This is a genomic window from Bradyrhizobium sp. SZCCHNR1098, from assembly GCF_032489375.1.
Lineage (GTDB): Bacteria > Pseudomonadota > Alphaproteobacteria > Rhizobiales > Xanthobacteraceae > Bradyrhizobium.
Genome location: NZ_JAUEXY010000020.1, coordinates 1 through 113,867 on the forward strand (window position 1 = coordinate 1; position 113,867 = coordinate 113,867).

Annotated in this window: 102 protein-coding genes, 1 tRNA gene and 1 other RNA gene; 52 read left to right on the forward strand and 52 right to left on the reverse strand. The window is 66.2% G+C overall.

What is annotated here, in order from left to right; genetic code table 11:
* Window positions 1-306 precede the first annotated feature (306 nt).
* Window positions 307-969, reverse strand: coding sequence for a histidine phosphotransferase ChpT (gene chpT / locus QX135_RS30625; protein WP_316182267.1), 663 nt, complete (start codon window positions 967-969; stop codon window positions 307-309).
* Between the two features lie 236 nt (window positions 970-1,205).
* Here chpT and cysQ point away from each other — a divergent pair, with 236 nt between their 5' ends.
* The gene (gene cysQ / locus QX135_RS30630) at window positions 1,206-2,039 is read left to right on the forward strand and encodes a 3'(2'),5'-bisphosphate nucleotidase CysQ (protein WP_316182265.1); all 834 of its coding nucleotides are present in this window, start codon (window positions 1,206-1,208) and stop codon (window positions 2,037-2,039) included.
* A gap of 15 nt (window positions 2,040-2,054) precedes the next feature.
* On the opposite strand, the gene QX135_RS30635 is transcribed toward cysQ, so the two are convergent.
* Window positions 2,055-2,564, reverse strand: coding sequence for a YHS domain-containing (seleno)protein (locus QX135_RS30635; protein ID WP_315757409.1), 510 nt, complete (start codon window positions 2,562-2,564; stop codon window positions 2,055-2,057).
* 119 nt (window positions 2,565-2,683) lie between these two features.
* On the opposite strand from QX135_RS30635, the gene QX135_RS30640 reads away from it, so the two are divergent.
* The 3 genes from QX135_RS30640 to QX135_RS30650 all read left to right on the forward strand — a co-directional run bounded on the left by QX135_RS30640 (window position 2,684) and on the right by QX135_RS30650 (window position 5,068).
* On the forward strand, window positions 2,684-3,328 hold the full coding sequence (locus QX135_RS30640; protein WP_315771790.1) for a DUF1134 domain-containing protein: 645 nt from the start codon (window positions 2,684-2,686) through the stop codon (window positions 3,326-3,328).
* Window positions 3,329-3,460: 132 nt separating this feature from the next.
* Complete coding sequence (locus tag QX135_RS30645) at window positions 3,461-4,750, forward strand: hypothetical protein (protein ID WP_315734117.1); 1,290 nt, start codon at window positions 3,461-3,463, stop codon at window positions 4,748-4,750.
* A 243-nt stretch (window positions 4,751-4,993) separates the two neighbouring features.
* Window positions 4,994-5,068: transfer RNA gene (locus tag QX135_RS30650), tRNA-Val, on the forward strand.
* A gap of 130 nt (window positions 5,069-5,198) precedes the next feature.
* Here QX135_RS30650 and QX135_RS30655 read toward each other — a convergent pair.
* A complete protein-coding gene (locus tag QX135_RS30655) occupies window positions 5,199-5,516 on the reverse strand; it encodes a hypothetical protein (protein WP_316182263.1) in 318 nt (105 codons plus the stop codon).
* A 318-nt stretch (window positions 5,517-5,834) separates the two neighbouring features.
* Here QX135_RS30655 and QX135_RS30660 point away from each other — a divergent pair, with 318 nt between their 5' ends.
* Entirely contained in the window at window positions 5,835-6,035 is a 201-nt protein-coding gene (locus QX135_RS30660) for a hypothetical protein (protein WP_315775354.1), read from the forward strand.
* 118 nt (window positions 6,036-6,153) lie between these two features.
* On the opposite strand, the gene QX135_RS30665 is transcribed toward QX135_RS30660, so the two are convergent.
* Together QX135_RS30665 and QX135_RS30670 are read right to left on the reverse strand one after the other, a co-directional pair.
* Window positions 6,154-6,669, reverse strand: coding sequence for a hypothetical protein (locus QX135_RS30665; RefSeq protein WP_315786030.1), 516 nt, complete (start codon window positions 6,667-6,669; stop codon window positions 6,154-6,156).
* Between the two features lie 130 nt (window positions 6,670-6,799).
* Entirely contained in the window at window positions 6,800-8,347 is a 1,548-nt protein-coding gene (locus QX135_RS30670) for an acetolactate synthase large subunit (RefSeq protein ID WP_315734237.1), read from the reverse strand.
* Between the two features lie 278 nt (window positions 8,348-8,625).
* On the opposite strand from QX135_RS30670, the gene QX135_RS30675 reads away from it, so the two are divergent.
* Both QX135_RS30675 and QX135_RS30680 read left to right on the forward strand, forming a co-directional pair.
* Window positions 8,626-9,198 (forward strand): L,D-transpeptidase, encoded by a 573-nt coding sequence (locus tag QX135_RS30675; RefSeq protein WP_316234450.1) that lies wholly within the window; start codon window positions 8,626-8,628, stop codon window positions 9,196-9,198.
* Between the two features lie 123 nt (window positions 9,199-9,321).
* On the forward strand, window positions 9,322-10,062 hold the full coding sequence (locus tag QX135_RS30680) for a DUF2927 domain-containing protein (RefSeq protein WP_316234455.1): 741 nt from the start codon (window positions 9,322-9,324) through the stop codon (window positions 10,060-10,062).
* A gap of 219 nt (window positions 10,063-10,281) precedes the next feature.
* Here QX135_RS30680 and QX135_RS30685 read toward each other — a convergent pair whose 3' ends face one another.
* The 3 genes from QX135_RS30685 to QX135_RS30695 all read right to left on the reverse strand — a co-directional run bounded on the left by QX135_RS30685 (window position 10,282) and on the right by QX135_RS30695 (window position 13,915).
* Window positions 10,282-11,427, reverse strand: coding sequence for a M48 family metallopeptidase (locus QX135_RS30685; RefSeq protein ID WP_315759499.1), 1,146 nt, complete (start codon window positions 11,425-11,427; stop codon window positions 10,282-10,284).
* Window positions 11,402-12,535 (reverse strand): DUF898 family protein, encoded by a 1,134-nt coding sequence (locus QX135_RS30690; RefSeq protein WP_315759502.1) that lies wholly within the window; start codon window positions 12,533-12,535, stop codon window positions 11,402-11,404. Before QX135_RS30690 ends, QX135_RS30685 begins: the two co-directional genes overlap by 26 nt.
* A gap of 207 nt (window positions 12,536-12,742) precedes the next feature.
* Window positions 12,743-13,915: an isovaleryl-CoA dehydrogenase gene (locus QX135_RS30695; RefSeq protein ID WP_315734243.1), complete on the reverse strand. Its 1,173-nt coding sequence runs from the start codon at window positions 13,913-13,915 to the stop codon at window positions 12,743-12,745.
* A 217-nt stretch (window positions 13,916-14,132) separates the two neighbouring features.
* Here QX135_RS30695 and QX135_RS30700 point away from each other — a divergent pair, with 217 nt between their 5' ends.
* The 10 genes from QX135_RS30700 to QX135_RS30745 all read left to right on the forward strand — a co-directional run bounded on the left by QX135_RS30700 (window position 14,133) and on the right by QX135_RS30745 (window position 25,524).
* A complete protein-coding gene (locus QX135_RS30700; RefSeq protein WP_315759498.1) occupies window positions 14,133-15,428 on the forward strand; it encodes a cytochrome P450 in 1,296 nt (431 codons plus the stop codon).
* A 222-nt stretch (window positions 15,429-15,650) separates the two neighbouring features.
* Window positions 15,651-16,922 carry a cytochrome P450 gene (locus tag QX135_RS30705; protein ID WP_316234451.1) on the forward strand — a complete coding sequence of 424 codons (1,272 nt, stop codon included), beginning with the start codon at window positions 15,651-15,653 and terminating at the stop codon, window positions 16,920-16,922.
* Window positions 16,923-17,253: 331 nt separating this feature from the next.
* On the forward strand, window positions 17,254-17,793 hold the full coding sequence (locus QX135_RS30710; protein ID WP_315759496.1) for a thiamine pyrophosphate-binding protein: 540 nt from the start codon (window positions 17,254-17,256) through the stop codon (window positions 17,791-17,793).
* Complete coding sequence (locus QX135_RS30715) at window positions 17,793-18,374, forward strand: thiamine pyrophosphate-dependent enzyme (RefSeq protein WP_315759495.1); 582 nt, start codon at window positions 17,793-17,795, stop codon at window positions 18,372-18,374. The genes QX135_RS30710 and QX135_RS30715 overlap by 1 nt, the downstream gene beginning before the upstream one ends.
* Before the next feature lie 162 nt (window positions 18,375-18,536).
* On the forward strand, window positions 18,537-19,703 hold the full coding sequence (locus QX135_RS30720; protein ID WP_315759494.1) for an acyl-CoA dehydrogenase family protein: 1,167 nt from the start codon (window positions 18,537-18,539) through the stop codon (window positions 19,701-19,703).
* A 9-nt stretch (window positions 19,704-19,712) separates the two neighbouring features.
* Window positions 19,713-20,825, forward strand: coding sequence for a CaiB/BaiF CoA-transferase family protein (locus QX135_RS30725; RefSeq protein ID WP_316234452.1), 1,113 nt, complete (start codon window positions 19,713-19,715; stop codon window positions 20,823-20,825).
* A gap of 2 nt (window positions 20,826-20,827) precedes the next feature.
* Entirely contained in the window at window positions 20,828-21,676 is an 849-nt protein-coding gene (locus QX135_RS30730; protein WP_316234456.1) for a MaoC family dehydratase N-terminal domain-containing protein, read from the forward strand.
* 85 nt (window positions 21,677-21,761) lie between these two features.
* Window positions 21,762-23,408, forward strand: a complete 1,647-nt coding sequence (gene mdlC, locus QX135_RS30735; protein ID WP_410053235.1) for a benzoylformate decarboxylase — start codon at window positions 21,762-21,764, stop codon at window positions 23,406-23,408.
* Between the two features lie 33 nt (window positions 23,409-23,441).
* Window positions 23,442-23,732, forward strand: a complete 291-nt coding sequence (locus QX135_RS30740) for a hypothetical protein (RefSeq protein WP_315775366.1) — start codon at window positions 23,442-23,444, stop codon at window positions 23,730-23,732.
* Between the two features lie 4 nt (window positions 23,733-23,736).
* Window positions 23,737-25,524 carry a hypothetical protein gene (locus QX135_RS30745; protein ID WP_316182239.1) on the forward strand — a complete coding sequence of 596 codons (1,788 nt, stop codon included), beginning with the start codon at window positions 23,737-23,739 and terminating at the stop codon, window positions 25,522-25,524.
* Window positions 25,525-25,952: 428 nt separating this feature from the next.
* Here QX135_RS30745 and QX135_RS30750 read toward each other — a convergent pair whose 3' ends face one another.
* Window positions 25,953-27,647: an outer membrane beta-barrel protein gene (locus QX135_RS30750; protein WP_316182237.1), complete on the reverse strand. Its 1,695-nt coding sequence runs from the start codon at window positions 27,645-27,647 to the stop codon at window positions 25,953-25,955.
* Between the two features lie 422 nt (window positions 27,648-28,069).
* The gene (locus QX135_RS30755; protein ID WP_316182236.1) at window positions 28,070-28,867 is read right to left on the reverse strand and encodes an SDR family NAD(P)-dependent oxidoreductase; all 798 of its coding nucleotides are present in this window, start codon (window positions 28,865-28,867) and stop codon (window positions 28,070-28,072) included.
* Between the two features lie 71 nt (window positions 28,868-28,938).
* Here QX135_RS30755 and QX135_RS30760 point away from each other — a divergent pair, with 71 nt between their 5' ends.
* The gene (locus QX135_RS30760) at window positions 28,939-29,427 is read left to right on the forward strand and encodes a MarR family winged helix-turn-helix transcriptional regulator (protein ID WP_316159241.1); all 489 of its coding nucleotides are present in this window, start codon (window positions 28,939-28,941) and stop codon (window positions 29,425-29,427) included.
* Window positions 29,428-30,144: 717 nt separating this feature from the next.
* Here QX135_RS30760 and QX135_RS30765 read toward each other — a convergent pair.
* Window positions 30,145-30,939, reverse strand: coding sequence for an SDR family oxidoreductase (locus QX135_RS30765; protein ID WP_316182233.1), 795 nt, complete (start codon window positions 30,937-30,939; stop codon window positions 30,145-30,147).
* Between the two features lie 24 nt (window positions 30,940-30,963).
* Window positions 30,964-31,659 carry a PAQR family membrane homeostasis protein TrhA gene (trhA, locus tag QX135_RS30770; RefSeq protein ID WP_315759485.1) on the reverse strand — a complete coding sequence of 232 codons (696 nt, stop codon included), beginning with the start codon at window positions 31,657-31,659 and terminating at the stop codon, window positions 30,964-30,966.
* A gap of 191 nt (window positions 31,660-31,850) precedes the next feature.
* Between trhA and QX135_RS30775 the strand changes: the two genes are divergently transcribed.
* The gene (locus QX135_RS30775; protein WP_316182232.1) at window positions 31,851-33,314 is read left to right on the forward strand and encodes a YcjX family protein; all 1,464 of its coding nucleotides are present in this window, start codon (window positions 31,851-31,853) and stop codon (window positions 33,312-33,314) included.
* Complete coding sequence (locus QX135_RS30780; RefSeq protein ID WP_316234454.1) at window positions 33,311-34,339, forward strand: TIGR01620 family protein; 1,029 nt, start codon at window positions 33,311-33,313, stop codon at window positions 34,337-34,339. Before QX135_RS30775 ends, QX135_RS30780 begins: the two co-directional genes overlap by 4 nt.
* Window positions 34,340-34,342: 3 nt before the next feature.
* Here QX135_RS30780 and QX135_RS30785 read toward each other — a convergent pair whose 3' ends face one another.
* A complete protein-coding gene (locus QX135_RS30785; RefSeq protein ID WP_316182228.1) occupies window positions 34,343-35,848 on the reverse strand; it encodes a glycosyltransferase family 39 protein in 1,506 nt (501 codons plus the stop codon).
* A 224-nt stretch (window positions 35,849-36,072) separates the two neighbouring features.
* Here QX135_RS30785 and QX135_RS30790 point away from each other — a divergent pair, with 224 nt between their 5' ends.
* The 3 genes from QX135_RS30790 (at window position 36,073) to QX135_RS30800 (ending at window position 39,715) form a co-directional block, all read left to right on the forward strand.
* The gene (locus tag QX135_RS30790) at window positions 36,073-37,800 is read left to right on the forward strand and encodes an adenylate/guanylate cyclase domain-containing protein (protein ID WP_316182226.1); all 1,728 of its coding nucleotides are present in this window, start codon (window positions 36,073-36,075) and stop codon (window positions 37,798-37,800) included.
* Window positions 37,801-38,053: 253 nt separating this feature from the next.
* On the forward strand, window positions 38,054-38,254 hold the full coding sequence (locus QX135_RS30795) for a cold-shock protein (RefSeq protein WP_315734280.1): 201 nt from the start codon (window positions 38,054-38,056) through the stop codon (window positions 38,252-38,254).
* 252 nt (window positions 38,255-38,506) lie between these two features.
* On the forward strand, window positions 38,507-39,715 hold the full coding sequence (locus QX135_RS30800; RefSeq protein ID WP_315734282.1) for a CoA transferase: 1,209 nt from the start codon (window positions 38,507-38,509) through the stop codon (window positions 39,713-39,715).
* Window position 39,716: 1 nt separating this feature from the next.
* Here the strand turns inward: QX135_RS30800 and QX135_RS30805 are convergent, their stop codons facing one another.
* The 3 genes from QX135_RS30805 to QX135_RS30815 form a co-directional block, all read right to left on the reverse strand.
* Entirely contained in the window at window positions 39,717-41,291 is a 1,575-nt protein-coding gene (locus QX135_RS30805) for a hypothetical protein (RefSeq protein ID WP_410052089.1), read from the reverse strand.
* 128 nt (window positions 41,292-41,419) lie between these two features.
* Window positions 41,420-43,357, reverse strand: coding sequence for a hypothetical protein (locus QX135_RS30810; protein ID WP_316182223.1), 1,938 nt, complete (start codon window positions 43,355-43,357; stop codon window positions 41,420-41,422).
* Between the two features lie 352 nt (window positions 43,358-43,709).
* A protein-coding gene (locus QX135_RS30815; protein ID WP_316182221.1) for an IS3 family transposase occupies window positions 43,710-44,893 on the reverse strand; the annotation gives its coding sequence in 2 pieces (ribosomal slippage) (window positions 43,710-44,644 and window positions 44,644-44,893; 1,185 coding nt in all).
* 131 nt (window positions 44,894-45,024) lie between these two features.
* Between QX135_RS30815 and QX135_RS30820 the strand changes: the two genes are divergently transcribed.
* The gene (locus QX135_RS30820) at window positions 45,025-45,447 is read left to right on the forward strand and encodes a hypothetical protein (RefSeq protein ID WP_316182219.1); all 423 of its coding nucleotides are present in this window, start codon (window positions 45,025-45,027) and stop codon (window positions 45,445-45,447) included.
* Window positions 45,448-45,547: 100 nt separating this feature from the next.
* Here QX135_RS30820 and QX135_RS30825 read toward each other — a convergent pair whose 3' ends face one another.
* Window positions 45,548-46,210: a hypothetical protein gene (locus QX135_RS30825; protein WP_316182217.1), complete on the reverse strand. Its 663-nt coding sequence runs from the start codon at window positions 46,208-46,210 to the stop codon at window positions 45,548-45,550.
* Window positions 46,211-46,595: 385 nt separating this feature from the next.
* Here QX135_RS30825 and QX135_RS30830 point away from each other — a divergent pair, with 385 nt between their 5' ends.
* A complete protein-coding gene (locus QX135_RS30830) occupies window positions 46,596-47,456 on the forward strand; it encodes a right-handed parallel beta-helix repeat-containing protein (protein ID WP_315734290.1) in 861 nt (286 codons plus the stop codon).
* Window positions 47,457-47,573: 117 nt separating this feature from the next.
* Here the strand turns inward: QX135_RS30830 and QX135_RS30835 are convergent, their stop codons facing one another.
* A complete protein-coding gene (locus QX135_RS30835) occupies window positions 47,574-48,218 on the reverse strand; it encodes a glutathione S-transferase family protein (protein WP_315734292.1) in 645 nt (214 codons plus the stop codon).
* 86 nt (window positions 48,219-48,304) lie between these two features.
* Here QX135_RS30835 and QX135_RS30840 point away from each other — a divergent pair, with 86 nt between their 5' ends.
* Window positions 48,305-49,288, forward strand: coding sequence for a YafY family protein (locus QX135_RS30840; RefSeq protein ID WP_316163601.1), 984 nt, complete (start codon window positions 48,305-48,307; stop codon window positions 49,286-49,288).
* A 175-nt stretch (window positions 49,289-49,463) separates the two neighbouring features.
* Here the strand turns inward: QX135_RS30840 and QX135_RS30845 are convergent, their stop codons facing one another.
* The 6 genes from QX135_RS30845 to QX135_RS30870 form a co-directional block, all read right to left on the reverse strand.
* Complete coding sequence (locus QX135_RS30845; RefSeq protein ID WP_315734296.1) at window positions 49,464-49,961, reverse strand: TPM domain-containing protein; 498 nt, start codon at window positions 49,959-49,961, stop codon at window positions 49,464-49,466.
* A gap of 17 nt (window positions 49,962-49,978) precedes the next feature.
* A complete protein-coding gene (locus QX135_RS30850; protein ID WP_316182215.1) occupies window positions 49,979-50,878 on the reverse strand; it encodes a YgcG family protein in 900 nt (299 codons plus the stop codon).
* Between the two features lie 15 nt (window positions 50,879-50,893).
* Window positions 50,894-51,505, reverse strand: a complete 612-nt coding sequence (locus QX135_RS30855; RefSeq protein ID WP_316182214.1) for a LemA family protein — start codon at window positions 51,503-51,505, stop codon at window positions 50,894-50,896.
* A 155-nt stretch (window positions 51,506-51,660) separates the two neighbouring features.
* Window positions 51,661-52,677, reverse strand: coding sequence for an ABC transporter substrate-binding protein (locus QX135_RS30860; protein WP_315734303.1), 1,017 nt, complete (start codon window positions 52,675-52,677; stop codon window positions 51,661-51,663).
* 41 nt (window positions 52,678-52,718) lie between these two features.
* On the reverse strand, window positions 52,719-53,585 hold the full coding sequence (locus tag QX135_RS30865; RefSeq protein ID WP_315734305.1) for an ABC transporter permease: 867 nt from the start codon (window positions 53,583-53,585) through the stop codon (window positions 52,719-52,721).
* Window positions 53,586-53,602: 17 nt separating this feature from the next.
* Window positions 53,603-54,382: an ABC transporter ATP-binding protein gene (locus QX135_RS30870; RefSeq protein ID WP_315775381.1), complete on the reverse strand. Its 780-nt coding sequence runs from the start codon at window positions 54,380-54,382 to the stop codon at window positions 53,603-53,605.
* Between the two features lie 120 nt (window positions 54,383-54,502).
* Here QX135_RS30870 and QX135_RS30875 point away from each other — a divergent pair, with 120 nt between their 5' ends.
* From QX135_RS30875 to QX135_RS30890, 4 genes are all read left to right on the forward strand, one after another.
* Window positions 54,503-55,168 carry a response regulator transcription factor gene (locus QX135_RS30875; protein ID WP_315734309.1) on the forward strand — a complete coding sequence of 222 codons (666 nt, stop codon included), beginning with the start codon at window positions 54,503-54,505 and terminating at the stop codon, window positions 55,166-55,168.
* Entirely contained in the window at window positions 55,143-56,567 is a 1,425-nt protein-coding gene (locus tag QX135_RS30880; RefSeq protein ID WP_316182210.1) for a sensor histidine kinase, read from the forward strand. Before QX135_RS30875 ends, QX135_RS30880 begins: the two co-directional genes overlap by 26 nt.
* An 854-nt stretch (window positions 56,568-57,421) precedes the next feature.
* On the forward strand, window positions 57,422-57,670 hold the full coding sequence (locus QX135_RS30885) for a hypothetical protein (protein WP_315734314.1): 249 nt from the start codon (window positions 57,422-57,424) through the stop codon (window positions 57,668-57,670).
* Between the two features lie 685 nt (window positions 57,671-58,355).
* Window positions 58,356-58,673, forward strand: a complete 318-nt coding sequence (locus QX135_RS30890; protein WP_315713960.1) for a multidrug efflux SMR transporter — start codon at window positions 58,356-58,358, stop codon at window positions 58,671-58,673.
* 12 nt (window positions 58,674-58,685) lie between these two features.
* On the opposite strand, the gene QX135_RS30895 is transcribed toward QX135_RS30890, so the two are convergent.
* The 4 genes from QX135_RS30895 to QX135_RS30910 form a co-directional block, all read right to left on the reverse strand.
* Window positions 58,686-59,804 (reverse strand): amidinotransferase, encoded by a 1,119-nt coding sequence (locus QX135_RS30895; RefSeq protein ID WP_316182207.1) that lies wholly within the window; start codon window positions 59,802-59,804, stop codon window positions 58,686-58,688.
* A 241-nt stretch (window positions 59,805-60,045) separates the two neighbouring features.
* Entirely contained in the window at window positions 60,046-61,086 is a 1,041-nt protein-coding gene (locus QX135_RS30900) for a linear amide C-N hydrolase (protein WP_316182204.1), read from the reverse strand.
* Window positions 61,087-61,499: 413 nt separating this feature from the next.
* Window positions 61,500-63,839 carry a xanthine dehydrogenase family protein molybdopterin-binding subunit gene (locus QX135_RS30905; RefSeq protein WP_316182203.1) on the reverse strand — a complete coding sequence of 780 codons (2,340 nt, stop codon included), beginning with the start codon at window positions 63,837-63,839 and terminating at the stop codon, window positions 61,500-61,502.
* A gap of 196 nt (window positions 63,840-64,035) precedes the next feature.
* Window positions 64,036-64,911, reverse strand: coding sequence for a dihydrodipicolinate synthase family protein (locus tag QX135_RS30910; RefSeq protein WP_316182201.1), 876 nt, complete (start codon window positions 64,909-64,911; stop codon window positions 64,036-64,038).
* Window positions 64,912-65,393: 482 nt separating this feature from the next.
* Here QX135_RS30910 and QX135_RS30915 point away from each other — a divergent pair, with 482 nt between their 5' ends.
* Together QX135_RS30915 and QX135_RS30920 are read left to right on the forward strand one after the other, a co-directional pair.
* Entirely contained in the window at window positions 65,394-66,470 is a 1,077-nt protein-coding gene (locus QX135_RS30915) for a J domain-containing protein (RefSeq protein ID WP_316182199.1), read from the forward strand.
* Window positions 66,471-66,571: 101 nt separating this feature from the next.
* Window positions 66,572-67,708, forward strand: coding sequence for a GGDEF domain-containing protein (locus QX135_RS30920; protein ID WP_315734324.1), 1,137 nt, complete (start codon window positions 66,572-66,574; stop codon window positions 67,706-67,708).
* 16 nt (window positions 67,709-67,724) lie between these two features.
* Here QX135_RS30920 and QX135_RS30925 read toward each other — a convergent pair whose 3' ends face one another.
* Entirely contained in the window at window positions 67,725-68,654 is a 930-nt protein-coding gene (locus QX135_RS30925; RefSeq protein ID WP_316182197.1) for a GTP-binding protein, read from the reverse strand.
* Window positions 68,651-70,144 (reverse strand): amidohydrolase family protein, encoded by a 1,494-nt coding sequence (locus QX135_RS30930; RefSeq protein WP_315775389.1) that lies wholly within the window; start codon window positions 70,142-70,144, stop codon window positions 68,651-68,653. The genes QX135_RS30925 and QX135_RS30930 overlap by 4 nt, the downstream gene beginning before the upstream one ends.
* Window positions 70,145-70,359: 215 nt before the next feature.
* On the opposite strand from QX135_RS30930, the gene ggt reads away from it, so the two are divergent.
* A complete protein-coding gene (ggt, locus tag QX135_RS30935; protein ID WP_315783534.1) occupies window positions 70,360-72,033 on the forward strand; it encodes a gamma-glutamyltransferase in 1,674 nt (557 codons plus the stop codon).
* 3 nt (window positions 72,034-72,036) lie between these two features.
* Here ggt and QX135_RS30940 read toward each other — a convergent pair whose 3' ends face one another.
* The 4 genes from QX135_RS30940 to QX135_RS30955 form a co-directional block, all read right to left on the reverse strand.
* Window positions 72,037-73,587 (reverse strand): GMC family oxidoreductase, encoded by a 1,551-nt coding sequence (locus tag QX135_RS30940; protein ID WP_315783536.1) that lies wholly within the window; start codon window positions 73,585-73,587, stop codon window positions 72,037-72,039.
* An 85-nt stretch (window positions 73,588-73,672) separates the two neighbouring features.
* Window positions 73,673-75,007, reverse strand: a complete 1,335-nt coding sequence (locus QX135_RS30945; protein WP_316182195.1) for an acyclic terpene utilization AtuA family protein — start codon at window positions 75,005-75,007, stop codon at window positions 73,673-73,675.
* A gap of 104 nt (window positions 75,008-75,111) precedes the next feature.
* Window positions 75,112-76,236 (reverse strand): GGDEF domain-containing protein, encoded by a 1,125-nt coding sequence (locus QX135_RS30950; RefSeq protein WP_316182193.1) that lies wholly within the window; start codon window positions 76,234-76,236, stop codon window positions 75,112-75,114.
* 172 nt (window positions 76,237-76,408) lie between these two features.
* Window positions 76,409-77,242, reverse strand: a complete 834-nt coding sequence (locus QX135_RS30955) for an SDR family oxidoreductase (protein WP_316182191.1) — start codon at window positions 77,240-77,242, stop codon at window positions 76,409-76,411.
* 128 nt (window positions 77,243-77,370) lie between these two features.
* On the opposite strand from QX135_RS30955, the gene xylB reads away from it, so the two are divergent.
* From xylB to QX135_RS30985, 6 genes are all read left to right on the forward strand, one after another.
* Complete coding sequence (xylB, locus tag QX135_RS30960) at window positions 77,371-78,816, forward strand: xylulokinase (protein WP_316182190.1); 1,446 nt, start codon at window positions 77,371-77,373, stop codon at window positions 78,814-78,816.
* Between the two features lie 148 nt (window positions 78,817-78,964).
* A complete protein-coding gene (locus tag QX135_RS30965; RefSeq protein ID WP_316182188.1) occupies window positions 78,965-80,488 on the forward strand; it encodes a sugar ABC transporter ATP-binding protein in 1,524 nt (507 codons plus the stop codon).
* The gene (locus tag QX135_RS30970; RefSeq protein WP_316182186.1) at window positions 80,481-81,539 is read left to right on the forward strand and encodes an ABC transporter permease subunit; all 1,059 of its coding nucleotides are present in this window, start codon (window positions 80,481-80,483) and stop codon (window positions 81,537-81,539) included. The genes QX135_RS30965 and QX135_RS30970 overlap by 8 nt, the downstream gene beginning before the upstream one ends.
* A 100-nt stretch (window positions 81,540-81,639) precedes the next feature.
* Window positions 81,640-82,587: an ABC transporter substrate-binding protein gene (locus QX135_RS30975; protein ID WP_315734349.1), complete on the forward strand. Its 948-nt coding sequence runs from the start codon at window positions 81,640-81,642 to the stop codon at window positions 82,585-82,587.
* A gap of 450 nt (window positions 82,588-83,037) precedes the next feature.
* Entirely contained in the window at window positions 83,038-83,376 is a 339-nt protein-coding gene (locus tag QX135_RS30980) for a Rieske 2Fe-2S domain-containing protein (protein WP_315734353.1), read from the forward strand.
* 79 nt (window positions 83,377-83,455) lie between these two features.
* Window positions 83,456-83,923, forward strand: coding sequence for a J domain-containing protein (locus QX135_RS30985; protein WP_316182184.1), 468 nt, complete (start codon window positions 83,456-83,458; stop codon window positions 83,921-83,923).
* A 101-nt stretch (window positions 83,924-84,024) separates the two neighbouring features.
* Here the strand turns inward: QX135_RS30985 and adh are convergent, their stop codons facing one another.
* From adh to QX135_RS31000, 3 genes are all read right to left on the reverse strand, one after another.
* Window positions 84,025-85,542 (reverse strand): aldehyde dehydrogenase, encoded by a 1,518-nt coding sequence (gene adh, locus QX135_RS30990; RefSeq protein ID WP_315775397.1) that lies wholly within the window; start codon window positions 85,540-85,542, stop codon window positions 84,025-84,027.
* A gap of 147 nt (window positions 85,543-85,689) precedes the next feature.
* Window positions 85,690-86,703 (reverse strand): helix-turn-helix domain-containing protein, encoded by a 1,014-nt coding sequence (locus QX135_RS30995; RefSeq protein ID WP_315775398.1) that lies wholly within the window; start codon window positions 86,701-86,703, stop codon window positions 85,690-85,692.
* A 270-nt stretch (window positions 86,704-86,973) separates the two neighbouring features.
* Complete coding sequence (locus QX135_RS31000) at window positions 86,974-88,512, reverse strand: outer membrane protein (RefSeq protein WP_316182182.1); 1,539 nt, start codon at window positions 88,510-88,512, stop codon at window positions 86,974-86,976.
* 293 nt (window positions 88,513-88,805) lie between these two features.
* On the opposite strand from QX135_RS31000, the gene QX135_RS31005 reads away from it, so the two are divergent.
* Window positions 88,806-89,033 (forward strand): hypothetical protein, encoded by a 228-nt coding sequence (locus QX135_RS31005; RefSeq protein WP_316182180.1) that lies wholly within the window; start codon window positions 88,806-88,808, stop codon window positions 89,031-89,033.
* Between the two features lie 569 nt (window positions 89,034-89,602).
* On the opposite strand, the gene QX135_RS31010 is transcribed toward QX135_RS31005, so the two are convergent.
* Window positions 89,603-90,583, reverse strand: a complete 981-nt coding sequence (locus tag QX135_RS31010) for a catalase family peroxidase (protein WP_316182178.1) — start codon at window positions 90,581-90,583, stop codon at window positions 89,603-89,605.
* A 288-nt stretch (window positions 90,584-90,871) separates the two neighbouring features.
* Between QX135_RS31010 and QX135_RS31015 the strand changes: the two genes are divergently transcribed.
* The gene (locus QX135_RS31015) at window positions 90,872-91,399 is read left to right on the forward strand and encodes a ParB N-terminal domain-containing protein (protein WP_315775402.1); all 528 of its coding nucleotides are present in this window, start codon (window positions 90,872-90,874) and stop codon (window positions 91,397-91,399) included.
* A gap of 193 nt (window positions 91,400-91,592) precedes the next feature.
* Here the strand turns inward: QX135_RS31015 and ybgC are convergent, their stop codons facing one another.
* The 7 genes from ybgC to QX135_RS31050 form a co-directional block, all read right to left on the reverse strand.
* A complete protein-coding gene (gene ybgC, locus QX135_RS31020; protein WP_315734369.1) occupies window positions 91,593-92,042 on the reverse strand; it encodes a tol-pal system-associated acyl-CoA thioesterase in 450 nt (149 codons plus the stop codon).
* An 80-nt stretch (window positions 92,043-92,122) separates the two neighbouring features.
* Entirely contained in the window at window positions 92,123-93,043 is a 921-nt protein-coding gene (locus QX135_RS31025; RefSeq protein WP_315734371.1) for a metallophosphoesterase, read from the reverse strand.
* A gap of 81 nt (window positions 93,044-93,124) precedes the next feature.
* A complete protein-coding gene (gene ruvB, locus QX135_RS31030) occupies window positions 93,125-94,171 on the reverse strand; it encodes a Holliday junction branch migration DNA helicase RuvB (RefSeq protein ID WP_315753251.1) in 1,047 nt (348 codons plus the stop codon).
* Window positions 94,168-94,587, reverse strand: coding sequence for a cytidine deaminase (locus QX135_RS31035; RefSeq protein ID WP_015664393.1), 420 nt, complete (start codon window positions 94,585-94,587; stop codon window positions 94,168-94,170). The genes ruvB and QX135_RS31035 overlap by 4 nt, the downstream gene beginning before the upstream one ends.
* 46 nt (window positions 94,588-94,633) lie before the next feature.
* Window positions 94,634-95,251 carry a Holliday junction branch migration protein RuvA gene (gene ruvA / locus QX135_RS31040; RefSeq protein WP_315775404.1) on the reverse strand — a complete coding sequence of 206 codons (618 nt, stop codon included), beginning with the start codon at window positions 95,249-95,251 and terminating at the stop codon, window positions 94,634-94,636.
* The gene (gene ruvC, locus QX135_RS31045) at window positions 95,248-95,775 is read right to left on the reverse strand and encodes a crossover junction endodeoxyribonuclease RuvC (RefSeq protein ID WP_315775405.1); all 528 of its coding nucleotides are present in this window, start codon (window positions 95,773-95,775) and stop codon (window positions 95,248-95,250) included. The genes ruvA and ruvC overlap by 4 nt, the downstream gene beginning before the upstream one ends.
* A gap of 73 nt (window positions 95,776-95,848) precedes the next feature.
* Complete coding sequence (locus tag QX135_RS31050; protein WP_315734381.1) at window positions 95,849-96,595, reverse strand: YebC/PmpR family DNA-binding transcriptional regulator; 747 nt, start codon at window positions 96,593-96,595, stop codon at window positions 95,849-95,851.
* A gap of 219 nt (window positions 96,596-96,814) precedes the next feature.
* Here QX135_RS31050 and QX135_RS31055 point away from each other — a divergent pair, with 219 nt between their 5' ends.
* The gene (locus QX135_RS31055) at window positions 96,815-98,563 is read left to right on the forward strand and encodes a methyl-accepting chemotaxis protein (protein WP_316182175.1); all 1,749 of its coding nucleotides are present in this window, start codon (window positions 96,815-96,817) and stop codon (window positions 98,561-98,563) included.
* A 45-nt stretch (window positions 98,564-98,608) separates the two neighbouring features.
* Window positions 98,609-100,039 carry a methyl-accepting chemotaxis protein gene (locus tag QX135_RS31060; protein WP_316182173.1) on the forward strand — a complete coding sequence of 477 codons (1,431 nt, stop codon included), beginning with the start codon at window positions 98,609-98,611 and terminating at the stop codon, window positions 100,037-100,039.
* Between the two features lie 9 nt (window positions 100,040-100,048).
* On the opposite strand, the gene QX135_RS31065 is transcribed toward QX135_RS31060, so the two are convergent.
* The 3 genes from QX135_RS31065 to ssrS all read right to left on the reverse strand — a co-directional run bounded on the left by QX135_RS31065 (window position 100,049) and on the right by ssrS (window position 101,725).
* Window positions 100,049-100,873, reverse strand: a complete 825-nt coding sequence (locus QX135_RS31065) for a TIGR00282 family metallophosphoesterase (protein WP_315734388.1) — start codon at window positions 100,871-100,873, stop codon at window positions 100,049-100,051.
* Between the two features lies 1 nt (window position 100,874).
* Window positions 100,875-101,456, reverse strand: a complete 582-nt coding sequence (locus QX135_RS31070) for a 5-formyltetrahydrofolate cyclo-ligase (protein ID WP_315735678.1) — start codon at window positions 101,454-101,456, stop codon at window positions 100,875-100,877.
* A gap of 107 nt (window positions 101,457-101,563) precedes the next feature.
* A non-coding RNA gene (gene ssrS, locus QX135_RS31075) (6S RNA) lies at window positions 101,564-101,725 on the reverse strand.
* A 1,020-nt stretch (window positions 101,726-102,745) separates the two neighbouring features.
* Here ssrS and QX135_RS31080 point away from each other — a divergent pair.
* Window positions 102,746-103,201 carry a DsrE family protein gene (locus tag QX135_RS31080; RefSeq protein WP_316182171.1) on the forward strand — a complete coding sequence of 152 codons (456 nt, stop codon included), beginning with the start codon at window positions 102,746-102,748 and terminating at the stop codon, window positions 103,199-103,201.
* Window positions 103,202-103,318: 117 nt separating this feature from the next.
* Window positions 103,319-104,569, forward strand: coding sequence for a TAXI family TRAP transporter solute-binding subunit (locus QX135_RS31085; protein ID WP_315775410.1), 1,251 nt, complete (start codon window positions 103,319-103,321; stop codon window positions 104,567-104,569).
* Window positions 104,570-104,642: 73 nt separating this feature from the next.
* On the opposite strand, the gene QX135_RS31090 is transcribed toward QX135_RS31085, so the two are convergent.
* Together QX135_RS31090 and QX135_RS31095 are read right to left on the reverse strand one after the other, a co-directional pair.
* Window positions 104,643-105,284: a glutathione S-transferase family protein gene (locus tag QX135_RS31090; protein WP_315797022.1), complete on the reverse strand. Its 642-nt coding sequence runs from the start codon at window positions 105,282-105,284 to the stop codon at window positions 104,643-104,645.
* Between the two features lie 3 nt (window positions 105,285-105,287).
* Window positions 105,288-106,556 (reverse strand): serine hydrolase domain-containing protein, encoded by a 1,269-nt coding sequence (locus QX135_RS31095; protein ID WP_410053236.1) that lies wholly within the window; start codon window positions 106,554-106,556, stop codon window positions 105,288-105,290.
* Between the two features lie 211 nt (window positions 106,557-106,767).
* Here QX135_RS31095 and QX135_RS31100 point away from each other — a divergent pair, with 211 nt between their 5' ends.
* Window positions 106,768-106,971 carry a hypothetical protein gene (locus QX135_RS31100; protein ID WP_316163375.1) on the forward strand — a complete coding sequence of 68 codons (204 nt, stop codon included), beginning with the start codon at window positions 106,768-106,770 and terminating at the stop codon, window positions 106,969-106,971.
* 65 nt (window positions 106,972-107,036) lie between these two features.
* Window positions 107,037-107,423 carry an ester cyclase gene (locus QX135_RS31105; RefSeq protein ID WP_316182169.1) on the forward strand — a complete coding sequence of 129 codons (387 nt, stop codon included), beginning with the start codon at window positions 107,037-107,039 and terminating at the stop codon, window positions 107,421-107,423.
* Between the two features lie 303 nt (window positions 107,424-107,726).
* Here the strand turns inward: QX135_RS31105 and QX135_RS31110 are convergent, their stop codons facing one another.
* Window positions 107,727-108,110, reverse strand: coding sequence for a cell division protein ZapA (locus QX135_RS31110; protein ID WP_315734404.1), 384 nt, complete (start codon window positions 108,108-108,110; stop codon window positions 107,727-107,729).
* Window positions 108,107-108,457, reverse strand: a complete 351-nt coding sequence (locus QX135_RS31115) for a DUF4164 domain-containing protein (protein WP_315771745.1) — start codon at window positions 108,455-108,457, stop codon at window positions 108,107-108,109. Before QX135_RS31115 ends, QX135_RS31110 begins: the two co-directional genes overlap by 4 nt.
* 268 nt (window positions 108,458-108,725) lie before the next feature.
* On the opposite strand from QX135_RS31115, the gene tkt reads away from it, so the two are divergent.
* From tkt to QX135_RS31140, 5 genes are all read left to right on the forward strand, one after another.
* Window positions 108,726-110,711 carry a transketolase gene (gene tkt / locus QX135_RS31120; protein ID WP_316182167.1) on the forward strand — a complete coding sequence of 662 codons (1,986 nt, stop codon included), beginning with the start codon at window positions 108,726-108,728 and terminating at the stop codon, window positions 110,709-110,711.
* Between the two features lie 213 nt (window positions 110,712-110,924).
* Entirely contained in the window at window positions 110,925-111,932 is a 1,008-nt protein-coding gene (gap, locus tag QX135_RS31125; protein WP_316163372.1) for a type I glyceraldehyde-3-phosphate dehydrogenase, read from the forward strand.
* A 105-nt stretch (window positions 111,933-112,037) separates the two neighbouring features.
* A complete protein-coding gene (locus tag QX135_RS31130; protein ID WP_316182165.1) occupies window positions 112,038-112,181 on the forward strand; it encodes a hypothetical protein in 144 nt (47 codons plus the stop codon).
* A 27-nt stretch (window positions 112,182-112,208) separates the two neighbouring features.
* The gene (locus QX135_RS31135) at window positions 112,209-113,399 is read left to right on the forward strand and encodes a phosphoglycerate kinase (RefSeq protein WP_316182163.1); all 1,191 of its coding nucleotides are present in this window, start codon (window positions 112,209-112,211) and stop codon (window positions 113,397-113,399) included.
* A 46-nt stretch (window positions 113,400-113,445) separates the two neighbouring features.
* Window positions 113,446-113,703, forward strand: coding sequence for a hypothetical protein (locus QX135_RS31140; RefSeq protein ID WP_316182160.1), 258 nt, complete (start codon window positions 113,446-113,448; stop codon window positions 113,701-113,703).
* Window positions 113,704-113,867: the final 164 nt, after the last annotated feature.

Below are 113,867 nucleotides of genomic sequence, written 5' to 3' on the forward strand. Positions count from 1 at the left end.
GATTATCGACGGTGTCCAGGCTCTCGCTGGTCTCCGTCAGAAACTCACGCAACAGGTCATCCATGAAACTGGCCTTCGCACGCAACGGAACGCGACATGACGCGCCCTTCAAACCGTGGCCAGTTTCGGTGCAAAGCGTTTAATATTAGTTGAGTAAGCGCAAATGAACGGACTCAACAAAGAGATAAGATGCATCCGGACAAATTCGGACCCATCGGCAAGGCTTGATTAACCATGGTGAATGGATTGTTGCGTCTGTCCCACGACACGAGGTCGCAGGACTGACGCGGCAGGACGTCTGCCAGATCAGGCCGCCTGCACGACCATCGCGTTGTCGTCGGCGGTGAGCGTCACCTTGAGGCCGCAGGCATCGGCGAGCAGACGGGTGTAGTAGGGCTGCACCGCGTGGGCATCGATGGTCGATTGCAATTCGCCGCCAAGCAGATTGACGATGTTCTGCGGCAGCCGGGCATTGAGCCCGGTGGCAGCGACGCGGAAGCTCATGGACTCGCCGTCGCCGATCGGGTCGACGGTCAGCATGCCGCCGCGCGGGATCGTCTGCTGCGCCACCACCATCATGTTGAGCAGCAGCTTGACCCGGTTCTTGGGCAACAGCAGCCGCGGCAGATTCCAGGTGATCGAGGTCTTGGCGTCCTCGATGTGGCCGCGCGCCATGGTCTGGGCGTCGCCGAGATCGATCTGCGCGCCCGCAGAGCCGGCCGCACCAAAGGCGAGGCGGCAGAACTGCAGCCGCGCCGACGCCGTCTTGGCGCTCTTGCGGATCAGCTCCAGCGCGAAGTCGCGATCCTCCGGCTTCGGATTGTCGTCGAGCACCTCGAGCCCATTGACGATCGCGCCGACCGGACTAATCAGGTCGTGGCAGACCTTCGAGCAGAGCAGAGCGGCAAGTTCGAGCGTATCGGGAGCGGGAATCGGATTGGCGATCTCGGGAGAGGACGTGCCGGACATTCGATGTTCCTGAAATCCGCGAACCTGGGCGAATCATGCTTGCGTTAACGCTTGATACACTGCGAAAGCATGGACCGCCACCGGACTGAGGGCGCGACACGGGAAAGTACGTAGCGGTTTTCCCGGCGGCCGCAGCTCAATGAACGTGCGAACGGCTGTACCCGGATGCGCCGGCGCCAGAACAAGGATACGATGATGCAAGCTGCGTACGGAACGGCCGGAAGGAGCACCGCGCAATGACGACGGCACCGACTGCAGGAACCGTCGAGGTCGAGGCCGCCGCCGCGCTGATGACGCCCCTGACGGAGCTCGTCGTCGAGGCGGCCCACGCGATCCTCGCCGTCAACCGCCGCGCCATGGCTGTCACCGACAAATCCGACGGCTCGCCGGTCACCGAGGCCGATCTTGCCGCCGACAGGGTCATTGCCGAAGGGCTGGCACGGCTGGCGCCCGCGATTCCCGCGCTGTCGGAGGAGCGGGTCGGGGCGAGCGCAGGACCGTTCAATGGCAGCTTCTTCCTGATCGATCCGCTCGACGGCACCAAGGAGTTCGTCGCCGGGCGCGGCGAGTTCACGGTCAATCTGGCGCTGGTCACCGGCGGCAGCCCGCTGCTCGGCATCGTCTGCGCGCCGGCCATCGGCCAGATCTGGCGCGGTCTGGTCGGCCGTGGCGCCGAGCGGCTGTCGTTCACGGAGGCGGGTTTGGCGGCCGCCGAGCCGATCCGCACCCGGCCGATGCCGCCGCAGGGCGCGGCATGGGTCGCCGCAGTCAGCCGGTCGCATGGCGATGCCCGCACCGAAGCCTTCATTGCGGCCCGTCCAGGCGCGGTGCGCCTGCCGCTCGGCTCGGCCGTGAAGTTCGGCCGGCTCGCCGAAGGTCTGGCCGACATCTATCCGCGGCTCGGCCCGACCTCGGAATGGGACGTGGCGGCAGGCCATGCCGTGGTCGCAGCCGCCGGCGGCACCGTCACCAGCGAGACCGGCGCGCCGTTACGCTATGGCGAGCGCCCCGACGGCTTCATCGTGCCGTCCTTCATCGCCTGGGGCGACCCGGCTGCGGTGAAGGTTTGAGACAGCCCTGCCGCCCTACTGCGGCAGATCCTCCTCCAGCGCCGGCCAGCGGGCTTCCGCCCGCGGCAGATAGCGGCTCGGGTCGGCCGCGAAGGCGTCGCGGCTTTCCTCGCGGTTGAACAGGAACAGCCGTTCCTCGACCACGACGAAGAAGCGCGGGTTGCCGGCCACCGTCACGCCGCGAGCCACATCGGTCGGGTCGTAGCCGCCGAATTGCGGGCCGTAGACCTCCGGATGGGCCAGGAAGGAGGCGCGATTGCCCTCGTTGCGAAACCGCCAGACCACCCCACCCTGGGACGCCTCGAAATCCGGCAGTCCCAGCAGGGCCTTGCCATCCACGAAATAGGAAACGGGGTCGAAGCCGTCGATCGCCAGCCCGCTGAAGCGGTCGGAGATGATGCGCTGCGTCGTGGCCGCCGGCGCGCCGACCGGCAGCAGCAGCGCAGCGAGCGCGATAGCGGCAATTACAAGGCGAAACAGCGACTTTGATCCGGTCTGGTTCGGTTGTTGCCGTTGTGCGGTCATAGTTGGTGCCGATAACATGGGAGTCGCAGGGGCATCGCCCCTCGCCCGACAATCGCCCGATGGGGTTGGCGTCAGGTTAAGGCGAGGCTCGGGCAGCCGATAGCAGGGGATTTCCATCGATGAGTTTCGCATCACGCCTTGCCGCCGCGACGTTAGCGGCCGTGCTGGCCATGACCGCGTCGGTCGCCGCGCAGCAGGCGCCCCCGCCTGCTGCGCCGCCCTACCAGGCTGCGCCGCCGTATCAGCAGCCCGCACCGCCGCCGCGGCCTGCGCCGAGCCCGGACAGCTTCAATCCGGACGAGCTCGTCAATGCCGGCCACCGCTTCTTCGGCAACGTCTCGCGCGGCCTCGCCTCGGTGATCGAGCGCGCCGTCAGCCAATGGGGCCTGCCGAACGGCTATATCCTGGGCGAGGAAGGCGCCGGTGCTTTCGTCGCCGGTCTCCGTTACGGCGAGGGCACGCTCTACACCAAGAACGCCGGCGACCTCCGCGTCTACTGGCAGGGCCCCTCGCTCGGCTTCGACTGGGGCGGCGACGGCGCCCGCACCATGACGCTGGTCTACAATCTGCCGGCCACCAGCGCGATCTATCAGCGCTTCGTCGGCATCGACGGCTCGGCCTATATCGTCGGCGGCTTCGGCATGACGGCGCTGACCGCCAACAACATCGTGCTGGTGCCGATCCGGTCCGGGATCGGCCTGCGGCTCGGCGCCAATGTCGGCTACCTCAAGTTCACCCCAAGTGCGACCTGGAACCCGTTCTGAGGTCGCCAGCTGGTACCGCTAGGACACGTTCTCCCGCGACGGATCAAGGTTAACACGGCATTGGGCTGGCGTTGAATCAGCCCGCCGTGCATTGTGATTCCGTTAATCATTTTGGACCGGGAGTTGTGCGTCATGGTCGAGCCGATCATGTATTTTGCGATCGGTTTTCTGATCGCCATGCTCTGTGCGCTGATGATCGTGCCGCTGGTGCACAATCGTGCGGTGCGGCTGACGACGCGCCGGCTCGAGGCGGCGACGCCGCTGTCGATGGCCGAGATCCAGGCCGACAAGGACCAGCTGCGCGCGGAGTTCGCGATGTCGGCGCGGCGGCTGGAGATGAGCGTCGACGCGCTCAAGAACAAGGCCACCGGCCAGCTCGCCGACCTCGGCAAGAAGACCGACGCCATCAACCGCATGAAGATCGAGCTCGGCGAGAAGAACGCTGCGATCTTCGCGCTGGAGGCGCGCGAGAAGGCGCTCAAGGACCAGCTCCGCGCCACGGAAGAGGAGTTCGCCGCCAAGACCGAGGCGCTGCGCGCCGCCGAGCAGGCGCTGAAGGAGAAGCAGGCCGAGCTGGTCCGGCTGAGCACCGAGCTCAACGACAAGGCGCTGCTGGCGGACAGCCGCCAGGTCGAGCTGGTGTCGGTCAGGACCCAGGTCGAGGAGCTGCGCAGCCGCGTGGCCGACGCCGAGAAGGAATTCTCCGCGACCCAGACGCGGCTCGCGCTGGAGCGCGACGAATCCGACACCGCGACCAAGGCGCTCAACGACGCCCGCGCGCGGGTCGAGAATCTCAGCCAGCGCGTCACCGAGCTCGACCGCCAGCTGATCGTCCAGGTCAAGGAAGCCGAGATGCTGGCGACCCGCGTCGCCGACCTCGAAGGCCGGCTGTCGACCCAGGGCAAGCTGCTTGCCGAACGTGATTTCGAGAACAACCAGTTGCGCGAGGCCAACGTGGCCGCCGACCGCGCCTTGAAGGAGCTGCGCGAGGAGCTGGCCGGCTTCGGCAGCGGCAAGTCGGCCGCATTCGAGCGGCTCAAATCCGAGAAGGCCGCCCTCGAAGAGCAATTGCAGGCCGCCCGCGACGAGCGCACCAAGCTGCAGCGCGAGATGAACGCGATCCAGCAGCAGGCCGAGAGCACCTGGGCCCAGGAGCGGATGGAGAACGCGCTCTTGCGTGAGCGCATCAACGACATCGCCGCCGAGGTTGCCAAGCTCGCGATGCAGATCGAGGGTCCGAACTCGACCATCGAAGCCATGCTGGCCGCCGAGCCGGCCCCCGCCAAGCCGGCCAACGCCAATGGCGTCGCCGCGGCTCCGGCCGCTGCAGCCGGCGCAGGCGGTCCGCAAGGCGGCACCCTGGCCGACCGCATCCGCGCGCTGCAGTCGCATGCCTCGCGAGCACGGCAGCTCGGGGCCTGAGGCCGCCGGATCGGCGCCGAGTGCGGCGGATATCCGCCCCTCGCTTCGGTATGGAGGCAGGCCCCGCGAGAGGGCCGGTTTCGGCCCCTATCGAGGACGGGCCACCGCACCCCGGCAGTTTTCCTCGCCAGCGGCGCCGCAAATCCTTGACACCCCCTGCCCGCGCTTCGTAAATCGCGGGCTCCGACGGACTGCTTCGGCAGCTGCCTCTTACGGCCCCACGGCCGGCAGCCACCAGGATCCGGGCGCATAGCTCAGCGGGAGAGCGTTCCCTTCACACGGGAGAGGTCCAAGGTTCGATCCCTTGTGCGCCCACCATTGACCTCTGAATTTGCGCGTCAGTTCCGTGTTTACTACCGTCCATCTGGGGCCCATACCGCCATCGCATGATGACGATCGGGGCACCGCCAGCGGACGCTCGGCGAGCTTGACCTTGCATTGGCCGAGTTCACATTCCGGCAGGCTGAAGCGGCCGATGTCGACCGGTAGTCCGAGCTGCTTCCCTGGCGAGAATGTCGGCGTCCTCGTCGTGAGATTGCGCGATCTCCATCAGAATCCCGGCCGCGACGTCCCGCGGCAGGCAGATATGATCGACCACCCACAGCAGCACCATGGCCGCTTCGCGCTGACAGGTCTGCGCCTTCCGCAACGGCGCGAGCTTCTGCAACGCCTGCTCGCGACGCTCCGCCCGAGCGTCGGCGACTGCATCGCGCGCGAGCGTCTCGATCTCCTCGGAAGAGCGGACCGCGCTCAGGTTGTTCGACATTCCGTTCTCCCCCCATGAAGCCCGAAGCTATTCCATTTGGACCAGAGGCCGACGTCGCAGCAACGGCCGCGGCTACGCATCGAATGTGCATCGAGGCAATTGGATCGCCGCACCCGGCCATTTTGACCTCGTTCGTCCGCGCATGGGCGCCCTGCATCCAGCACATCAGTCACAGAATGCACCTGCTACCTCCGCGGGGACGGCGCAAGGCGGCTTTTGCGGGGCGGAGCTCTCACGTTTTCCTGATTCCTGCGTCAGAACGCCGCGCTCGAATTCGCCTATGGTCCGGCGCGTTTCCAACCCTCGGAGGTTTTCCGCATGCGTAAACTGATCATCGCCACCGCCGCTCTCGCGTTCGTCTCGACGGCCGCTCTTGCCCAGTCCACGGAGAAGCCGATGACGACCACCGGCCAGTCGGCGAAGAGCGGCGACGCCATGGGCGGGGGCGACGACATGAAGATGAGCAAGACGAAGAAGAAGTCGGCGAAGAAGTCGTCCGGCGACGCCATGTCGAAGTAGGGCGTGGGCGCGCCTGTCCGCAGGCTCCACATGCGCGACGAGATCGGGCCGCTCCTCTCAGGGGCGGCCCTTGTTCATTCGTGTCGACCGCGATCGCACACCTCTTCTGCGAGATGTCTCAGCCGGCGGCGAGTCCCATCTGCTGCAATCGCCCCGCGAACCAGGCCGACAATGCCGGATCGATCCGGGCGCCGACATAGACCTCCGGCGTGATCACGCTGCGGCGGTCGAGAATCACCAGCACGCCGATCCAATAGGCGAACCACAGATGCGGATCGGTCAGCGCCATCAGCTTGTGGCGGTCATGCGCCAGCGGCTGGTGGTTGCCGGCCTTGCGGACCTCGATCGCCAGCAGATTGTCGGGCACGGCACGCTTGTGCACGACGATGTCCGGGTAGACCGATTTTCCCAGCTCATCGTCGGTCGAGACGATGGTGCCACGCGGCAGCAGCATGGCGCGGTCGCCGAGCCGATTGTAATCGCAATCGACGTCCCACCCCAGGAAGTTGCGTTCGAGATGCACCGCCAGCCGATGCGTCAAGGCGCGCTCGCCGAGATCACGGTCGAGGATGAAGCGCTCGCGCGCATAGAACTCCTGCAGCGCAGAGATCAGCCGGTTCAATTCACTGTGCATGCCGCTCAGATACAGGAGAGAAGGACACCTCACCATCAACACGCGATCGGCGTGAGTCGCCAACCCCATAAATGAGGCGATGCGCCTTCCCTCGGCCCGCGGCCCTTTTGCGGCCGCCAGCGTTGCGGATTTACATCTGCACTTCGATCAGGCGCGGACCATATTCGGCGTTCGCCTCGGCCAGCGCGGCATTGAACTCGTCGGCCGAGGTGACGGCGCGGCCGGGGACGCCCATGCCCTTCGCCATGGCGACGAAGTCGAGCGTCGGACGGTCGATCTTGAGCATGTCCTGGGCGCGCTGGCCCGGCTCGCCGGCGCCGACGCCGTCGAACTCGCCGCGCAGGATCTGGTAGATCCTGTTGGCGAACACCACCGTGACGACGTTGAGGTTCTCGCGCGCCTGGGTCCACAGCGACTGGATCGTGTACATCGCGCTGCCGTCGCCCACGAGGCACATGACCTTGCGGTCCGGGCAGGCCACCGCGGCGCCGGTCGCGACGGGGGTCGAGAAGCCGATCGAGCCGCCCATGTTCTGCAGCCAGTCATGCGGCTTGGCGGCCGCCGTCGGCGGGAAGAAGCCGCGGCCCGTGGTGATGGATTCGTCGACGATGATCGCGTTCTCCGGGATCGCATAGGCGATCGCCTGGGCGATGGTGGTGTGGTTCAACGCGCCGGTGGGCTTGATCAGCTCGGCGAGCGGCTGCGGCTTAACGTCGGCGGCCTTGGCGCCGAGATGGCCGGCGAGCGCCTCGAGGGCGGCGGCCGAGTTCTCGCCCCAGGCGGTCATGCGGTGCACCTCGGTGCCCTCGGCCTTGAGCATGCTCGGCTTGTTCGGATAGGCGAAGAAGGCGACGGGGTCGTTGGCCTCGACCAGCACGATATGCTTGTAGTTCTTCAGGATCGGCAGCGCCTGCTCGATCACGTAAGGGATGCGGTCGATCGAGAACCGTCCGGCGCCGCGCGCCATGCGCGGGTGATAGGTCTGGCCCATCACGCGGCAGCCGGTCTTGCCGGCGATCTGCTGGGCGAAGGTCAGAGCCTGCTCGGTCAATGCGCCCGCTGTCATCAGCACCAGCGTCTCGGGGCCGTGGGCGTGCAGGATCTTCGCGGCCTTCTCGACCGCGTCAGCCGAATAGCTCGGGCGCTGCGCCTCTCCCGGAACCTGGGCAATGCCGTCGACCTCGTTCCAGGCGGTGTCAGCGGGCAGGATCAGGGTGGCGATCTGCGGCGGCGCGCTCTTGGCGGCGGCGATCGCGGCGGCGCCGTCGGCAGCCACGGCCTTGGCGCTCGGCGAGGTCCGCACCCAATCGGACATCGGCCGCGCCAGGCCCTCGATGTCCGAGGTCAGCGGCGCATTGAAGCCGATGTGGTAGGTCGCGTGCTGGCCGACGATGTTGACGATGCCCGAGCGCGCCTTCTTGGCGTTGTGCAAATTGGCGAGGCCGTTGGCGAGGCCGGGGCCGAGATGGAGAAGCGTCGAGGCCGGCGTGCCCTTCATGCGGAAATAGCCGTCGGCGGCGCCGGTCACCACGCCCTCGAACAGGCCGAGCACGCAGCGCATGCCCTCGACCCGATCGAGCGCGGCGACGAAGTGCATTTCGGAGGTGCCCGGATTGGTAAAGCAGACGTCAACGCCCCCTGCGACCAGGGTCCGTACCAGGCTTTCCGCACCGTTCATCATCTTCTCCTGCTGATTCCGCGCGCTATTTGCAATGTTGGGCAGATCAATCATTGTTCGCCCGCGGCGTCAAAGGGGCTGGCCGCATTGCTGCCATCGCCACGGTGCTCATGCGCGGGCTTGGCTAACAGGATGTTGGTCCAGGACGCGCGCGATTGTCCGTGGGATTTGGGTCACGGACCGTCGCCACATACCGGCCTCACGCCGCCGTGGGTTGCGAAGTGCAACCGTTTATGGCCTGTCTGCGAACGGAATTTGATGTTTGCCAGGGGACGGAAATGAAGCGCTGTTTGGCTTTGGGAATTGCTGCGGTCGCATCGATGGCAAGCGCCGGGATGGCGCGGGCGGAAATGTTCGACACCAGGGACCTCTTCGGCGGCGGGCCGAACTTCTATCAGAGCGGTGTCAGCCCGATTCCGCGCCAGACCGTGATGTTCCAGAGCCAGTATGCGCCAGGCACCATCGTCGTGAGCACCAGCGAGCGCCGGCTCTATCTGGTCCTGCCGGGCGGCCAGGCGCTGCGCTACGGCATCGGCGTCGGCCGTGACGGGTTCCGCTGGAGCGGCGTGCACCGCATCTCCGCCAAGAAGGAATGGCCGGCCTGGACCCCGCCGTCGCAGATGCTGCGGCGCCGGCCCGACCTGCCGCGCCACATGGCCGGCGGCATCGAGAACCCGCTCGGCGCGCGCGCAATGTATCTCGGTTCAACGCTGTACCGAATCCACGGCTCGAACGAGCCCGAGACGATCGGCCAGGCGGTATCGTCGGGCTGCTTCCGCATGACCAATGACGACGTCGCCGACCTCTACGACCGCGTCTCGGTCGGCACGACCGTGATCGTCAAGAACTGAGAGCCGCACGCGACCACGACGATGAGGCAATGTCACAGCGCGCATCCTCGCCACGAGCATCCGTGCTCCTGGCGCTCCCTGCGGAGCGCGGTGGCGGCGGCGCTGGCTGCGCTTGTGACCGTGATGGTCCCGCTGCCGGCGTCGACCACCGAAATTCCGGCGATCGCCGCCCGCCAGCGCATCGAGAAGAAGAGCTTCACCGACGCCGAGATCACCGACGGCTTCTTCAAGACCGCCTTCGGCGCCGAGTATCACCTGGCGGGCCGGGTTGACCGCATCCGGAAATACAGCGCACCGGTGCGGGTGTTTGCCGACGGCCGCCGCGCCGACCGCAAGGCGCAGCTCGCCAAGGTCGTCAGCGACATCGCCGCGCGCATCCGCAACCTCGATATTGCGATGACCGACACCGACGGCGACGCCAATGTCCGCGTCAAGCTGGTGCGCGACCGCGATCTCTACCACACCATCAGCCAGGCCTATGGCAGCGAGCGCGCGCGCGAGATCAAGACCTCGCTGGATCCGCAATGCCTGTCCGGCTTCCGCAAGAACGAGGCGTTCGAGATCGAGCATTCCGACGTCATCCTCACCGTCGACAACGGCGATTTCGTCTTTCTCGACTGCGCCTATGAGGAGCTCCTGCAGTCGCTCGGGCCGATCAACGACACTTCGAGCGTGCCCTGGACCATGTTCAACGACAACGTCTCGATGGGCTATTTCGACGTCTACGACCAGTACATCCTCAATCTGCTCTACGACCCGCGCGTCAAGGCCGGCATGACGCTCGCCGAGGTCAAGGCCGTGCTGCCGGACGTGCTGACGGATGTCCGCGCCTGGGTGAAGAAGACGAACAATCTGGCGGAATAGGTGTCGGCGCTGCCATCTCACCAGCAGTGCCGTCGCTCAACCCGCGTCGAGGCAGACGCGCACCGCTCTCACCCCGTCATTGCGAGCGCAGCGAAGCAATCCAGAATCTTGCCGCCGAGGACATCTGGATTGCTTCGCTGCGCGCTGCGCTCGCAATGACGGATGAGAGAGGGTCGATCGTCCCGACCAGCCGTGCGTGAGGCGCCGGATCGCCGGCGGCTACTTGCAAATTCCCTTCAGCGCCCGCCACTCCTCCGGGCTCAGCAGCGGCGGGCCGCTCGGCGGCCGGTCCTCGGCGCGCATGCGGGCGAGACGGTCCTCGCTGAGCGGATGGCTGGCCCACAGCGACGGGCGCTTGCCGTCCTCCTTGCCGGTGATGCGAAACAGCAATTCGCCCATCGGGCGCGTCGGCCGTCCGAGCTTGTGCATCACGTCGATCGCGAAACCGTCCGCCGCCGCCTCCGCCTCGCGCGAATAGGACGCATTGATCATGGCCCGCGAGGCGAAGATCGCCGCGCCCGCGCCAGTGACGTCGCCGAACAGCAGGCCGATCAGGAACGAGCTGCCGCCATTGTGGATCAGCTGCCGCAGGTTGTCGCGGTGCTTGAGGTGGCCGAGCTCATGCGCCAGCACGCCGGCGACCTCGTCGGGGTCATTGGCCTTGTCGAGCAGCCCCCTGAACAGGAAGAATTGCCCGCCCGGCAGCGCGAAGGCGTTGGGGATCGGCGTGTCCAGCACCTGCGACGCGATGCTGTCGTCGAGGCCGGCGGGGCGGCGCAGCGCCGTGACCAGCTTGGCGAACGCGGCCTGCCCGGCCGCTTCGCTGCAGAGCTTGTCGCCGAACACGGTCTGGATCTGCACCACGGCGGCCTCGCCGAGATGCCGCTCCATGGTCGGCGGCACCAGGGGCGTCAGCCGATCGGATGCGAACGGAATCACCACCAGCACGACGGCGACGATCGAGGCGACGGCGGCCAGCGACCAGCCGACGATGCGCGCGATGGCGCCGCGGGTCATCCTGTTCTGGTCGATATGGCTGCAGCGCGCGATCAGCTCGGCCGACAACGCCGCGTCGCGGATCTCCAGCCGTGCCAGCGGCGACGCCGACAGGCAGCTCACGCGCAGCGTGCCGCTCGGGCCGTCGACGCGGCGGATGTCGGCATAGGGCCAGGAGACGAAATTGTCGGCGCTGCGCATCACGAGCTGATTGGCGAAGCCGATCGTGACCGTCTGCCGCCGGTTGGACAGGCCGTCGAAATAGACCGCAGGGCCGCCGAGCGGAGCGGCCGGCTCGACCGGCGTGGCGGCGGCCGGCGCAGCAGCGGCCACCTGCCCGGGATCAGAATCCGGCGACGTCGAGTCCATCGGCAAATCCTTCGCCGAGCGCGCTGGCCAGATCGCCCTTGGCGGCGACATTGGCCATGGCCTCGATGCCATGCACTTGAACCGACTGCAGCACGGTCGCCCACATGTCGCGCACCAGATAGAGCCGCATCACGACGTTGAGCGCCAGGATCCAGGCGATGTAGCCCAATCCGACCAGCACCAGCATCGGCACGTTGTCGGACAGCGCCTGCGCCTGAGGCAGGCCGTCACTCCCCGGCCCCAGCAATCTGAGCATCAGCGCGGCGACACCGCCGAAATAGGCGCTGGAGGCGATCGACAGCAGAAACCACCAGCCGATCACCTTCCAATACAGACCATAGAACGCATTGCCGGGCAGGTCCGATTCCAGACGCACGCCGCCGAAGCGAATGCCCGACAGCCACCAGCGCCACTCGATCGCTTTGAACTGCGCATAGACGAACGGAAACAACGGAAACAGCAGCAGCGCAAACGGCGCGATGACCCACAGATACCAGGCGCGCTTGAAGAACTCCCAGCCGCGTCCCTCGAAGTCGCCGCTGAGATCGCCATAGTGCGAATGTCGCATCTTGTAGCGCTCGAGCGCGGCGGCGCGCCACGGCCAGGCCAGCCCCAGCGTGACCACCGTCAACAAGGTCCACAGCATGGCGCGCCCGGCATAGGCCCAGCCCGAACCCGTCATCCAGAACCGGATGCCGCGCCAGACCGTGCGCGTCAGCCGGTAGCGGCGCGCGCGGAAGATGGCGAACTGGCCGAAGGCGTAGAAGGCGATCACCAGCGGCACGCTGGCGAAGCCCTGGTAGCGCTCGGCCTCGACGCCGATGAGGAAATAGGCGAGATAGATCGGGACCAGGATCGCCATCGCGAACAGGAAGCCGATCAGGAGCTCCTTGCCGCGCCCGGTATATTCTGCGGCATCACCGTCGACAGCCGTGTTGACCCAGAGATGCCGGCGGATGTCGGTCGCGAGCCAGAACCGGTAGAAGCCCAGTGTGATCAGTTCGATGGCCGCCCCGCGGCTGACCAGCCGGAAGAACTCGCCACGCGCACCTGAGAAGGTGGCGGTGAGAGGCGGAAGCGGCGGCGGCTGCTCCGGAACGTAGCTCATCTGGTTCACGGCTCAAGCCTCCGACACACGCAAAAGATCTACAATATACCTCGATTGTTCGTCGCCGGGACGACTCCGAGGTTCGACGTATTTTCTACGCAAGTCGGCCGGAAAAAAACACCGGCCTCGACGAGGATGACTAAAATATCTGCATCCGGCCGGTTGGCGAACGCATGTCCCGCATACGCCAACCGCTTGGTCGGCGCCTCAAGACGTCTTGTCGAACAATTCCCGCCCGATCAGCATGCGCCGAATCTCGCTGGTGCCGGCGCCGATCTCGTAGAGCTTGGCGTCGCGCAGCAGCCGGCCGGTCGCATAGTCGTTGATGTAGCCGTTGCCGCCGAGCAGCTGGATCGCATCGAGCGCACATTGCGTCGCCTTTTCGGCGGCGAACAGAATCGCGCCCGCCGCGTCCTCGCGCGTGGTCTCGCCGCGATCGCAGGCCTTGGCCACCGCATAGACATAGGCGCGCGCGGCGTTCATCGTCGTGTACATGTCCGCGACCTTGCCCTGCACGAGCTGGAAGGTGCCGATCGGCTGGCCGAACTGCTTGCGCTCATGCACGTAAGGCAGCACAGCGTCCATGCAGGCCTGCATGATGCCGAGCGGACCTGCGGCGAGCACCGCGCGCTCGTAGTCGAGGCCACTCATCAGCACGTTGACGCCGCGGCCGACCTGCCCCAGCACGTTCTCCTCCGGCACCTCACAATCCTCGAACACCAGCTCGCAGGTGTCCGAGCCGCGCATGCCGAGCTTGTCGAGCTTCTGCGCGGTCGAGAAACCCTTCATGCCCTTCTCGATGATGAAGGCGGTGATGCCGCGCGGGCCGCCCTGCGGATCGGTCTTGGCGTAGACCACCAGCGTTTCCGCGATCGGACCGTTGGTGATCCACATCTTGTTGCCGTTGAGGACGAAGCGGTCACCCTTTTTGTCGGCGCGCGTCTTCATCGACACCACGTCGGAGCCGGCCTGCGGCTCGGACATCGCGAGCGACCCGACATGCTCGCCCGAGATCAGCTTGGGCAGATATTTGCGCTTCTGCGCCTCGTTGCCGTTGCGGCGGATCTGGTTGACGCAGAGGTTGGAGTGGGCGCCGTAGGACAGGCCGACCGAGGCCGAGGCGCGCGAGATCTCCTCCATGGCGATGCAGTGCTCGAGATAGCCGAGACCCGCCCCGCCATATTCCTCCTCGACCGTGATGCCGTGCAGGCCGAGTTCGCCGATGCGGGGCCAGAGGTCGCGCGGAAACTGGTTGGAGCGGTCGATCTCGGCGGCGCGCGGCGCGATCTGCTCCTGCGAAAAGCTCGCCACCGTCTCGCGGATTGCGTCCGCAGTCTCGCCGAGATCGAAATTGAACATGCGCTGCGCGTTGGCGATCATGGGGCGGCCTCCTGCTAGTCTTCTGCTTTGCAACAATCGCTCAAAGCCATATTCCGTGACGTGGCGCTTGTCACGCCCGACGTCCGGACAAATACCAGCGTTGCGACGCAAGACCGGCCCGGCGGCCGCACTCCGCGCTTGCCCCGCGCTCCCGGGCAGGATGTAATCGCGCCCGACATCGCCGGACAGCCAGAATCCGACCATCAGGGAGACGTCCATGCACGGGACCACCACGACGGCCGAGGCACAGCGACACGCCGCAGCAGGCGAGCGCGTCAACGACGCGGCCGCCAGTCGCGCCGCATCGTTGCCGCTCGCCGAATTCGACCCCGGTCATCCGGAGTTGTTCCGCACCGACACGCACTGGCCCTATTTCGACCGGCTGCGTCGCGAGGATCCGGTGCACTACTGCAAGGAGTCGATGTTCGGCCCCTACTGGTCGATCACCCGATACGACGACATCATGGAGATCGAGACAAACCACGCGGTGTTCTCCTCGGCGTCCGCGCTCGGCGGCATCACCATTCGCGACGTCGATCCTGACCTGCGCCGCGAGAGCTTCATCGCGATGGATCCGCCGCGCCATGCCGCGCAGCGCAAGACCGTGGCACCGATGTTTACGCCGACACATCTCGACGAGCTCGCGATCAACATCCGCAAGCGCTCCGCCGAATGCCTGGACAATCTGCCTGTTGGCGAGGTGTTCGACTGGGTCGATCGCGTCTCGATCGAGCTGACGACGCAGATGCTGGCGGTGCTGTTCGACTTCCCCTGGGAGGACCGCCGCAAGCTGACGCGCTGGTCGGATATCGCGACCACCATCCCGGGTCCGGACGGGCTGGTCGCGACCGAGGACGAAAGGCAGGCCGAGCTGATGGACTGCGCCCGCTATTTCGCGCGGCTCTGGCAGGAGCGCGTCAACCAGCCGCCGAAGAGCGACCTGCTGTCGATGATGGCCCACAGCGAGGCGACGCGGAACATGGACCCGAAGAACTTCCTCGGCAATCTCGTGCTCCTGATCGTCGGCGGCAACGACACCACGCGCAACACCATGTCCGGCAGCATCTATGCGCTCAGCCAGAACCCGGATCAGTACCGCAAGCTCAAGGATAACCCCGCGCTGATCGACAGCTTCGTCCCCGAGGTCATCCGCTGGCAGACCCCGCTCGCCCACATGCGCCGCACCGCGCTCTCCGACACCGAGTTCCGCGGCAAGCAGATCAAGAAAGGCGACAAGGTCGTGATGTGGTATGTCTCGGGCAACCGCGACGAGGCCGCCATCGAACGCCCCTACGACTTCATCATCGACCGTGCCAGGCCGCGCCAGCATCTGTCGTTCGGCTTCGGCATCCACCGCTGCGTCGGCTTGCGATTGGCCGAATTGCAACTCAAGATCATCTGGGAGGAAATCCTGAAGCGATTCGATCATATCGACGTGATGGAGGAGCCAAAGCGGGTCTATTCGAGCTTCGTGAAGGGATATGAGACATTGCCGGTGCGGATTGCGGCTTAAGTTGTATTGAAGACGAATCGGGTCCGACACGAACGGTCCCGTAGGGTGGGCAAAGGCGGTCGCGCATCGCGCGAACGCTGTGCCCACCATCTTTCGATTGGCGCGAAACGCGGTGGGCACGCTTCGCTTTGCCCACCCTACGCGTCCTGCTCGCGACGACAGGCGAGCAGACTTATGACTTGTCTCGATTGTCGAGCGACTGTTTAGCAAAGGACGCCCCCCATGACCGCCCAGGCCGCGCTTCGCTCCGATAAGGCCGATCTGCTGCGCGACGCGCGCCTCGAGGCCTATTCCACCCCGATCGAGGACTTCCATCCTGGCGCACCACGGCTGTTCCAGAACGACACGATCTGGCCGTGGTTCGAGCGGCTGCGCAAGGAGGCGCCGGTGCACTACTGCACCAAGGCGCCAATCGAGCCCTATTGGTCGGTGACGCGCTATCACGACATCATGCATGTCGACACCAACCACGCGATCTTCTCCTCGGACGTCAGCAATGGCGGGATCATGATCCGAGACGTGCCGCCCGGATACGAATGGCCGAGCTTCATCGCGATGGATGAGCCTGTTCATGGCGAGCAGCGCAAGACGGTGTCGCCGATGTTCACGCCCAACCATCTCGACCAGATGGCGGTGCTGATCCGCGAGCGCTCGGCCAAGGTGTTGGATTCGCTGCCGCGCAACGAGACCTTCAACTGGGTCGAGAAGGTCTCGATCGAGCTGACCACGCAGATGCTGGCGACCCTGTTCGATTTCCCGTTCGAGGAACGCCGCAAGCTGACGCGCTGGTCCGACGTCTCGACCGCGCTGCCCAAAAGCGGCATCGTCTCGTCGGAGGAGGAGCGCCGCCGCGAGCTCGGCGAATGCGCCGAGACCTTCGGCCGGATGTGGAAGGCGCGCCAGGCCGAGCCTGGCCGCGACCTGATCTCGATGATGGCGCATAGCGAGGCGACGCGGCACATGACGCCGGACAATCTGATGGGCAACCTGATCCTGCTCATCGTCGGCGGCAACGACACCACGCGCAACACCATGACGGCATCGGTGCTGGCGCTGAACGAGAACCCGGCCGAGTATCAGAAGCTGCGCGACAATCCGGCGCTGATCGAGACCATGGTGCCTGAGGTGATCCGCTGGCAGACGCCGCTCGCCCACATGCGCCGCACCGCGCTGGTCGATACCGAGCTCGGCGGGAAGATGATCAAGAAGGGCGACCGCGTCGTGATGTGGTACGTCTCGGGCAACCGCGACGGGGAGGTGATCGAGAATCCGGACGCCTTCATCATCGACCGCAAGCGGCCGCGCATTCATCTCTCATTCGGCTTCGGCATCCACCGCTGCGTCGGCATGCGGCTCGCCGAGTTGCAGCTGCGCATCGTCTGGCAGGAGATCCTCAAGCGCTTCGACCGCATCGAGGTCGTGGGCGAGCCGAAGCGGGTCTACTCCAGCTTCGTCCGCGGCTATGAATCGCTGCCGGTGCGGATCCCGGGGTGAGTTGCTGTTACTCCCGCCACTCCACATGACCATCGCGTGGTCGGCCGCATGGGGCCTCATGGTTCGAGACGCGCCGCGAGCGGCGCTCCTCACCATGAGGGTGGGGAGCCCGCCCATACAGGCACGCGCCTACCCTCATGGTGAGGAGCCGCGCAGCGGCGGCTCGAACCATGAGGCCTCCCCAGCCGAACCACGAGGCCCTCGGCGGCCTATGAGAATCCGGCATGCGGGGTGAACGAGATTCAATGGGCTCCGACGGTCGTTTCTGGCTAAATCATCCGCTGCACCATCGGTGCTCATGAACCTCAGGACGCCATAACCTCAGGACGCCATGGCCGCTTCCGACACGCCCACCACCGACTGGCCGCTCGCCATCTACGAGGCGCTGAAGGCGGCTGACGTCCGGCAGCTCTGCTACGTCCCCGATGCCGGCCATTCCCGCCTGATCGGCCTCGCCCATGACGATCCCGCGATCGCCACCACGGTCCTCACCACCGAGGAGGAAGGTATCGCGCTCTCCGCCGGCGCCTGGCTCGGCGGCCAGCGCGCAGTGCTCCTGATGCAGTCGAGCGGCGTCGGCAATTGCGTCAACATGCTGTCGCTGCTGGCGAGCTGCCGCTTCCCGTTTCTCAGCTTCGTGACCATGCGCGGCGAATGGGCCGAGTTCAATCCGTGGCAGGTGCCGATGGGCAAAGCGACGCAGGCGGCCTTCGAGATCATGGGCGTCACGGTGTTCCGGCTCGAGCGTCCCGAGGACGCCGGCGAGATGGCGGCCGCTGCAGCGAGGCTCGCGTTCGACAGCGATCAGCCGATCGCGGTGCTGATCTCCCAGCGCATGATCGGCGCCAAGAAGTGGACGGAGGCGAAGTGATGGGAGCACCGCTCAACCGCCGCACCGCCGTCAAGGCGCTGCTCCATGATCGCGGCGATCTGCTGGTCATCAGCGGCCTCGGCTCGTCGTCCTACGACGTCTTCGCCGCGGGCGATCACGACGCGAACTTCTATCTCTGGGGCGCGATGGGCGGCGCGGCCATGATCGGCCTGGGTCTCGCACTGGCGCAGCCATCGCGCCCGGTCGTCGTCATCACCGGCGACGGCGAACAACTGATGGGGCTCGGGAGCCTCGCGACTGCAGCCGCGAAGAAGCCCAGGAATCTCTCGATCATCGTGCTCGACAACGCCCATTTCGGCGAGACCGGGATGCAGATGAGTCATTCCGGGCTCGGCGCGAAGCTGGAGCTGATTGCCGCGGGCGCCGGCTTTCCCTCGGTGAGCACGATCGAAACGCGTGCCGCACTCGACGCCTTCCGGCCGAAGCTGCGCGATCTGCAGGGTCCGCATTTCGCCCGCGTGACGATCTCGACCGATCATGTCGACCGCGCGTTGCCGCCGCGCGACGGCGTTTTCCTGAAGAACCGCTTTCGCGGCCATCTCGGATTTCCCGTCAGCTAGAACGCGATCGCGGCGCGGGCGCGCCATGCCGCTGTGGCGGGGCCGGACGCGCGCGGCGTGGTCATTCCCTGCTTGCCAAGGCTGGCATGCTTCGTCATAGGCTATGACGAACAAGCATAGGGAGACCGCGAGGCCGCGCGATCACGGTCGGCGGAGCAGCGAATGACAGAACAGCATCAGCCCGACGACTACGCCGACATCCGCGACGCGGTGGCAAAGCTCTGCGCCCAGTTCCCCGGTGAATATTGGCGCAAGCTCGATCGCGAGATGGCCTACCCGTCCGCCTTCGTGGATGCGCTGACACAGGCCGGCTATCTCTCCGTGCTGATCCCCGAGGAATATGGCGGCGCCGGCCTGAAGCTGTCGGCTGCGGCAGCGATCCTCGAAGAGATCCAGCGCGCCGGCTGCAATGGCGGCGGCTGTCATGCCCAGATGTACACGATGGGAACTGTGCTGCGTCATGGCAATGCCGAGCAGAAGGCGAAATGGCTGCCGAAGGTCGCGAGCGGCGAATTGCGGCTGCAGGCGTTCGGCGTCACCGAGCCGACGTCAGGCACCGACACCTCGTCGCTGAAGACGTTCGCGAAGCGCGACGGCGACAGCTACGTCGTCAACGGCCAGAAGATCTGGACCAGCCGCGCCGAATATTCCGACCTGATGATCCTCTTGGCGCGCACCACGCCGAAGGACCAGGCGCAGAAGCGCACCGAGGGCCTGTCGGTCTTCATCGTCGACATGCGCGAGGCCAAGAAGGCCGGGCTCACCATCCGCCCGATCCGGACGATGATGAACCACGCCACGACGGAAGTGTTCTTCACCGACATGCGGGTGCCGGCGGAGAACCTGATCGGCGAGGAAGGCAAGGGCTTCCGCTACATCCTCTCCGGCATGAACGCCGAGCGCATCCTGATCGCGGCCGAATGCGTCGGCGATGCCAAATGGTTCATCGCGAAAGCCACCGCCTATGCCAAGGAGCGCGTCGTGTTCGGCCGGCCGATCGGCCAGAATCAAGGCATCCAGTTCCCGATCGCCAAGGCCTATGCGTCGATGCGGGCCGCCGAGCTGATGGTCAAGGAAGCCACGCGCAAATACGAGGCCGGGCTCGACTGCGGCGCCGAGGCCAATATGGCCAAGATGCTCGCCGCCGACGCGTCGTTCGAGGCGGCCAATGCCTGCATCCAGACCCATGGCGGCTTCGGCTTCGCCGAGGAATACGACGTGGAGCGCAAATTCCGCGAGACGCGGCTGTATCAGGTGGCGCCGATCTCGACCAACCTCATCCTGTCCTACGTCGCCGAGCACGTGCTCGGCATGCCCAGGTCGTATTGAGGTCCTGCCATGCTGCCGCTTGAAGGGATCATTGTCGTCGCCGTCGAGCAGGCGGTCGCCGCACCGTTCTGCTCGTCGCGTCTCGCCGATGCCGGCGCTCACGTGATCAAGATCGAGCGGCCCGAGGGCGATTTCGCCCGAGGCTACGACGCCGCCGCCAAGGGCCAGAGCAGCTACTTCGTCTGGCTCAACCGCGGCAAGGACTCCGTCATCGTCGACCTTTCAAAACCGGAAGGTCGCGCCGAGCTGGAGAAGCTGATCGCCGGCGCCGACGTTCTCTTGCAGAACCTCAAGCCCGGCTCGATGGACCGAATGGGCTTTGCGCGCGAGCGGCTGCGCCAGGACTATCCGAAGCTGATCTGCTGCACCATCACCGGCTACGGCGACTCCGGTCCCTATGCCGACCGCAAGGCCTATGACCTGCTGATCCAGGCGGAGAGCGGGCTGGCCTCGATCACCGGCGGCCCCGATGGCCCGTCGCGCGTCGGCATGTCGATCGTCGATGTCGCCACCGGCGCGACGGCGCATGCCGCGATCCTCGAGGCGCTGATCAGGCGCGGCCGCACAGGCGAAGGCGCCGATATCAGGATCTCGATGTTCGACGTGATGGCCGACTGGCTCACCGTGCCGCTGCTCAACGCGGAAGCCGGCAACGCGCCGAAGCGCATCGGCCTCGCCCATCCCTCGATCGCGCCCTACGGCGTGTTCACCTCGAAAGACGGCAAGGACATCCTGATCTCGATCCAGAGCGAGCGCGAGTGGAAGACGCTGTGCGCCAGGGTGCTGGACGAGCCCGGCCTGCCCGACGATCCGCGCTTCGCCAACATGGTCGCGCGCGTGCGCAATCGTGCGCTGACCGACGGCATCGTCGCCGCGCGCTTCGCGGCGCTGTCGCGCGATGAGCTGCTGGGCAAGCTCGCCGCGGCCGACATCGCCTTCGCCGAGGTCAACAGCATGGCGGATCTCGCGGTCCATCCGCATCTGCGGCGCATCGAGGTGGACACGCCGAACGGCGTCGTCAGCTATCCCGCGCCGGCGGCGATCGTGGTCGGCGAGGACAGGCATTACGGCGCCGTGCCCGCGATCGGCGAGGCCGCCTCGCCCCATCAGCGCAAGGGATGACCATGACGGACACGCTCGATCTCGACCATCTCCGGCAATGGGTCGGCCACAGCGCCGAGGCGACCGACATCGTCACCGCGCAGCTCACCAAGGGCCTGCGCGCGACGCTGTTCCAGGACATCGGCGAGCCGACGACCGGCGACATCGCGCCCTACACGGTGCATTGGTGCCTGGGCCAGCCGGTGTTTCCGCACGATCAGCTCGGCCCCGACGGCCATCCCACCCGCGGCGGCTTCCTGCCGCCGGTACCCTTGCCGCGCCGCATGTGGGCGGGCGGCGAGGTGCAGTTCATCGATCCCTTGCGCGTCGGCGATGTCGCCACCCGCGTCTCGACGATCTCAGACGTCACCCTGAAGAGCGGCTCGACCGGCCAGCTCTGCTTCGTCGCCGTCGAGCACGTCGTGAACACGCCGCGCGGTGTCGCGATCCGCGAGCGCCAGGACATCGTCTATCGCGACATGGGCGGGGCGCAGGCTGCGCCGGCAAAAGCGCCGCCGGCTCCACCGGTCGCGCAGCACAGCGAGACGCGTGTCTCCGATGCCGTGCTGCTGTTTCGCTATTCCGCCCTGACCTTCAACGGCCATCGCATCCATTACGACCGCGACTACGTCACCAGGGTCGAAGGCTATCCCGGACTGATCTTCCACGGCCCGCTGCAGGCCGCGCTGCTGGTCGAGTTCGCCGCCCGGCTGAAGGGCAAGCCGCCGGCGAAGTTCGCCTATCGAGGCGTACAGCCGCTGTTCGAGGGCAGCGAGTTCTCGGTCAACGCCAACCCCGTCGATGCCGCCCTGGAGCTGTGGACCGCCAACGCCGAGCGCCAGCCGACGATGAAGGGCACCGCGAATTGGTGAAGTCGGTCTCGTCAATGCGAGCGAAGCGACGCAATCCAGAGTTCCACCCGCGACTCTGGATTGCTTCGTCGCTTCGCTCCTCGCAATGACGGTCATTCGAGGAAACGCCGTGCCAAAAACCACAAGAACAACAACCAAACCCGTCACCGTCAAGCAGGCCACGTTCGAACTGCTGCGCGCGTTCGGCATCAAAAAAGTCTTCGGCAATCCCGGCTCGACCGAGCTGCCCTTCCTCAGCGACTGGCCCGACGACATCGACTACGTACTCGGCCTGCAGGAGGCCTCGGTGGTCGGCATGGCCGACGGCTATGCCCAGGCGACGCGCAATGCCGGCTTCGTCAATCTGCATTCGGCGGCCGGCGTCGGCAACGCGCTCGGCAACATCTACACCGCGCATCGCAACCAGACGCCGCTGGTGATCACCGCCGGTCAGCAGGCGCGCGCGATCCTGCCGCTGCAGGCCTTTCTCTATGCCGAGCGTCCGTCCGAATTCCCGCGCCCCTACGTCAAATACAGCGTCGAGCCGGCGCGGCCGCAGGACGTGCCCGCTGCGATCGCCCGCGCCTACTACACCGCGGTGCAGCCGCCCTGCGGGCCCACCTTCGTCTCGATCCCGATCGACGACTGGATGCATCCGGCGCAGCCCGTTGCCGCGCGCAAGGTCAGCCGTGAGCTCGGCCCCGATCGCGCTGCGATGGACGAACTGGCGGGCGCGCTCGCCGCCGCGAAGAATCCCGCGCTCGTGGTCGGCCCCGGCATCGACCGCGCCGGCTGCGTCGATCTGATGGTCGAGGTCGCCGAGAAGGCCAAGGCCGCCGTCTGGGTCAGCCCGTTCTCGGCGCGCTGCGCGTTCCCAGAGCGCCATCCGCAATTCCAGGGCTTTCTGCACGCCTCGCCCGGACAATTGTCCGACGCCCTGAAACCGCACGACCTCGTCGTCGTGATCGGCGCGCCGGTGTTCACCTTCCATGTCGAGGGCCATGCCGCGATCTTCGACGGCGCCACCACGCTCTATCAGGTCACCGACGATGCCGAAGGCGCCGCCGTGCCGCCGATCGGCACCAGCATCATTGCCACCATGCGGCCGGCGCTGGAGCTGTTGCTGGAGTTGCTGCCGGAGACCAGGCGCGCGGCGCCGAAGGGCCGCGTGCTGCCGGCCGCGCCGAAGCTGGCCGATCCGATCCCGGTCGACTATCTCCTGCATACGCTGGCGCAGGCGCTTCCGGCGGGCAGCGCCGTGGTCGAGGAGATCCCCTCGCATCGGCCGCTGATGCACAAGTACATGCCGATGCCCGGCGCGGATTCGTTCTACACGATGGCGAGCGGCGGGCTCGGCTACAGCCTGCCGGCGGCGGTCGGTATGGCGCTGGGGCGCACCGCGGGCCGCACGGTGTGCCTGATCGGCGACGGCTCGGCGATGTATTCGCTGCAGGCGCTGTGGACCGCCACGCAGCGCAGGCTGCCGCTGACGGTCGTCGTCATCAACAATTCCGGCTATGGCGCGATGCGCTCGTTCAGCCAGGTCATGCAGGTGCGCAACGTACCCGGGCTCGAGCTGCCCGGCCTCGATTTCGTCAAGCTCGCGGAAGGCATGGGCTGCGATGCAGTGCGCGTGAGCAAAGCCGCCGAGCTCGCCAGTGCGCTGACGCGAGCCCTCGCACATGCCGGCACGAGCCTCGTCGAGGTGATGGTCGACGCCGCGGTCCCGCTGCTCTACGCGCAAAAAGGCTGATCCGCCGTTCGCACAGCGGACGACTTGTCAATCATGACATATGCGACAATGCGTCGCATCTTCAATGGCGGCAGCATGGCTCGCCGCGAAATGCTCATCGGCCCGCCGCAACCGTGCAACCGGCGTACCGACGGCAACCGCTTGTTTCAAAAGCTTTCTGTTCCCCTGCGCCATCTCGTCGCGGCCGGCTCGCCGCAAACATCGCGAAATCCTGCCGTCAGCTTGCAGGCGGACGCCTTGCTGCTTGCAAGGTCCGACCATGCTGCAAGCCAAAATCATTTTCAAAAGGTTCCATCATCCAATCCAGCGTACCAAGGGAGTTGAGCTGATGGCGGACAAGAAGAACCTTCAAACCGCGGCGTCGAGGACCGATCTCTATCGCCATGTCAGCGTGCTGGCCCTGATGACCGCCCTGACGATGACGGCGCTGCCGCATCGGGCCCATGCACAGGCCATGACCACCGCCCTTGCCACTTCGGCCACCACGAGCGCCGCCGCGAAGGCGGCGCAGGATGCGGCGGCGAAGGCCGCGGCCGCGGCCGCCGCCAAGGCGGCGCAGGACGCCGCTGCCAAGGCTGCGGCGAAGGCGGCGAGCGATGCCGCTGCAAAGGCGGCAGCTAACGCCGCTGCAAAGGCTGCAACCAACGCCGCCGCCAAGGCCGCAGCCGACGCCGCTTCAAAGGCCGCCGCCAACGCCGCCGCAAAGGCCGCGACCGGCGCCGCCGCCAAGGCGGCCACCACGGCCGCAGCAACGGCAGCCGCCACCGCGGCGAGCACGGCAGCCAAGACCGCCGCCGCAACCCCGACGGCCACGGTTGCAACGGCCAGCACCGCGGCCAAGCCCGTCGCGGCCACCACTACGGCGGCCAGCACAGCCAAGCCCGCCGCGGCCGCCACCGCGGCAACGACGACGACTGGCACGGCCAAGACTGCAACCGCGACCACCACGGGCACGAGCACGAGCGCTGCCAAGCCGGCCGCGGCTGCCGCAGCGACGGCAACCACCACTGTCGCCCTCGCAAAGGCCACCGCCACGCCTGCAGCCGCAGCAACCCCGGCCAAGGCGGCTGCCGCGGCGTCGAGCAGCACCGATGCCGTCGCCAAGGCCAACGCGGCGGCCGCGGCCGCCGCGCAGACCGCCGCCGCCGCCGAGGCGCAGGTCGCCGCCGACCGCAAGGCGATCGATGTCGCACGTCAGGCCGAGCAGAACGCACGAGGCGCCGCGATCGAGGCCCAGGAGCAGGCCGAGAAGAACCCGACCGCGGCCAACCAGGCGGCGGCGACGGCGAATGCCGCGAAGCTGACGGCCGCCTCGGCCGCGCTGCAGGCGGCCTTCCAGAAGCTCGACAAGGACATCGACGTCTCCAACGAGGCCAAGGAAGCCGCCAACGCCGCCAAGGACACGGCGCGCGAGACCGCCGAGGCCGCCGCGAAGGCGGCCCAGCAGGCCGGCCAAGCCGCCGGCAACGCCAACAATGGCGGCAATGCCAACAATGGCGGAGCGGCGGCCGGCAACGGCGGCAACAACAACAATAACAACAACCAGCAGAACCAGGCGGCCCAGGAAGCCGCCGAGCAGGCCGCGCTGCAGGCGGCGTTGAAGACCGGCGAGCAGGCCCGCGCGGTCGCCCAGCAGAAGACCCAGGCCGCGCAGGCGGCTGCGACCCAGAACCAGAAGACGGTCGAGGCCGCGCTGAACCAGAAGATCGGCACGATCGATGCGACGGTGGAAGCGGCCGAGCAGAAGGTGAACGCCGACCGGCAGGCCCTGGAACAGGCGCGTCAGGCGGCACAGCAGGCCAAGCAGGATGCGCAGGAGGCCGCCGAGGTCCTCGAGCGTGCCAACAATGCGGCCAACCAGGCCGCGCTGGCGGCGGCCCAGGCCAAGGCGCAGACCACCGCCAACGCCTTCAACCAGGCCAATGCGACGCTGAACGCCGACAACCAGGCCCTGACCCAGGCGCGCGAAACCGGCGAGCAGCAGGAGGGGGCGCTGCGCGCGGCGGCTCAGCAGCAGATCCAGGCCGGCTACACCGCCGCTCAGCAGGCGACCCAGGCCGCCTGGGCCGAGGCGCAGCAGATCGGCAACGCTGCGCTGGCCGCGCTCGAGCAGTAACGCGATTGCGGTCCGCGTCGCCGACCGGCAGCGCGGACCCGCTCATAACAACAAGACCATCACCAGCCACATGCCGAACCGATCGGGGACGGCGCACGCGTCGGCGACCTGACCTCACCCCGCCGCGTGAGACGCGCCCCGGTCCCCCCCACCGCCCGGCATGCCATGCCTTGAGCCCCGCCCCCCTGCGGGGCTTTTTTTGTGCGCGACCGAGCGATCATGTCGCGGCCATCCTTCGAACGCCGGTATCGGAGCCAGACCTCATGGTGAGGAGCGCCGCTCTTCGGCGCGTTCAGGCGATGCTCTGCATCGCCCTGAGAACCATGAGGCCCGGGAGGGCGCCGCCATGGGAAGGCCATCTGCAATAGCCCTGCGGGTCGGCGGTGATGTTGGCGACGACGGTCAGCCAAACGGCCCCCATCACACGCTCAGTATTGGACACGCACGCCGACGACGCCGACCACCGCCATGAAATTGTTGAGCGCGATGTTGGAGCGGGTCCATTCGGTGCGGACCTCGCTCTTCAGCTGAACGTTGCGGTTCATCTTGTAGGTGCCGCCGGCGGCGACGAACATGCGCTGATCGACGCGGCCGATGCCGACGAACTGATCCTGGCCGTAGCCGCCGCGCAGCGTTCCGATCAGCCACGGCTCGAACTGATGATCCATCTGCAGGATCACGTCGCGGGACAGGATGCCCGAGACGTTCATCGCCGGCGTCTCCGAGGCCTGCGAGCGCGCCACCAGCACGAAGGTCGTGGTGTCGGTCGCGGCCCATGCGAGCGTCGCATCCGCGATCACGCCGCTGACGTTAGGCATCAGCGGCGAGTCCATGCGGCGCGTGAGATAGCCGACCGAGGCTTCGCCGGTCAGCGATCCCATATTGACGACGGCGCCGCCACGCGCGGTGATGCCGCTGGAATCGCGGCGCTGGCCGTTGAAGTCGACCTGCAGATCGTGGTTGCGCCGATCGAAGCTCATGTCGACGAACGGCGAGATGTTCGGCGTCAGCACATAGGTGACGCGGACCTGCGCGCCCGGCTGGGTGTAGTTGCGGTCCTGCGTCCGCAGCGGCACGTTGGCCGTGATGACAGCATCGTTGAAGACGACCCGGTCGGCCGATCCCTTGAACGCGATCTCGGCGGGACCGATCTTCTGCAGCACGCCGGCGCTGCCGCCGAAGCTGGTGGCCCGCGGCAGCTTGAGCGCGCCCGGAAGCGTCAAGGCGTCGTTGACGAAACGCGCCTCGCCGGTGACGGCCGTGCCCTCGGTGACGTCGTAACGCCCTTGCGCGCGCGCCTCGAAGGTCGGATGGCTGATGGAGCGGACGTTGGTGTCCTCGGTATAGGCGCCGCGGAAATCGGCGTTGAGCTGATGCCGCTCCCATTGCGAGCGGACCGCGACCTCCGTCGCCACGATCGCGACCGGTGAGCCCTGCCCGCCGTTGCGCCGGGTGGGATTGGTGTCATAGCCGGCCAGGATCTCGACGGCCGGCTTCACCAGGAACGACCCGACCGTCATCCCCTTCGGATCGTAGGGCTTCGCATCGGCGGTCACCGGCTGCGGCTTCACCGTGTTCAGATTGCGATCCGGAAGAACGTCGCGGTTGCGCAGCACGGCCGCGGGCTGGGCGGCTGCCACGGTCTCGTCCGGCTTGGCCGGCGGCGCCTCGGCGACTGCCGCGGGCTTTGCCGCGATCTGCCGTGCGGCCGGTTGCGGCGCGGCGCGTTGAGCGTCTCGCGCCGGCTCGGCCGTGGCCACGCGCGCACCACGGGCGGGCTGAAACGCGGAGAATCCGAAGCTGGCGACCGCCGCGCCGGGCCTGCCCGGCGCGGCCAGCGACGGCGCGCCGGCCTCCCGCACCGGACGCAACAATGCGCTCAAGCCACGCGGGTCCTGGCGCATCATCAGCGTCCGGCTGTCGTTGGTGATCCGCGGAACGTTGTAGTAGATGCTGCGCGCCGTCACGTGACGGAAGAACAGCCGATCGGCGCGTCCCGGGACGACGTCCGTCGGCTTGGCCTTGATGGTCTGCTGTCCGGACGCGGCATCCACCACCATCACGGTCAAGAGCAGCACCTCGACGAGCGCGAGCGTGACCCCGCGGTGGGATCGCGTCACCATGAGCCGCTTGGTCCGCACCGCGAACGCGCCGGTCTTTTGTCGTGAATGAGCCTGCAAAGCAATGCCGGAGAGTATGCCAATATCACGCGACGACGTCAGGTCGGGGCGCCGCCGCAACGATTACGCAGCGCATGCTCGCGACGAGCTCCCCTTGCCTTGCAGATAGCCGGCAAACGTCGGCGGAAGTTTTGCCGAGCTGGGACGATTTCAGGCGAGATTGAGAGGTGTTCGCAATGAACCGCCGCGAAGCGGCGCCGCGGCATCTCCGCGTTCGCAGACAGCACTAATTAGTTGAAACGAGGACGATCGTTGCGCGGCTTCGCCAAAGTCGGCGAAATTCGGACTTCGGCATGATGTCGTTCCGACGATCATTCGCCCGAGACCGGCTTCGGCGATCGCGGGTCTTGCGCCGTTGCCGCCGTTCAGGAAGCCAAGAAGCCGCCATCGGCCGCCAGAACGTGGCCGACGACGTAGGACGACGCGTCCGACAACAACCACAGCACGGCCTCGGCGATGTCCTCAGGCTGCCCCATCCGGCGCAGCGGCAGGCCGGCGGCGACGGTCGCGACGTCGCCGACACCGGCGCGCAGCATCATGTCGGTGACGACGCGTCCGGGCGCAATCGCGTTGATCCGGACGCCGCGCGGTGCCGCCTCCATCGCGGCCGATCGCGTCAGCGAAATGACGGCGGCTTTCGAGGCCGAATAGAGCGCAAGTCCCGCATTCGGATTGCGCACGCCGCTGACGGAGGCGTTGATCACGATGCGTCCCCGGCCGCGCGCATACATGATCGGCAACTGCGCGCGCAGGCACAGAAACACCGAGCGCACATTGGCGTCGAACACGTCCGCATAGACGCCGTTGCCCTGCTGCTCGATCGGCGCCCGGCGCTCCTGGACACCGGCATTGTTGAAGGCCGCATCCAGCCGGCCGTAGCGCTCCAGCACTGTCTGTACCAGGCTCGCCACGTCGTCCTCGCGCGTGACGTCGGCTTTCACCGCGAGGGCCTCGGCCCCGAGCGCCCGGCATCGTGCCGCCGTATCGGCCAGCTCGGCCTCGCGCCGCCCGGCGACGACGACCGCCTCCGCGCCGTCGGCGGCGAGCTTCAAGGCGGCGGCGCGGCCGATGCCGGAGCCGCCCCCGGTGACGAGGCAGACCTGCCCCTGCATGCGCGATGCCGCGGTCAAGCGTGCCTCGGCCGTGAACTGCGTATCACCCATCTCCGACCCTCCGGCGATATGGCGTCGTCGATGCCACGTTGCATCGGCAATTTGTTGTATGATACAACTATATGGCAGGAGTCAAGATGCCGGATCCCGATCTCACGCTCGTCGACGACATCCGCGCCGCCTCGCGCCTGATGGTGCGCGAGCTCGGCTTCATGGAATCGACGCTGGCCGCCACCGACCTTCCGCCGTCGGCGGTCCACACCATCCTGGAGATCGGCCTGCGCGGCCCGCTGACAGCGATGCAGCTCGGCACGATCCTGCATCTCGAGAAATCCAGCATCAGCCGCATGGTCCGCAAGCTGATCGACAGCGGCGAGTTGCAGGAGACAATCGATTCCGGCGACGCCCGCATCAAGCCGCTCTGCCTCACCGCGAAGGGACGGAAGACGCTCGGCACGCTGCACGCCTTCGGCCGCCAGCAGGTTCGCGGCGCCCTGTCGTCGCTGTCGAAAGCCGAGCAGCGCACGGTGTGCGAGGGCCTGTTGCTGTACGCCCGCGCGCTCGAAGCTTGGCGCGCGGCAGAGCAGGACATGCAGCCGTCGGAGCCATGAGCGCGCCCGACGGGCAGATTGCGCATACGCACCATGACGAAACTGCCCGTCGTGTTGAAATGCCGCAGCATGCGGCCTTGCGTCGTCGGGCAAATCAGGACGATCTTTCCGCGCATCCCGCCTCACCACGGAGGGGCGTTGCGCGCGATCGTCACGACACGCGAGGCGGGATGCGATGGCCGCAGGAGGTCGCAGCGTGCTTGCGCGCGGACGAACGGCAGCTTGCGGACGTGAAGTCGCAGGGTCCTGATACCCCGACGCTGGTATCAAGCCACGACGGTGCTCGAGGCGCCGCGCGGTGATGGTGGCCAACAAGCCCGGCGCACCAGGGAGACTGCGTATAAGCGTTAAGACCGTCGCGCAGGGAATGCCGGAGTGTTCGGCTTTGCCTGTGGTACCTGCCGCCTGCATTTTTTTCGCAGGCGGGCCATGGGTGAGGCCTTCACCCGGCATTCCCTGCGCCCTTCGCTTGTTCGAAGGGAGCCAACCGACCGTACAACTCGGACGCCCAAGGTCGCGAGAACACGAGGCCATGCCATGAAGCCTCCGGATGTGGACGCAGGACCTGCCACACAGTCATTGCGAGCGAAGCGAAGCAATCCAGGGCTGCGCTCGCGACTCTGGATTGCTTCGCTTCGCTCGCAATGACGGAAACGACCAATTTCCGTTGGGTTGAAGGGTCCGCCGTCAGATCATCCGACGAGAATGACTGCAAGCCTACTTGCCGAACTCCTCGCGCATCTTCGCCTGGATCTTGGCCATGCCGCCGAGCCAGCGGTCGTAGTTCTCGGTCTTCTTGCGCATGTAGCCGAGCACCTGCGGATGCGGCAGGATCAGGAAGCTCTCCTCGGCAAGGCCCTTCAGCACGTCCTGCGCGACCTGCTCCGGCGTCAGATCGCCGTCGCCGGATTGCGGGCCCTTCGGGATCGCGCGCAGCATGTCGGTGTCGACGCCCTGCGGACACAGGATCGAGACCTTGATGTTGTCAGCCTTGTGCGAGATCGCGAGGTTCTCGGCAAATCCCACCGCGGCATGCTTGGTGGTGGAGTAAGGCGCGCTGCCGACCTGCGACAACAGGCCGGCCGCCGAGATCGTGTTGAGGAAATAGCCGCCGCCGCGCGCCTTGTAGCGCGGGATCAGATGCCGCGCGGCGTAGACATGCGCCATCACGTGAATGGCCCAACTGCGCGCCCACGGCTCGTCGGACGTGCCGCCGACATTGACCGACAGCGGGTCGAAGCCGCCGCCGATGCCGGCATTGGAGCAGAACAGCGCAATCGGCCCGAACTGCCGCTCGGTCTCCTCGATCACGTGCCGGATGTCGGCTTCCTGGGAGACGTCGCATCTGAAGGCGGCACCGCCGATGCCATCAGCGACGGCCTTGGCGCCGGCTTCGTCGAGATCGGCCACGATCACCTTGGCGGCACCGACCTTCGCAAAGGCCTCGCACAGCGCCTTGCCGATGCCGCGGGCTCCGCCGGTGACCACAACAATCTTGCCGGTCACCTGCATGCAAAGCCCTCCTCGTGGAATTTTCTAGGTCAAGACCAGATCGAGCACCGCGGTATAGTGAAAGCCGGCGCCCAGCAACACGAAACCATGCCAGATCGCGTTCTGGAAGCGCAAGCGCCGCCACGAGTGGAAGATGACGCCGAGGCTGTAGAGGATGCCGCCGGTGAGCACGCAGGCCAGGACCGAGGCCGGCATCACCGAGATCACCCGGTCGTACATCATCACGCCGCTCCAGCCGAGCGCGAGATACAGGCCGATCGAGAGCGCATCGAAGCGCCCGGGCCAACGCAGCTTCAGCACGATGCCGAAGATGGCGACGCCCCAGACACCGAGCAGCAGCGCGGCCGAGAATACCGTATCCTTCAGGGCGGCGATGAACGGCGTATAGGTGGCTGCGATCAGGACGTAGATGGCGGAGTGGTCGAAGCGGCGCAGCACCCATTTGGTCGGCGACACCGGCCACAGATTATAGGTTGCCGACAGCGTCAGCATCGAGAGCAGTCCGGCGACATAGATCGACACCACCACGATGTCGACGGCGCTGGCATAGATCGAGGTCAGCACGACGAGCACGGTTGCGGCGACCAGCCCGGCGGCGATGCCGACGACGTGGACGACGCCGTCCGCGATCATCTCGACCTTGTCGTAGTTCCAACGCATCGCGCCGGTGGCGGCATGGACGGAGGTCGAGGCGAACTGCTTCAGTTGAAATACGGTCATGTCAGAACCTGGTGCCGGTTTTCCGGGACAATTGTGCCGGAAGGATTATGGTTTCCAGTGGTCAACGTTCCGTTCAAAGTCTGGTTCTATCCGGAAACGGGCCGGAATTGTGAGCTTGAATCCGGCGTTTTGCATCGCCACCTGTCAAAAATCGCTCACGCCCTTTTCAACTGCGAATTCCCCCTCCTCCCATGGTGACCTTTTCCGAACTCGTCGAGGAAGCGCGGCTCTCGGCCCGTGCCCTGCTCGATTATGGCGAGAGCTTCCTCAACCCGACCATCCGCCTCGGCGTCACCGGGCTGTCACGGGCCGGCAAGACCGTGTTCATCACCGCGCTGATCCACGACCTCGTTCGCGGCGGGCGCATGCCGGTGTTCGAGGCCTTGGCATCGGGCCGCATCGCCCGCGCCTATCTGACGCCGCAACCCGACGACGGCGTGCCGCGCTTTGCCTATGAGAGTCATTTGCGGGCGCTGGTCGCCGAGCGGCGCTGGCCGAGCTCGACCGTCGACATCAGCGAGCTCAGGCTGGTGATCGAATTCCAGCGCGCCAACGGCGCCGAGCGGACGCTCACGCTCGACATCGTCGACTATCCCGGCGAATGGCTGCTCGACCTGCCGCTGCTGAACAAGAGCTACGAGCAGTGGGCGCAAGAAAGCCTCGCGCTGTCGCGCAGCGAGCCGCGCGCGCATGTCGCCAAGGACTGGCACGCGCATCTGGCGACGCTCGCCCCCGAAGGCCAGGAGGACGAGCCGGCGACGCTGGAGGCGGCGCGGCTGTTCACCGAATATCTGCGCACCTGCCGCGACGAGCGCTTCGCCATGAGCCTGCTGCCGCCCGGCCGCTTCCTGATGCCGGGCAATCTCGCGGGCTCGCCGGCGCTCACCTTCGCGCCCCTCGACGTGCCGGCCGAGGGCCAGGCGCCGAGCGGGTCGCTGTGGGCGATGATGGCGCGGCGCTACGAGTCCTACAAGGACATCGTTGTCAGGCCGTTCTTCCGCGACCACTTCGCCCGGCTCGACCGCCAGATCGTGCTGGTCGACGCGCTGGCGGCGTTCAATGCCGGCCCCGAGGCGCTGCATGATCTCGAGGCCGCGCTGACCGGCATTCTCGATTGCTTCCGCGTCGGGCGCGGAAACATGCTGACGGCGCTGTTCCGGCCGCGCATCGACCGCATCCTGTTCGCGGCGACCAAGGCCGACCATCTGCATCACACCAGCCACGACCGGCTCGAAGCGGTGCTGCGGCGTGCCGTCAACCGTGCCGTCGCGCGCGCCGAGAGCACAGGCGCTGCGATCGACGTCGTGGCGCTGGCCGCGGTCAGGGCGACGCGCGAGGCGCTGGTCGCCCGCGGCCGCGACAAGCTCCCCTCGCTGCTCGGCACCCCCGCCGCCGGCGAGAGCGCCAATGGCGAGATCTTCGACGGCAACACCGAGGTCGCCACTTTTCCGGGCGAGCTGCCGGCCGATCCGGAGGAGCTGTTCAAGGGGGGCGCCTATCGCGGCCTGTCGAGCGCCGCCGCCGACGGGACCGATTTCCGCTTCCTTCGGTTCCGCCCGCCTTTGCTGACCCCAGATGCTGGCGCCGAGCCCGCTTTGCCCCATATCCGCATGGACCGCGCCCTTCAGTTCCTGATCGGAGACCGGCTGCAATGAGCGAACGCGCCAAGCATCGTCGTCCCCAGACCTTCCGGCTCGATGATCCCGACGTCGTCGTGGTCGATGCCGAAGAGGCCACCCGGCCGGGCCGCGGCACCATCCAGATCACGCCGGAGGCTGATCCGGCGCAATTGCCGGTGCCGGTCGAGACCATCCTGCCGGCGCGGCGCGGCTTTGGCTGGGGCGCACTTTTTTGGGGCTCGGTCGCCGGCCTCGTCCTGCTCGGACTCGGCCTCGGCGTCGTCAGACTGATCGAGGATCTGTTCGCCCGCAGCGAAGCCCTCGGCTATGTCGGCGCGGGGTTCGCGGCCGCAGCCGCGATTGCATTGGCGGCCGTCGTTGCCCGTGAGACCTACGGGCTGGTGCGTCTCGCCACCATCGAGAAGCTGCATCAGCGCGCGGCCGCGGTGCTGCTGTCCGACGATCGCGCCGAGAGCCGCGAGGTGGTCGCCGAGCTGCTGCGGATCGCACATGCCAATCCCCGGCTGGCGCGTCCGCGTGCCGCGCTTGCCGGCCACGCCGACGACATCATCGACGGCGGTGACATGATCAAGCTCGCCGAGCGCGAGCTGATGGCGCCGCTCGACATTGAGGCACGGCGGCTGGTGTCGGTCGCGGCGCAACGGGTCTCTGTGGTCACGGCGGTCAGTCCGCGCGCGCTGATCGACGTGCTGTTCGTCTTCGTGGCAAGCTTGCGGATGATCCGTCAGCTCGCGCGGCTCTATGGCGGCCGTCCCGGCGCGCTCGGCATGATCAGCCTGTTGCGCCACGTCGTCGCGCATCTCGCCATCACCGGCGGCATGGCCGCGAGCGACAGCCTGATCCAGCAGGTGCTGGGGCATGGCATCGCGGCAAAACTGTCGCAGCGGCTCGGCGAAGGCGTGCTCAACGGACTGCTCACGGCGCGGCTCGGCCTCGCGGCCATCGACGTGACGCGGCCGATGCCGTTCGCCGCGCTGCCGCGGCCGGCGCTGGCGGATCTCGCCAAGGATCTCCTGCGCAAGCAGGAGGACCAGGAATGAAGCTCAGGCCCGCGGCGTGTGATCGGGGTCACCGGCGAGCCAGCGCCATGGGTACAATGGCGAATCCGGTGGCGGCGCCAGCTCCGGCGTCCAGCCCGTCAGCTTGCCGAACGCGTAAGTGTCCATGACACGGCCGCGCCAGCTCCGCTCGACATGTCCGAGCGGCTCGCGGTGCGCGGTCGTGTCCGCCAGCAGCGGGCCGGCATTGTCCGGCTCGCGCACGACATAGAGGCCGGCATGTCCTGCGATCAGGTCCATGCCGGGATCACGGAAGCCGATGAAGCGGGCACGCTCGTTGATCTGGACCACCGGCACGCGGCTGCGAAAGAACCACCGCATCATTGCGTAGGTGCGGTAGTCGGAGGTTGCGATCCAGGTGGCACCGGTCTTTGCCAGCTCCTGCTCGACGCGCGCCGCGACCTGCTGATAGCCCGCCTCGGCGCCGATCGGATCGGCTCGTCCGAGGAAATTCCAGGGCACGGCGACGTAGTAGAGGAAGATCAGGACCACCATGGCGATGCCGCTGACGACGGCGATGCGCGCCCAGCGCATCGTCGATCGGACGAACCAGGCCGACGCGCCGTCCTGCGGCAGCTTGACGATGTTGATCGCGACCGCCGCAAATCCGACCGGCCACATGAACATCGGCCAGGTGTCGCCGATCCGCAAGGTAAACGATTTCCAGAGGAAGTAGAGAAACGGCACCAGCACCGCCGTCGACAGCAGGATCGCGACCGGCTCACGCGTGCGATAGCCGCGCCAGGCCGTGAAACTCAGCGCCGACAATGTGACCGGCAGCAGGACGAAGCCGACCTGTCCGAACTGCAGTCCGATGTAATCGCCCAGCGTCCGCAACGAAAAATCATGCGGCGCCGTGGCGCGAACGAACTGGAAGCGGAACGAGGCCCAGTCGTGCTGAACGTTCCAGATAAGCACCGGCGAGAACACGGCGAGCGCGATCAGCGCCCCGCACCATGGATAGGGACTGAGAAGCCAACGGCTGCGCCAGGCCGGAACGAGCAGGAACGCCGCCACTCCCGGCAGCAGCATGACCACGGTGAATTTGGACAACAGCGCCAGTCCACCGAACAGGCCGGCCGCGAGCCACCAGCGGCCATCGTCGCTCTCGGCGAGGCGCACCAGCGCCCAGATCATCGCGAGCGCAAACGGGATCGCCGCGATATCCGGCGCCACCTTGGCCATCAGCAGGCCATAGTAAAGCGCCGCCTCGGGCAGCAGCACCGCGAGGATCACGGCCCGCATATCTTGAGTGGTACGGCGAACGATGTCGGCGAGCAGGGGCTGCGTCACCGCCATCGCGAGGATGCCGGCAAAGCGAACGCCGAGATTGGTATCGCCGAACAGGGCGGTGCCCAGCCGGATGAACCAGGCGATCATGGGCGGATGATCGAGGAAGCAGAGCTGCAGCTCTTTCGACCAGGTCCAGTAATAGGCCTCGTCGGTGCGCAGATCGAGCGTCCCGGCATAGACGATGCGGATGATCGTCATGCTTGCGATCACGGCCGCAGCCATCAGCCACGCAGCGCGCGTGGACCGAGACTCTGGGCTGTCGATGCCTGGGGAAATGGCCGTCACGCGGTGCTTTTCCCCGACTCCGCCGGGCGAGTCAACGTTCCCGCGCAGCTCGCGCCGCCGGATGACCGCCGCCACCAGCCCTCTAGGACAACAGGGAATAAATCTCTAGCATTGCGGCTCCAGATCATACGGACCACATGACCATTTCGATTTACCATCGTTTGCAGTCCGCCTGTCGCGGCATCGGTGTGCGGCAGGTGCGGTTGATCTGCGGCTTCATACTCTTCAGCTACCTGCTCAGTCATTTTCTCAACCATGCGCTCGGCAACATCTCGCTGCAGGCGCTCGCCGAGGGCGTGTCCTATCATGTGGCGTTCTGGCAGTTTCTTCCGATCGCCGTGCTGTTCTATGCGGCCGTTCTTACCCATGGCGGGCTCGGCGTGTGGGCGCTTTATCAGCGCCGGCAATTCAGCCGCAGCACGATGGAGCCGCTGCAACTGCTGCTCGGCCTGAGCATTCCGGCGCTGATCTTCAGCCACATCGCCGGCGTCCGCATCGGGCAGACCCTGTACGGACAGGAGAAGCTGTACCCGCAGGTCCTGTACTCGTATTGGACCGGCCCGTCCTGGCGGATCTGGTTGATGTCGGCAGCCCTGCTGACGTCATGGGCGCATGGCTGCATCGGGCTGCACTTCTGGCTGCGGCTCAAGCCGTTCTACAAGCGCGCGGCGCCGTGGCTGCTCGCCTGCGCCGTGCTGCTCCCGGCGCTGGCGCTGCTCGGCTTCTACCGTGGAGGCCGAGACGTCATCGCCGCCAACGCAACACCGCAGTGGCGTGCCGAAAATCTTTCATTGAAGCAGACCGGCACGCCATCTGAACAGGCGGTGCTGGAGACCATCATGAACGGCTTTCTGGTCGGCTATGGCGGCCTGATCGGCTTGGCGCTCGCCGCGCGCGGCGTGCGAGCAGTCCATGAGCGACGTGGCGGCATGGTCACGCTGTCCTACAACAATGGCCGCTCCATCCGGGTGCCAAAGGGTTTGTCCGTGCTCGAGGCCAGTCTGCGCAACAACGTACCGCATGCCAGCATGTGCGGCGGCCGCGCGCGCTGCTCGACCTGCCGCATCAGGGTGATCGGAGATCCCGGCGCGCTGCCGCCCCCCTCGCCTCGCGAGGCCTTCGTGCTCGCGCAGATCGGCGCGGCGGACCCGTCGGTCAGGCTGGCCTGTCAGTTGCGCCCCACTGACGATCTCTCATTCTTTCAACTGTTCATGCCGAACCCGACACCCGGCGAGCGCGGCAGCTCGCGTGCCGGAATCGGGCAGGAGCGCTACCTCGTCAGCCTGTTCGTCGACATGCGCGGATCGACCGGCCTCGCTGAGAAACGGCTGCCGTTCGACGTGGTGTTCATCGTCAACCGCTTCCTCAGCGCCGTCTCCCAGGCCGTGCTGGCGAATGGCGGGCAGCCCAATCAGTTCGTCGGCGACGGTATGCTCGCGCTGTTCGGACTAGCCGCCGATTCACATGTCGCCTGCGGCCAGGCAATCCAGGCAGCGCGTGACATCGCGGCCAACATCGCCGAGCTGAACGCGTTCCTCAGCCATGATCTGCATGAGCCGATCCGCTTCGGCATCGGCATTCACGGCGGCGAGGTGATCGTCGGCGAGATCGGCTATCGCGACCACATGGTGTTCACCGCGCTGGGCGACGCCGTCAACGTCGCATCACGACTGCAGGACATGACGAAGATCCTCGGCTGCCAGGTGATCATCTCGGACGAGGTCTACGCGCGGGCGCGACTCGCCTCCGACATGCTGCCGCAACGCGAGGTCGAGATTCGCGGCCGCGCCGAGCCGATGCGCGTCAGGACGGCCATGGATGCCGCCGAACTCGCTATGCTCTCGGACGAAGGGGCCGCGGCATGACGCGTTGCGTTGAACCTGTTTGCAGCCTGCGCTGTCATACCGAGAACGGTTGCAGCGGGTCCGCGGTGACTGGCGGAACGGTGGCGCTACGGTCAAAAGCCGCAAAGCCGCCACGATATCGATCATTTCGGGCCAAAACCGCCCGCGGTTTGCGCTATCACGCCTGTCGCAACCGCAGTAGTCTTGAATTCCGGGCCTGACGGTTTGCGGGGACCGCCGGCTCGTACTCGGATTGGTCCCGCGGAGGCGACGTATGGCTAAAGGTACGGTCAAGTGGTTCAACCCGACCAAGGGCTATGGCTTCATCCAGCCCGCGGCCGGGGGCAAGGACATTTTCGTTCACATCTCCGCAGTGCAGAAGGCCGGGCTGACGACCCTCAACGAGGGCCAGACGATCGAGTACGACGAGATCGCCAACCGCGGCAGGAGTTCGGCCGAGAACCTGAAAGTGTAGTGGACCAATTGGCGCGCCATTCCGCCTCGCGGCTTTTCGGCGCGATCGTTTCCCTCACCAAGCCAGCATGATTGTCGACACGTCGAAATAGACAGGAGCGGTGCCCGCTCCTGATCACATCTTTACGTTTGTTTGTAGTTTCGGCTCCCTCCCCGCCATTGCCTCGCTCGCCCGACCTGGGTCAAATGCGCCTCGAACCGCGCCGTCAGCAGAATTCCAGCGCGCGGAAACAAGCGACGGGAGCGACGCATCATGGACGACAAGGGCATTTTCCATGGCCTGAAGGTGCTGGACTGCGCGAGCTTCATCGCGGCCCCTGCAGCCGCCACCGTTCTTTCCGATTTCGGCGCTGACGTCATCAAGATCGAGCCGCCCGGTGCCGGCGATCCCTACCGCAACCTGCCGAACCTGCCGGGCTATCCGCGCAGCGAGCATAACTACGCGTGGTATCTCGAAGCCCGCAACAAGCGCAGCCTCGCGCTCGATCTTTCGAAATCCGAAGCTCAAGCCGTGCTGCAGCGGCTGGTGAGTGAAGCCGATGTCTTCATCACCAACTTCCCGCCGTCGGTCCGCGCCAAGCTCGGCCTCACCCACGAAAAGCTGGCGCCGCTCAATCCGCGGCTGATCTATGCGTCGTTCACCGGGTATGGCGAGAAGGGCGAGGAAGCCGACAAACCCGGCTTCGACAGCAATGCCTATTGGGCGCGCTCCGGACTGATGGACCTGGTCCGCGCCGACGAGAGCACGACACCCGCCCGCTCCGTCGCCGGGATGGGCGACCACCCCTGCGCGATGGCGTTCTATGGCGCGATCGTCACGGCGCTTTACCAGCGCGAGAAGACCGGCAAGGGCTGCCATGTCGCCTCCAACCTGATGGCGAACGGGGTCTGGGCTGCCTCCGTGCTTGCTCAGGCCAAGCTTTGCGGCGCGACCTTCGTCGAGCGGCGGCCGCGCGAACGCGCGCTGAACGCGGTCGCCAATCATTACAAGTGCCAGGACGGCCGCTGGATCATGCTGTCGCTCCTCAATGAAGAGAAGCAGTGGCCGATCCTCGCCCGTTGTCTCGGCCGAGAGGAGCTGATCGATGATCCGCGCTTCGTCACCAAGGCCGATCGCCACGCCCGCTCGGTCGAGCTGATCCACGAATTCGACGTGGTGTTCGCGACCAGACCGTTGGCCGAATGGCGCCGGGTCCTCGACGGCAGCGGGCTCGTGTTCGGGGTGGTCGGAATTCTCGACGACATTCCAAACGACAGGCAGATGATCGAGAACGAGGTGCTGGTGCCGTTCGAGAACGACACCATGCTGACCGTCAACAGCCCGATTTTCATCGACGGCCAGCGCAAGGTCACCCCGCGCAAGCCGCCCGGCATAGGCCAGCACAGCGACGAGATCCTGCGCAGCGCCGGCTTCGACGACGAGACCATCCGCGACCTGCGCGCGCGCGGCGCGGTGGCCTGAGCTAGCGGGTCGCGATGAAGCACATGCCGAACCGCGTCGCCGGGCCGGTCTGACAGGACAGGTTCGCGGCGCAGGTCCAGGTCGAGAAGCTCTTGTCATTGTCCGCGGCCGCGGCGTGGCTCGCGTAGCAATGCCCGCCCCAGCCGTCGTTGTAGACCGTGCCGACGAGCTCATCGCTGCCGCGCAGCTGCGGGCGGCTGGCGAAGCCGCGCGAGAAATCCGGAGTCCGCCCCTCGGCAAAGGCGTTGAGGATGTCGCGCCGGCGGACCTGGTCGCCGAAGAAGTGCGGCGAGCCCGGCACCACGACGGTGTTGGACGGCTTCTCCGCCATCCAGTCGACGCCGGGAAAGTGAAAGCCGCCGATGCCGCGGGTCTGATGGCAGCCGCCGCAGCTCGAATCGTTGAGGCGGCGCTCGAAGCCCGCGACCGACCGGATGTTCTGCAGCACGATGCCCTGCGCGGCCGCCTTCTCCAGCGCACCGACCACGTCGGCCTCGGTGAACACCGCGCCCTGCCCGGCCGCGCTCCCCTGCACCAGCCCGTAGGCCGGCAGCAGATCGGAATTGACGAATCCGACCGGGGTCGGCGCCACCGCAACCTTGGCCAGGAACTGCTCGGGGATCACCGCGGTGCCGCGGTCGAGCTCGCCGAGATGGACCGGGTCGAGCAGCCAGGCCTTGAACTCGCGCGCCAGAGCGGCATCCGCCAGCAGCCGGTCGCGATCGACCTGATCCTCCAGCACCGCCTCCTCGAACGTCCCGCTCGCGGCCTGATAGTCGAACACCTTCATCATGTAGTCGGTGCGGAAATCGCGGATCGCCAATTTCGGCGCATGTGCGATCTGCAGGTTGGTCTCGATGCGGTGGATGTTCTCGGGCCTGATCAGCGCCAGCGGGCCGTCCGGCGCCGTCAGCTTCGCGGCAAGCTCCGGGCCGGTCAGTTGCAGATCGGACATCGCCAGCCAGCGCTTGGCGATCTCGGCACAGCTCGGCGAATTGCTCTTGGCCTCCGCATCGCTGCGCGCCTTGAGCACGATGTTGAGCGTCATCGGCAGCCGCGGCGAGGCGACCTCGCCATCTTTGGCCTCGGGCGGCGTGGTCCGCGTCAGGCGGTACAGCAGCCGCACCTCGCCGCAATGGTCGGGATCGACGAAGGCGCGATCCATGCGATTGACGACGCCGGCCAGCACGAAGCGGGCATCGGACGAATCGAGCATGGTGCGGTCGAACAGCTGGAACGCGTAGGACGTGCCGACGCCAATGCTCTCGTTCGGCAGCGTGGTCTTGTGCTTGTCGACATAGCGGTCGAACTCCGCGTCGAGCGCCTTGCGCACGGGAATCATCGACGGCAGCGCAAACAATGCCGCGTCGGTCAGCGGCGCATCGCTCGCGCGCGCAAGCATCTTCCCAAGGCCGAACGCGCCGTTGTCGAGCTCACGCAGCGCGAACGGCTCGAGGATGGCGGCGCCGCGCTCGATCGGCGCGCTCTCGTCCGCATGAGCGAGCTGGCCGCAGCACAGCATGACAAGGCCGAATACCGACAGTCGCAAGACGCGCCTCCTCGCTTCCACGAACATGCAATTGAGGGCCTGCTAGTCCTCGAAGATAGCCGAAAGGCGGGCGGCTTCGGACAATTGTGCGACGAGGCGCCTCACGTCGCGGTGAGGCGCCTCGTCCAGATTCGTCTCCAAAAACAGATGGTCCGTCAGCGTGCGACGACAAGCCCCTTGGTGGTGACGACCACCCAGCGGCCGTCCTGCTTGCGGATCGCGTCGACCTTGCCGAGGCCCGGCACGGGATCGCCGGCATAGACTTCGTAGAGGCCACCGCGGCCCTCGATCAGCGCGCCGCCACGACCGACGTCGCGCAGCACCCAGCCCTCGACGACCTTGGGTTTGGTGGCCTCCGTGCGGTTCGGCTCGGGGCGAGCGGTCTCCGCCCTCGCCGGCTCGGCCCGGCTCGCCTCTGCCCTTGCTGCTTCGGTCCTGGCTGCCTCGGTGGTCCTGGCCGCGTCGGCCCGGCTCGCCACGCCCGCGGGCGGCGCCGCCGCATTGATCGCGCCCACCGCCTGCGGCACGGACGCGGCGCTGTCTCGCGCGGGGGCCTGCGCGGTCGCGGACGCCTGCGCGGCGCGCAGCCGGTCCACGGCCTCGCTCAGACGCTGCAGCTCGCTCGGCTTGGCCGACGATTTCGTCGACAGGTCACCCAGGATCTTCTCGAGCCGGTCGAGACGCTCGGCGGATTTGTTGAGCTCGACGAGGCTGGTCTGATTGGTCTGGTCGAGGCTCGCCTTCAGCGCGGCGACATCATTGTCGATCCGCGCCACGGTCGCGCCAAGCGTGGCGTCTGCAGCCTCGCCTGCCGCCGCATCGGCCACGTCACCGCCGCCGGAGCGCGTGACGAACTTGGCCGTGACCAGACCACCGGCAACGCCGCCGACAATCATCGACAGCAGCAGGATCGCGGCCATGGCCGGAAGGCCGAGCCTGCCGTTCACGCCATGCGGCCGCGGGGCCTGGCCCGGCTGCGGAGGCGGCAGCGCCGCTCCGGCAGCGGTCTTGCTGGCCCCCGTTGCGGCAGCGGCCGCCGGCTTGGACGCCGCATTGAACTTGAAGGGCTCGGTCTTGAACTTCGCTTTGGCCCAGGCCGCGGCCTTGTCGAGCGCGGCAAAAGCACCCGCCCTGGTCGCCGGTCCGGCATCCGCCTCGACTGGCGTGACCGGGCGCGTCGCGGACGCCCCGGGTTTGGCCGCGGATGCCTGCTTGGCAACGGGCTCCGACTTGGCCTCCGACTTGGCGACAGTCTCGGGCCTGGCAACAGTCTCCGGCTTGGCAGCCGGCTCTGGCCGGACGACGGCTTCTGTCTTGGTGGCAGCCACGGACTTGATCGGCGCTTCCGGCTTGATGGCCGTCTCCGGCTTCGGCGCAGCCGCCGCCATCGGGCCGACTTTCGGCGCATTGGCCGCGAGCATCGACAGCTTCGGTGTCTCGACCTTGAGGAGCTCACCGGCCGCAGCCGTCTTGATCGGCTCCGACTTGACCGGCTCCGTCCTGATCAGATCCAGGATCGTCGAGGGAGATTTCGCAGCACTCGAGCTCGCTGCGGCTTCGACTTTGCCCGTCGCCGCAAGGTTGCCCCCCGCCGCCTGGGCCTTGGTCAGCTCGGGCTTGACCTTGTCGGATTTGCCCTTGTCGGACTTGACCAGGTCGAGCCGCGCGGGCTCTGGTTTGGCTCGCTCCGGCTTCGCCGCTTGGATCTTGGCGGGCTCGATCTTTTCCGGCTCGGCCGTAAGGGCTTCGACCTTGACCTGTTCGGGCTTGACCGGCTTGACGCTGATCGTCCCGATCTCGGTATCGGCCGTCATCTCGGTCTTGATCTCAGACTTGTTGGCCTCGGCCTGCGGCTCGGGCGCGGTCACCGCTTCCACGATCGCCGCCTTGGGGTCGATGCCCGGACGGTCAGCCGCAGGCGCTTCGTGATCCGGCGCGATCATGGGCGGGGCGACGGTCGCGATCGCAGGCACGGCCAGGTCGACTGCATCGGGGAACGCGGATGTCTTCGGCATCAGGTCGACACTCGCACTGGCCATGCCAGTCGTATCGGCCACGCCAAGGCTGGCCCGTTCGGGCTTTTGGTCGCTCACGTTCAGAGTCTCCGCATGACGTTGAGCACTTGGTAACCTTAGTTAGCGTTCGATTGATTGCCAAAATCTTACTTTTGGAAGGCTTACCTGAGTTTTAGGGATTCATACCGGGCGGATTTGCGCCGACAAAGTGGAGCAGATGTGGCGGGCGGTGCCCGAATATTCAGCTCTGGGCGGCCTCGCCCGGTGGCAGCAGGCTCGCTCGGCACACGGCGTAGCGCGGTCGACGCGGAGACGAACGGAGCCGCTCTCGCGGCGCGATGGCGCCCGAGCTTTGACGATCATTCCCTCCTCATTAGTCGGAGGGCGCAGGGAAGGCCGGGTGCCGACTGGCTGACCTTGCCCCCAAGTTTTATCCAGATCTGAGTTCGTTCGGGCGGTTTGATGTGCCCATCTGGGCGGTCGTAGCGGCGGGAGCTGGCGCGGAGCTCTCGGCATAGCGCAGCGCCAGATCCCGACGCGGATTGCAGTTGGCGGCGAACTCGGATGGCGTCTTCCATCCGAGCTGGGAGTGCGGCCGAGCGTCGTTATAGTCGGTCCGCCAGCATCGGAGCGCGACGCGGGCCTGAGCAAGCGAGGTGAACAGCGTCTCGTTCAGCAGTTCATCCCGCAGGCGACCGTTGAAGCTCTCGATGAAGGCGTTCTGCATGGGTTTGCCCGGCGCGATGTAGTGCCAGGCGACACGGCTCTGATCGGTCAGGATGGCATTGCTCGTGAGCTCGCTGCCGTTGTCGCTCACCACCATCTTGGGCTTGCCGCGCTCGGCGACCAGCCGATCCAGCTCCCGGGCGACCCGGGCGCCCGAGAGTGAAGTGTCGGCCACCAGCGCCAGGCACTCGCGGGTGCAGTCGTCGACCACGGTCAGGATGCGGAAGCGCCGGCCATCGGTCATCTGATCCGACACAAAGTCGAGTGACCAGCGATCATTCGGGAGCAGCGGCACCGTCATCGGCGCTCGCGTCCCGATAGCGCGCTTGCGGCCACCTCTGCGGCGCACCGTGAGCCGTTCCTCCCGGTACAGCCGGAACAGCTTCTTATGATTGACCAGGTAGCCCTCCCGCTTGACCAGGACGTGCAGGCGACGATAGCCGAAGCGGCGACGCTCATGGGCGATCGCCCTCATGCGCTCCCGCAGCCCGGCATCATCGGCCCGGCTCGTCCGATATCTGACCGTCATGCGGCAGCAGCCGATGGCTTTACACGCCCGCCGTTCGCTCATCCCGTGAACGCGCACGAGATGTGCGACAGCTCTCCGCTTCGCCGCAGGCGTCACCACTTCTTTCCCAGGAGATCCTTCAGGGCGGCATTGTCCAGCATGGCGTCCGCCAGCAGCCGCTTGAGCCGCGTGTTCTCGTCCTCCAGCGTCTTCAGCCGCTTGGCCTCCGAGACGTCCATTCCGCCGAACTTGGCCTTCCACTTGTAGATGCTGGCGTCGCTCACACCATGCTTGCGGCACAGATCGGCGACCGGAACGCCAGCCTCGTGCTCCTTCAAAATCCCAATGATCTGCTCTTCCGTAAAGCGGCTGCGCTTCATGCTCTGGTCCTCGTTGGGCCAGAACGAACTTCAAACTGGATTAAGCCCCAGGGGCAAGGTCAAGCTGACGCTATCGGACCCGATTTCTGCCGACACTCGACAGCTGGATATTCAGATATGGCGGACACCTGTTGCCGAGCGACGGCGAAGTCATTTCAGCCATTCATGACTACGAGCCGGCGTGGACCGGTCCATATCACGGCATCAACATCGTCCACGACATCTCGATCTTCGCTGGCGATCTTGTGGTGTCGAAGAACGCCGACATCAGATGGAATGTCTACCACGGCGACGGCACCAGGCGTGATCATGAAGAGATGGGGTTCGGTCAACCGTGTCTCGTGGGGATCCCTCATTTTGGATATGAGAGCCACTGTCCGATATTCTACGAGGTTTTTCGCTGGTTCGCCACCGGGCGCCACAGGTTGGCGGGGCGTATCGGGCTGAAGATGGACATCGATCGGAGAGGCAGCTTTGCGGAGCACCTCAACTTCCTGGCCGCCCCCGAGCCTCCACCGGTCGTTCCGCTGTCCCAGCGCGTGATCGATGATTAACAAGCCTCTGCATCCACGAACTAAGTTTGCGGTCCAGGACTGTCACCTTAACTCCCTTGCGAGAGATGCCGAGGTATTTGGCTTCAGCCCATTGCGCTCCTCAATCTTCATTGACGATCATGCACCGTGCTCGCCGCACGTTGCGGGTCAGCTTGGCGGCCTTCAGCGCAGCCTCGAGCCGCCCGCTCAGAAACAGCGCACCCGCAAGGCTCGGGTCGGTCCAGAGGTCACAACCTTCCAGAGCTGCCGCAGCGACCGCAATTTGGTTGTCTTTGGGCAAGCTAACCATCAGTTTGCCCTTGGGCCGCAAGTCCGGCTGAACGAAACCGCCGGTTGATCGCCCGGAACGAAAGGTCTGCTTCTGACATCCGAGATTTAGGAAATACCAGGCCCCCGGCACCAGTTCGACGCGATTGCCCTGATAGAGCTCTATGTTGGACAGGCCGCCCTTTCCAAGGTCGAATCTCCCAAGCACTTCGGCAAAATCGGAAGAGACAACGATGAAGGCATTGACCCGAAAGAAATCGGACAACTTTCCAATACGCCGATCCTTGTACCTCGGGTAGGCCCGCTTCGGACGCTCATCTTCCGTCAACGTTTCACCGTCCTCGTGCTTGCGCATGAGCTTGTCCAGACGGTCCAGTTCTTCCCGATATTCGGTATCTTGCCAGTAATCCTTGCCCTGGTCATCCGGGTTCAGATTGAATTTCGAAATATTGGAAGAGTCCATGAAGCAGTCACTCACCCAGACCCTTTCAATCACGCGACTTCTCCCGAAAAAGACTTATCTCGCAGAACGAGTTTCGATCCACTCCGCCAGAGGGGCGGCGCCGAATACTTCAAACATTTTTACTCACGTCGCTCTTAAAAAAAGACGTTGATCATGCGCAGAGCGATCTTCCAAGGCGCCTGCGCCAAATCACAGGACAATGTACACTCAATTGGCAGGAGGGGTGAAGGCGAGCAAACTATGAGCTGTTTTGCCGGCGTCGTCATGAATTCTCACCGCGTTTCGGCTGGGCGCCGGTTCTCGATCGCAAATGTGCCGTCTCCCTCGCCGTTTTCGATGAACGCTCTGGTTGCTTTCGTAGACTAATACTCTGCGTTCGGGTTATTTTTTCATTTCCAGCATTTCAAGGGGAGCGCTCATGCGAAAGCTCATTTCTTCGATCGGATTTTTGTGCGCCGCACTTTTGATCCTTGCCTCGCCAGGGGCTCACGCGCAGGCGACGCGGACCTGGGTGTCCGGCGTCGGCGACGACGTCAACCCGTGCAGCCGCACGGCGCCCTGCAAGACCTTCGCCGGTGCGATCTCGAAGACCGCCGCCGGCGGTGAGATCGACGTGCTCGATCCCGGCGGCTACGGCGCCGTCACGATCACCAAATCGATCACGATCGACGGCGGGGGGACCATGGCCTCGATCCTGGCGTCGGCGACCAACGGCATCAACGTGAATGCCGGCGCCAACGACGTCATCATCCTGCGCAATCTGAGCATCAACGGCGCCGGCACGACCCTCGGCCTCAATGGCGTCAATTTCCTGGCCGGCCGAAAGCTCGTCGTCGAGAACTGTACCTTCGAGAACTTCTCGCAAAGCGCGATCTCGGTCGCGCCGACCGGTGCGGCACAGGTGGTGATCGCAGACTCCTCGCTCAAGGCGTCCGCGTTCGGCGTCACGGTCTCGACCGCGAATTCGAGCAGCGCGATCAGCGTGCTCGTCTCGAACACGAAGGCCATCGAAAATGCCAATGCCGGGATATCCGCCACGGTCCCGGCCGGAAAGCCGGGGATGGGCGTGTTTCTCGACCGGCTGACCTCCGAGTTCAACAACACCGGCGTTCTGGCGAGCGGCAGCGGCGCCATCGTGACGTTGGGAAATTCCGTCATCCAGGGCAACGCCAACGGCGTCGTCCAGACCGGCGGCGGCTCCGTCTCGTCCTTCAAGAACAACGCGATCAGCAACAACGGCGTCGACGGCACGCCGCTCACGGGGATCAGCCTGAACTAGCGGCGCCACCGCGGGAAGCCCGGCATTTGGCGAGCTGCGCCTGCCGGACAACGTGCAATCACATCAGCGAGGTCCCGTTGCCGGCGGGACCTCGCTCGATTGCGTCGATGCTGGCGCTCAGACGCCGGCGGCGGCCGCGTGCTGGGCCGCCATCTCGGCATCCGCGGCGGTGACGCGCTGGAACGCCGGACGCTGGGTGATGCGCTCGGCATAGCGCACGAACACGTCCTTGCGCGGCACGACGCCGAACATCATGGTCCAGTTGAAGGCGACGCCCCACAGCACGTCGGCGGCGGTCATGCGCTCGCCGAGGAGATACGGCCCCTTGGCGAGCTGCTGCTCCAGCGCGCCCAGCATCGTATCGTAGTCGGCATAGGGCGACTGCGTGATCGGGGCCGGTTCGCGCTTCATGAAATGGTCGATCACGGCGGGCTCGAACGACGCACCGTAATAGGCGATCCAGCGCAGATAGGGCCCGCGCATGGCATCGTCGAGCGCCGGCGTCAGCCCCGCTTGCGGAAACAGATCGGCGAGATAGATGAAGATCGCGACCTGCTCGGTCACGATCTGGCCGCGATGTCCGATCGTCGGCACCTTGCCGAGCGGATTGACGGCCAAGAACTCCGGCTTGCGCTGCTCGCCCGCCTTCATGTTGAGGACATGCAGATCGTAGGGCGCGCCCAGCTCCTCGAGCAGGACGCGGGTGCCGGCGGCGCGGGTCTGCGGTGAGTAATACAGCGTGATCTTGTCGTCGGCGGTCATGATGGTGTCCTCCCATTGCCGGCTGCGGTGCGGGCTTGTCGCACACCATACCTGACAAGGTGTGTCAGGTATGTTTAAAGAAGGGCATGCGCGCGAGCCGGCTGCTCTCGATCCTCACCACCCTGCAGGCCAGGGGACAGGTCACCGCGCCCGAGCTCGCAGACGCCTGCGAGGTCTCGGTGCGCACGATCTATCGCGACATCGACGCGCTCGCCGCGGCGGGGATCCCGGTCTATGCCGAGCGCGGCGCCGAAGGCGGATTCCGCCTGCTCGACGGCTATCGCGTGCGGCTGAACGGGCTGTCGCCGGCGGAAACCGACGCACTGTTCATGGCGGGCCTGCCGGGCCCCGCTGCCGCGCTCGGGCTCGATGGCGCGATGAGCGCGGCGCAGACCAAGCTGGTGGCGGCACTACCGCAAAGCCTGCGCGCCAATGCCGGCCGCATGCAGGCGCGCTTCCATCTCGACGCGCCTGGCTGGTTCGGCGAGTCCGAGGAGCCGACGCATCTGCGAACCATTGCGGACGCGCTGCTCGCCGACCGCCTGATCGACATCCGCTATCAGAGCTGGCGCGCCGAGAAGCGGCGCCGGGTGGCGCCGCTCGGCCTCGTGCTCAAGGGCGGCGGCTGGTATCTCGCAGGGCAGGTCGAGCGCAGCGTGCGCACCTATCGCGTGGCGCGCGTGCTCGATTGCACCGTCACAGTGGAGACCTTCGCGCGGCCCGCCGACTTCGATCTCGCCGCCTATTGGCGGGCTGCGACCGAGCGGCTGGAAGCGGAGCTGCATCCGAAGCTCGCAACGGTGCGGCTGTCACCGCTCGGCGTGCGGCTGCTAGAGGCGCTGAGTCAGCCCTATGTGCGCGCCCGCACGCGCCTGGCCGACGAAGCCGATGCCGATGGCTGGCGCATCGCGACGATCCCGACCGGAACAACACTATGGCATGCGGTTGGCGAGCTGCTGCGCTTCGGGCCGGAGGTCGAAGTGCTCGATCCGCCCGAGTTGCGGGCGAAGATGACGGAGATGGCGGGGGCGATGGCGAAGCGGTACGGCGCTTCTGCGACGACGACGTGAATGGCAAACACGGCTCCGTCCGCGCCATTGCGAGCGCAGCGGCGCAGCGAAGCAATCCAGAATCCCTCCGCAGAGACGGTCTGGATTGCTTCGCTGCGCTCGCAATGACGGGGTTGGAATCGTGCCCGCCAATTTCAAGTCGGGTTGAGCGAGACGTGTGCCGCGGAATGGATCGCTACAGCACCACTGGCGCGTCGGGCAGCTCATTTGGATCGCCGGCGTGCGGCGGATAGTGCCTGGCGAGCTCGCGTGAGACGGCGGAGATGCCTTGCATGACGCCCTGCTCGAAGTGGCCCTGGCGGAACTCAGCCTCCATCGCCCGGCAGATCGCCTCCCAACCCGCCGCGCCGACACGGTCGTGGATGCCGCGGTCGGCGATGATCTCGACGTCGCGATCGGCCAAGAGCAGATAGATCAGGACGCCATTGTTGTGCGCGGTGTCCCAGATCCGCAGGTGCGAGAACAGATCCAACGCGCGCTCGCGCGGCGGTTGGTCGCGCCAGAGCGGCCGGCCGTCGAGCGCGCCCTCGACGACGAAGCGAAGCTGGCCGGCATGGGTGCGCTCGCCATCCTTGATCGCCTGCTCGATGCGCGCGAGCACTGCGGGCGTGAAGATGCGCTTCAGCTGCCAGGGACGATGCAGGAGATGCCTGCCGATCCGCTTGATGCCCATGGTCGCGCGTCCCGTCCTTACCAGCTGCCCGAGGCGCCGCCGCCGCCGAAGCTGCCGCCACCGCCGGAAAAGCTGCCGCTATCGCTCGAGCTGCCGCTGCTCCAACCGCCCGACGACGATCCGCTCGACCAGCCGCCGCGGCGGCCGCTGCCCGGCGTATTCATCCCGGCGAAACTGTCGGCAATGAAAGCGATGACGAAGCCGGCAATGGCCGACAGCGCCGTGAGACCCGCCGATCCCACCAGCAGCCAGGCGATCACGCCCATAGCGCCGCCGGTCGCGAGCGATCCGATCAGTCGTCCGAGCAGGGTCCGCAGGATGCCGCCGATCACCAGCGCACCAAACAGCGCCACCGGCGCGAAGGAGGAGATCGAGTCGATGTCGAGATCCGTGCCGTGCGAGGCCTGCGGCTGCGGCACCGGCAGGGTCTCCCCATTGATCACGCCGATGATGCGATCGACGCCGGCGTCGATGCCGCCGGCGAAATCACCGCTGCGAAATTTCGGCGTGATGACCTCGTCGATGATGCGCCGCGCGGTGACGTCGGTGAGGCTGCCTTCGAGGCCGTAGCCGACCTCGATGCGCAGCTTGCGGTCGTTCTTGGCGATCACCAGCAGCGCGCCGTCGTCGACCTTCTTGCGCCCGATCTTCCAGGTCTCGGCGACGCGGAGCGAAAACTGCTCGATGGTCTCGGGCTGCGTCGTCGGCACGATCAGCACCGCGACCTGGCTGCCCTTGCGGGTTTCCAGGTCCTTCAGCTTCTGCGCGAGGCCTGCGATGTCCGAGGAGGACAGCGTGCCGGTCTGGTCGACGACGCGGCCGGTGAGCTGCGGCACCGCGACGTCGGCCAGCACCATCGTGGCGAAGCAGACGAGCAGCGTCGCAAGCAGCGCCTTGAGGACCGGCAGCGCGCGCACGATTCCCTGCTCCGGCTATTTCGAGGGCGCAGGCGACGGCGTGTTGAAATCGACCTTCGGCGCCACCGAGATCTCGCGTTCGTTCTCGACCGTGAAGTTGGCCTTCTCCTTGTAGCCGAACATCATTGCGGTCAGGTTATTCGGGAACGTGCGGATGCCGACGTTGTATTCTTGGACCGCCTTGATGAAGCGGTTGCGCGCCACCGTGATGCGGTTCTCGGTGCCTTCGAGCTGTGACATCAGGTCGCGGAACAGCGCGTCCGATTTCAGCTGCGGATAATTCTCAGTGACAACCAGGAGCCGCGACAGCGCGCCGGTCAGTTCGCTCTGCGCGGCCTGGAACTTCTGCAGCGCAGCGGGATCGTTGACGACGTCGGGCGTGGCCTGGACGCTGCCGACCTTGGCGCGGGCGTTGGTGACGCCGAGCAGCACGTCCTTCTCCTGCTGGGCAAAGCCCTTCACGCTGTTGACCAGGTTGGGCACGAGGTCGGCGCGGCGTTGATACTGGTTGACGACCTCGGACCAAGCCGCCTTGACTTGCTCGTCATTGGTCTGGATGGCATTGTAGCCGCAATTGGTCAGGCTCAGCGTCATCAGCGCCGCCAGCACGGTCAGCAATTTCCGCATCGCGCGTCCCCCTTCTCCCGGTTGTGCCGCCTCGTCAGAGCACAGCTTGGGCAGCGGCGCAATGACGGCCGGCGGCCGGAGCGTGGGTTCGGGAGAGTTCCCGGGTGACCTCGCGGATGCCAGTCATTGGCCGCGCAGGCCGTGACGGGTCTCGCTCAACTGCCTTTGCGGTCGCGTAGCTGGGTCACGAACATGTCCTGCCAGCTCGCCGGCTTGACCTTGATCGAGCCGACGCCGTGCATGAACTCGGCGATCTTCAGCACGCCCTCTGGCGTCGACGAGAACCAGGTGTCCTTGTCCTGCAGCATCTCCAGCACGTCCTCCTTGGTGGTCTTCACCTTGGCGGTGCGGGCATAGATCTCGGCCGCGGCAGCCTTGTCGTTGGCGATCAGCGTGCAGGCCTCGTCGAGCGCGTCGAGGAACGCCTGCACGACCTTGGGATTGGCGTCGACGAAGCGCTTGGGCGCGAACACCACGTCCATCGTCATCCGTCCGAGCACGTCGGCGGAATTGGCGACGCGGCGAATCTTCGAATCCTTCAGCTCGATGTAGGAAAACGGCGGCGAGGTGAAATGCGCCGTGATCTCGGTCTTGCCCGAGGTGAGCGCCGCCAGCGCCTCCGGATGCGGCAGGCCGACAGTCATCGGATCGAGCTTGGCGTAGTTCTCCTTGCCGAACTCCTGCGCCGCCATCATCTGCAGCATGACCGCCGACAGCGAGGTCTTGATGCCCGGCAGGGCGATCTTGTCGCTCGGCTTGAAATCCTTCAGCGACTTGATCTCAGGATTGTTGGTGTTCATCCACAGCGAGGTCGAAGAGAGGCCGCTGACGCCGACCACCTCCACCGCCGGAATGCCCTTGGCCTTGGCCCACAGCGTGATGAAGCCGGGCGCGCCGGTGCCGGCGATGTCGAGCGAGCCGGCCATCATCGCGTCGTTGATGATGTTGCCGCCGTCGAGCATCTGCCAGTTCACCTTGAACGGACCGAGCCCGGCCTTCTCCGCCTGCTTCTCCATCAGCTTCTGATCCTCCATCACGATCAGCGGCAGATAGAGGATGCCGTAGCCCTTGGAGAGGCGGATTTCCTTGACCTCGGCCTGCGAAGCGCCGGTGGCGCCGAGCAGCGCGGTGAGGCCGAGCGCGGCGGCCGTGAGTGATTTGCTCCAGGACATGGTCGTCTCCCTTCCGTGTTGTTGTGCTTATAACTCGAAAATCAGTGCTGCATGCCCCAGCGCCGCACCGTCTTGCGCTCGATGGTCGCGAACACGAGATTCTCGACGACGAGGCCGATGAAGATCACGGTGAACAGGCCGGCGAAGACGTTGGCCGTCTCCAACTGGTTGCGGTTCTCGAAGATGAACCAGCCGAGGCCGCCGGAACCCGAGGACACGCCGAACACCAGCTCGGCCGCGATCAGGGTGCGCCAGGCGAAGGCCCAGCCCACCTTCAGGCCGGTGAGGATGGCCGGAAATGCAGCCGGGATCAGGATGAAGCGCACCAGCTTCAACCCGCGCAGGCCGTAGTTCAGGCCGACCATGCGCAAGGTGTTCGACACCGAGCGGAAGCCGGAATGGGTGTTGAGCGCGATCGCCCACAACACCGAATGCACCAGCACGAAGATGATGCTGCCCTTGCCGAGGCCGAACCAGATCAGCGCCAGCGGCAGCAATGCGATCGCCGGCAGCGGATTGAACATCGAGGTCAGCGCCTCCAGCATGTCGGCGCCGATCCGCGAGCCGATCGCGATCGTGGTCAGCACGGCCGCCAGCGCGATGCCGATGCCGTAGCCGATCAGCAGCGTCTCCAGCGACACCAGGGTGCGCGCAGGGATGATGCCGTTGCCGATGTTCTCGAAGAAGGCTGAGAGCGTGTCGGTGAAGGTCGGAAACAACAGGGGATTGCCGAGCCACAGCCCATAGGCCTGCCACAGCGCGGCGAGTGCCACCAGGATGATGGCCTTGCGGACCGCACCGACGTGGTAGATGCGTTCCAGCCAGGACAGGCTGGCCTCGACCTTGACGTCGCCGAGGGGCGTGTCTGCATTGACGATTTCGGGGCGCAGCGCCAGCGTCTCGCTCATGATGCTCTCCTCGTGTCTCAGTGATGGCCGAACAGCATGTCGTTGATGCGCCCTTCGAGCGCGACCTGCTCGGGCGAGCCCATCGTGCCCGGCGGCACGCTGTTGAGCTCGGCGCGGACGCGGCCGGGATGCGGCGACAGCAGCAGAATGCGCGAGCCGATCTTGATCGCCTCCTCGATCGAATGCGTCACGAACAGCACGGTGAAGCGGGTGTCCTGCCACAATTGCAGGAGCTCATCCTGCATCTTGCGCCGGGTCAGCGCGTCCAACGCGGCGAACGGCTCGTCCATCAAGAGCACGTCGGGCTCCATCGCCATGCCCCTGGCGATCGCGACGCGCTGCTTCATGCCGCCGGAGAGCATGTGCGGATAGGAGTCGATGAACTTGGTGAGGCCGACCTTGTCGATATAGGACCTCGCCCGCTCGTTGGCCTCGGCCGCGCCGAGCCGGCCGCTGGCTGTCAGCGCGAACACGACGTTCTCGCGCACGGTCTTCCACGGCAGGAGCTGGTCGAATTCCTGAAATACCATCATGCGGTCCGGGCCGGGCTCGCTGACGTCGTGTCCCTTGAGGCGGATGCGGCCCTCGGTTGGCTTCAGATAGCCGCCGATCGCCTTCAGAAGGGTGGATTTGCCGCAGCCGGAGGGCCCCAGCAGCACGAAGCGGTCGGAATCGAAGACCTTGAAATCGACGCGGTAGGTCGCCGTGACCAAGGTGTCCGGCGTCTTGTACTGGAGCGTCACGCCCTCGACGGAGAGCAGCGGCTCGAACTGAGATGGCGATTGATGGACGGTCATGCGTCCTCCCCTCCGTTATATTGCAGTGCGAAATTTCGCTTGGTGCACTTCGGCGCCCTTATCCGAGGTGATAGAGGAGGAGACTGACGCGAACCTGACTCCGAGGCGGACAACGAGACCGTGCGCATCCTGCTGGTGGAAGACACGCCCGAGATCGGCGCCGCCGTGACCAGCCGGTTCGAGCGGATCGGCTACGCCGTCGACTGGGAAAAGGACGGCCGCACCGCGAGCGAGCTGATCGAGGTGCAGACCTATGACCTGATCGTGCTCGACGTGATGCTGCCGAACATGGACGGCTTTGCCGTGCTCAAGCACCTGCGCAAGCGCGGCCTGCGCACGCCGGTGCTGGTGCTGACCGCGCGCTCGGCGGTGGACGACCGCATCGGCGCGCTCGACCTCGGCGCCGACGACTACCTGATCAAGCCGTTCGACTATCGCGAGCTGGAGGCGCGGGCGCGGGCGCTGCTCCGGCGGGCGGCCGGGCAGTCCGACAATCTGCTGACCCTGGGACCGCTGGTGATCGACCGCGCCGGCCGTACTGCAAGCGTCGCCGGCCAGCCGCTGGATCTGACACGGCGCGAGCTGACCGTGCTGGAGATTCTCGCGGCGCGTCCCGGCCGCTACGTCGCCAAGGAGGAATTGGTCGAGCAGCTGTTCAGCTTCGACCAGGATCCGAGCCCCAACGCCGTCGAGCAGTTCGTCGCCCGGCTGCGGCGCAAGCTGGCGGCGACAACAGTCGAAATCAAGACCGAGCGCGGCCTTGGCTATCAGCTCCACGCTTCGTGACCTCAGGACCTCGCTGCGCGCGCGGCTGTTGATCGCGATCGGCGCGATCCTGGCCGTCGGCGCCGTCGTGCTGAGCCTCGCCGCCTGGCAATATGCCGCCACCGCCGCGCGCGACGCCTATGACAAGCTGCTCGCCGGCGGCGCCGTGCAGATCGCCGAGAACATCTACATGCAGGGTGGCGTCGTGACGCTGGATCCGCCGGCGGCAGCGTTTGCGACGTTGTCGGCCTATGACCTCGTGTTCTATCGCGTCACCGATCCGCGCGGCGTCGTCGTCGCCGGCTATGACGATCTCGCCGTCACCGCGCCCGCCAGGGCGCTGCGCGAGGGCGTCGTGCTGCGCGACGGCATCTATCGCGACCAGGCCGTGCGCATCGCCGCGGTAGCGCGCAAGCTCGACGGCGCGCCCGGAGACGGCTGGAGCCAGATCGTGCTGGCGCAGACCCTGCGCGCCCGCGACGCACTGACCTGGGATCTTGCCTCGAAGGCGATCGGCCTCATCGCCGCGATGAGCGTGCTGGCGCTGGTGGCGACTGCGCTATGCCTGCGGCTGGTGTTCGCGCCGCTGACGCGGATCGAGGCCGAGATCGTCAAGCGCCGGCCGGACGATCTCAGCCCGATCGCGATCACGCCGCCGCGCGAGGTGCGCGCGCTGGTCGGCGCGATCGACGGCTTCATGCAGCGCCTCGCCGAGCGCATCGCGCTGATGCAGCGCTTCATCGCCGACGCCACCCACCAGCTGCGCACGCCGCTGGCTGCGATCGATGCCGAGGTCGAGCTGCTGAGCGATCAGACCAAGGACCCGAAGGCGCTCGACAGGCTGCGCAGTCGCATCGCGGATCTCGCCCGCCTCACCAGCCAACTGCTCGATCACGCCATGATCCAGCACCGCGCCCAGGCGCCGCGCTTCGCCGCGACCGACATCAACGCGCTGGCCAAGTCGGTGCTATCGCAGAGCGTGCCGCTGTCGCTCGACCGCGAGGTCTCCGTCAGCTTCGTGCCAGCAGAAGACGATGCCGTCATCGCCGTCGATGCCATCAGCCTGCGCGAGGCACTCGCCAATCTCATTCACAACGCGCTGGCGCATGGTGCAAAGATGCGGCTGATGGTGACGGTGGGAAGCAAGGCGAGCCATGTCGCGATCATCGTCTGGGATGACGGCCCCGGCATCGCCGCCGAGGCGCAGCAGCGATTGCTATCTCCCTTCCAGAAGGGCGACGGCTCCCACGGCTCAGGCCTCGGCCTCGCCATTGCGAGCGAGGTCGCGCAGGCCCATGGCGGCCGTCTGCGGTTCAGCGGAGTGGCAGGCGACTTCAGTGTGCGACTGGAGCTGCCGGTGGATCGGTCGACAGCAGTCGATCCACGTCCAGATTCACATCTCAAACAGCAGCAGACATGACGTCGTCGTCCCGCGGCGGATCACGCCCGGGTCTTGCGATCGACATGCCCTTTCGAAGATCGAGAGGGCGCAGGGAAGGCCGGGAGCTCGCCGCCCCCATGGCCCCCGTGCGAACAAAATGCACGGGGCAGGAACCACAGGTTCGGCCGAGACGTCCCGGCCTTCCCTGCGCGACGGTTTTAACGCTTATATCGTGCTCTTCTCGGTGCACCGGGCTTTTTGGCCACCGTCGTCGCTCGGATCATCACCCAAGCAACTTAGCATCAGCGTCGGGATGCCAGAACCACACGACTTCACGTCCGCCCTCGCCGCGTTCGTCTCACGCCGCAAAAACGTCCATCGCATCCTCGCCTCGCGTGTCGTGACGATCGCGCGCAACGCCCCTCTCGTCGAGGCGGGATGCGTGCATCATCCATGATTTCTGATAAAAAGAAAGAGGAAAATTTCGGGACTACGGCCTCACCAGCCCTTGCGCGTTGAAACGGCTGGCGAAATGAGTTTTTGCGCGCCCATGATTTTTCGTCCCCTACGGCACTCCCGTACGATCGGACCGGCACAAATCTTCGCGCGTTTTGCCCGACTCAGCCGCCCCCGGTCGCGACCGTTGGGGCGGACATCCTGGCTTGCCAGCATTCCCGGCAGCTTTAGCTTGGGTGTTTTCGTCGTAGACGGACCGACCGACTTTGATCGAAATCAACACGTAGTATTCTGAGATAATTTCTACTTCTAGGTGTAAGCATGACTGAATTCAAGTTCGCGCCAAGCTAACGGGTGCTGGTCGGTTTTATATTGAGTTGACCGCTTGACATCGAACCGGGACGCAAGTGGCAGCGCGCAATTTAGGAGAAAGAACCATGACCGATGAAGATCTGTTTCTCAGTAAAGACAAAACAACAGTAACGGACAAAAAAGGCAAAACCATTTTGGTGCGAACCGAGATCGATGGAAAGACAATATATGTCGAGCCATCCTTGGCAAAGGCATCGGGAAAATACTGTGTAAGTTTTGGAAAAAAGAAGATCTGTGTCAATTGGGATGAACATAAGGCGTGTATCGGATGGGACGACATTGAGTTTTGTTTGAAATGGGAAACTAAACCCTAGTTCTCTTCTCAACTCATTGCTTTCCAATGATGATGCCCAAACGATACGGCCTCTCGCGCTGACTGGACGCCCGGGGCGTGACATTACGTCGTCTGCTCATCGCTGAATCGCCCGACTCCCCACCCTTGTCCACCGTCAGGCCACCACCGCAAGAGGGATCGAGCCGCACTTCTGCGCGGTCCTGCGAAGGCTCACCATCCCGATTGGCCGACCGCGAGCAACCAGTCTTTTTCGAAGCTGGGGGATTTGCGGCGGGGTCGTAAGAGCGAAGTAGATTCTACCGGAGCCTACAATTTTGGATGTCAACTTCGGACCAAGGGCGGCTGTGGCCGGCAGGCGGGTGGCACAGCCGATCTGACCCCAGCTCCGGAAATGTCGGGCGCGCTCCAGCTCTTACGCTTCGGGCCATGAGCCGACATGCCGTGCTGTTCGATCACCACGGCGGCCGTAGACGAAATCTCCATCAGGTGCCCAGGCAGCTCTCAATTGATGATCGACTCATATTTGTTGGCTCTTGAACCGCTTACCCAGGGTGATCCGACAAGCCGGCTTTTCCGTAGCCTTCCAGCGCGCACTTGCAAAGTGTAAGGGCTTGGCGGAACGAGTTGGCAGAATAGCGAGACCGTGGAATTCTGACACGAACTCCGTCGAGGATCGTTAAGCCCATCTTTTGGGAGAACCTCTCATGGCCTGGGTGATCTTATTCATTGGCAGCCTTTGCGAGGTGGGTTGGCTGATCGCTCTCAAATATTCCGAAGGTCTCTCGCGCCTGCCGTCGATCCTGGTCACCGTGGGTTTTATGGGCGCCAGCGTCGGTTGTCTTGGCCTCGCCGTGAAGACGATCCCGATGGGCACGGCCTACGCCGCGTGGACCGGCGCGAGCATCGCCGTCGCCACTCTCTTCGGAATCTATCTGTTCGACGAGCCGACGACCGCGACCCGGCTCGCCTCGATTGGTCTCATTGTACTTGGCATCGTCGGACTGCGCCTCGAGTCCGGATAGGCGTGCCAATCCTCAAAAATAGCTCTCGAGCGCCCCGCGCCGCCTGATGTCGAGTGTCGCGCAATGGAATGCGCCGCCAAATGCGGCGTAATGCAGGAATTCGCAGGGGATCGGCTCGAAACCCCATTGCTCGATCGCACGCATCGTTCGCACATGATGCGGATCAACGATGATGCGCTTTTCGTCCACCATCAGTACATTCATGTTGAGCCATTTTCCGCATAGCGACGTGATATTGAGCAAGCGATCGGTGATCGGATCAGGCTCGGGAGCGACGAGAATGTCCCATTTCTTCAGTATGTCCGGGAGGCGGCTGACGTCGATGTATTCGGGATTGATCAGAAGCCTGCCCGGCCCCAGCGGCAAAATGGTCGTGTCGATGTGCATCGGGCTACGACAGCGGCTCTCGATCTCGTGGATGCGATAGCCGTCGCCGAGATGGCGGCGCAGCCATTCGATGCCGGACGCATTGGTGACATTGCTGAGGGTTACAAACAGATCGCGCCCGCAGCGAACGAAATCGGCAGCGTCGAACACCGGTTCGAATTCAGTCAGAATATATGACATCGGCTCACCTTCTTCGGGCCATCTGAAATCGGCGTTATACAGTTCGTCCGTGAGTTGCGGCCGTGGCGCGGCAGTCCAGCGGGCGCCGCGACGGAAATAGTCCTTCAGGACCGGACGAAAGGAATGGGTCTCGAAATAGCGGCTGGGCCACGCCATGGGCGTTTCAATAATTTCGTCTCCGATCACGAGCATGCTATCGCGCGGGCAGGAGTTGCAGAAGCCGCGCGAAGACCATTCGGGCGTGCTGAAGCGCTTCTTGAAATCAACCGGTTCCGGCCGGGTGACCACCACGCCAAGCGACTGCAACAGCGCAATAAAGCCATCGAGCTCGCGCTGAGCCGGTTCAATCAACATCCTTGGATAGCGGAAGCCCCCGAGCAGCGCTTGCGCCCGTGCAGCCATTCCCGGAATGTTACAGGCGACGACCGGATGGGCGGATGGGATCGTCGCGCCTTCGAGCCTTCCGACAATCACTTCCTCGAGTGGATCCCACTCATTGTGCGAGTTGACCGGAGAGATCCTTACCTTGCGGTCGGCATCCGGGCCGATTTCGTGCGTGATCATGGCATGACCAAAGCAGGAGGTTGCTGATGTGGCAGGAATACTCTGGTGCGACAGCATCGCCGACGCATAGCCTCAGTGCTGCAATGCACCACAATCCGTCCTTAACAAACGGCGCGGCGCTTCCGGCCCGGTGCGGTGACAGGGCTTCCCGGCGAGCGCCCGCAATCATGTCGCGCGGCGTGCGAGCGCCACAACGCAGATATAAAGATGACGTTGTATCTGTCCTCAGGGTTCCGCCCCGTCAGGAGCCGCCTTTCTTGAATTCCAGCGGCGCGGCCGGCTTGAACTGGCTGCTCACCTCGCCGACCAGATCCCTGTCCGCCCCGGACAGGTCGAGCTTCCGGATCGGAGCGCCGACGGAAAGGTCGATGAGCGGCAAGCTGACCCAGACGATGTTCGGGCTGAGGGTCGATTCGAAGAAATAGAGCCGGTCGGTCGAGTCGGCGACGGCCCGCCAGATCGTATGCGACGCCTCCGGCCGCTTCGGGTCTGGCCGCACGAAAGGCTGCGCCACGTTGCGCATGACCGACAACATGCGGGCCACGGTCTGGCGGGTGTCCGACGGCTTGGTCTGGTTCTGGATGTAATAGGCGGCGCGGACGAAGCGGTCGGCCGCTTCGCTCGTCCCCGGCAGCGCTTCGGTGCCGCCAAAGACGTGGTATTTCTTCAGATTGGCGAGCTGCTCGGGGAAGGGCGGCGAGTTCGTCATGACCAGATAGCGGCGGTCGTGATGAACGCGCACCTTGCCGCTATCGACGATTTCGATGATCGCCGAATCGCCCGTCGCGTCCGAAAGCGACAGATGCACGGTCGCCGTCGCGTATCCGGGCATGCCGGCGGTGATGAGTTGATAGCGACCGGTTTCGATGTCGGCCACGGCCTCGGCAACGGTGGCAAAGTTGTCGAGGTTGTATTGCGCCCATAGCGACAGCGCGAGGCCGGGGCGCTTGAGATCGCGCTTTCCGTAATCGCTCTCGGAGAGCCACAGCAGGTTGGCGACAAGACCTTTTTCATTCATGCCGTCGGCGATCGCCAGATTATAAACCGCCCCGCCGACGCTGCCGTATTTCGACGTCCAACTCAGTTCGTTGTCGTCGCCGCTCTCGCCTTTGCGCGCAAGGCCGCGCGGGAAGGCCCAGAGATCGGTGCGCATGTCTTCGGGCCAATCCATGTTGCGCCCGGTGACAACGGCCTGACCATTATCGGCCCAGAGGACGCGCGAACACGCGTCCGCCAGAGATGATCCAAACGCGACCATTGCCAAAGCCATCGCCCCGCTCATCACGCCCGCACACCGCCGCATGGTCGCGCTCCTCGTTGTGTTGGATACAATCTAGAGGCGAGTGCGAGTCGGCGACCTTGATCTGGGTCAATCATCGTCGCTCTCGGTCGCGACGCCGCGACGATTCGCGTGAGATCGTTGTCTTGCCGGGCTCGGCGGGGCGATCCGACAGCATCGTCCCCTCAGGTGCGAAATTGCACCGAAAATCTCGAGATTCCGGATTCAGCCCTGACGGGCTGCCCCGGAATGGCGGGCTATGACGCAGCAAGATCAGTCGCCGCTGCGCATGCAGGGGCGCGACCAGATGCGGGCGTAACCCTCGCCGCCCTCGTCACCGAACAGCTCGGCGCAGATCGGCGCGTTGAGCGACGCAACAGGAGCACGTCCGACGCGGGAGCGTCCCGCGCGCTCGCTCAGGCCGACGCTTTGGCCTTTGCCGCCTTCGCCTCGGAGATCGCCTGCCACACCTTCTCCGGCGTCAGCGGCGTCTGCAGGTTGGTGATGCCCAACTCGAACAGCGCGTCCATCACGCCGTTGGTGACGCAGGGCGGACCGCCGATGGCACCGGACTCGCCGCAGCCCTTGGCGCCCAGCGGGTTGGTCTTGCACGGCGCAGAATCGTCGAGGGTGACCACGATCGGCGGCACGTCGTCGGCGCGCGGGATGCAGTAGTCCTGATAGGTCGCGGTCAGGAGCTGGCCGTCGGCATCATAGGCGACGTTCTCGTACAGCGCCTGGCCGATGCCTTGGGCGACGCCGCCATGGATCTGGCCGGCGACCAGCATCGGATTGACCGCGACGCCGACGTCGTCGACCGTGGTGTAGCGTACCACGCGGCTGATGCCGGTCTCCGGATCGATCTCGACCTCGCAGACGTGCGTGCCGTTCGGCCAGCTCGGACCGTCGACCTCGCCCTCGCTGTCGACCGAGAGCTTGGCCTGCTTCTCCTTGCCGGCGATCTCGAACAGGCTGATGCGGCGATCGGTGCCAACGACCGTCAGGACGCCATCGCGATATTCGATGTCCTCGACCGCGGTCTCCAGCAGGTTCGACGCCTTCTCGCGCGCCTTGGTGATGAGATCGTTTGACGACACCGCCACGGCGGTGCCGCCGACGAACAGCGAGCGCGAGCCGACGCTGCCGAAGCCGGTGGCGAGATCCGTGTCGCCCTGCACGACGTCGATCTTGTCGAGCGGGATACCCAGCGTGTCGGAGATCATCTGCGTGTAGGTGGTCTGCAGCCCCTGCCCCATCGCCATGGTGCCGGAATGCAGGATCACGCGGCCTTCGGCCGTCGCATGCAGCGACACCTTCTCGGTGTGGGCGCGGCCGCCGGTCCATTCGATATAGCTGGTGAGGCCGCGGCCGTAGAGCATGCCGCGCTTCTTCGCCTCGCGCTTGCGCGCGTTGAAGCCGTCCCAATCGGCAAGCTTGGACGCGCGCTCCAGCATGTGGGCGAAGGCGCCGGAATCATACACCTGTCCGACCGCGTTGGTGTAGGGGAGCTGCGCCGGCTTGATGTAGTTGGTCTTGCGGATGGCGCGCGGATCGATCCCGATCTGGCGCGCGGCCGTGTCGAACAGGCGCTCGACGATGAACACCGCCTCGGGACGTCCGGCGCCGCGATAGGCGCCGACCGGCGCGGTGTGGGTCATGACCGTTTTGACCTCGAAATGCACCAGCGGCAGGTCATAGACGCCGGTCTGGACGAACGGCCCCAGCACCAGCGGAATGATGTTGGCCGCGCCCGACGAATACGCGCCGGTGGCGCCGATCGAACGCACGCGATAGGCCAGCACCCTGCCCTTGGCATCGAGCGCGAACTCGGCCGTCGAGGTGAGATCGCGGCCATGGGTGCCGCCGACGAACTCGTCGGTGCGCTCGGCGCGCCAGCGGATCTTCTTGGCCAGCTTGGTCGCGGCATAGGCGACGATGCCGTCCTCCGGATAGAGGTTGGTCTTCTGGCCGAAGCCGCCGCCGATGTCGCCGACCAGCACGCGCACACTTTCCTTCGGCCGCTTCAGCACGGCTTCCGCAAGCACGTCACGGGTCGAGGCCGGCGTCTGCGACTGCACATGGAGCAACAGCCTGCCGGTCTTCTTCTCGATCTCGGCAATGGTCGAGCGCGGCTCCATCGCCGAGGGCACCAGGCGCTGGCTCGTGATGTCGAGCGACACTTTGTGCGTAGCGCCGGCGAACGCCGCCTCGACCTTGGCGGCATCGCCATAGCTCATCGCGGCGACGATGTTGTCGGGCGCCTCCGCCCAGACGACGGGCGCACCCGGCGCGAGCGCCTTCACCGGATCGGTCACCGCCGGCAGCACCTCGTAGTCCACGACGATCGCTTCCGCCGCTTCCTGCGCGATCGTGCGCGAGGTGGCGACCACGGCGGCGACCGCTTCGCCGGTGAAGCGGACGATCTCGTGCGCCAGCAGACGGCGCGGCGGCACCGTCATCGGCTTGCCGTCGGGCCGCTTGAAGATCGCCAATGTCGGAATGGTGCCGACATCGTCGGCGACGAGGTCCGCGCCGGTGTAGATCGCCTGCACGCCGGCGATCTCCCGCGCGGCGGCGGCATCGATGGACACGATCTTCGCATGGGCATGCGGCGAGCGCAGCACGTAGAGCCAGAGCGCGCCATCCTCCGCCTTGTCGTCGATGAACTGTCCCTTCCCGGTCAGCAGTCGCTGATCCTCCAGACGCTTGACGGGCTGCCCCGCACCAAACCGCATATTGTTGGGAAGAATGTTCATTCGTCAGTCCTTGGTCAGTTCAAATGCAATTGCATGCGTTTTAGCGGATCGCAGTTCCGCTGGCCAAGCCGTGATTGTGCTGGTGCGGCATACCACACTGTCATGCCCGGGCTGGGCCCGGGCATCCACGACTTCGTTTCCGCTTGGCATGGATGGCCGGGTCGGCACGGCCATGACGGCAGTAAGGATCTTGGCATTACCCCAGGCTGCTGAGGACCTCTTCGACGACCTTGCGCTGCTCGAGCGAGAGCGGGGCCTGGGGCGGCACGGGATCGCCGACGTCGTAGCCCTGGATCGACAGGCCGGCCTTGATGCAGGCCGCGAGGTTGAAGCGGGCGAAGGCCTCGTTGACGCGCCACAGCTTCTTCTGCAGCAGCATCGCATCGTCCCAGCGGGACGCCTTGCAGAGATTGTAGAGTTCGACGCTCTGGCGCGGGATGATGCAGGCCGGCCCGGCCATCCAGCCCTTGCCGCCGATCAGCATCACCGCCGCCGGAATGTGCGAGGACGCAGCGAACACCTTGATGGCGTCGCCGCAGCGAGTGATGATCGACAACAGCCGGCCGGTGTTGGTGGACGCGTCCTTGATGTAGTTGATGCGCGGATGCTCGGCGAGGCTCGCGATGACATCGAGCGACAGGTCCGAGCGCTGGAACTGGGGATTGGTGTAGATGACGATGGGAACGTCGACGGCATCGGCAATCGCCCGGAAATACGCCTCGATGCCGGCGTCGTTGACCGGGAAGTAGGCTTCGAGCACCGCCAGGATGCCGGTTGCGCCGCGCTTCTGGTAAGCCTTGGCCTGCGCCACCGCGTCAGCGATCGCGGTCGAGGCCACGCCTGCGATCACGGGAACGCGGCCCTGGGCCGCATCGATGGTCGTCTCCACGACGGCCATGCGCTGGGCACGATCGAGATAGGCGAACTCACCGGTGGAGCCGAGCGGCGTCAGGCCGTGCACACCGGCATGGATCAGGTCGTCGCACAGGCGCCCCAGCACCTCCGTACGGATCGTGCCATCCGCGCCGATCGGCGAGGCCAGGTAGGGAAAGACACCATGAAGTTCAGCCATGCGGCCGGTATAGCGGCCGGTCCGCTGGTTCCGCAAGCAGGCGCCTGATCGCGGGCGGCTTCCGCTGCACGGAGCGTTTCCAAAAACGGCGTCCGCCCTGGCGGAACCTGGCTCGCGCGGGCGGGTGAGCGGCGGTACCACACTGCTGCGGCAATCGCATGTTGTCGCAAACGACTGACCTGCCAATCAGCTCCCGTTAAATCCGGCTTCAAACTTTCTCTTCACCATAGAGGAAGATCCGGCGGCGGAGGCGGCTAGAGAGCAGCGACTCAATCTGAGATTGCGCGCACCATGACGAGGAAGGACGAGCGCGATGGCTCAAACACGGCAAAAATGGCTACGAACTTCGCCATTTTCAGTCATTTTTCCGCCGGATTGACCAACCATCATGCCAAGCGGAAACAGTTAGTACGAGTGCTCCAGCGTAAATTCGCCGTAGGAATTTCGATCGGAGACGAGGGAAGCCTGCAGCGAGAACGACGATGAAGACGCTTTACGATTTACTCGGAGCTCTTCCGGACGATGACGCTGACGATATCCGGGTGGCCTTCCGCAAAGCGGTCAAAGAGAGCCACCCCGACGTCAATCCCGGCGATCCGGACGCCGCGCTCCGGTTTCGACAGATCATCCGCGCCAACGACATTCTTGGCGACAAGGAGCAGCGCACGGCCTATGACCGGCTGCTCGGCGCCGCGCAGGACGAGCATCGGCAGGATTCCAAGCTCGCCGTCGTCGCCAAGGTGCACAAAGTCGCGTCCGGCGTGATGGCGCTGGCCGGCGCGTCCGCCTTGGCGCTGACGGGCTACCTCCTATTCACCCACATGTCCTCGGCATCCGTCGCGCCGCTCGAGCCGATCGTGGTTGCGACCAACAAGGTAAAGCCGAACCAGGTTCCCGCCAGGCCGATCGACAGCCTCACTGACGCGGCGACGGCCAGCGACGCGGCCGCGAATCCCGGCAGCGACCCGACTGCCGGCACGACGGTCGGCAACGGCAATGCGTCGAGCAGCAATGCCTCAGCTCCCGCCGAGCCGCTGCCGTTGCGGGTCAGCAAGGTGGACGTGGTCTATTCGGCCGAGCAGGAGCGTACGCCCTGCGCGGCGGGCGCGACCGCGCCATGCACGGCAGATGCAATGCTCGCCGGCGGCACGGCGTCGAGCGAGGCCCAGGCCCGTCACGATCGCGGCATGGCCGCGTTCCAGAAGGGCGATTTCGCGGCGGCGCTGGCCGATCTCGACGCCGCGATCCAGCTCGACCCCCGTTACCACGAGGCCTATATCGACCGCGGCATCGTGTTCTATCGCATGCGCAAGTTCGACCGCGCCTTTGCCGACGTCGCGGCCGCAAAGCGCATCGAGAAGACCAACCGCGCCGTGCTCGACGCGATGGCGAAGCGTCAGCCGCTGCGGCCGCTGAAGCTCGAGCCGCCCAAATCCGACATCAAGGCGGAAACGCCGAAGGCCGAGGCGCCGAAAGTGGCGGCGGCGGCGCCGATGCCCTCGCGAATGTCGACGGCGACGCCGATCTATCCGACCACCGATCCCAGCCGCGCGCCTTGAGCGATTGACGGATTGACGAAGATTTAAGGTAACTTCGAACCTTCGTCGCGCGAAACGTTCAAGCCCATCAACTGTTAGGAAAGGTGTCGCATGGTGTCCCCATGGGACACGGGCTGCTTTCCAGATTCATCCATCCGAACCCGGCGATCCGGCGCGAGCTCGTCGATCTCCTGTACACCTCTCTGCCGCAGGTCATGTCGATCAATGCGGCCGCCATCACCGGCTCGGTCACGCTTGCGGTCCTGCACGACGATCCCGGCTACATCGCGATCTCGTTCGCGATCATCGTCAACGCCATCGGTCGCGTCGTCAGCCTGCTGCGCTACAAGCAATATGCGGGGCGCCTGTCCGATCGCGACGTGATCCTCTGGGAGAAGGTCTACGCCGCGGGCGCCGCCGCCTTCGGCCTTGCGCTTGGGGCCCTCACCTTTCGCGCGTTCCAGCTCAACGATGCTCCGGGCGCATGGATCGCCTTCGGCCTGTCGATGTCCTATTGCGTCGGCATGGTGTCCCGCGCGGCGATCCGCCCGTGGGTCGTGCTGACGACCACCGCCGTGCTGCTCGCCCCGACGCTGATCGCCGGATTGATGCGCCCCGAGCTGCCCTATCAGCTCGGCGCCGTTCTGCTGGTGCTGTTCTGGTTTTCGATCCGCGAGGCATCGCGTCATCTCAGCACCGCGTTCATCGAACGGCTCGAGGCCAAGCACGCACTGGCCCGCCAGGCCAACCATGATTTCCTGACCGGCCTGCCGAACCGCGCCGCCTTCCTGGCCGCGCTTGAACGCGCGGTCGGGACCATCGCGATCATTGCCATCGACCTCGACGGTTTCAAACCTGTCAACGACCGCCACGGGCACCACGCCGGCGACGAGCTGTTGCGGCAAGTCGCGACCCGGCTGTCGAGCTGTGTCGGCCCGGGCGGCCTCGCCGCGCGCTTCGGCGGTGACGAGTTCATGCTGCTGAGGCCGGTCGCGCGCGGCGCGAACGGACGCGACGAGGCGCTGGGGCTCGCGCGCGAGGCGGTCCGCTCGCTATCGATGCCGTTCCTGCTGTCCGACATACCCGTGGTGATCGGCGCCAGCGCCGGCCTGCTGGTGAACGACCGGCCGCTCACGGACGAGGCCATGGACGAGGTGCTGCGCGAAGTCGACAGCGCGCTCTACGCCGCCAAGCGCGCCGGGGGCGGCTGCTGCACCTGGGCCGAAGCCGCCGACGGCGCATTGCGGCAGGCGAGCTGACGCGCGCCCTTCGATCTCAAACGACGACCATCTCGCGCAGCAGTGCGTCGATCTCGGCGGCGTCGAGCTCACCTTCACGTCCGATCAGCACGAGCTGGGCCGTGAGGCCGTCCGCGGGCGGCACTGGCGATGGCGCCAACGTGCCGCGCGTCGCCACCGACTGAAACAGGATCGGCTGTCCCGGATGGTCGGTGAACAGCAGGACGCCCTTGATGCGCAGCGTGCGCGGCGCGAGCTTTCCGATCACCTGCTGAAAGCGGGCCAGCGACAGCGGGGCCTGGGAGGTCCAGGTCACAGTGGCGAACGGCTCTGACGCGGTGGGCATCTGCCGCGGCGACGTCCGCGGCGCACGAGCGTCGCGGCTGAACAGCAGGTCCGGCGCGACGATGCCATGGGCGATCTCGAAGATCGCCGATTGCGGCTTGGTGCGGCCCACGACGGCGCGGACCTCGTCGAGGGCGGCGCGGTCGAGCAGGTCGGCCTTGCTCAGCAGCACGAAATCGGCGGCGCGCAGCTGCGAGCGCCACAGCGCGTCGTGCTCGATCTCAGGATCGTCGCGCAGCCGCTGCGGATCGACCAGCGTGACCACGGTCTCGAGCGGCGCGACCTTGAAGATCACGGGATCCATCAGGTTGCGAATGATCTCGGCCGGATCGGAAATGCCCGAGGTCTCGATCGCAATCGCATCCGGGGCCGGATCGCGCTTGATGACCGACGACAGCGTGCGCAGCAGGTCGCCCTGCAGCGAGCAGCAGATGCAGCCGTTCTTCAGGCTGATCACCTCCTCCGTCACAGTGCCGAGCAGTTGGGCGTCGATGTCGACCGTGCCGAAGTCGTTGACGATGGCGGCGATGCGCCGCCCGTCCGGATTGGCGAGCAGATGATTGAGCAGGGTCGTCTTGCCGGCGCCGAGCGATCCGGCAACCAGCAGGACCGGGACGATCATGACAGGATCGGACGGCGCACCGCCTGTCCCGGCCTGACATCGCGAACAAGATCACCATTTGCGATGACGGCGCGGCCATGGACGAGCAGATGCCGCACGCCCTCGGACGGCCGGTTCATGTTGAGGAAGTCGGCGCGGTCGCGCAGGCTGGCGAGATCGAGCACCGCGATGTCGGCGTCGCAGCCGGCCTGCAGCCGTCCCTTCTTTCGCATCGCGGGCGTCGATGGTTCCAGAATCCGGGCCGGGATCAGCGTGCACTTGGCGAGGCCCTCCATCAGCGGCACCGCCTTGCGGTCCAGCACCCATTCGCGCAGGAATTTTGTGAACGTCGCCGACGAGCGCGGATGCGACACTGCGTCGTCCGGCAACGGCCAGGCGTCGCCGGTGTAGTCCGTGCCGTTGGACAGGATCCACGGCATCGCGTCCGACGCGATGGCGCCCCCTGGAAACAGCACAGAGACGTCGAGCAGGTCGCGGTGGCGCTGGTTGACGGCGACATCGAGGAAATGGATCAGCACCAATGCGCCGGGATCTTCCTGCTGCCGCGCGAGCAATTCGTCGCGGCTGCCGAGACGATGACGCTCGGCGACCATCTCGATCGCGTCATAGCCGGTGCCCATGCGCTGGCAGAACGCCGGATCGGCGAAGAAGCCGGCGCCGACCACCGTCGAGCCGGTCCCGTAGGGATAGGCTTCAGTCGTGACTTTGAGGCCCTGCGCCTGCGCGGTCTGCACCAGCTCGGCGCAGCGCTCGACATCCTGCAGGCTGGTGCTGTTGAAATGGCAGATGTGCATGTGGGCACCGGTCGAGCCGGCAAGCCCGATCAGCCGCGTATAGGCGTCGACCGAGCTGCGCGGATCGACATTCGACATGTAGGCAATGTGCGTATAGGTCGGCACGTTCTGCTTGGCAGCCAGGCTGCACAGCTCCGACAGCTCCTTCATGCCGGTGCCGGGCGCATACGCATTCGGGAAGGCGATGCCAAGGCCGCCCTGCTCCAGCCCCTGCCGGGTGCGCTCGACGATCTCCGCGGTCTCGGCCGCAGTCGCGACCTCCTCGACCCAGCGCTTGTCGCGCATCGCCTCGCCCATGCCGGCGATGCTGGATGCGGTCTGCTGCGTCGTCATCGTCGCGATGCGCGCGAACACCCAGCCAGAAGCGGCGCCATAGTTGAGAAGGCGGCCGATCGCCGCCTGCTCGTCATACCATCGTGCCACCGGCATGACGCCGATCTCGAGCTCGAGCGTCGTGGTGACGCCGTCGAACGCCTGCATGCGGTCCGCCGGGAGCGACTGGCCGTGCGCGTGCAGATCGATGAAGCCGGGCACGACGGCAAGGCCGGCCGCATCGATGACCTGATCCGCCGCTCCGGTGACGTCGCCGACGGCGGCAATCGCGCCATCCTTGATCGCGACGTCGGCGGTGACGTCGAGTTGCGTTTCGGGGTCGAGCACGCGGCCGCCGCGAATGATCAGATCGTAGTGAGGCATGAATCAGCTGGGCTCGCAAAGTGGAACTGCGCGCAGGCCTAACACAGATGCGCGGCGATGAGAACGCGGCGGGAGAGATCGATGCTCTCCGAGCCATGCGTGACGCACTTATCAGTTCGTCGAACTGGGGCGCCGCTCTTCCCCTTGCGCAAGGGATCGGTCAGGATTGCGAAAGACGACCTCTCGGCATCCGCCGTTCGACAGAGGAGACCCGAATGGCTTCGCCCACACGGCGCATCGCCGACTTCACCTGCGAGAAGCAGCCGGCGACCGGCTCGCGCGGGATGGTCGTCACCAACCATCCGCTCGCCTCCAGCGCCGGCGCCGAGATGCTGATACGCGACGGCAATGCGATCGATGCCGCGGTCGCTTCCCTGTTTGCGCTCACCGTGGTCGAGCCGATGATGGTCGGAATTCTCGGTGGCGGCCTATCGCACATCCGCCTCGCCGACGGCCGCCACGTCGTGCTCGACGGCCTGAGCACCGCGCCGTCGCGCGCTGACCCCGGCATGTACGATCCGGTCTCCGACGAGATCGCGCTGGCGCGCGAGACCCGTGACCGTCGCAACGTCGTCGGCGCACGCGCCGTGGCCGTCCCCGGCGCATTGAAGGGATGGTGCGAGGCGCTGGAACGCTACGGCCGGCTGCCGCTGGTCGAGGTCATGGCACCGGCAATCCGGCTCGCCGAGCATGGCTTCATCGCGAGCCCCTATCTCAACGACTGCGTGCGACTGGTCGCGAGCGATCTCGCGCGCGATCCGCGTCTCGCCGCGCTGTTCCTGCCCGGCGGCGCGCCGGTGAAGGCCGGCACGCGCGTCATCCAGAGCGACTACGCGGCATCGCTGCATCTGATCGCGGACCAGGGACCCGGGGCGCTCTACGGCGGAGCGCTCGGTGCCGCGCTGGCCAGCTACATGGCGGAGAACGGCGGCTTGATCGATGCAGCGGATCTCGCCGCGTACCGCGTGACCGAGCGCGCGCCGATCCGCGGCTTCTATCGCGGCCATGAGATCATCGGCCCGCCGCCGCCGTCTTCCAGCGGCGTGCATATCGTGCAGATGCTGAACATCCTCGAAGGCTTCGACGTCGGCGGGCTCGGCTTCGGTTCGGCCGATGGCGTGCATCTGCTCGCCGAAGCGCTGAAGATCGCCTTCGCCGACCGCGCGGTCGCCACCGCCGATCCCGCTTTCGTCGACGTGCCGGTCGAGCGGCTGACGTCGAAGGTCTATGCCGCGGAGCGGCGGGCGCAGATCGACATGAGCCGGGCCCGAAGTTTCGGCCCGGGCCTTGCGCCGACGGAGTCCGCCAACACCACCCATGTCACGGTCGCCGATGCCGAGGGCAACGTCGTCGCGGCGACCCAGACCATCAACGGCCTGTTCGGCGCCTGCGTGCAGATCCCGGGCACCGGCATGACCGCCAACAACTACATGTACAATTTCGATCCGCATCCGGGCCGCGCGCTGTCGATCCAGCCGGGCAAGCGCGTCTTCACCTCGATGGCGCCGATGATGGCGCTGCGCGACGGCCGCTTGCGCTATGCGCTCGGCCTGCCCGGCGGCTTGCGCATCTTTCCCTCGGCCTTCCAGGCGCTGGTCAACCTGATCGACCACGGCATGTCGCTGCAGGAGGCGGTGGAGGCGCCGCGGCTCTGGACGCAGGGCGGCGTGCTCGAGCTCGAGCCGGCGTTTCCCGACCATGTGGCGCGGGAGCTCGCCGCACGCGGCCACGAGATCAGGCGCGAGCCGGTCGTGGCCGGCGGCATGAATGCGATTGCGTTCGGCGACGACGGCACGCTGACGGGGGCCGCGTGCTGGCGCGCCGACGGCACCCCGGTCGCGATCTCCGGCGGGCGCGCCCGCGCCGGGCTTCGCTTCGCGATCGCGTAGCGCCTATCGGCTCGTTCGCATCATCCGCGCGATCGCCTCGCCGATCACCACCGTCGTCAAGTGGGTGTTGGCGCGACAGTCGGACGGCATGATCGAGGCGTCGGCGACGCGAAGCCCCGCGATCCCCTTCGCGGTGCCATCCGGATTGACCACGCCATCGTCATCGTTGAAGCCGCTCATGCGGCAGCTCCCCGCGGCGTGCTGGATGTCGCCGGTGACCTGGCGCAGCAGCGCGTCGAGCTCGGCATCGGGCAGCGCCGCCGCCTGCGGCAGCGTGAGCTCCGTATCGCCGAGGCGAATCCAGTCGGCGATGTCGCGCAGCGCCGGCTGCACCGTGATCAGCGCCAGCCGCTTCACCGCGTCGCGCATCCGCGCGATGTCGCGCGGATCAGCCAGCATGTTCTCCTCGACGATCGGATCGTCGCTCGGATCGGCCGAGGCGAGCTTGAGCGTGCCCCGTGAGAAGGCGTTGAACAGGCCGGCGCCGATCGCGCCGGGGATCCCGATGCCGCGGTGATTGAACGCGATCAGGATCATGTCGCGCTTGCCGCCGCCGGCAAGGCCCGATGAGTAAGTGACGCAGCAATTGGTATGGCGCGTATCGCGATCGGTCGGACGCAGCTCCTCACGCAACTGAATGGTGGTGCGGAACAGCGGGTGATCGAAGAAGTGCCGGCCGACGGGAAGATCGCGCACGACGGCAAGCCCCATCGCCTGCAGATCCGCCGCGGGGCCGATCCCGGAGCGCAGCAGGATTGCGGGGCTGTGGATGGCGCCGGCGCACAGCACGACCTCGCGCGCCGCGACGTTTTTCACGCCTTCACCTTCGATGTGGACGCGCACGCCGGTCGCCCTGCCGTCGCTGATCAGCAGCCGATCGACCAGCGCCCGTCCGCGAATCTCGAGGTTCGAACGGCCGCGGGCCGGCTCGAGATAACCCTCATTGGTGGAAATACGGCGGCCGTTGCGGCTGTTGATCGGATAGCAGGCGACGCCTTCGCCGTCGGGCCCGTTGAGATCGTCGCACCAGGGATAGCCGCTCGCCAGCGCAGCATCGCGCAAGCCGCGGTCGATCGGGCCCCATTTGTCAGGCGGTGCGCGGTAGACCGGAAGCGGGCCGCCGCGACCGTGCCCCTCGCGATCGCCAAGCGCGAGATCGTCCTCGATCACCGAGAACAGCGGCATGACCTCCTTGGCTGACCATCCCGTACAGCCATTGGCCGCCCATTCGTCGAACGCATCGGCCACACCGCGGATCGCGATCTGGCCGTTCATCATCGAGCTGCCGCCCAGCCCTTTGCCACGCCAGTAGAAGCGCATGTCCTGCCCGGCGACGCGGCGGGACATCAGCTGCGGCCACTGCCATTTCTCCTGGAAGGCGCGATCATGGATGATCGGAATCGGATTGGGCGTCACGATCTCCCACGGCGCGTCGTCCGCGCGCCAGTCGGCGCCGGCTTCCAGCAGCAGGACCCGCGTCTGGGAGTCTTCCGACAGGCGCGCAGCGACGGCCGCTCCCGCCGAGCCGCCGCCGACGACAATGACGTCATACATGGACTGAATTCTCGCTGTTCTCAGGCATCGCAACCATGACCACCAGCTTGCGCTGCCGGGAGCGATCCGTGAAGCCCTCGAAAGCTCAAGCCACCAACATGCCGACGCAGAGCTGCGGCACGTCCTCGGGAACGAGACAGGAAGCGACGGCGATCACCTCGCGCGCCGATTTCCAGGCGCCGCCGCCACCTGCCGGACCATTGGTGTAGAGCGTCTCGACCTCGTTGCCGATGCGGATCGCCTCCGCCATCGTCTCGGTCCGCCCGGCGACACGAACGCGCACCTCGTAGGGCTCGGTACCCTGTGCGCGATCGTCGCCATGCAGCGCATTCATCCCGATCAGGTCGCAGCGCAGCTCGTTCACCGCCACGCCGGTGAGCGCGAGGCGCTCCCTGACGACATCGAGCGCAAGGCGGCCACGCGCGACTGCGCCAGGGCCGGCATAGGAGATCTGCCCCTCGCCGACATAGGAATCGAGATAGCCGACCGAGGTCTTCAGCAGTCCCGTCTTCGGCCGGCCGCGACCGCCGACCACCCTGACCCGGTCCGGACCAAGCTCCTCGACGGTCACCTGCGAGAAATCCGCCACGACGTCGGGTTGGAAATATTGCTCGGGATCGTGGATCTCATAGAGCAGTTGCTCCTTCACGGTCGCCGGCGTGACGCAGCCGCCGGAGCCCGCGACCTTGGTCACGATCAATTCGCCATCCTCGCGCACCTCGCCGATCGGGAATCCGAGCCGGGCGAGATCGGGAACGTCCTTGAGTCCGGGATCAGCAAAATAGCCGCCGGTGATCTGGCCGGCACATTCGAGCAGATGACCGACGACGGTGCCCTGCCCGAGCCGGTCCCAATCATCCAGGGCCCAGCCGAACTCGTGGATCAGAGGTCCGAGAAAGAGCGCCGGGTCGGCGGCGCGCCCGGTGATCACGACATCCGCGCCGGCCGCGAGCGCCTCCGCGATCGCGCCCGCCCCGACATAGGCGTTGGCGGAGACGACCCGATTGCCGAGGGCCCGGATCGTGTCGCCGGTGTCGAGCACGACATCCGCTGTCTTCAACGGCTCCAGAACATCGTCACCGGTCACGGCCGCGATCTTCAGCCCCGTCAGTCCGAGCTGGCGCGCCATGGCGCGGGTGGCTTCGGCCGCGGCGATTGGATTTGCCGCGCCCATGTTGGTGACGATACGGACGTTGTTGGCGCGGCAGATCGGCAGCACGGCCTGCATGCGCGCCGCCAGCAGCGGATCATAGCCGGCAGCCGGATCCTTCATGCGCACCTGCTGCGCCAGCGCGATCGTGCGCTCCGCCAGGCACTCGAACACGAGATAGTCCAGGCCGCCCTTCGCCGCGAGCTCCACGGCCGGCTCGATCCGGTCACCGGAATAGCCCGCTCCGGCGCCGATCCTGATGCTCCGCATCGGCCGCTCCTCCTGACATCATGCCGTTCGTCGGCTTCTGCCGACCACACTAGCGGCCGCGGTCCGAGCTTGCCAGCGTCCGCATGGAACGGTCAGGCATGCTGCTAGTCCGCGAGCGCCAGCGTCGGCGCCTCGCTGCTCGCCGTGCATGTGACGGCAACGGCGATGTGCTCGTCAGCCCAGCACCATCGCTGGCCGCCGGCGCGCTTGGCCGCATAGAGCGCGCGATCGGCCTGGTCGAGCAGAGACTCCGTGTCGGCCTGCCAATCCTCGGTGACCAGGATGCCGGCGCTGGCGCCGATCTGAACGCGCGTTCCAGCCAGCGCGAAGGGTTGCGACAGCGCCGTCACCGCCGCTTGCGCGAACGCGAGAGCGGCGTCACGTCCCACCGCAGGCAGCAGCAGCATGAATTCGTCGCCGCCGAACCGCGCCGCCAGGCCCGTTTCGCCGAGGCAATCCCGCAGACGTGCGCCGACCTGGCACAGCAGCTCGTCACCGGCCTGATGGCCGAACTGGTCGTTGACGAGCTTGAAACCGTCGAGATCGACCGCGATGACGGCGACGGGGCGATCGCAACGGCCGAGTGCGGCGATGAACGCGGCGCGATTCGGCAGGCCGGTGAGGAAATCGCACAGCGCCTGCCGCGCCAAGGCCTGCTGCGCCGTGATCCGCTCGGTGAAGGCAGCCGTGAGGCGATAGGACGTGCCGCGCAGCGTGATCCAGAACAGCACCACCATGCCGGCGCCCATCCGGTACACCGGCTCGGGCTGCATCAGGCAGGCCACCACGGTCGGAATCAGCAGCACCGCCGAGGAGGTCATGACGATCCATGGGCTGACGCGCGACACGATGCCGACACAGAAGGCCATCGACAGGCCGAAGCACATCCAGATGCCGGGCCCGTCGCCGATCTGAAACGCGCGTGCCGACAACGCACCGACGGCCAGACCGAAGGCGGCGGCGCCGAGGCCGTAGAGGCGTTCCCAGCGAATGATGCCATCGTGATCGAGCCGATCGAAGCGCGCGGCGAACATCCGCAGCTTGATCACACGAAGGGCACCGATCACCAGCAGCACCACCGTGATCGCGGCGTAGCCCGGATCGCGCGCAACCCAGGCCATCACGCTGCCGATCACGACGGCGGCGGCCGAGATCGTCCCGACCAGCGGCATCGAGCTGTACAGCAGATGCGCGAGATCGCGACGAATGTCCGGGTCCAATCGATGCATCGCAATTCCAGTTCGCCAGGCGCGCGCACTCTCGTACCCACGCCTTAACGAAATCTCGCTGCACCCGCGAAGGGCTGCCATGCGCGGCGGATGCTTAAGAGAACCTCACCACGACGACGACAATGCGAATGATGGCAGGCGCACGGCGCGCAAGACCGATGCTGGCGCCGGATCAGCTCGCCCAATTGTCTCGGAATTCGCCGAACAGCGTAATGCCGCCGCACGCATAGATCGTCTGCCCGGTGATGTAGCTCGCCTCGGCCGAGGCGAGAAAGGCGAACACGCCGGCGATCTCTTCGGGGCTCGCCACCCGCCCCATCGGAATATGAGACTCGACCGCGGCGCGCTTCACCGGGTCCCCGGTCCAGGCCGCGTTGATCGGCGTGTCGACCGCACCGGGCCCGACCGAATTGACGCGGATGCCGCGCCCGGCGAATTCGAGCGCCAAGGTCCGCGTGAGGCCCGCCATCGCGCTCTTGCTGATCGAATAAGCGAGATAGCCCGGCTTCGGAATGATCTGGTGCACGCTCGACGTATTGATGATGTTGCCGCCGCCGCGCGCGACGAAATGCGCCAGCGCGTGACGCGCGCAGAGCACGGCGCCGTTGAGGTTGACCTCGAGAATCTTGCGATACGTGTCGACGTCGAGCGCCTCGCTGGGCGATTCCCGCTGGAAGCCGGCATTGTTGACCAGGCAATCGAGCTGCGGCCAGCGCTTCAGCACCGTCTCGAACATCTCGGCGATCTCGGCTTCGACGCCGATGTCGGCCTTCACGGCGACATGATCGCGCGGACCATGACCGTGCGCCGCGGAGGCCGCCTGCACCAGCGCCAGGGTTTCATCACCCGATGGCGACGGACCGCCGAAATTGATCGCGACATGCGCGCCCTCTTCGGCGAACCGCACCGCGATCGCGCGGCCGATGCCTTGCGTTGCGCCCGTCACCAGCGCGTAGTGTCCGACGAGACGCGACGCCCGTTCGGCTGGTTGGTCAGATAGCTCCATGTCTCGACTCCTTGAAAATGATCTCGCCTCGGCGCGCTGCGATGACTCGCGTTCGGATGACAAGGCTATCAGGAGTCTGGTATCGCTCCACTCCATATCCGTCATTGCGCACGCAGGCGTGAGGCGTCATGTATCTCGGCATCGATCTTGGAACATCCGCGGTCAAGACGATCATCGTCGATGCTGCGCAGCGCGTCGTTACGAGCCGCAGCCACGCCTTGACGATGGACGTGCCGCGACCGGGCTGGGCCGAGCAGGACCCCGCCGCGTGGATCGCCGCGGTGTTCGCCACGCTCGATGCGCTCAAGGTCGATCATCCCGGCGCGGTGGCGGCGGTGGAAGCCATCGGCCTGTCGGGCCAGATGCATGGCCCGGTACTGCTCGATACCGCCATGAATCCGTTGCGGCCGTGCATTCTCTGGAACGATGGCCGGTCGGAGCGCGAATGCGTCGCGCTGGAGCAGCGCTGGCCCGCTTTGCGCAAGATCACCGGCAACAAGGCGATGCCCGGCTTCGCCGCGCCGAAGCTCATGTGGATCGAGGCGCACGAGCAGGAGATTTTCGCGGCCACGCGGCTGGTTCTGCAGCCGAAGGCCTATGTCCGGCTGGTGCTGTCGGGCGAGGCGATCGAGGACATGTCCGATGCGTCCGGCTCGCTCTGGCTCGATGTCACCAGGCGCGACTGGTCGGACGAGGGCCTTGCCGCCACGCGCCTCACGCGTGCGCAGATGCCGCGCCTCGTCGAAGGCTGCGCGCCGGCAGGTCGGTTGCGCAGCGACCTCGCGGAACGCTGGGGCATGACGAAGCGCCCAACCATCGCGGGCGGCGCCGGCGACAACCCGGCCGGCGCCGTCGGCATCGGCGCTGTCAGGCCGGGCGCCACGTTCATCACGCTCGGCACGTCCGGCGCCGTGATCACGCCGGTCGACACCGTCACGGCCAATCCCGAGCGGGTCGTTCACACCTTCTGTCATGCGATCCCAGCGATGTGGCTGCAGGCCGGCGCGATGCTGTCGGCGGCCTCATGCCTCGCCTGGGTCGCGCGGCTGCTCGGCGCGAGCGAGACCGAGCTGCTTGCGCCGCTGGGCAAGCGGCCCACGATGCCATCGCCGGTCAGCTTCCTGCCCTATCTTGCGGGCGAGCGGACGCCGCATGACGATCCCTATGTCCGCGGCCTGCTCGACGGCCTGAGCCACGCCACCGACCGCAACGCCATCGTTCAGGCGGTGCTCGAGGGCGTTGCCTTCGCCCTGGCCGACTGCCGCGACGCGCTGACGGAAACCGGCCTTGAGATTACCGAGGCGGATGCGATCGGCGGCGGATCGCGCTCCGACCTTTGGCTCGCGATCCTGGCGAATGTCCTCGACATCCCCATTCATCGGCTGGCCGAGGGCGAGACCGGCGCCGCCTTCGGCGCGGCGCGGCTGGCACGTCTTGCCATCACCGGCGAGGACATCGGCGCGATCTGCACGCCGCCGGCGCGCGTGCAGACCTTCGCTCCAGACATCCCGCTGTCGGCAGCCTATGCCGAGCGGCGGCCGCGCTGGCAACAGCTCTATCGTCGGCCGAGCTGAACGCATCTCCGAAAGGCCACCGTCGCGGCGACATGTTGCAGCGGCGTCTCTTTCATATTGTATTCGGCAACAGCCTCTAGTTTAATGGCTTCCCGCGCCAGCGATCAACGAGCCGCGGACGACTAGACGACGTGCATTGGGAGGCACGATGAGCGGTCCGATCCTCGAGATGCGCGGGGTGTCGAAGTCATTCTTCACCATCAAGGCCCTGCACAAGGTCGACCTCACCGTCTACGCCGGCGAAGTCCATGCGCTGATGGGCGAAAACGGTGCCGGCAAATCCACGCTGATGAAGATTCTCTCCGGCGCCTATCGCCCGGATCCCGGCGGTGAGATCCGCATTGAGGGCCGGCCGGTGCACATCGAAGGGCCGATGGGCGGCCGCAACGCCGGCATTTCGATCATCTACCAAGAGTTGTCGCTGGCGCCGAACCTGACGGTCGCCGAAAACATCTATCTCGGACGCGAGCTGTCGCAGAGCGGCCTGCTCGCGCGCAGCACCATGCGCGAGGGCGCCGGGCCGATCCTGGACCGGCTCGGCGCCGATTTCACAGCCTCCACCCTGGTGGCCGAGTTGTCGATGGGCCAGCGCCAGCTGGTCGAGATCGCCCGCGCGCTGCATGCACGATCCAAGATCCTGATCATGGACGAGCCGACCACCTCGCTGTCAGCCGGCGAAAGCGAGAAGCTGTTCGCGCTGATCCGCCAGCTCCGCGCCGAAGGGCTCGCCATCATCTACATCTCGCATCGCATGGACGAGGTCTATGCGCTCGGCGACCGCGTCACCGTGCTGCGCGATGGCCGGCTGGTCGGCTCGCTCGACAAGCCGGAGATCCGCGCCGACAGCATCGTCCGCATGATGGTCGGCCGCGACGTGTCATCATTCTACAAGAAAGACCACGACCCGCACGCCAAGCGCGACCGCGCGGTGCTCAGCGCCGTCGATCTCGGGGACGGCCATCGCGTCAAGAACTGCTCGCTGACCGTTCACGCCGGCGAGGTCGTCGGCCTCGCCGGGCTGATCGGCGCCGGGCGCACCGAGCTCGCGCATCTCATCATCGGGGCTGCGCCGAAGACGACGGGACACATCGAGCTCGACGGCGAGGAGGTCAGCATCGACACGCCGCGCGATGCGCTCGATGCGGGCATCGCCTATCTGACCGAGGACAGGAAGGCGCTCGGGCTGTTCCTCGACATGTCCTGCGCCGACAACATCAACCTTGCCGTGATCGGGCGTGACGCGAAGCTCGGCGGCCTTCTCGACCGCGACAAGGCGCGCGCACGCGCCGACGAGGCGTTCAGTGCGCTGGGCATTCGCGCCCCCAATCCGGGCGTCACCGTCGGCGGCCTGTCGGGCGGCAATCAGCAGAAGGTGCTGCTGTCACGCCTGCTCGCGACCGCGCCGAAGGTCCTGATCCTCGACGAGCCGACCCGCGGCGTCGATGTCGGCGCCAAGTCCGAGATCTACTCGATCATCGACAATCTCGCCAAGTCCGGCACCGCAATCCTGGTGATCTCGTCCGACCTGCCGGAGATTCTCGGCATCTGCGACCGCGTGCTGGTGATGCGCGAGGGACATCTGGTCGGCGACCTGCAGCAGAGCACGACATCACCCATCACCCAGGAAGACATCATGGCGCTGGCCACCGGGACGGAGCACGTCGATGCCTGACAACAGCCAAGCTCAAGCCAAGCCCGCGCCAGCGCAGATGAAGGCCGCGCCGGCACCGAGCCTCGCGGCATCGGACAACAAGCAGCAGCGGCTGCGGCTGATGATCCGCGCCGCCGGCATGCTGCCGGTGCTGCTCATCCTCTGCGTCGGCTTCCATATGCTGTCCGAAGGACGCTTCTTCACCGGACAGAATCTCGGAATCGTGCTGCAGCAGGCCGCGGTGAATACCGTGCTCGCCGCCGGCATGACCTTCGTCATCCTGACCGGCGGCATCGATTTGTCGGTCGGCTCGATCCTCGCCGCGGCTGCAATGGCCGGCCTGACACTGTCGAAGATGCCCGATCTCGGCGCGCTGTGGCTGCCGGCCGCGGTGCTGACGGGCCTCGCCTTCGGCGTCGTCAATGGCGCGCTGATCGCGCTGTTGCGGCTGCCGCCCTTCATCGTGACACTCGGCTCGCTCACGGCGGTGCGCGGTCTCGCCCGCCTGATGGGTGGCGACACCACCGTGTTCAACCCGTCGATTCCCTACGCCTTCATCGGCAACGCCTCGCTGACGATCATCCCCGGCGCCGTCTCGATCCCCTGGCTGTCGGTGATCGCGCTGCTGGTGATCCTGGGCTCCTGGCTGATCCTGCGCCGGACCGTGCTCGGCGTGCACATCTATGCCGTCGGCGGCAATGAAAGCGCGGCTCGGCTCGCCGGCATCAAGGTCTGGGCCGTCCTGATCTTCGTCTACGGCATGTCCGGCCTGCTCGCGGGCCTCGGCGGCGGCATGCAGGCGGCGCGGCTCTATGCGGCGAACGGCCTGCAACTCGGCCAGTCCTATGAGCTCGACGCCATCACCGCGGTCATTCTCGGCGGCACGTCCTTCGTCGGCGGCATCGGTTCGATCTGGGGCACCTTGGTCGGCGCCCTCATCATCGCCGTGTTGTCGAACGGGCTCATCCTGGTCGGCGTGTCCGACATCTGGCAATACGTCATCAAGGGCCTCGTGATCATCGGCGCCGTCGCGCTCGACCGCTACCGGCTGCAGGGCTCGGCCCGCACCTGAGACAACATGGCGGGCATCACCAGAGCCCGCCGCAACGGATTCTTCCACGGCCACTGGTCCGCCGTGCGTAGACGAACAGGAAGGACCAGGGAGGAAACACATGGTCAAGTCGATGTTATCAGCCGGTGCCGCGCTGGCGCTCGTGATGAGCTCCGCGCCGTCATCGGCCAAGGAGCTGAAATCGATCGGCGTGTCGCTGGGCTCGCTCGGCAACCCGTTCTTCGTCGCGTTGTCGAAGGGCGCCGAGTTCGAGGCCAAGAAGACCAATCCCAACGTCAAGATCACCGCGGTCGGCTTCGAATATGATCTCGGCAAGCAGGTCACCCAGATCGACAATTTCATCGCCGCCGGCGTCGACATGATCCTGCTCAACCCGGGAGATCCCAAGGCGATCGGCCCCGCCATCAAGAAGGCGCAGGCGGCCGGCATCCTCGTCGTCGCGGTCGACACGGCGGCCGAGGGCGCCGACGCCACCGTAACGACCAACAACGTGCAGGCCGGCGAGATCTCGTGCCAGTACATCGTCGACAAGCTCGGCGGCAAAGGCGACGTCATCATCGAGAACGGGCCGCAGGTGTCGGCGGTGATCGACCGCGTCAACGGCTGCAAGAGCGTGTTCGCCAAGGCTCCCGGCATCAAGGTTCTCTCCAGCGACCAGGACGGCAAGGGCTCACGCGAGGGCGGCCTCACGGTGACGCAGGGCTATCTCACCCGCTTCCCGAAGATCGACGCCATCTTCGCCATCAACGATCCCCAGGCGATCGGCACTGATCTCGCCGCGCGTCAGCAGCAGCGCACCGGCATCATCATCACCGCGGTCGACGGCGCCCCGGACATCGAAGCCGCGCTGAAGGATCCGGCCTCGCAGCAGATCCAGGCCTCGGCCTCGCAGGACCCGTTCTTCATGGCGCGCCGGGCCGTGCAGATCGGCGTCAACATCCTCAACGGCCAGAAGCCGGCCTCGACCGTCGAACTGCTGCCGTCCAAGCTGATCACGCGCGACAATGTCGGCGAGTACAAGGGCTGGACCTCCGAGCGCAAGGAGTAGAAATCGGCCGCTTCGCTTCTACCAAGCCCCCCGGCAGCGCCGCCCTCACGGGCGGCGTTCTTCTTGGAACGAACCGCTGGACGCGCTCTATCAGGTTCTGAACGGCGCAGGCCGTCGTCAAACTCGGCGACGACATCAAGGCCGGAACGACGAACCTGCCCTTGAAAGTCCGTCTCAAGGTCGCCAATGCGGTGAATGCTCGACGAGCCCGGCGCAGAGCGCCTGTTCGGCAAGGGCGACCTGCTGTGCGATCTCGGCCGCGGCCTGGTCCGCGCGCCCAGGGCCTGTTTATTCCCCAAGCGGAATTCCTCGCCGCGCTCGGCCGCAAATAGGTCCGCGCCATCCACCGGCGTGTCGCGTTTGCGACAACGCCCCGCTGTTTGTTGCTGCTTTTCGCTGGTCCGGAATTTGCGTGAGCCTGCCTGACGGCACCAATCAGCAGGCGATCCCATGGCTTTCACCGCAGTCTGTCCGACAAGCGCCATGACCGAAGGCGGCATGGGCCTGTACCAGGTCGGCAAGAAGAGCGTGCTGCTGCTCTGGCCTCACGGCGGCGAGCTGAAGGCCTATCGCGGCCGCTGCCCGCATGCCGACGTGCCGCTGACCGAGGCGACGTTCGACGGCAAGACCATCACCTGCCCGCACCATCAATGGGGCTTCGACGGCGTGAACGGCAAGTGCGTCACGCATCTCGTCCGCAACGCGCTGCACGGCTATCCGCTGCAGGTCGAAGGCGGCGAGATTCAGGTCGACGTCGGTCCGGTCAAGCAGGCCCGGTCGCCGGCTTGATCGGCCCATCGAAGATGGGAACAAACGCCGGGCACTCCCCTGCGCTGCGGAGGGAGGCCGTATCGACGAGTTCAGCAGCATGACGAGCGCCGCCGAATGGGTGATCTGGAATGGGTCGATAGGGATCGTCGACACGGTCCGGCTCGGCTCCATCACCGACGGCGCAACGGGACGGCTCGCACGGCTCGCGCCACCCTATGACGTCGTCGGGCCGTTCAGCTTCGACGAGCTGGAGACGCAGGGCCGGATCGCGTTCGGTGCCTGCCTCGTGATGTCGCAACAACGCTGGCGGGAGGATCAGGATGCGTTGCGGATCGCGGCGCGGGCTGCGCGTCGCGCCCTGTGGGATCAGCTCGCGCCCGACCGGGACGACGACGCCTTTCGCGAGGTCCTTGAATTGCCCCTGCAGGGCATGCTGACGGCTACGGACATCAAGGCTGCGTTCCGCCGGCTGGCCAAGACCGCGCATCCCGACGCCGGCGGCAGCAATGAACTTTATCGGCGCATTTCCGAGGCACGCGATGCGCTGCTGGCGCAGTTGGACTGAAGATCGCGAGCCAGCCGGACGCTTTCGGGCGACCGGCTGACATGCCGTCAAAAGAGCAAGCCGGTCGGGGCGCTCATGCCCGACCGGCTCTGCCCCCAGCTCTAGAAGAAGCCGAGCTTCTTCGGGCTGTAGCTGACCAGCATGTTCTTGGTCTGCTGATAGTGGTCGAGCATGACCTTGTGGGTCTCGCGACCGACGCCGGACTGCTTGTAGCCGCCGAACGCCGCATGCGCCGGATAGGCGTGATAGCAATTGGTCCAGACACGCCCCGCCTGGATGTTGCGGCCGAAGCGGTAGCAGGTGTTGGCGTCGCGGCTCCACACGCCGGCGCCAAGGCCGTAGAGCGTGTCGTTGGCGATCGCCAGCGCCTCGTCCTCGGTCTTGAAGGTCGTGACCGAGACGACGGGTCCGAAGATCTCCTCCTGGAACACGCGCATCTTGTTGTGTCCCTTGAACACCGTCGGTTTGACGTAATAGCCGCCGGCGAGATCGCCGCCGAGCACGTTGCGCTCGCCACCGATCAGGAGCTGCGCGCCCTCGTTCTTGCCGATGTCGATGTAGGACAGGATCTTGGACATCTGCTCGGCGGAGGCCTGCGCGCCGATCATGGTCGCCGGATCGAGCGGGCTGCCCTGCACGATCGCGCCGACACGCTGCAGCGCGCGCTCCATGAAGCGCTCATAGATCGATTCGTGGATCAGCGCGCGGCTCGGGCAGGTGCAGACCTCGCCCTGGTTGAGCGCGAACATCACGAAGCCCTCGATCGCCTTGTCGAGGAAGTCGTCGTCCTCGGCGCAGACGTCCTTGAAGAAGATATTGGGCGACTTGCCGCCGAGCTCGAGCGTGACCGGGATCAGGTTCTGCGAGGCGTATTGCATGATCAGCCGCCCCGTCGAGGTCTCTCCGGTGAAGGCGATCTTGGCAATGCGGTTGGAGGAGGCCAGCGGCTTGCCCGCCTCTAAGCCGAACCCGTTGACGACGTTGAGCACGCCCGGCGGCAGCAGGTCGCCGACGATCTCCATCAGCACGAGGATCGAGGCCGGGGTCTGCTCGGCCGGCTTGAGCACGACGCAGTTGCCCGCGGCGAGCGCGGGCGCGAGCTTCCACGCCGCCATCAGGATCGGGAAATTCCACGGAATGATCTGACCGACGACGCCGAGCGGCTCGTGGAAGTGATAGGCGATGGTGTCGTGGTCGATCTCGGCGATCGAGCCTTCCTGCGCGCGGATCACGCCGGCGAAATAGCGGAAGTGGTCGATGGCGAGCGGGATGTCGGCCGCGGTGGTCTCGCGGATCGGCTTGCCGTTGTCCCAGGTCTCGGCGAGCGCCAGCCTGTCGAGATTGGCCTCCATGCGGTCGGCGATCCGGTTGAGGACCATCGCGCGCTCGGTGACGCTGGTGCGCGCCCAGCCGTCCTTGGCGGCATGCGCGGCGTCGAGCGCGGCCTCGATGTCGGAGGCATCGGAGCGCGCGATCTCGCACACCGGCTGGCCGGTGATCGGCGAGATGTTGTCGAAATATTTGCCGGCGTTGGGGGCCTTCCAGGCACCGCCGATGAAGTTGTCGTAACGCGCAGCGAAAGGCGGCTTGAACGCCGCATTGACGTCAACCTTGGTCATCTCTCTCTCCCATTCACGCCGATGCACACGGCGTTGGAGAGAGGCTCGATCAAACAGGCGCGACAGACCAGAGGCCGCAACGAGCGCGTCCGAGGAAGTGTCGCAGTTCTGCGACATGTTGGCTGCGATTCGACAGCCGCGGCGCGTTCACCGCTCGAGCCCGAGCCGCTTCATCTTCCGGTGCAGGGTGGCGCGCGACATGTCGAGCTCCTTCGCCGCCTTCGAGACGTTGCCGCCGGCGCGCGCCAGCGCGCGCTTCAGAACGGCACGCTCGGCGGCGTCAATGTCGTCGCCCCCGGTGGTTGCATCCTTGATCAGGTCGCCGGCCGGCACCGGACGCGCCAGCGCGGACGGAGAGAGGTTGAGCGCACGGCGCGCCGCCCGTGTGGCACCGACGACGAGGTCGTTGCGATCGACCGCCAGCAATGAGTTGATCTCGCGCTCGCTGTCCGGCGTGAGCACGATGCGGGCGTGCGGAAAGGCCTGGCGGAAATTCTCCGCCTCGATCAGGCGCGCGGCATCCGCGACGGTGGTCGCGATCAGCCGACTGAAGCCTTCGGTCAGATCGGCGCGACAGGAGGAGACGTCGAGCGCGGCCTTGAGCTGGCCGTGCTCGTCGAAGATCGGCGCCGTGGTGCAGAACAGCCGCGCGTTGCGTGACAGGTAGTGCTGATCGCGGTCGATGGTCAGCGGCCGCTTCTCGACCAGGCAGGTGCCGATAGCATTGGTGCCCTCGTGCCGCTCGCTCCACACCGCGCCGGTCCACAGGCCCCAGGATTCGAAGGTGGCGTCGTCCCCGCGGGCGCCGCGGCGCTCGAGCACCGTGCCCTCGGCATCGGCCAGCAGCACCGAGCAGCCGACGCCCCCAACCGCCAGGAACAGCCGGTCGAGGCTCGCCTGTGCGATCGCGAGCAGCCGCCCGAGCCGGGCGCGCGCGTCCGCGATCTCGGCCGCCGTCAGGCGGGCCGGCAGCTTCGGCGTGGCGGGATCGAGCGCATGGAGATGGCCGGAGCGCCGCCATGATGCCGCGAGCGCCGAGACCGCCGGTGCGCCTCTGTCGGCTCGGCTATCGGCTCTGCCGTCAGCGTCAGCCTTGGCATCCCCCTTGGCCAAGGCCTCCAGGACGCGATCCGAATGGGCATTCCCGGGCGAACGCCCCATGTCCCTCCTCCCGGCATTGCCCGCGTTGGCGCGGCTTGTTGCTAGACTAGCGCAACTACAGCACCGCGGTTTGACCGGCGTCAAGGAATGCGGACCAATCGGTCACCCACCTGTCGCGTGACCGTAGCCGCCTGAGGGAGGACGTCGGCAAGTTCCTCAGCTCGGTGCGCGCGAGCTGAGCACCAGCCCACAAAACCGAAAAGGCCGCCTGGACGAACCAGGCGGCCTTGCCGTGTTGCGTGACCGGCGGCGTGGCGTCCGCCGCGGGCCTCAGCGGGCGCCGCGCGACAGCATCTCGAAGCGGTAGTTGACACCGATCATCGCCGTGTGGAGCTGGGTCTTCTGGCTGACGACGTTCGGTCCTCCTGTGATCGCGGCGGCGCCCGGCAGCGTGCCGGTCGCGGTGCCGAAATCGGCGTAGTCATATTCGGCGAAGGCCGACCAGTTGCGGGCGAACATCCACTCGACGCCGGCGCCGACCGTCCAGCCGCTGCGGTTGAACGCCACGCTGGCGGACTGTCCGGTGGCGGTGTTGACGACCGAAACGTTGGTCCGCGTCCACGCCGCGCCACCGCGCACATAGGCCAGGATCTCAGGCGTCACCAGATAGCCTGCGCGCACCGTGGCGGTGTAGAGGTTGCTGGTCCGCGTGTTCATCGTCAGCGCCGGCCCCAGCGGGCTCGACGCGTTGATGATGCCGAGATCGGCCATCGCCTGGATGCCGACGACGAAGCGGTCCATCTGGTAATCGCAACCGAGCTGCAGGCCGCCGACGACGTCGCTGCCATTGCTGGAGACGGCGGTCGGAATCTGCACGGCCGCGACGGGCAGCGGCGCCACGTTGCCGCCGCCGGTCACCGGCGGGTTCTGCGCCGGCGGATTGCCATTGTTGCCCTGCGGCGGCGGGTTCGGCTGGCCGCCGCCATTGTTCGGCGGGGGATTCTTCGGCGGCCAGGGCTTGTCCGGATGATGCGGCCATCCGCCATGATTGTAGTTGCCGCCGTGCTGCTGCTGCCAATGGTCCTTGTCGGGCTGCTTGTCGCCATAGCCGCCCTTGCCGTCATCATTGTCGTGCGGCTTGCCGCCCCAGCCGTAGCCGCCATGCTTGTCGTCGTTCCGGTCATCCGGCTTCAGCCAGGCGTAGCTGTCACGTTCGCTCTTCAGCGGCTGCTTCGACCAGCCGAAGCCAAGCGGCTTGTCGTAGCCGTCGTCCTTCTTCGCGCCCCAGCCGGTAGCCGGCTTGTCATGATCGTTCTGCTGGTCATGTCGCAGCCAAGTATATTTGTCGGAGTAACCGTTCGAATGGAGCTGCGACCAGCCGCTCGACTTGCCATGGTCGTCATCGTGAGGCTTGTCGAACCAGCCGCTGCCATATTTGACGTCGTTGTAGTTGTCGTCCTTGGTCTTGGATGGCGCCGACGGCCAGGAAGACTTGTTGTCGCCGCCTTTCGATCCAACCTGTGGCCAATGATGACCGCCGTCGTGATCGGGCTTGTAGGACGGCTTATCGTGCGGCCAGCCGTGATCCTTGTCGCCATGATACTGCTTGCCGGGCTGCCACCAGCCCTTGTCGTTGCGCTCACAGATCGGGGGCTTGCCCGGCGGCTTATGCGGCGGCGGCTTCCATCCGCCGTTGTTCCCGCCGGGGTTGTTCGGCGGCGGCGGGTTTGGCGCTGGATTTGCAACCACAGGCGGCTTGACCACAGGCGGGTTGTTTGCATTGCCGACCGGCTGCTGCACAGGCTGAACGGGCGCCGCGGCGGCATTGGCGACCTGGGTCCACGTCTGCTGCTGACGTGACCAGGCCATCCCGGCGTTCGCGCCGGCATGGCAGCCACTCCACCTGTAGGCGAAGACGTCAGGCGGTGGGAGCGGGGGAGGCAGGGCGAGATCAGTCGCCCAGACCGATGTCGTACTTCCTGCGAAAGTAGATAGGCAAAGGCATACGCCAAATACGCGACGCATCGAACTCACAACTCCTGAACACGTGCCGCAACAAACGGCGGCCGCATCAGGAGGGTGAGATTGTGTCGCGAACTGAATTGAAAAATGTCATTCGGAAGGAATGCAGATCGCGACGCCGACGCGATCGAAGTTCAGCTTTGACTGTTGCACGCAAGATGCAGGATTCCGGCGAAAAGAAGCAGCGCAACACGATTGCGACAAACAGCGCAATGCGCGATGCCGCCGCGGCTCATGAGTTCATTAGTAGACGAATGTGCGCACCGAACTCACTGGATGCGCAGCGCGTTGGCGCCGCGCTCGACGGCATGCTTCCTGATCGCGCGCACCTCGCGATCGTCGGCCTTCGCGTCGACAACACGCCCTGATTGCATCACGCCGAACATGGCGGCACATCGGCTGCACGGTCGCCACCGCCTTCGACGCGCCGACGCTCGGCTGTCCACGCGTGTCGACAACCGCTGCTCTTGGTTTCGCCGTTATCGCGCGGCTTGTGCGACGTCATCGATCGGGAGAGAAAGCGGCGAATGCCGTCGCAATCGCACTGAATGAGGCCGGGCTTCGTCAACGTTGCGGCAACTCATCGGGATCGCGCGCCGCGAAGCATCCATAATTGCGGCCGGTTGTGTCGTGCTCGCTCGCCGGGCTCGAAGGCCCGACCGTATCCATCGATCCGATCCTGCACTCCGCACAGATGCACCCATTCCCGCTCGTTCTGGATCGCGATCAGGATGGAACGAAGCTAGGTCACGGCCGATCGCGACCGGAAATACGGATTTGAGCTCGCCGCCAAATCGTCCGGTCATCGGCACAAGCGCCGCCCGCAGCACGCAGCATCATGGCTGGGCTCGCCTCGGCCACGACGACAGACTGAGGCCCGTCGGACGGATCAGCGCAGCCTGATCCGCCGCACCGCGCGTCGCGCGTCACGTCATCATCACGGATTGCGCCGGGAGAACGAGATGGCGTAGGCGCCGTTGCGGATGTCGATCATCGGATCATCCGACGCCTCGACGCCGTCAGTGAGCTGGCCGGGCAGGAACAGCAGCTTCTTCTGCGCGGCGTCACTGTCTTCGACCGCCTTGTCGATCGTCAGCACGCCGAGCTCGACCAGCTTGCGATCGTCAGGCCACGGCTTGGCCGGATCCTTGGTGTCGTCGCCGGCCGCAGCGAGCTGCGCCTTGAAGCGGAACGTCACCGGCCCCTGCTTCAGCCGCGCCGGCAGCTCGGCCATCAGGAAGTCCGGCGCGCGTTTCGCCGCGTCCTCCTGGTCGATATGCACGACCTTCTCCGGCAGCATCTGCCAGCGCACCGCCTGCTTCTCGCCGGCCTTGTTGACGAGAACGAAGGCGTTGACGCCGAAATAGGCCTCGTCGGCAAGACTGTCCGGCGTCGCGATGGTACCGAGCGCCGCCGGCACCGAGGGATGGCTGGCGATGAACTGCTCGAGCCTGGTCGGCTTGGCCGCGTTCGGTCCGGAGTCCGCGATCGCCATGAACAAATCGCGCAACTCCGCACCGGTCGAGACGGGGAAGAATTTCAGCGAGTTGATCACGAGGTCCATGTCGCTACCGTCGGCGAGATGAAACTTCACCGCCATGCCATGCGGATTGGCGTCGCCGGAGCCGTCCGGCAGGTTCGGCACGCCGGTGGAGTCCGAGAACCGCACCGTCACGGGAATTTCGCCGCCGCTGAACAGCGAAGCCTTGCTCAAGGTCGCCGCCTCGGTCGACGGCTTGAACTTGCCCTCGACCACGACGCCCTTGGCGTGATTGGCGCGAAAGCCGGCGTGCACGCCGAACACCTTGTTCATTGCATTGACGAGCTGCTCCTCGACCGGCGGTTCCTGCGCGAGGGCAGCGGCGGGCAACGCGAGGGCAATCCCGGCCAGCGCGGCAACGAGCGTGCGTGTCGTCATGAGCGGCGTCCTCCTGTATGAGCGGTGCAGCATAGCAGCATGAATTGACGCGCAAGCGACTTTCGTGCGCGACCGATGGGGCGCCCATCACAGTCGCATGATTCACCTTGCCGTCTGACAGGAGACATCGCGCCCCGTCACCCGCTCCTTGCGGCGAGATGGCGAATGTCTCTATTGTAGCCGCGCGTGCCCGGTCTGCCTCCGCTCCGCGCTGCCGTGCGGATCGGGGGATCGTGCCCCCTCCGACCCTGGCGCTGGACGGCGCGCGCCCACGACGGAGTTTCGACTGTGTCCGCACCGGAAAGCTTCCCCATCGACAAGATCCACGTCCCCGACAGGAAGCGCAAGGCGCTGAAGCAGGACGCGGTCGACGCGCTGGCCGAAAGCATTTTGGAGGTCGGCCAGCGCGAGCCGATCCTCGTCCGCCGCGACAAGGACCATTTTGTCCTGATCGAAGGTCTGCACCGCCTCGAAGCCTGCAAGGCCCTCGGCGAAAGCGCCATCATGGGTCTGCTGATCTCCGCCGAGGAAGCCCGCCAGCGCGAGCTGCCACCGCCGCCCGTCGATCCGGAGCGCGAGAAGATGGAGCGGCTGCGCAAGCTGCGGCTGGAGAAGGAGGAAGCGGAGAAGCTCGCCACGGCGCCGAGAGGCGTCCCGGGCGCCCATGCCGCGACGCATCCGCGCGGGCCGACGGAGACGACGAACCGGAGCAACAGGACTGCCACCGCGAAACCATCGCGCCCCGGACAGGGATCGACGCCCCGAACCCTGTCGGATTGGATCAAGCAACAAGAGCGCAGCGGCGGGCGATACTGACGGTTTCGACGCGCGATTGCCCCCGGCCAAGGTTTGATTGAGCGGCAGTCCGTAGGGCGGATCAGCGCAGCGTGATCCGCCGCCACGCGCCGCATCCGCTGCGCAAATGGCGTGACCGACTGGACGGCGGCGAGGTCGCGATCGCTGGCGGGCACATCTTCATCCCTCCACTCGTCCGGCCGTCAGCACCAGTTTATGCGAGGTCCGCCTTCATCAGGTCGCGCAGCGCTCTCGGTATCGGCTGCGCCCTGCCGCCGCTGATGAACGCGACTCTCACGTCGGCCTTGACGAGCACCTCCTCGCCGCGCCTGACCTCCTGCGCCAGCGTGATCGACGCCCCCTTCACCGCCACGGGCCAGGTGACGACGTCGAGCACGTCGTCCATGCGCGCCGGCCGCAGGAAGTCGAGCGTCATCGAGCGCACGACGAAAGCGAAGCCCGGCATCTCGCTTTCTGCCTCTGCGAACAGCGCGTGCTGCTCGGCGCCCATCAGCCGCAGATGATTGGTGCGGCCGCGCTCCATGAAGCGGAGGTAGTTGGCGTGATAGACGATTCCGGAGAAATCCGTGTCCTCGTAGTAGACCCGCACCTGCATGTGGTGGCGGCCGTCGCGGATCTCGCCGTCGAGATGTTGGTGGGTCAAGGGAAGCCCTCGATCGTCGGAAATGGCGATCGTTTCGCCCAGTTCAACGGCCAGCGCAAGAGCAGGCTAGCAAGAGCAGGCTAGGACGTCACCTCGACGGGTTCCCTGCCGACGGTGACCAGCACGATCTCCGGCGGCATGCCGATCCGGACTGGCATGATGCTGCAGCCGAGGCCGCCGGAAACGATCACGTCGCATTGGGTGCGGATGTGGCCGTAGGCCAGATTGACGCCATTGCGCGCGGGAACGGCCGGCGACCAGCCGAGCACACGAACCTGCCCGCCATGCGTATGCCCGGAGAGCTGCAGCGCCACCCGCGACGGCACCCGGAGCGCAACGTCGGGCTCATGCGCCAGCAGGATCACCGGCGCGCTGTCCGTCACCTTGCGCAGTGTGCTCGCGAGATCATCGATGCCGATCCGCGGCACGGACCGGAAGCGCCTGGCCGGCATGTAGGCCAGCTGATCGCCGAGGCCGGCGAGCCAGAAGGCATGACCATTCTTGCTGAGCCGCACCACATCGTTCTCATAGACGGGAATGCCGGCGGCCTCGAGCGCCTTCTGGGCATACGGCGCGCCGCGGCCATCGCGCTGCACGGTTCGATCATCCCAGTAATCATGATTGCCCAGGATGGCGTGCACGCCCAGCGGCGCCTTGAGGCCGCCGAGCACCGGCGCCCACTCCGAAGCGTCGATGCGTCCGATGTGATGCCGATGACCAGCGACATAGTCGCCGAGCAGAACGATCAGATCCGGCTGCAGCGCGTTGGTCCGCTGGACGATCCCGTCGATATGCGCCAGCGACATCCAGGGATCGCAAGCGTGGATGTCGGCGATCGCCGCGATCTTCAGTCTTAGCCCAGCCGGCCAGTTGCGTGGATGGATGTGATAGTCGGTGACGCCCAGGCGGAGCGGCTCGACGCCGACGCCATAGGTCGCAGTCGAAAAACCGGTCGCGGCAAGACCGCCTGAGAATGACAGAAAGCGACGGCGTGACAGCATGGACGAACTCCTCGCACGCAATCCTTCTTCGATCATTGCAACCGATTTCGGGTGCGTCCGTGCAGATTGTCAGCAGATTCGTTAAGCATCGTCCTCACTGCCGAACAGGCCGAACTGGCTGGGATCGCGGTTCGGCTCGGCCATGCCGAGATGCCGGAACGCATGCGAGGTCAACAGCCGGCCGCGCGGCGTGCGCTGCAGATAGCCGCACTGGATCAGATAGGGCTCGATGATGTCCTCGATCGCGTCGCGCGGCTCCGACAGCGCCGCCGCCATGGTCTCGACGCCGACCGGCCCGCCGCCGTAGTTCAGGGCGATGGTCGAGAGATAGCGCCGGTCCATTGCATCGAGCCCGGCGGCATCGACCTCGAGCGCGCTCAGGGCGTGATCGGCGATGGCGCGATCAATCGCGCTGGCGTTCGCCGCCGAGGCGAAGTCACGCACCCGGCGCAACAGCCGGCCGGCGATGCGCGGAGTGCCGCGGGCGCGGCGCGCGATCTCGTTGGCGCCGTCGGCGGTCATGCCAACGCCGAGCACGCGGGCACCGCGCGTCACGATGCCCTCCAGCTCCTCGACTGTGTAGAAGTTCAGCCGGATCGGGATGCCGAAACGATCACGCAGCGGATTTGTCAGCAGGCCTGCGCGCGTCGTCGCGCCGACCAGCGTGAACTTCGACAAGTCGATCTTCACCGAGCGGGCCGCCGGTCCCTCGCCGATGATGAGGTCGAGCTGAAAATCCTCCATCGCAGGATAGAGCACCTCCTCGACCGCCGGGCTGAGACGATGGATCTCGTCGATGAACAACACGTCGCGCTCTTCGAGGTTCGTCAGCAGCGCCGCCAGATCGCCGGCCTTGGCGATGACCGGGCCCGACGTGGCGCGGAAGCCGACGCCGAGCTCGCGCGCGACGATCTGGGCCAAGGTGGTTTTGCCAAGACCAGGAGGACCGACGAACAGCACATGGTCGAGCGCCTCGCCGCGCTTGCGCGCCGCCTCGATGAAGATCGACAGATTGGCGCGCGCCTGCTGCTGGCCGACGAACTCGGAGAGCTGCTGCGGACGCAGCGCGGTGTCACCGACATCGTCGGAGCGCCGCTCCGGACTGACCATGCGCGCAGGCGGCTTCATTCGTTGCCGCGCCTGTATTTGTTCGGCAGCAGCTCGCCGATCGTCACCGCCGCAGGCCCCTTACCGTTCGACGGCACGATGACACGCGCCTTCGCATCGTAGTCATGGATCAGCTCGCGGCAGGTGCCGCAGGGCGAGACCACGGCGACCTCGCCCGGCTCACCCGGCTTGGGATGACGCACCGCGACGATGGTCTCGATGCCGTGATCGCCGTGCTCGGTGATGGCGCGGCCGATCGCGATGGCCTCGGCGCAGACAGCGTTGCGGCCGAGATAGGCGTCGATGTTGACGCCGGTGATGATGCGGCCGTCGCGGGTGCGCATGGCCGCGCCGACCTCCTGCCAGTCGTTGCGGTAGCGGCTCTTGACCGCTGATGCGGCCGCCTCGATCAGCTCCTTGTCCTTCTTGCTCACCATGGGGGAAATGATTGTCCTTCTGCTCGCCCGGCCGAGCGACGATAGCCTATTTCGCCAGCTCCTTGAGGCCGAGGCGGATGAGTTGCGCGGTCTCGGCCTTGTCGCCGGCCGCGCGAGATGCTGCCGCGATCGCGGCGGCCGCCTGCGGCTGGCCGTAGCCGAGATTGATGAGCGCGGAGATGGCATCCGCGATGGGCTGCGGCGCGCGCTGCTCCTCGATCGCACCAGACAGCCTGACCACGCCGGGATCGACATCGGCGAAGGCCGGCGCCTTGTCCTTCAGCTCGGTCACGATGCGCTCGGCGACCTTGGGGCCGACGCCCGGCGTGCGCGCCACCGCCGCCTTGTCGCGCAGCGCGATGGCGTTGGCGAGATCGGCCGGCGGCAACGTGCCGAGCACGGCGAGGGCGACCTTGGCGCCGACGCCCTGCACCGTCTGCAAAAGGCGAAACCATTCCCGTTCGACATCCGAGCGAAAACCGAACAGCTTGATCTGGTCCTCGCGCACATAGGTCTCGATCGACAATGTGGCGGCTTCACCCGGCGACGGCAAGGCCTGCAACGTCCGCGCCGAGCAGTGCACCTGATAGCCGACGCCGCCGACGTCGAGGATGACGAAATCCTCGGTGGTGGAATCGATCAGCCCCTTGAGCTTGCCGATCATAGCCCGGCCACCTTCATGCGCAGCGCCTGGCCCTGGCGGTGATGGGCGTGGGTGATGGCGATGGCGAGCGCGTCCGCTGCGTCGGCCGACGGCGGCTCGGCCTTGGGCAGCAGGATCTTCAGCATCACCGCGATCTGGCCCTTGTCGGCATGGCCAGCGCCCACCACGGTCTTCTTGACCTGGTTGGGGGCGTATTCGGCCACCGAAATCCCGAACATCGCCGGCGCCAGCATGGCGATGCCGCGGGCCTGGCCGAGCTTCAGGGTCGCAACACCATCCTTGTTGACGAAGGTCTGCTCGACCGCGGCTTCCATCGGGGCAAAGCGGCCGAGCACGGCCGAAAGCCCCTCATGGATCGCCAGCAGCCGGCTCGCCAGCGGCAGGTCGTCGGGCGGCTCCACCGAGCCGCAACCGACATAGATCAGCCGGTTGCCTTCGCTCTCGATCACCCCCCAGCCGGTGCGGCGGAGGCCGGGATCGATCCCAATGATGCGGACGGCTGCGCGAATCGGCTGGGCTTTCATGGGATAGAGATAGCCTTGCGCCACACCGATGGAAACATAAACGGAACGGACGAACGACGTGGTTGAGCGTCCGTCAACCGCCCATCTTCGCCATCAGCGCGTCCGAGATCTCGAAATTGGCATAGACGTTCTGGACGTCGTCGTGCTCGTTCAGCAGATCCATCAGCTTCAGCAGCTTCTCGGCGGTCTCGTCGTCGACCGCCACGGTGTTCTGCGGCTTCCAGGTCAGCGCCGCCTTGCGCGGCTCGCCGAACTTGGCCTCGAGATTCTTGGCGACCTCGCGCAGGCTCTCCGGCGAGGCATAGATCTCGTGCCCCCCCTCGCCCGAGATCACGTCGTCGGCGCCAGCCTCGATGGCGGCGTCCAGCACCGCGTCATCCGAGGCGACGCTGCGGTCGTATTCGATGATGCCGACACGGTCGAACATGAACGACACCGAGCCGGTCTCGCCGAGATTGCCGCCGGATTTGGTGAAGTAGGAGCGGATGTCGGAGGCGGCGCGGTTGCGGTTGTCGGTGAGCGCCTCGACGATGACGGCGACGCCGCCCGGGCCATAGCCCTCGTAGCGGATCTCATCGTAATTATCGCCTTCGCCGCCGAGCGCCTTCTTGATGGCGCGCTCGATGTTGTCCTTGGGCATGTTCTCGGCCCGGGCGGCAACCACCGCGGCCCGCAGCCGCGGGTTCATCGCCGGGTCCGGCGTGCCGAGCTTGGCGGCGACGGTGATTTCGCGCGCCAGCTTGCCGAACAGCTTGGACTTCATCGCATCCTGCCGGCCCTTGCGATGCATGATGTTCTTGAATTGGGAATGGCCGGCCATGCGAGGTCTCTTGAAATCGTAGGGGATCAGGTGGGGGAAGCGCGGCCTTATAGGCCGGGAATCGTCAAAATCAAAGATTTGAGGTGGATTCAGGGTGGCCGCCCCCTTCGAAGAGCCGGTTGGCTGCCCTGCACCATAAGCCAAATGTTAACCACGGCTTCACAGTCAAGTGCAACGATGCCGCCCCTCTGCACCTTTTCACCGCACCGGGGCCGCCCCATGGCGTTTGGTTTCCTTGCAAGACGACCCTCTGCGCCCGATCCGGTGGCTGAACCGAAACCGGTGGCCGCGCCGGAGCCGCCGGCGTCGTCGGATGCCGATTCGGCCAAGGCCATCCTCGACCTGCTGGAGCTGGAACTCGGCGGCATGATTCGCCAGCTCGAGCGCGCCGCCGATGCGGTCGCCAGCGGCGCCGAGGCGACGGCGGGGACGCTGACGGACATTCGCCAGCGCGCCGATTCGCTGAGCGGCCGCAGCAGCGCCGCGCAAGGAACGGCGGCGACGTTCGCCCACGCCGCAGAGAAGGTGACCCAGTCCGCCCACGGTATCCGTGCCCAGGTCCAGGACGGCGGCCAGCTCGCCGACCAGGCCAGCGCCGCCGCCACGGAAGCCCGGGCCAACGTCGACCGCCTGCGCGAGTCCTCGGCGGCGATCGGCAACGTCGTCAACCTGATCTCCCAGATCGCGCGCCAGACAACCCTGCTCGCGCTCAACTCGACCATCGAGGCCGCTCGCGCCGGCGAAGCCGGCCGCGGCTTCGCGGTGGTGGCGACCGAGGTCAAGGCGCTTGCCGTCCAGACCCAGAACGCGACCGAGGAGATCACCCGCAAGATCGAGGCACTGCAGAAGGACGCCGCCGGCTCGGCCGACGCCGTCCACCGCATCGCCCAGGCGATCGAGGCGATCCGCCCGGTCTTCACCAACGTCAACGGCGCCGTCGCCGAGCAGAACCAGACCACCGGCGAGATGTCGAACAATGCGGCGCAGGCCTCGCAGTTCATATCCTCGGTGGTCGACAGCGCCGCTGACATCAGCAGCGCCACCCAGCAGGCCGAGAGCTATGGCGAGCGCGTCACGAACGCCGGGCGCGCCGTAACCATGTACGCCCAGAAGCTGAAGGCGCGCTGTGCCGTGCTGCTGCGCCAGGGCGATCGGCCCGTGCGCAGCGGCAGCGAGCGCCTGCCTTGCCATCTCAAGCTCGAGATCAAATCCGGCGCCCGCACGATCACGGCCGCGGTCTACGAGATTGCCAACGACGGCGTGCTGATCACCGGCCCCGACGCGAGCCGTCTCGCCGTGAACGAGGGGTTCGACGCCGTGCTGGAGGACGTCGGCCCGTGCCGCCTGCGCGTCACCGAGCAGGTGAAGGCCGGCGCCCAGGCGCGGTTCGATGCGCCCAATGCCGAGCTGCGCGAGAAGATCGAGGACAAGCTCTGGGCGCTGCACGAGGAGAACAATGAGTTCGTCACCCGCGCCATGGAAGCCGGCACCGAGCTGAACCGGATGTTCGAAAGCGCCGTCGCGCGCGGCGAGATCACGCTCGAGGACATGTTCGATACCAACTATGTCGAGATCCCCGGCACCAATCCGCAGCAGCACCGCAGCCGGATTCTCGACTGGGCCGAGCGCGTGCTGCCTTCGTTCCAGGAGGCCTTCCTCGCCAAGGACCAGCGCATGGCGTTCTGCGTCGCGATCGATCGCAACGGCTATCTGCCGGTGCACAACCGGATCTATTCGCATCCGCAGCGGCCGGGCGACGCAGCCTTCAACACCGCCAACAGCCGCAACCGCCGCATCTTCAACGATCCGGCCGGGCTCGCCGCGGGCCGCAACCAGCGGCCCTATCTGATCCAGAGCTACGCGCGCGACATGGGCAACGGCAACACCGTCATGATGCGCGAAATCGACGTGCCGATCCGGGTTCGCGGCCGGCACTGGGGCGGCTTCCGCACCGCCTACAAATTGTGAGCCGAGCGGTGATTTTCTGATCCTTTCAAGCCCTGGAGCCTGGACATGTCGGTCGCGCAACGCGCCATTCTGGAAAGTCACGACGCGCGCACCGGCGCCGAGCGGCTGATCGACGAGATCGCCGACCGCATCGGCGGCCTCGGCGTCGAGCTTGCCGACGTCGCCGGCAACGTCCAGGAGGTCGCCGCCCGCGTCAGTTACCAGTCGCAGCGGTTCGGGCATCTGCAGGCCACCGCCAAGACCATGGTCGCGGCCAATCACGACATCGCCACCGCCTCGCAGGCGGTGCAATCGGCCACGACCGCCGCAGTGGGCGACATCGCGCAGTCGCGCAACGTGGTCGACACCGCGGTCCGGCACATCGCCGAATTGGTCGACTCCGTGGAGCGGATCGAGCAGCGGCTCGGCTCGGTCGGCGATGCGCTGTCGCAGGTCGCCAAGGTCTCGGTCGCGATCGAGGCGATCGCCAAGCAGACCAACCTGCTGGCGCTGAACGCCACCATCGAGGCGGCCCGTGCCGGCAGCGCCGGCCGGGGCTTCGCTGTCGTTGCCAGCGAGGTGAAGTCGCTCGCCGAGGCGACTCGGCAGGCCACGCAGCAGATCGGCGACACCCTGCGCGGGCTCGACTCGCAGGTGAAGAGCCTGCTCGGCGAGAGCGGCCAGGCCTCGTCGCGCGCCAAGACGGCCGGTGAAGGCGCCCAGCAGATCGGCGGCATCATCGTCCGCGTCCAGGACGGCTTCACCAGCGTCGGCCAGGAGATCGACGGCGTGGCGAAGGCCGCGACCTCCAACCTCGCGCATTGCGACGCCGTGATCAGCGAGCTCAACGAGCTCGCCAAGGGCGTCGACCAGTCCTCGGTCGAGCTCAAACAGGCCGACAGCCGGATCGCCAAGCTGCTCGATCATTCCGAGGCGCTGATCGGGCTGATCGCCGAGAGCGGCGTACAGACCACGGACGCGCCGCTGATCAGGACCGTCGTCGACACCGCCCGGCAGATCTCGGCGACCTTCGAGGGGGCGATCGACCGCGGCGAGATCACGCTCGCCGACCTGATGGACGAGAGCTATCGCGAGATCCCCGGCACCAATCCCAAGCAGTACATCACGCGCTACGTCGAGTTCACCGACCGCGTCCTGCCGGCGATCCAGGACCCGATCCAGGGCAGCGACCCGCGCATCGTGTTCTGCGTCGCCTGGGCGCGCGGCGGCTATCTGCCGACGCACAATCCGAACTACCGCAAGCCGCAGGGGCCCGATCCGGTCTGGAACAACGCCAACTGCCGCAACCGCCGGCTGTTCGACGACCGCGCGGTGAAGAAGGTGGCCGCCGCCAGCAACAAGCCGTTTCTGCTCCAGACCTACCGCCGCGACATGGGCGGCGGGCAGTTCGTGCTGATGAAGGACCTGTCCGCGCCGATTGTCATCAAGGGCCGGCATTGGGGCGCGTTCCGGATGGGTTTTCGCCTCAAGGCCTGACGCAGGCTCTCATCCTCCCCAGAACGCCGGCCTCGTCGGCGACAGCCGGCCGCCGATGCGCACCGGCGCGACCTTGATCGCAAGCCCGGTGCCGTTGTCGGTCTCGACCGCCACGCCGCTCAACGTCGCCTCGCCGGAGGCCGGCTCGAAGCGCGCCGACGGGATGCCCGACTGGAAGCGGCGCAGCGGCTCGTCCTTCTGCATGCCGATAATGGAGTCGTAATCGCCGGTCATGCCGGCATCGGTCATGTAGGCGGTGCCGCCGGGCAGGATCCGGTGATCGGCCGTCGGCACATGCGTATGGGTGCCGACGACGAGGCTGGCGCGGCCGTCGCAAAAATAGCCCAGGCCCTGCTTCTCGCTGGAGGCCTCGCAATGCACGTCGACCACGATCGCATCCGCCGCCTCGCGCAGCGGGCAGGCGCCGAGCTCGCGGCCGACCGCCGCGAACGGATCGTCGAACGGCGTCATGAACACGCGCCCGAGCACGTTGACCACCAGCGCGCGGGCACCGTTCTTGGCGTCGATCAGCGCGGCGCCACGGCCGGGCGTGCCTGCCGGATAGTTCGCAGGGCGCACCAGGCGCGGCGCGCGCTCGATGAACACCAGTGCCTCGCGCTGATCCCAGGAGTGGTTGCCGAGCGTGACCGCGTCGGCGCCGGCATCGACGAGCTCCTGATAGATCGCCTCGGTGATGCCGAATCCGCCGGCCGCGTTCTCGCCATTGACGATGACGAGATCGAGCGCCCAATCGCGGATCAAGCCTGGAAGGTGGTCCGAGACGGCGCTGCGGCCGGCCCGGCCGACGACGTCGCCGACGAAGAGAATTCGCAACTCAATTGCTCCGGAAATCCAAGGTCTCGCGCTCGGTTAGCACATAATCCAGCGCCGCGTCGTGGGCCAAGGCCGGGATGGCCTCGGTTTCCTGAATGGCGAAGCCGAGGCCGACGCCGATGACGTGATGCATCTTCCGCAGGTGCGAAAAGGTGTAGTCGTAGTAGCCCCCGCCGTAACCGATGCGGTGGCCGGTGCGGTCGAAGGCGGCGAGCGGCACCAGCATCACATCGGGCACCAGCTCGGCGGCTGCCGGCGATGGCTCGGGGATGCCGAGCGACCCGAGCGTCAGCCGGTCGCCCGGCGCGAAGGCGCGGAACGAGAGCGAATGGCCGCGCGCCAGCACGACCGGCAGCGCCAGCCGCGCCCCCTGCCCCGCCAGCTCACGCAGCAACGGCATCGGATCGAGCTCGTTGCGGACCGGCGCATAGCCGGAGACGACCGTGCCGGGCTCGAATGCGAAGGGGAGCCCGCGCGCGGCGATCGCCTGCGCGGCCGCGCTCCGCGTCTCGTCGCTCAACGCGTCGCGCGCGACAAGGGCTGCGGCTCGGAGCTGCTGCTTGGTGTGCTGAGCGGCCTTCATCGGCATGCGACGTGACCTCCGTGACGGGCGGGCGGACGCGGGCACGCAAACGTTACAGAAACGCAGCAGGTCGGCAACCGAAGGGGAGAGGAGAGACGGAAAACAAGCGCGAAGCCGCAATCGCCGTTGAAACGCTCGATCCCGGAGTTCCCTACGAAAGTAGGTGGGCACCATATGTCCAGGTCCACAGACCTGGCCAGGGACAGTTCCCTAAAGGATCGATAAGGCCCCGGGGATATGTTGGTTCCGGACGCGCGTCGCAGCCTCGCAGTTGCAATGTAACCATCACGGGATGATTTTGCCAGCGGTGGAAGCGGATCGAGGCGCGACACGGTTGCCAACATTCGGCGTCGTCGCCCGGCCCGACCGGGCGCGCAGTACGCCGTGACGGCGATGGCGAAGTCGAGGGACCGCGGCGCACACTGCGCCGGCGATGACAGCGATGGGGCGGCGGCAACACAACAGAACATGGCATGGGCTCGCGTCCTCGCGACGCGTTGCGTCCGAGCTGTTGATCTCGATCGCCCCCCTCAAGACAGAGGGCACAGGGAAGGCCGGGCGTCGGCTGACGCCCGTGGCCCGCCTGCTCAAAAAAATGCAGGCGGCAGGTACCACAGGTGCAGCCGGAAACACCCGGCCTTCCCTGCGCGACGGTTTGAACGGCTGCTTCGCGATCTCCTTGGTGCGCCGGGCTTGTTGGCCACCATGCGCGACAACGCGCTTGCGCGCATTGCGCGGGACACCAGCATCGGGGTGTCAGGACCACGCGACTTGACCGTACGTGCATCGCCGTTCGTCCGCGTGAAGTAGCTCACGCTGCGGCAATTCACGCCCATCGCATCCCACTGCCAACGGTCCGTGACGGTCGCGAAACGCCCCTCATGCGGCAGCAGGACGGGCGAAAAGATCGACCTGATTTGCCCGACGTGACAAGCCGCGCAGCCTGCGACATCGTAACGCGACGGGCAGTTTGCGCATGATGGATATGTGCGGATTGCCCGTCATGCAGTTTACGACGTGCATCTGCTCGCGTGCCGCCAGCCCAGCATTCCGCCGTCGTCCCGGACTAGCGCGCCCTTGCGCCGAAGCAATCCAGGATCTCTCCGCAGATGCAGTCTTGATTGCTTCGCTGCGCTCGCAATGACGCCGTGGCGATGACGGCGCTCCCGCGGCAGCGCCGTGTCGGCAGCGCATAGTGTCGCCACGATTGGGGCTCATCGGTCGAAGCTGAGGTTGTGGCAGATCATGCCCACATCCCAATGCCGTGTATCGTACATTGGAGTCCTGGCATGCGCTTCGATCTCAAAACTGTCACGGCCGCCTGCGCGCTGCTGATCGCGTCGGCTGCTGCGAGCCTCGCCGCCGACGTCAAGATTCATCGCGTCTCGATCCAGGTCGATCAGAACGATCCGGCGATCATGAATCTGGCGCTGAACAACGTCACCAACATCATGGAGACGTTCAAGGAGAAGGGCGAGGAGGTCGAGATCGAGCTCGTCACCTATGGACCCGGGCTGAACATGCTGCGCGAGGATACCTCGCCGGTGAAGGACCGGCTCAAGCAGATCGCAGAGCTCAGCTTTCCCGCCAAGATCAGGTTCTCCGCCTGCAACATCACCAAACGCGGCATGGAGAAACGCGAAGGACATCCGATTGCGATCGTCGCCGAAGCGAGCCTGGTGCCCTCGGGCGCAGTGAGGCTGATGGAATTGCAGGAGAGCGGCTGGAGCTACCTGAAACCTTAGGTAGTTTTTGCCCCAAAACTGCCAGGTTTAGGGCTCATTGAGATACGATCTTGGATTGATCTGTGTCATCAGTCTGCTCGGGGGAATGGCGAGCAGACGCGATCGGGGACTAGTCACATGCACAGAGTACTCGCCCGGCCAGCGCTGCTGGTGCTGGCAACGCTTTCGGCTGCCTTGCTCACCCCCGTCGGCGCGGTGCGGGCGCAAGAGCAGTCCGCCGCTCCGCTCTCGATCAAGCCTGCGCGCGCGTCCGAACGGCGGGCCGTCCAGCGTCGGGTCTCCGAGACCCGCGCGCCCGAGCCACGGAGCACCTCGGATGAAGCCGCCATCAAGACGCGTATGAACCAATGGACCGTCGGCCTGGCCGCGGGCCTGCCCGACGGCGGCTTCGTCCGCCTCGCCAGCGAGATGGCGCGGACGATGGACGATGGCGACAACATGCGCCTGATCCCGATGGTGACGCGCGGCACCACCTCGAACATCGCCGATCTCCTGTATCTGCGCGGCGTCGACGTCGCCGTCACCTACGCCGATGCGTTCGACTTCTACGCCAAGCAGGCCGGCCTTTCCAACATCAACGACCGCATCCGCTACGTGCTGCGCTTCTTCATCTCCGACGTGCACATCTATGCGCGCGAGGAGTTCAAGTCGCTGCAGGATCTGAAGGGCCAGAAGATCGCGGTTGGAACGGCCGGCGTTGCCGCCGCGCATACGGGGCAGCTGATCTTCCGGCGCCTCGGCATCGACATCGAGCCTGTCGCCATCGGTGGTCCTGTTGCGCTGGAGAAGCTGCACAAGGGCGAGATCGCCGCGATGGTCTATGTCGCCTCCAAGCCCGGCGAGCTGTTCAGCGGCAAGAAGGCGGATCCTGGATTCCACTTCGTGCCGGTGCCGTACACGCAGCAATTCTCGGATTTCTACTATCCGACCAGCATCAAGGCCGACACCTATCCGGGGCTGGTCGCACCTGACACCGCCGTGGAAACCATCGCCGTGCCGTCGGTGCTGGCCGTCTACAACTGGAAGCCGGGCAGCGACCGCGCCGACCGCGTCAATCGCTTCGTCGATGCGCTGTTCACCAACCTCGCGCGGCTGCAGCAGCCGCCGTTCCATCCGGGCTGGAAGGATCTCAATCTCGAGGCCCAGGTGCCGGGCTGGCAGCGCTATCCCTATGTCGACGCCGTGCTGGAGCGGATGAAGAACGAGGCCAATGTCGGCCTGCCGCCCGCCGCGACCGGCAGTCTGTCGCAGCAGGAGCGCTTCGAGGCCTTTCTCGAATCGCAGGCCAAGGCGCCGACGTCGAAGGCGGAGAAGGAGGAGCTGTATCGCTCGTTCTTGGACTGGAGCCGCAAGCGGCAGGGGAGGTGAGGCGATCGGGCTCACAGCGATCGCCTCTACGCCGGATGACGTCATTGCGTGGTGGCACGCAGGCTGAGCGGGATCAGCTCAACAACAACGCCATGCCCGGGTCCCCCTTGGCCATGGCGCGCTGATAGGCCGGGCGGGCGCCGATGCGCGCGAGGTAGGCGCGGATGTTCGGGAACGGCGCGAGGTCGTAGGGCAGGAAGTAGCGCATGGTGGTGAGTGAAAACACCGTCATGATGTCGGCGGCGGTAAGCGCGCCGCCTGCCAGATAGTCCGCCTCGCCGCAGCGCGTCTCGACGGCTGCAAAGGCGCGGTCGAGCCGCCCCCTGATAGCGCCGAGCACGGGATTGTCGTCCGGCAGATTGAGCCGGTTGAGGATCATGAGCCGGCCCATCGCGGCTTGCAGGGTGCCGTTGGCGAAATGAAGCCAGTAGAGGAACGGCGCGAAGCTCGGATCGTCCGGCCTGGGCCGCAACCGACCGTGGCCGTATTTGGCGATGATGTACTCGACGACCGCGCCGGACTCGGCGAGCACCAGCTCGCCGTCGGTGATCACGGGCGCCGCGCCGATCGGATGCAGCGCCTTGTACTCGGGCGGCGCCAGCATCGTCCGGGCGTCGCGCGTGTAGCATTTCAGTTCGTACGAAATTTCCAGCTCCTCGCAGAGCCAGACGATACGTTCGGACTGCGACTTGCCGAGGTGATGAACCGTGAGCATGCGCTATTTCACCATCGCGCCATAGACGATGTCCTGCACCTGCTCCCGATAATATTTGCGCAAGTCCCCAGGCGCCGCCGTGCCGACCACGACGACGAGACGCTCCCTGGGATCGCAGAAGAACTGCGTGCCATAGGCGCCGTTCCAGCTGAACTCGCCGGGATTGCCGGGCACCGCCGACAGGCCCTCGCTGACGCGCACGGCGACGCCGAGCCCGAAGCTGAATCCGGCGCGATGCGGCTCGACCGTGGCGACGGTGTTCTTGATCTCGGGCCCGAGATGGTTGGAGGTCATGTGGTGCACCGTCTTCGGACTCAGGATCCGCACGCCATCGAGCTCGCCGCCATTGAGCAGCATCTGGCCGAAGCGGACATAGTCGCCGATGGTGGCAAACGAGCAGGCGCCGCCGCAGTCCGACTTCGTCGGCGTGTCCAGGAGCTTGATCGCCTGCGGCTTGCCGGTCAGTGGATTGTTCGGAAACGGATGCGCCAGCCGCGGGCGCTGTGCGTCGGTCGGCGCGAACGTCGCATCGGCCATGCCGAGCGGCTTCCAGACATTGGTTGAAAGATATTCCTCGAGCCGCTGCTCGCTGACCTTCTCGATCACGGCGCCGAGCACGTCGATGGAGAAGCCGTATTCGAACTGCGTGCCGGGCTGATGCGCCAGCGGCAGCTTGGTGATGCGCTCGATGAAGGCCTGGGTGTCGCCTTCGATCGCCGGCGCGGTGCCGTCGGGATAGAGCCGCGCCACCGGGCTGGAGCTGTCCGGCCTCCCGCCATACATCAGGCCCGAGGTGTGGCGGTAGAGATCATGGATCAGGATGGGGCGGGCCTGCGGCATCAGCAGCAGCGCGCCGTTCTCCTGGGTGACGCCGACCTTCATGTCGGCGAAGGCCGGATAGTAGTCGGCGAGCCTGGCCTGCAGCGGCAGCCTCCCCTGCTCCATCAGCATCAGCCCGCCGACCGCAGTCATTGGCTTGGTCATCGAGGCCAGGGCGAATATCGCGTCGAGCGGCATCGGCGTGCCCTTGACCGGATCGAGCTGGCCGTAGGCCTTGTAATGCACGAGCTTGCCGTCACGCGCGATCGCCACGACCGCGCCGGGCACGCGCTTGGCGGCGATCTCGCGGGCGAAGAAATCGTCCATGCGCGCGAGACCCGCCGGCGAGAAGCCGACCTCGTCGGGCTTGGCCTCCGGCAGGGGCGCGGCGGCGAGCGGCGCAATGATCGTTGTGAGCGCGACGGCCGCCGCCGCAAGGATCAGCTTGTTCAAGTGCACCTCCCTGATGTGCGGACGATCCCGCTTGTCTCGCAGGATTCGACAAGTCCGCTTCAGGAAGCAGTAAGGCAGCCCGTAGCGAACGACAAGCGCTCGCAACACGATCGCATCGCGATGACGTGATCGGCTTCGCTGCCGCACAACGGCGTATCCGCGCGACCAATCGGAGGGGGACGGGTGAGACCGCTGACACGCGAGATCACGCATGCTTAGGACGATCGGACTCATCCTTCACACTCTCTGGGCTGTCTGCGCGATGGCGACAGGCACATTCGCAGGTGTTGCCGTCGGCCTTCACTCAGGCGGCTGGATCGGCGCCGTCGTGCTGGGCGTCATCGGCCTGACCGTCGGCGCCCTGGCGGCGGCATTCCCGTTGGAAACCATCGCACTGATCTTAGGAGGACTTTGATCCCTGGTCGGAACCGTTGCCGTTGCGAGAGGTTGCCTGCTCTCGTTTCGAACGGACGCAGCGCCATGACCGGACCCGAGCTCGCCAATCACTATCGCGCCTACATCGCCTGCCTGAATGCGCAGGCTTGGCCGCAGCTCGGCAATTTCGTGCACGAGCACGTCGTTCACAACGGCCGGCAGCTCGGACTTGCCGGCTATCGCGACATGCTGATCGGCAACTTCGCCGACATTCCCGATCTTCGTTTCGACATCGGCCTGCTGCTGTCAGACCCGCCCCTTGTTGCGAGCCGGCTGGAATTCGACTGCCGGCCTCGCGGCGCATTTCTCGGCCTTGCCATCAACGGCCGGCGCGTGTCGTTCACCGAGAACGTGTTCTACGAATTCCGCAACGGCAGGATCGCCGAGGTGTGGTCGGTCATCGACAAGACAGCAATCGAGGCGCAGCTGTGAATGCGAACGCGGGGCCGGCACTAGCGCCCCAATGTTGTCCGAACCTCGTCGCGCCATGTTCGCTTGGTCGTGGCCGGGGCTGTCGCCAAACTCTCCGCTGTCGTCCCCGCGAAAGCAGGGCCCAATAACCACAGCTGATTATTGTTGCACCCGTCCGCAGCCATCCTGGCCGATCGGGAGGTCGCGCGGTATGGGTCCCGGCTCAAGGCCGGGACGACACCTTGGATGAGGCCGCGGGTCAGACAATCGCTGATGGAGAAACTCACAACGCGATTATTCGTTGCCGCGAGGGCTTGAATCACCTCACCCGATCGCCACGCCACCACCGATGGTGCGGTTGAGCACCTGCGTGGTGCGCTCGATACGCTCCGCGGCGGCGTTGAGGGCTTTCGCCACCGCGACCTGAGTCGCACGAGCGCGGTCGGCGGACTGGTTGCGCACGTTGCGCAGGCCTTCGAGCTCCTGCTCCAGCACCTGCACGCGCTGATTGGCATCGATCAGCTCATCGCACACGGTGAGCGCGGCCATCACCGTGAGCCGGGCGTCGCCGATCTCGCCGAACTTGCCGCGCAGATTGGTGATGCGCTGCTCGAGACTCTCGGCGAGCTTGAGCAGCCTGAGCTCCTGGCCTTCCTCGCAGGCCATGCGATATTGGCGGCCGTTGATGGTGACGTTGATGTGGCTCATTCCTCGTCCTCATCGTCTTCAGCGGCGTTCTGCCCGTCGCCGCCAGCGAGCACGGTGCGGATGGTGCCGATCGCGGTGTCCAGACGTTCGGCGATCTCGCGATTGGTGCGCTCGAGCCGGCGCGTTTTCATCAACGAGCCGTCGAGCTCGTCGGCGAGACGCGAGCGGTCGGCGCCGAGCGCCTGGATGCGCGTGGCGAGCTCGTCCTCGTCACGATCCGCCTCGCGCCGCCGCTCGACCGCGCTCTCCAGCGCGTCGAGGGCCGTCATCAGTCGCCGCGTCGCCGCCTCGAGATCGGCGGCGCCGGGTTCCACCTGGCCGGTAAGATTGGCAGGGTGATCGTTCATGGCACGGATGCGAGGCCCTCGGAGCCAGCGGGATGCGACAAAAGCGCTGTCCGGCAAGCGGTTACGGGCAAAATCTTACGTGCTGGGCGAGCCAAGCGCAACGCTCGGCCGAAACTATGCACTACTAAGCAACTTTTGGGAGGTTCCCGGCGTTGCAGAACCTTTGATTCCCGGAACCGAGGTGCTAATCAGCCCGCAAAATCCCGGCCCGCCAGCAATACCGGCGGCGCTCCTGTCATCAGCATTTCACGTTTGGACGGATTCCAGCATGACGCAGGTCGATCATTCCCGCATGGCCAACGCCATCCGCGGGCTCGCAATGGACGCCGTCGAGAAGGCCAAATCGGGCCATCCGGGCCTGCCGATGGGCGCGGCGGACGTCGCCACCGTGCTGTTCACCCGCGTGCTGAAATACGATGCCGCAGCGCCCGCCTGGCCGGACCGCGACCGCTTCGTGCTCTCCGCCGGCCACGGCTCGATGCTGCTCTATGCGCTGTTGTATCTCACCGGCAACGAGGAGATGACGCTCGACCAGATCAAGCGCTTTCGCCAAGTCGATTCGCTGACGCCGGGCCACCCGGAGAATTTCCGCACCAAGGGGATCGAGACCACCACCGGCCCGCTCGGCCAGGGCATCTCCACCGCGGTCGGCATGGCGCTGGCCGAGAAGATGCTGCAGGCCGAATACGGCAAGAAGATCGTCGACCACCACACCTATGTACTGGCGTCCGACGGCGACCTGATGGAGGGCATCTCCCAGGAAGCGATCGCGATGGCCGGGCACTGGAAGCTCAACAAGCTGATCGTGCTGTGGGACGACAACGGCATCTCGATCGACGGCCCGCTGTCGATTGCCGACTCGGTCGACCAGGTGAAGCGCTTCAAGGCGTGCGGCTGGGCCGCCGAGCTGATCGACGGCCATGATCCCGAGGCGATTGCGGCCGCGATCGCGCGGGCGCAGAAGTCGTCGAAGCCGTCGCTGATCGCCTGCAAGACCACGATCGGATACGGCGCGCCGACCAAGGCCGGCACCTCCAAGGTGCATGGCGAGGCGCTCGGGGCAGAGGAACTGAAGGGCGCCAAGGAGAAGCTCGGCATTTCGCAGGAGCCGTTCTCGGTGCCCGACGACGTGCTCGCCGCCTGGCGCGAGGCCGGCCGCCGCGGCGCGGCTGCGCGCGGCGAATGGGAGACCCGGCTTGGCGAGATGGGCCCGCGCAAGCGCGCCGAGTTCGAGCGCCGGCTGCGCCACGAGCGGCCCGCCGCACTGGCGAAGGCGCTGAAGGACCACAAGAAGGCGCTGCTGGAGACCCCGCTCAACGTCGCCACCCGCAAATCGTCGGAGGCCGCGATCGAGGTGATCGCAGCCGCAATGCCGTTCGAGTTCGTGGCCGGCTCGGCCGACCTCACCGGCTCCAACAACAACAAGGCGAAGTCGGCTGTCTCGTTCTCGGCCAAGACGCCGAAGGGGCGCTTCATCCATTACGGCATCCGTGAGCACGGCATGGCCGCCTGCATGAACGGCATCTTCCTGCATGGCGGCTTCGCGCCCAACGGCGCCACCTTCCTGGTGTTCTCGGACTATGCGCGCGGCGCTATCAGGCTGTCGGCGCTGATGGGCGCCGGCGTCGTCTACGTGCTGACGCATGATTCGATCGGCCTCGGCGAGGACGGCCCGACGCACCAGCCGGTCGAGCATCTGGCCGCGCTGCGCGCGATCCCCAACATGCGGGTGTTCCGGCCGTGCGATGCGGTCGAGACCGCCGAATGCTGGGAGCTGGCGCTGAACCGCACCAACGGTCCGACCGTGCTGGCGCTGACGCGGCAGAACCTGCCGCAGCTCCGCACCTCAGCGCCGTCGGACAATCCGTGCAGCCGCGGCGGCTATGAGCTGGTCGCCGCCCAGGGCGAGGCCAAGGTGTCGCTGTTCGCGACCGGCTCCGAGGTCGAGATCGCGGTGGCGGCGCAGAAGCAGCTCGCCGAGCGTGGCATCCCAGCCCGCGTCGTCTCGGTGCCGTCGCTGGAGCTGCTGCTGGAGCAGCCGGCCGAGACCAGGGCCAAGATCATCGGCAACGCGCCGGTCAAGATCGCCGTCGAAGCCGCAGTGCGCTGGGGCTGGGACGCGGTCATCGGCCAGGACGGCATCTTCATCGGCATGCATTCGTTCGGCGAGAGCGGACCGGCCAAGGAGCTCTACAAGCATTTCGGCATCACCGCCGAGGCGGCTGTCGCGGCGGCCGTACAGCGGCTGGCGTAAAGGCCCGCTCGACCCTGCGCGGCGGTTCACCAAATCAGGAGCGCCGCACGAACGTGCTTCGCGACGGTTGAGCGATCGCAAAAAAAGGACTACGAAAGGACCATATCGTCCGCTCCCGCCCGGCAGAACCGGGCGGCAACAGTTCCAAAACCCTCGTGGGGCCCGTGAGAAGGCTGCCGACGGGGATGAGAAACGTCATTGAAGGAGACGAAAATGGCAGTCCGGGTCGGGATCAACGGGTTTGGCCGCATCGGCCGCAACGTTCTGCGTGCCATCGCGGAATCGGGCCGCAAGGACATCGTGGTGGTCGGCATCAACGATCTCGGCCCGGTCGAGACCAATGCCCATTTGCTGCGCTTCGACAGCGTGCACGGCCGCTTCCCCCACACCGTGACCGTCGACGGTGACAGCATCGACATCGGCAACGGCAAGATCAAGGTGACGGCCGAGCGTGATCCGTCGAAGCTGCCCTGGAAGGATCTCGGCGTAGACATCGCGCTGGAATGCACCGGCATCTTCACCTCAAAGGACAAGGCCTCAGCGCACCTGACCGCCGGCGCCAAGCGCGTGCTGGTCTCCGCGCCGGCCGACGGCGCCGACGCCACCATCGTCTACGGCGTCAACCACACCGCGCTGACCAAGGAGCACCTCGTCGTCTCCAACGGCTCCTGCACCACCAACTGCCTGGCCCCGATCGCCAAGGTGCTGAACGACACGGTCGGCATCGAGACCGGCTTCATGACCACGATCCACGCCTACACCGGCGACCAGCCGACGCTGGACACCATGCACAAGGATCTCTATCGCGGCCGCGCGGCGGCGATGTCGATGATCCCGACCTCGACCGGTGCGGCCAAGGCGATCGGCCTGGTGCTGCCCGAGCTCAAGGGCAAGCTCGACGGCGTCGCGATCCGGGTGCCGACGCCGAACGTGTCGGTGGTGGATCTCAAGATCGTCGCCAAGCGCAACACCGATCCGAAGGAGATCAACGAGGCGATGAAGCGCGCGTCCGAGCAGGAGCTCAAGGGCATCCTCGGCTACACCACGGCGCCGAACGTCTCGATCGACTTCAACCACGATCCGCACTCCTCGACGTTCCACATGGACCAGACCAAGGTCATGAACGGCAACCTCGTGCGCGTGATGTCCTGGTACGACAACGAGTGGGGCTTCTCCAACCGCATGGCCGACACGGCCGTGGCGATCGGCAAGCTGCTGTAACCATCTGCCAGTCATTCCGGGGCGATGCGCAGCATCGAACCCGGAACCTCGAGATTCCGGGTTCGGTCCGGCGGACCGCCCCGGAATGACGACTGAGGAAGCGTCATGACCCTTCCCAACTGGCTCGGTATCCCCGGTGCGATGTTGCTGATCGGCCTGATCGCTTATGGCTTCCGCCAAGGCATGCGGGTGACGGCGAAGCAGGAAGGCGATCCGCCGGAAAACACCGACGGATATAATCACCACTGATTAGTCCCTCGTTTTACGGTGGCTTCAATGAAACAATTCCGCACCCTCGACGACGTCGACGTCAAAGGCAAGCGCGTGCTGCTGCGCGTCGACCTCAACGTGCCCATGGAGAATGGTCACGTCACCGATGCCACGCGCCTGGAGCGCGTCGCGCCGACCATCAATGAGATCGCGACCAAGGGCGGCAAGGTCATCCTGCTCGCCCATTTCGGCCGGCCCAAGGGGCGTGATCCGAAGGAGTCGCTGAAGCCGGTCGCCGCCGCTTTGTCCGCGGTGATCAAGCGCCCGGTCGCCTTTGCCGATGACTGCATCGGCGCGCCGGCCGCGAGCGCCATTGCCGCCATGAAGGACGGCGACGTGCTGTGCCTGGAGAACACGCGCTTCCACAAGGAGGAAGAGAAGAACGATCCGGCCTTCGTCGCCGAGCTCGCCAAGCTCGGCGACATCTGGGTCAACGACGCCTTCTCCGCAGCGCACCGCGCCCACGCCTCGACCGAGGGCCTCGGCCACAAGCTGCCGGCCTATGCCGGCCGCACCATGCAGGCCGAGCTCGACGCGCTCGACAAGGCGCTGGGACGGCCGGCCAAGCCCGTGATCGCGGTCGTCGGCGGCGCCAAGGTCTCGACCAAGATCGACCTATTGGAAAACCTCGTCACCAAGGTCGATGCGCTGGTGATCGGCGGCGGCATGGCCAATACCTTCCTGCATGCCCAGGGCGTGCAGATCGGCAAGTCGCTGGCCGAGAAGGATCTCGCCGCCACCGCTCTTCGGATCATGGAGAAGGCGGAAGCCTCGAACTGCGCCATCATCCTGCCGGTGGATGCCACCGTCTCCTATCACTTCGCGGCGAACTCGCCGTCCTTCGCCTATGGGCTCGACGCGATCCCGCCGGACAGCATGATTCTCGACGTCGGCCCGCAATCGACCGCGCGCATCCATGCCGCGATCGACGATGCGGCGACGCTGGTCTGGAACGGTCCGCTCGGCGCCTTCGAGCTGACGCCGTTCGACCGCGGCACCATGGTCGCCGCGAAGCATGCCGCCGAACGCACCAAGGCCAAGAAGCTGGTCTCGGTGGCCGGCGGCGGCGATACCGTCGCCGCGCTCAATCAGGCCGGAGTTGCCTCGGACTTCAGCTATGTCTCGACCGCCGGTGGCGCCTTCCTGGAGTGGATGGAAGGCAAGCCGCTGCCGGGCGTCGAGGTGCTGAAGGCCTGATCTGCCGGCCCTTGTCGGCCATGGATGTTTCTGTTATGTTCCATCCATGGTCGAGACTCCGACAGATGCCGATCCGCAGATCCTGATCACGATTCAGGAGAGCATTGCTGCGCTCCGGACAGAGGTCGGACAGTTCAGGCTGGATAATCGGACCGAGCACGAGCGCATGGAAGCCTTGATCCGCAAGCAGCGTCGGGACTCTGCCGGCATGCTGGTGATGATGTGCGCGGCCGCCAGTGACTTCGACGAGCGTGTCACCGAGGTCGAGGAGCGCATCGCTGCTCTTGAAGCCAGGAAGACCTGATCTCCCATCGTTGAGCTACCGGCAAGGCGCCAGCCCTACGCGCTAACCCTAGACATATCCTGATCGCCTCCTCCTCCGGGCTGCGTCGCCACTGCCCTTGGAATCCGCCCACCACCGCGTTATGCACGGTGCAGCAGTTTCGACGCGTGCGTCAGCCGCCGCAC

What these genes read in the sequence shown, in the direction of transcription:
- QX135_RS30665 (WP_315786030.1), bottom strand. Translation starts at nt 6,669, where the DNA reads ATGCACAGTGAATTGAACCGGCTGATCTCTGCGCTGCAGGAGTTCTAT.
- QX135_RS31100 (WP_316163375.1), top strand. Translation starts at nt 106,768, where the DNA reads ATGCTTAGGACGATCGGACTCATCCTTCACACTCTCTGGGCTGTCTGC.
- QX135_RS31055 (WP_316182175.1), top strand. Translation starts at nt 96,815, where the DNA reads ATGGCGTTTGGTTTCCTTGCAAGACGACCCTCTGCGCCCGATCCGGTG.
- QX135_RS31105 (WP_316182169.1), top strand. Translation starts at nt 107,037, where the DNA reads ATGACCGGACCCGAGCTCGCCAATCACTATCGCGCCTACATCGCCTGC.
- QX135_RS30785 (WP_316182228.1), bottom strand. Translation starts at nt 35,848, where the DNA reads ATGACGATCATCCGCATCGTCTATGCCGGGACGCTCGATCTGCGCACC.
- QX135_RS30700 (WP_315759498.1), top strand. Translation starts at nt 14,133, where the DNA reads ATGCACGGGACCACCACGACGGCCGAGGCACAGCGACACGCCGCAGCA.
- QX135_RS30725 (WP_316234452.1), top strand. Translation starts at nt 19,713, where the DNA reads ATGCTGCCGCTTGAAGGGATCATTGTCGTCGCCGTCGAGCAGGCGGTC.
- QX135_RS30950 (WP_316182193.1), bottom strand. Translation starts at nt 76,236, where the DNA reads ATGCATCGATTGGACCCGGACATTCGTCGCGATCTCGCGCATCTGCTG.
- QX135_RS30670 (WP_315734237.1), bottom strand. Translation starts at nt 8,347, where the DNA reads ATGAACGGTGCGGAAAGCCTGGTACGGACCCTGGTCGCAGGGGGCGTT.
- QX135_RS30980 (WP_315734353.1), top strand. Translation starts at nt 83,038, where the DNA reads ATGGCTTTCACCGCAGTCTGTCCGACAAGCGCCATGACCGAAGGCGGC.
- QX135_RS30655 (WP_316182263.1), bottom strand. Translation starts at nt 5,516, where the DNA reads ATGTCGAACAACCTGAGCGCGGTCCGCTCTTCCGAGGAGATCGAGACG.
- QX135_RS30885 (WP_315734314.1), top strand. Translation starts at nt 57,422, where the DNA reads ATGACCGATGAAGATCTGTTTCTCAGTAAAGACAAAACAACAGTAACG.
- QX135_RS30845 (WP_315734296.1), bottom strand. Translation starts at nt 49,961, where the DNA reads ATGGGCATCAAGCGGATCGGCAGGCATCTCCTGCATCGTCCCTGGCAG.
- QX135_RS30680 (WP_316234455.1), top strand. Translation starts at nt 9,322, where the DNA reads ATGGTCCCGCTGCCGGCGTCGACCACCGAAATTCCGGCGATCGCCGCC.
- QX135_RS30750 (WP_316182237.1), bottom strand. Translation starts at nt 27,647, where the DNA reads ATGGTGACGCGATCCCACCGCGGGGTCACGCTCGCGCTCGTCGAGGTG.
- QX135_RS31140 (WP_316182160.1), top strand. Translation starts at nt 113,446, where the DNA reads ATGGTCGAGACTCCGACAGATGCCGATCCGCAGATCCTGATCACGATT.
- trhA (WP_315759485.1), bottom strand. Translation starts at nt 31,659, where the DNA reads ATGACCGTATTTCAACTGAAGCAGTTCGCCTCGACCTCCGTCCATGCC.
- QX135_RS30745 (WP_316182239.1), top strand. Translation starts at nt 23,737, where the DNA reads ATGGCGGACAAGAAGAACCTTCAAACCGCGGCGTCGAGGACCGATCTC.
- QX135_RS30635 (WP_315757409.1), bottom strand. Translation starts at nt 2,564, where the DNA reads ATGACCGCACAACGGCAACAACCGAACCAGACCGGATCAAAGTCGCTG.
- QX135_RS30995 (WP_315775398.1), bottom strand. Translation starts at nt 86,703, where the DNA reads ATGGGGCGTTCGCCCGGGAATGCCCATTCGGATCGCGTCCTGGAGGCC.
- QX135_RS30795 (WP_315734280.1), top strand. Translation starts at nt 38,054, where the DNA reads ATGGCTAAAGGTACGGTCAAGTGGTTCAACCCGACCAAGGGCTATGGC.
- QX135_RS30790 (WP_316182226.1), top strand. Translation starts at nt 36,073, where the DNA reads ATGACCATTTCGATTTACCATCGTTTGCAGTCCGCCTGTCGCGGCATC.
- QX135_RS31010 (WP_316182178.1), bottom strand. Translation starts at nt 90,583, where the DNA reads ATGACGACACGCACGCTCGTTGCCGCGCTGGCCGGGATTGCCCTCGCG.
- QX135_RS30720 (WP_315759494.1), top strand. Translation starts at nt 18,537, where the DNA reads ATGACAGAACAGCATCAGCCCGACGACTACGCCGACATCCGCGACGCG.
- QX135_RS30640 (WP_315771790.1), top strand. Translation starts at nt 2,684, where the DNA reads ATGAGTTTCGCATCACGCCTTGCCGCCGCGACGTTAGCGGCCGTGCTG.
- QX135_RS30965 (WP_316182188.1), top strand. Translation starts at nt 78,965, where the DNA reads ATGAGCGGTCCGATCCTCGAGATGCGCGGGGTGTCGAAGTCATTCTTC.
- QX135_RS30740 (WP_315775366.1), top strand. Translation starts at nt 23,442, where the DNA reads ATGACATATGCGACAATGCGTCGCATCTTCAATGGCGGCAGCATGGCT.
- mdlC (WP_410053235.1), top strand. Translation starts at nt 21,762, where the DNA reads ATGACGGTCATTCGAGGAAACGCCGTGCCAAAAACCACAAGAACAACA.
- QX135_RS31085 (WP_315775410.1), top strand. Translation starts at nt 103,319, where the DNA reads ATGCACAGAGTACTCGCCCGGCCAGCGCTGCTGGTGCTGGCAACGCTT.
- tkt (WP_316182167.1), top strand. Translation starts at nt 108,726, where the DNA reads ATGACGCAGGTCGATCATTCCCGCATGGCCAACGCCATCCGCGGGCTC.
- QX135_RS30695 (WP_315734243.1), bottom strand. Translation starts at nt 13,915, where the DNA reads ATGATCGCCAACGCGCAGCGCATGTTCAATTTCGATCTCGGCGAGACT.
- QX135_RS30860 (WP_315734303.1), bottom strand. Translation starts at nt 52,677, where the DNA reads ATGTCCTGGAGCAAATCACTCACGGCCGCCGCGCTCGGCCTCACCGCG.
- QX135_RS30915 (WP_316182199.1), top strand. Translation starts at nt 65,394, where the DNA reads ATGAAGACGCTTTACGATTTACTCGGAGCTCTTCCGGACGATGACGCT.
- QX135_RS30900 (WP_316182204.1), bottom strand. Translation starts at nt 61,086, where the DNA reads ATGAGCGGGGCGATGGCTTTGGCAATGGTCGCGTTTGGATCATCTCTG.
- QX135_RS30910 (WP_316182201.1), bottom strand. Translation starts at nt 64,911, where the DNA reads ATGGCTGAACTTCATGGTGTCTTTCCCTACCTGGCCTCGCCGATCGGC.
- QX135_RS30970 (WP_316182186.1), top strand. Translation starts at nt 80,481, where the DNA reads ATGCCTGACAACAGCCAAGCTCAAGCCAAGCCCGCGCCAGCGCAGATG.
- QX135_RS30645 (WP_315734117.1), top strand. Translation starts at nt 3,461, where the DNA reads ATGGTCGAGCCGATCATGTATTTTGCGATCGGTTTTCTGATCGCCATG.
- QX135_RS30925 (WP_316182197.1), bottom strand. Translation starts at nt 68,654, where the DNA reads ATGATCGTCCCGGTCCTGCTGGTTGCCGGATCGCTCGGCGCCGGCAAG.
- QX135_RS30865 (WP_315734305.1), bottom strand. Translation starts at nt 53,585, where the DNA reads ATGAGCGAGACGCTGGCGCTGCGCCCCGAAATCGTCAATGCAGACACG.
- QX135_RS30690 (WP_315759502.1), bottom strand. Translation starts at nt 12,535, where the DNA reads ATGAGCTACGTTCCGGAGCAGCCGCCGCCGCTTCCGCCTCTCACCGCC.
- QX135_RS30710 (WP_315759496.1), top strand. Translation starts at nt 17,254, where the DNA reads ATGGCCGCTTCCGACACGCCCACCACCGACTGGCCGCTCGCCATCTAC.
- QX135_RS30805 (WP_410052089.1), bottom strand. Translation starts at nt 41,291, where the DNA reads ATGTTCGTGGAAGCGAGGAGGCGCGTCTTGCGACTGTCGGTATTCGGC.
- cysQ (WP_316182265.1), top strand. Translation starts at nt 1,206, where the DNA reads ATGACGACGGCACCGACTGCAGGAACCGTCGAGGTCGAGGCCGCCGCC.
- QX135_RS30855 (WP_316182214.1), bottom strand. Translation starts at nt 51,505, where the DNA reads ATGCGGAAATTGCTGACCGTGCTGGCGGCGCTGATGACGCTGAGCCTG.
- QX135_RS31070 (WP_315735678.1), bottom strand. Translation starts at nt 101,456, where the DNA reads ATGAAGGCCGCTCAGCACACCAAGCAGCAGCTCCGAGCCGCAGCCCTT.
- QX135_RS30890 (WP_315713960.1), top strand. Translation starts at nt 58,356, where the DNA reads ATGGCCTGGGTGATCTTATTCATTGGCAGCCTTTGCGAGGTGGGTTGG.
- QX135_RS30675 (WP_316234450.1), top strand. Translation starts at nt 8,626, where the DNA reads ATGAAGCGCTGTTTGGCTTTGGGAATTGCTGCGGTCGCATCGATGGCA.
- QX135_RS30840 (WP_316163601.1), top strand. Translation starts at nt 48,305, where the DNA reads ATGCGCGCGAGCCGGCTGCTCTCGATCCTCACCACCCTGCAGGCCAGG.
- QX135_RS31080 (WP_316182171.1), top strand. Translation starts at nt 102,746, where the DNA reads ATGCGCTTCGATCTCAAAACTGTCACGGCCGCCTGCGCGCTGCTGATC.
- QX135_RS30715 (WP_315759495.1), top strand. Translation starts at nt 17,793, where the DNA reads ATGGGAGCACCGCTCAACCGCCGCACCGCCGTCAAGGCGCTGCTCCAT.
- gap (WP_316163372.1), top strand. Translation starts at nt 110,925, where the DNA reads ATGGCAGTCCGGGTCGGGATCAACGGGTTTGGCCGCATCGGCCGCAAC.
- adh (WP_315775397.1), bottom strand. Translation starts at nt 85,542, where the DNA reads ATGACCAAGGTTGACGTCAATGCGGCGTTCAAGCCGCCTTTCGCTGCG.
- QX135_RS30800 (WP_315734282.1), top strand. Translation starts at nt 38,507, where the DNA reads ATGGACGACAAGGGCATTTTCCATGGCCTGAAGGTGCTGGACTGCGCG.
- QX135_RS30705 (WP_316234451.1), top strand. Translation starts at nt 15,651, where the DNA reads ATGACCGCCCAGGCCGCGCTTCGCTCCGATAAGGCCGATCTGCTGCGC.
- QX135_RS30895 (WP_316182207.1), bottom strand. Translation starts at nt 59,804, where the DNA reads ATGATCACGCACGAAATCGGCCCGGATGCCGACCGCAAGGTAAGGATC.
- QX135_RS31115 (WP_315771745.1), bottom strand. Translation starts at nt 108,457, where the DNA reads ATGAACGATCACCCTGCCAATCTTACCGGCCAGGTGGAACCCGGCGCC.
- QX135_RS31000 (WP_316182182.1), bottom strand. Translation starts at nt 88,512, where the DNA reads ATGGCCTGGTCACGTCAGCAGCAGACGTGGACCCAGGTCGCCAATGCC.
- QX135_RS30755 (WP_316182236.1), bottom strand. Translation starts at nt 28,867, where the DNA reads ATGGGTGATACGCAGTTCACGGCCGAGGCACGCTTGACCGCGGCATCG.
- QX135_RS31025 (WP_315734371.1), bottom strand. Translation starts at nt 93,043, where the DNA reads ATGCTGTCACGCCGTCGCTTTCTGTCATTCTCAGGCGGTCTTGCCGCG.
- QX135_RS30830 (WP_315734290.1), top strand. Translation starts at nt 46,596, where the DNA reads ATGCGAAAGCTCATTTCTTCGATCGGATTTTTGTGCGCCGCACTTTTG.
- QX135_RS30945 (WP_316182195.1), bottom strand. Translation starts at nt 75,007, where the DNA reads ATGCGGAGCATCAGGATCGGCGCCGGAGCGGGCTATTCCGGTGACCGG.
- xylB (WP_316182190.1), top strand. Translation starts at nt 77,371, where the DNA reads ATGTATCTCGGCATCGATCTTGGAACATCCGCGGTCAAGACGATCATC.
- QX135_RS30940 (WP_315783536.1), bottom strand. Translation starts at nt 73,587, where the DNA reads ATGTATGACGTCATTGTCGTCGGCGGCGGCTCGGCGGGAGCGGCCGTC.
- QX135_RS31050 (WP_315734381.1), bottom strand. Translation starts at nt 96,595, where the DNA reads ATGGCCGGCCATTCCCAATTCAAGAACATCATGCATCGCAAGGGCCGG.
- QX135_RS30730 (WP_316234456.1), top strand. Translation starts at nt 20,828, where the DNA reads ATGACGGACACGCTCGATCTCGACCATCTCCGGCAATGGGTCGGCCAC.
- QX135_RS30660 (WP_315775354.1), top strand. Translation starts at nt 5,835, where the DNA reads ATGCGTAAACTGATCATCGCCACCGCCGCTCTCGCGTTCGTCTCGACG.
- QX135_RS31035 (WP_015664393.1), bottom strand. Translation starts at nt 94,587, where the DNA reads ATGGTGAGCAAGAAGGACAAGGAGCTGATCGAGGCGGCCGCATCAGCG.
- QX135_RS31090 (WP_315797022.1), bottom strand. Translation starts at nt 105,284, where the DNA reads ATGCTCACGGTTCATCACCTCGGCAAGTCGCAGTCCGAACGTATCGTC.
- QX135_RS30765 (WP_316182233.1), bottom strand. Translation starts at nt 30,939, where the DNA reads ATGCAGGTGACCGGCAAGATTGTTGTGGTCACCGGCGGAGCCCGCGGC.
- ruvA (WP_315775404.1), bottom strand. Translation starts at nt 95,251, where the DNA reads ATGATCGGCAAGCTCAAGGGGCTGATCGATTCCACCACCGAGGATTTC.
- QX135_RS30930 (WP_315775389.1), bottom strand. Translation starts at nt 70,144, where the DNA reads ATGCCTCACTACGATCTGATCATTCGCGGCGGCCGCGTGCTCGACCCC.
- QX135_RS30985 (WP_316182184.1), top strand. Translation starts at nt 83,456, where the DNA reads ATGACGAGCGCCGCCGAATGGGTGATCTGGAATGGGTCGATAGGGATC.
- QX135_RS30955 (WP_316182191.1), bottom strand. Translation starts at nt 77,242, where the DNA reads ATGGAGCTATCTGACCAACCAGCCGAACGGGCGTCGCGTCTCGTCGGA.
- QX135_RS30905 (WP_316182203.1), bottom strand. Translation starts at nt 63,839, where the DNA reads ATGAACATTCTTCCCAACAATATGCGGTTTGGTGCGGGGCAGCCCGTC.
- QX135_RS30775 (WP_316182232.1), top strand. Translation starts at nt 31,851, where the DNA reads ATGGTGACCTTTTCCGAACTCGTCGAGGAAGCGCGGCTCTCGGCCCGT.
- ruvC (WP_315775405.1), bottom strand. Translation starts at nt 95,775, where the DNA reads ATGAAAGCCCAGCCGATTCGCGCAGCCGTCCGCATCATTGGGATCGAT.
- QX135_RS31135 (WP_316182163.1), top strand. Translation starts at nt 112,209, where the DNA reads ATGAAACAATTCCGCACCCTCGACGACGTCGACGTCAAAGGCAAGCGC.
- QX135_RS31110 (WP_315734404.1), bottom strand. Translation starts at nt 108,110, where the DNA reads ATGAGCCACATCAACGTCACCATCAACGGCCGCCAATATCGCATGGCC.
- QX135_RS31130 (WP_316182165.1), top strand. Translation starts at nt 112,038, where the DNA reads ATGACCCTTCCCAACTGGCTCGGTATCCCCGGTGCGATGTTGCTGATC.
- QX135_RS30685 (WP_315759499.1), bottom strand. Translation starts at nt 11,427, where the DNA reads ATGGACTCGACGTCGCCGGATTCTGATCCCGGGCAGGTGGCCGCTGCT.
- QX135_RS31060 (WP_316182173.1), top strand. Translation starts at nt 98,609, where the DNA reads ATGTCGGTCGCGCAACGCGCCATTCTGGAAAGTCACGACGCGCGCACC.
- ggt (WP_315783534.1), top strand. Translation starts at nt 70,360, where the DNA reads ATGGCTTCGCCCACACGGCGCATCGCCGACTTCACCTGCGAGAAGCAG.
- QX135_RS30760 (WP_316159241.1), top strand. Translation starts at nt 28,939, where the DNA reads ATGGCAGGAGTCAAGATGCCGGATCCCGATCTCACGCTCGTCGACGAC.
- QX135_RS30780 (WP_316234454.1), top strand. Translation starts at nt 33,311, where the DNA reads ATGAGCGAACGCGCCAAGCATCGTCGTCCCCAGACCTTCCGGCTCGAT.
- QX135_RS30920 (WP_315734324.1), top strand. Translation starts at nt 66,572, where the DNA reads ATGGGACACGGGCTGCTTTCCAGATTCATCCATCCGAACCCGGCGATC.
- QX135_RS30870 (WP_315775381.1), bottom strand. Translation starts at nt 54,382, where the DNA reads ATGACCGTCCATCAATCGCCATCTCAGTTCGAGCCGCTGCTCTCCGTC.
- chpT (WP_316182267.1), bottom strand. Translation starts at nt 969, where the DNA reads ATGTCCGGCACGTCCTCTCCCGAGATCGCCAATCCGATTCCCGCTCCC.
- ruvB (WP_315753251.1), bottom strand. Translation starts at nt 94,171, where the DNA reads ATGAAGCCGCCTGCGCGCATGGTCAGTCCGGAGCGGCGCTCCGACGAT.
- QX135_RS30975 (WP_315734349.1), top strand. Translation starts at nt 81,640, where the DNA reads ATGGTCAAGTCGATGTTATCAGCCGGTGCCGCGCTGGCGCTCGTGATG.
- QX135_RS30835 (WP_315734292.1), bottom strand. Translation starts at nt 48,218, where the DNA reads ATGACCGCCGACGACAAGATCACGCTGTATTACTCACCGCAGACCCGC.